Here is a 115,343-nt window from a genome sequence, read left to right on the forward strand (position 1 = left end):
CTGTTCGTAGTACAGCAAGTAGCTCAGATTGTAGCTGGTGTGAAAGGTTATCGCCGTACAAGTTGGAGCGAGTTATCTCCGGCGAGCTAACTGGCGGGCTGTAGTTGCCCCCGCTGAACTGGACACCACCTCATTCGTTGATGCCGATTCCGCCCGACACTCCGAGGGCAACTTCATTTTCAGTCTCTTGTGCGGGTGGCCGCGATTGTAGTAGTTGATCCATTCCGGCAACCTGACCATCACCGTGGCAGCATCAGGAAGATCGTTTAAGTGCAAATAGTCCCATTTGAACGGTGTAGTGGTTCAATGAATCCGGACACCAACGTAGGTGGTAAGATCGCCACCATAAACGAGGTGTCTGATGACCAGAACGCGCCTAATCGGCGAAGGTAGACACAATGAACGGTGAACTTAGGCGATGGCTCCGCACCGTTAAGCCAGACTTGGACCTTAACCTGGCAGAGGTACGGGTGTCAGCCCAGCCGTCTTGCAAAAACTGCTATGTAATCGGCCCTGTTTACGAGAGATGCCCCCCATAAAAAAACGAAGCGAAGGCGCCCTCTCAAGCCGCGAAATCGGCCTACCCCTCTCTTGGGCAAAAATGTCCGGAGCTCCAACACCTCAAAACCAGTATTTTCCAGCGCAAGCTCAAGGCTCCTTGGACAGAAAAATGTCTTATGGTGAAAACTCAAAAAATCTGGGGCCTGTTTGGGACTTAGAATCGCGGCGACTCTATCGTAGAAACTGCCAAACTGGAACGGAACCTCCACATAAAGAACGCCTCCGGGCCGCAGCCCCTCCCGTGCTTGCTCCAGCAACCTCACTGGGTCATCGACATGCTCTAGGGAATGATTGAGTGTTATTGCATCAAATTTTTCAGGAGTAATCTCAATACGATCAATGTCCTCAACAGACAGCTGGCTGCGGTCGCCAACAAAGCAACTTGGATCAACGTGCCCATCTACCGCGAGTACCTCTTCAAAAGAGGCGCTCGCCTGTCGGACAAAATGCCCCATCCCACAGCCAATATCCACAAGACTCGCTGACCCGGCTCCATAGGACACCAACTTTTCTATAATGTCTTGATAGTGATCCGAATTGGAGCGACTCTGTTTTTCATAATCATAATCGGCGCCGGCGACTGAAAAATATTCATGATTATATAGATTATTAGGAGGCTCGCCGACAAGGAAGCTGGTCTTACAGTTTTCGCAAGTCAAAACTCTGCAATTAGTTTCACCAAGCGCTAAAAATCGAGTAAAGTTCTGGTTCTCCTTGCAGCGGCCCCCACAAATTTTACAATACGCCCCATTAAGCATTTAGCTCACCAATATGAAAAATGATCAGAAAAAAAAGATTGTCTGGATTCTTCTTCCGAATCTGAAAGTTGGGGGTGCAGAAGTCTTTCTCACTTCACTGGCAGCGGAGCTGCACTCTCGGTACGATTTTATCTTCTTCGTGAATGACAGCGAAGCAGAACTACACACACCAGGTCAGACTGTATACACACATGCCAACCCATGCCACTTTTTCTACAGACTGATCCGCCTCTCCTGGCTACAACCGCCGGATGTGGTGCTGAGTTCGATCATCGATATGAATCTCATAGCGTTAATTATCAAATATGTTACTCCAGCAAGTATAAAGTACATAGTCAGGGAGGCCCTTCCTCTCCGTGAAGCTTCCTCACTTATGCGGGCTCCCAAACTATACTTGCGGCTGGCTCAAAAACTATACCCGAAAGCTGACGCAATCGTGAATCTCAGCAAGTCACTGCAACGAAGCCTTGAGATGACTATTCCAGGAATTTCGAACAGCACAAAGACTGTAGTAATACCAAATGGAGTTACTGAGCGAAGAATGATAGCCAATGCTGGCGCGGCATGCTCGAGTACCACCATTGTCTCCATCGGCCGCCTAGAGTACCAAAAGGGATTCGATGCTTTAATTCGGGCATTTTCGGCTTTCCAAACTATGAGGCCACAGTATATCTTGAAGATAATTGGAGAGGGTAGCGAGCAAACCAATCTTGAAGCTTTGATAGCACATGAATCTAACGAGAAGTCTATTCAACTATGTGGAAAACTGAAAGATCCTATCTCGGAGCTGGCAACCGCCGCCTTTTTTGTCATGCCCTCACGATATGAGGGCTTATCAAACGCAATGCTTGAGGCGCTAGTAAATGGTGTCCCAGTTCTCGCAACGAAACGGGATACAAGTGCAGAGGAAATTATAACGACCCGGAATGGCGTTCTAATTGATTTCTGCGATGATCAAAAAATCCTTGATGGCCTTATGGAAATGGATCACAGATTGGCGCTATTCGATCGCGCAGAAATTGCCAAATCTGCTAGGGAAGAATTCAGTATCAAATCTTCCGCCAAATATTATCGAGATTTGATCGATGATATCTTGAACAGTGAAGAACCAGCATCACACCGGTGAAAGAGTATGTGAGTAAGGTGCCCAACAAAATCCCGTTAACACCATATAACGAACTTAACGCGAATGACACGACAGCATTAAAGCAAAGAGAACAACCGGAATAGACCAACACCACCTTGCTTTTCTTCATCCCCAGCAGGATTCGAACACAAATCATTCCGACAAACATAGAGGGCGCCGATGAAATTAATATAATTACTCCAAATATAAAGCTCTGATGACCTAGCCATTCTGATATCTCTAGTAAATTCACTACGAACTCTCCGAAATAAATAACGAAAGAAATGCAAACAACACTCCATAGAGAAGCCGCAAAAAACCACTTCAGAAGCATAAAATCAAAATGGAGGAATTCTGAATTTTGTATTTTTCGATTTACCTCAACATTTATAACTTGCATTACACCAATTGTCGGTACCAAGAGAAAAAGTGAGGCTATTCGCTCGATCACCTCTAATTGCGACAATGATCCCGTGACAAGGGTGCCTGCGATAAATCGATCGACCAAGGGGTTTAGCCCTGAAAGGGATGCACTCAACATGAACCAAAAGACACCCGAGACACCTACAACCCTCAAGGACTGATCCGATGACTGATGTAAGTAACGGGCCGCCGATTTTTTCAGTACAAACCACCTTAAAATATCAGCCACTAGAATAGAAAAATAAAATAACAACGCGGCTATTTTGACATTATCCACCAATAAAACTGGGAACACCGAAACCCAACGAAAAACCCAGGTGATACCTGGAGTAACGAAATCCCCATGAAAATATGATTGTGAAACATAGAATGCAGAGGAAAGACCTATAGCCACCAGAAACATAGAAATAATGGCAATACATAGTGTATAAAAACCTATCTCCGGCGCGAGAAAGGCTACCAACATTAACGAAAAAAGTGATAGGGCAAGGATACTATTTCGCCATTTCACACTAGCTCTATTTATTTTACTTTCAGAAAAATCTGGAATAAAAGCATCTGAGGCAGCATTAGACAACGTCGTTCCCAGAAAAAAAACTATTGCAAGCGATAAAAACAGCAGATCGGAAGCCTCTGAACCACCGAACTTCCCGAGAAAGACTAGCGGAAGAATGAAATTTGGAGAGCGCCCCGCAAGCTGAGAAATTGTCGAGTAAAAGCTTTTTCTTATTACCAAGGTATCTCCAAAATGGCTCACGCCATCAGCCCTGCTTTATTAAATACTCGCAAGTTAAGCCTAAGGGTTTTAGTTAGCGCGTCTACCCCTCACCTGAACACTTCTTCTATCGCTAAATCAGGGCGATCTTTTCAGCCAAGTTTCCGATTTAGTTAACTTTCCAAGTCCAAAAGCGTATGACGGTACCATCTGACGAACGTCGCTATGTAACTGAATCCATAGAGCCAAGGATCAAAACCGCAATGCGCATAAGAATGAAGGTGTTTCTTTAGCTCTGCCCAACCCTCAGCTTGGTTCAAGGAAACTACACTTCTTTCTCCACGTTAGATAGACGAAAACCAACCACAGTCTATAGGCGTAATCTCCTCGCCCCAATCGATGTTTCTCGAGCAAGTTCTTGATCCCTCCCATATTCATGCCTGGTACTGATACCTCCTCAAGTAGGATTTCAAGTCGTGACCCCAGATCTTCCCGAAACCAACGCGAGATAGGAACAGCGAATCCCTGTTTGTTTCGATTCCAGATCTGGGCCGGCAAACGGTCTGAGAAGGCAGATTTAATAGGCTTTTTGGAGTAACTCCAACCGTGCACCCACTCAATTGGCAGACTCATAGCCAGACTCACGACGGAGGTGTCCAGAAATGGAGCCCGCACCTCTAAAGAATGATGCATTGACGCTCTGTCGACCTTAGTCAGAATGTCTTGAGGCAAATACACGAACGTGTCGCTTAACATCATCTCCTTAATATCTGAGAGCGCCTCTTGGCTTTCCCAAAATTTATGAAATCCATGGCCTTTTCCGGCTAATCCCGGAAACAGAGATTCGTAGTTTCGCCATGAGAAAAAAGAGGGCGCAATGTAGGGTTGCTCAGCCTCTCGTCTGTCCACAACATCCATAAACAAATGAAGCTTTTTCAGTAAACTCCGGCTATGGTGGCTCTCTGGCTCAGGCAGTAGATCTACAAACTTGCGAACACTTGAACGCATCACTAGAGGCAAAGAGACATAGAGATTCAAAATTTTCCTTGCTCTATACCGCTCATAACCTCCGAACAATTCGTCGGCACCGTCACCAGATAAGGCGACTTTCACGTGCTTGCTGGCCAAAGCAGACACAGCCGCCGTTGGGACGAGCGACGAATCGTGAAAAGGCTGGCCAACACGCTCCAGCAGTATCTTTTCAAACTCCTCAAACGCCAGTTCGTCTATGATTGAACAGTGGTTTTTGATACCCAAAAATTCAGCGGTCTGTTTAGCAAATACGCTCTCATCATGCGACGCATCACGAAAACCAATCGTAAACGACTCTACATTATGATTGGTCAGCTGCGCCGCGACAGCCGAAACGACAGAAGAATCGACACCTCCCGACAAGAACGTCCCTACCTTTACGTCTGCAACTAATCGACGTTCAACGGCCGCAGTAAGACGAAACCGTAGCTCGTCTACAGCCGAATCATATGTCCCATTGTACTTCTTGACCTCCGGAATCCAATATCGCCGGACAACCGGAGCATATCCGACCTTCCAGGTTAGATTTGAACCGGCCGGCAATTCGAAAACGCCCTCAAAGAAAGTATTACCGGGCAACGTGTAGCCATAACGGAAGTAATCCGCTGTGCTGTTGACGTCTTCTTTCCAAGTGCGGCGTGACAGTTCATTTAGAGAAGGAAGTTCGGATGAGACTCCGATTTCCTTCTCTGAGGCGAAATAGTAAACCGGTTTTTTGCCCATCCGATCCCGCGATACCAAAAGCGTCTCTTTTTCGTTATCCCAGAGGGCAAAACCCCACATACCCTCAAGCCGATCAATAAAACCCTCCCCCCGTGTTACCAGGCCAGCCAGCAAAACCTCGGTATCACCAGTGGTTACGAATTGCCAACCTTGGGCTAACTCCTTTTTCAATTCTTTGTAGTTATATATTTCACCGTTGAAAACGAGAGTAAAACGATGATCGGCTGTGGACATGGGCTGGGGGCTATCATTCAGCCCCACTATCGATAGCCGGGCATGACCCAACACCGCGTTCCGGCGAACTTCCACTCCGGAGCTATCAGGCCCCCTCGGAGTCATTCTCGCAACTGAGGCACGGCAAACCCTCTCCAAGCCTTCGCCTTCAATACGACTGTATAAAAAACTGAAACCGCACATTGATACCGATCCAAAAAGGTGGATGTATTCTGACGCCCCCCGCCAGAAAAAGGGCAATCTAGGCTTAAACCGTCATCATCAAAGATTACACTAAAGACATTTTAGAATTTTGGCCTGATCAGGTAGTTGGTATAGTAACGGCTTGTTTTACGTGGAGCCAATAACCTCACAAGCAAGACCCCAAATACCTCAATCGAGCCTGATTTTGTATTGATCCCTTCGGAATAGCTCATTTGAGCAATAGGACTTCCGAATTTGTCCGCCATCCATAATGCTCCAATCGATTAGGGCTTCACGCAGAAGCCGCTATGACCCTAGTAGAGCCGCCTCATAAGCATCGATAACTTCGTTGGAAAACACGCTCACAGTGTTTCGCGAAGTCTTCTCCCATAGAGCTATTAGCGCTCGAGCTATGTCCCTTGGATTCGCCGGCTCGGCTACTTCAAAACTTTGAAGATTCAGTGCACTGATGATTTCGTCAATTGATTTATCATAGCGCGTGATTAAAACCGGCAGGTGAAAGTACAGTGCTTCCAATAGCGCGTTGGGATAACCCTCCCATAGGGAAGTTAAGGCGAATCCTTCTGCGTTGGCATACCAACCGGCAGGACTGTCGTAATGCCCCACCAAAAACACGGCCTTTTGCAGCGACAGGTCCGAGATAAGCCTCTCTAATACGTTCCGTTCCGGACCATCACCAACAATCACCAACTTCGGGAAGCCCTCTAAATGCGATAAAAAGGAATACGCTCTGATGAGACTGGAAAAATCTTTAGCTTCCGTCAAACGGCCAACGGCCACGATGTAAGGCGAAAAACTCTTTACGAAATCTCTATCGGTGCCTGAAAGACCCTTCTCGAGAAACTCAGAATCTATGGGGTTTCCGATGACGGTTAACATGCTTTTGTTCAAAGACAAAGCTTGGGCGAGTTCGTTCGCGTGGGTGGATGTCAGAGCAATCACTGCATCTGCCCTTCTATATAGGAAGGACATCAGAAACAGACGCCACTTCGATGAGACATTTTTCAGGCTCGTCGCCTCTCTTAAAACAAGGCGACCAGGCCTACCTCCCAAAAACCATGCAACCACAGACAGAAGGTTGCTTCCTGTTATGGTCGACAGAATTCCATGAGGCTTTGTTTTTCTTAAATACTTGGACAGCTTGATCAGACTCGTGAGAGCAACCCAGGGCCCACCTTTCGAGCCGGACATTGTTGCTAAATTTACAACCGTTATGTTGCCATCGACTTGAGAAAAGAGCGCTCCCGTATTAGAAAGCACTACAAGATCGACACAATGCCCGCGTTTCACCAACTCCCTACCCAGAAAGAGCAGAACCCGTTGAGCCCCGCCTGTCGTCAGTTCATCAATGCATAATGTAATTTTCGTCATCTCATGAACAACATCTTTCGTCATAGTGTCCCGGCCGTCCAATAAACGTCCTTATGCCCCCCTGAATACAAAGGCAGAAATTATCCCTCGCACCGCGCGCCCTCCAGAGTGGCCTCATAGACCTGATAGTAGCGTGCTGCACAGCTCTCCCACGTCAAACCCTGATTTAATATTTCCGTTCTGGCGGAGTTACCAAGCTCTGCGCTCAAACATGGATTTTTCATTAGTTTTTCGATGTTTTCCGATAGCGTCTCGACATCTCCGACCGGAAACAAAAGCCCTGTCCTGCTGTCCTCGATAAAATCGACGATACCGGGTAAATCGGTGGCGATAACAACTCGAGCAGACGCCATGGCCTCTAGAACTACGTTCGGACGTCCCTCTGAGCAACTACAGAGGATGAGCGCATCATGCTGAGACAGCGTATTGGCAATCTGACTCGGTGGCACCTCCCCCACAAACTCAACTCTCTCTGTAAGGCCAAGCGCAGCAACCTTTGAGACCAGCGTTTTTTTTTCTGGCCCCTCACCAACGATTGTTAGCGTTGCGCGCTTGGGAACCCTAGCTAAAGCTTCAATAGCGGTGTCGATTCGCTTGCGTTTTATCAAGCTGCCCACACAGAGAAGCCTCGGAACAATCTCATCCTCTTGAAGACTGCTGACAGATAGAAAGTTCTCGTCAACGCCATTGGGGATATGCTGGAATGAGGCCGAAGACAACGGGAATATGCTCGACAATTCCTGTGCCATCGAGGGGCTAACTGTAATCAAGCGCGCATTCGACCTCAGCAAGAGGCTAAGCACAGCCCTTCTAACCCAGGAAGAGCGGAGATTCGAAACGTCATCACCCCGCAACGTGGTGACGACGGGAATCCTTTTGATCAAGCCCACAATGCCTGCAAAAACGCCCGGCAAGGACCAATTGGCGTGAATCAGATCTACCCCACGTGAGTAACGCCATACCGCCAAGAAGAAAAACAAAAAATAACTCGGTAACAATAACGCGCTTGCAGGATTTTCCTTAATAGCAACCGGCAAACCTCCGGGCTCATGAGAAAGAGTTTGAAACACTTTTGGAGCATACCGGAAGCTTTTGACACGGTAATCGGCACCCGGTTCGGTACGCTGACGCCCATCAGGCACAACGACTTGAACATCCAGTTTTCTGGAGAGCGCGTCAACCAACCTCTTGACGAAAATCCCGCTTGTAGACTCTGGACTGATAGGAAATGATGTTGAAACAACCAGCACTCTCATAGAACAGTCAACTGATGGTCAGACTCAAATACGCCACCGTGAATATTAATCATCATTTTTATACATTAAGGCGGTAATTTGCTCAGAGACCAAACCAATAAGAAAAATCGTCGTTCCGGCCGTTAACATAAACACTGTTGCAATTGAAAGCCTCTCATCCAAGTAGTACGTGTATGCATAATAAAGCCCACCGGCTAATGCATGAAAAAATGCAATTGGAAAGAAGAGCTTCAATGGCGAGTACAGGGTGCCCACTTTAAATATAATCAACAAGAACCGAAGACCATCTTGCAAAAGCTTTATATGGCTGTTTCCCTGCCTCTTTGAAGCATGTATTGGCTCATAACAAACCGAATACCCGGCCCGGAAAAATGCCATCGTTGACGTAGTTGGATAAGAAAATCCATTCGGAAGCAAATAAAGAAACTGTCGAAACCTGTCCGCTCTCACAGCTCGAAACCCTGACGTCAAGTCCATCACTCGCTGCCCTGTCATGTAGCTAGCCAAGGCATTGTAAAACCAGTTGGCAACCCCTCTGCCCCAACTTGCCTGAGACCCCCTCTTGCGGGCACCGACAACCATGTCGAACCCTTCGCCAAGTCTCGAAATCAATCGCCTGGCATCTTCAGGAGAGTGCTGTCCATCTCCATCCATAAACACCAACACATCTCCATGAGCCTCTCGTGCACCCGTTTTAATGGCTGCACCATTCCCCTTGGAATACGGATGCCTGATCACTGTTGCGCCACTCTGCTCGGCGAGCGCAGCTGTCTCGTCTTCAGAGCCATCATCAACCACAATAACTTCTGAGTCTGGAAAAACCACAAAAACCTTCTCGACGACTTCAGCAATCGCTAACGCTTCATTCTTCGCTGGAATAATAACGGATATTTTTTGCATCAATATGTCCCGAGTACTTGACCAATAATCGTCTCAATTGATTTGGAGCCCAACTGCAATAGCGCGAGATTACGGTAAATTACTGTTTATCCTCTCATCAATAAACTCGAATATTGTTATATACTGAGCCATTTTCTCCTCGGAGATGCCATCCTGAGCATCCCGTTCAATAGCCACCTCCAACATTCTTCTAGCGGATGGAAACTCTCCCGCACGGAGATAGACATGTGCGATGCGCGTGGCTGAATCCACGGAAGGCAACATATTATCGACTTTAAAGTAAAACTCCAAAGCGGCATCGGCGTTACCACTCCCAAGCATTAAGTCACCCGCAATCGCCTGGAACGCGGCTACGCCGCTGGTATTGGTACCCTGCCCTTCAAAGGCTAATGTTCCCTTGAGCAAATCGGCAACATCGGGTGCAATGGTCGAACACGATGTTTCATGTATAAAGCGAGAAAGATTAGAGACAACCGGACGCAACCCATCCGTCCACCTGTGCTGAGCGAAATTTTGTGCGATTTCCGCCAAGTCGTATCTGATAGGTTTCTCGAAGGCACACGAAAAAGTCAGAGACATCAGGGGAAGGCTCAAGTCATGAGGGAAGGCTTTATAAGTCTCATCAATCACGTCAAGAGCGGCGTCAGGAAACCCTACAGAGGCCAGATGCTGTGCAAATGTCCTCTGGGCACGCAGCGAGTTTGGGTGCTCAGATGACCAGATCGGAATAATACGGCGGGAGTCACCCCATTCAGATGAGTAGCCCCAGGTAACCCCCGCTGCTACGGTAATTATCATGGCAAAAACGACCGCTTCGAACCTCGGGACCGCTTTAACGTATTTTCCCAAGGCGTTGCTCAATATGCAGACAAAAGCAAACATTGGTCCAAAAAACGGCAGATAGTTACGATGTTCGAAGTACAGCTCCAGAGGCACAGCGGAGGACTCAATAATATGGCCTGCAAAGAACCATAAAATGCCAAAACTTAATACCGGGTAAGAGCGACGGAACATCACTGCAAAACCGACGAACAGAACAATGCCAAGAACCGAAAAAAAGACTTCGGGCACCCAAAGACTTGAGTAGATGGGGTAGTCGTCTTGAAAGAGCCCCAATTGATGAACTTGCAGATCAAATAAGCTTTCTATGTAGTCCCATAGAACCACAGACTGAGTCAGCAACCTTTCCTGTAAGGTAAAATCACGGTTTGCATAACTACCGACCCATTTCGGAAAATACAAAACATAGATAAGTATAAAGGTCGTTGGAGCGACTAAACTTATTCGCTTCCACCAGAGAAACAGAGCCGACTGCTTTTTTGACGCGAGAATAGTAGCCTCGATTACCAATATATAAACAGGCAACAAAGCGCCGGATTCCTTGCTCAGGATGGCCAGCAACGTAAACAGACCCAGAGAGCCACTGAGCAAAGCAAGTTGGAAAATCCTAGGCTCCGGGTATCTCATTCTGAGAAACAAATGTGCAGCAATCCCCAACAAGCTGAATAGCGCTGAGAGCTGTGTCATGCGCTGAACAACGTAGAGAACTGTTGATACCTGCATCGGGTGAACTAACCAGATGGCAGTTGCCGCCAGAGCAATCCAATTGGCAGATGAATCTTTTAGGAGTTGGCGCCCAAGAACCCGTAAGGCAATAAACCCAATAATACCGACCAAAAGGTGGATGAGCAGATTGGTTTTCTTGAAGTCTTCAGGATTCGAGGGCCAATTATTATCGTCGAGTAAGAAAGACAACTTCGCAACAGGACGACCCAAAGGACCGGCATTACCAATACTTAAGTAATGATTCAAATCGCCAACACTCTCTACACCGCCTTCAAGTGCCGACAGATTGTCGAAATCGTCAAGAAAAAACGGCCCAGAGAGTCCCGGCTGATAAACGAACCACGTGAGGGCGAGCAGAACGCAGAACGCTGTGGATACCATTACCGAATGACACGAGAGCTTTTTCAAGACATCATCACCCTAATTTTTGTTTAAGCCAAAAAAGAAAAGTCCTCTTTCGAGGACTTTTCTTAACGTACAGCTAACTGCCTGAAAACTCTATGGCGTCAGCTTACGGGCGACAGTTTGCAGGACGATATTTAGCCTCGAGGGAACCGCCTGTGCAATCAACTTGAACGCCATTGTTATTACCAGTTACGAGGTATTCAAAAGTGCTGGCGTCTGCAGTACCACCCAAATTGCCCAATGTGTAGGTCAACTGAGTACCAGTAGAAGAAGTAGCAAAAGCAATATTAGTGATGTAATCGCTCTGGCCGGTATCTGTGTTAATGCCAGCAGCGGTTGTGGTCGCGGGCATGCTACCAGTGCTGATGTAGTATTCGGCGACACTTGTGCGGGCAGCACTAGCAACCGTCAAAACCTCACTAACCTTGGCACGGATTGTGTAGTCCTGATACGCAGGAATAGCAACAGCCGCCAAAATACCAATGATTGCAACAACGATCATCAGTTCGATCAGAGTGAAACCCTGCTGACCTTTTTTCATTTGAATCTTCTGCATGTTATCGACCTCTAGAGTTGTCGTTTCTTTTATCCAAGCTCTGACCGTCGGGCACACTCCCTACCAGCCGCGCTGAGCCTGAAGTAACTTAAGCACCCTGCGTGCCAATTGCAAGATAATGTTAAAAACATACTACCATTCAGCGCCTTGCAGCCCTCCGTGAAGCGCATCACACACAGCAGAATCACCCAAACCCCGCCACAGCACGTCCAGGAGTGACGTTTTTTGTCACCCGAACCAAACACAAGTCGACAAGCACATTTCAACGACATGTCTTTGAGAAAGATCAAACCTGAGACTCACCCCGCTTTCCAAACCCCGGCCATGCATCTAAACTCTGTGTTCATAAATACGATATTCAGCCACTTATAAGACTTTCCTCAGAGCATTTATGGCGAGCAGCAACCGAAACGTAACCCTGACGGGCCTGGCCCGTCGATTTGTGGATGACGGGCTTCTTGACGAAGAAACCGCCAAAGATGCCTTTCTTCAGGCCTCCCAGAACCGCATCCCACTGATTACCTACCTTACCCAGAACAATCTGGCAGATAGCTCCAAATTGGCATTTTCTGCTGCGATGGAATTTGGCGTCTCGGTACTGGACCTGGATTCGTTCCTACCGGAAATGATGCCTGAGAAGGTGGTTGACGAAAAGTTGGTGCGGAAGCACAACGCCCTGCCCTTGTATAAGAGAGGTAATCGGCTATTCATCGCAGTATCAGACCCAACAAACATTCAGGCCTTGGATGAGATCAAGTTCAACACAGGATTGAGCACTGACGCGATTCTTGTGGACGATGCCAAGCTGCGCACAGCCATCGACAAGTACCTTGAATCCCATGACACTACCATGGGTGATCTCGACGATGCTGATCTTGAGGGCGTCGAAACCGAGGGCGGCGACCAGGACGACGACGGTGCCGTCAGCGCTACGGAAGTAGATGATGCACCTATTGTTAAGTATGTTAACAAGATGTTGCTTGATGCCATCCGCGGCGGCGCATCCGATATTCACTTTGAGCCATACGAAAAGATCTACCGGGTTCGCTACCGGACAGATGGAATCCTGAAAGAGATATCTCGCCCATCCATTAAACTTGCACCGAAGATCTCTGCCCGGGTGAAGATCATGGCCCAACTGGATATCTCGGAGCGCCGCGTACCTCAGGACGGTCGGATCAAGATGAAGCTGTCCAAGACCAAAGCCATCGACTTCCGGGTGAATACTCTGCCCACCCTTTGGGGCGAAAAAATTGTTCTTCGGATTCTGGACCCAAGCCAGGCCAAGCTGGGCATTGATGTCTTAGGTTATGAGGAAGACCAGAAGCAACTATATATGGACGCCCTAGCGCAACCCCAGGGTATGATTCTGGTAACCGGGCCGACCGGCTCCGGTAAAACGGTATCCCTCTACACCGGCTTGAACATTCTGAACACACCGGGCATCAACATTTCCACGGCGGAAGATCCGGCGGAGATCAACTTGGAAGGCATCAACCAGGTCAACGTGAACACCAAGGTAGGCTTGGGATTTGCGGAAGCGTTGCGGGCATTCTTGCGGCAGGACCCTGACGTAATCATGGTGGGTGAGATCCGGGATCTGGAAACCGCTAACATTGCAATCAAAGCCGCACAGACGGGGCACTTGGTTCTGTCTACGCTGCACACTAACAGCGCTGCCGAAACCCTCACCCGGATGATGAACATGGGGGTGCCCGCCTTCAACATTGCCACCTCGGTGAGCTTGATCATTGCCCAGCGCCTTGGTCGGCGCCTGTGCAGCTGCAAACAGCCTGCAGACGTGCCCAAAGACGTACTTTTGAAGGAAGGGTTCACACAAGAACAAATTGATACAGGCTTCACGTTGTACCGCCCCAAGGGCTGTGATAAATGCTCTAATGGATATAAAGGCCGCGTCGGTATTTACGAGGTGGTGAAGATTACTGAAGAGCTGGCAAGCATGATTATGGAAGAAGCCAGTTCTATAAAAATTGCAAAACAAGCGCAGGCAGAAGGCTTCCGCAACCTGAGGCAATCCGCCCTTCTGAAAGTAATGGAAGGAGTGACCAGCCTTGAGGAAGCCAACCGCGTGACGAAGGATTAAGCATGGCAGAAAAAGCGCAGAAGCTGGAATCGTATGTCTGGGAAGGCAAAGACAGAAAAGGCAACAAGACCAAAGGAGAGCTGACGGGCTCAAACTTGGCTCTTGTTAAGGCTCAGCTACGTAAGCAGGGCATTATCCCAGACAAAGTGAAAAAGAAGCCCAAGCCATTGTTTGGTGGCAGCAAGAAAATCACTCCGTTTGACATAGCGATGCTGACCCGACAGCTAGCCACAATGATGAAAGCCGGTGTGCCTTTGGTGCAGAGCTTTGACATTGTTGCTGATGGTCTCGAGAACAAGGGTCTTCAAGAACTGGTCATGGCCATCCGGAATGATATTTCCTCTGGTACAGGTTTCGCTGCATCCTTGCGTAAACATCCAAAATACTTTGACGATCTGTACTGCAACCTTGTGGATTCTGGCGAGAAAGCAGGTGCACTTGAGCAGATGCTGGACCGTATTGCTACCTATCTTGAGAAAACGGAAATTCTGAAGAAGAAGGTCAAAAAGGCGATGACCTACCCTATCGCCGTTATCGTAGTCGCGATTGTGGTTACAGCTATCCTGTTGGTGAAGGTAGTTCCGCAGTTCGAAAGCCTGTTCCAGGGCTTTGGAGCGGATTTGCCCGTGTTTACTCAGTTCATCATCGGTATATCTGAATGGATGCAGAAATGGTGGTTTATCGTTCTGCTTGGGATTGTAGGTACGATCTACTTATTCAAGGAATCTAAGCGCCGATCCCAAAAATTCTCTGATATTGTCGATAAATACGTTTTGAAGCTGCCCATTGTTGGCGAAATTCTGGATAAGTCTGCGGTTGCCAAGTTCGGCCGCGTGCTTTCTACTACGTTCGCAGCGGGTGTGCCTCTGGTAGATGCTCTGGACTCGGTAGCTGGTGCTACCGGGAATGCGGTTTATCGGGATGCGGTTATGAACATCAAGAATGATGTCTCCAGCGGTACGCAACTACAGGCTTCAATGCGTCAGCAGGATGTGTTTCCGGTTATGGCCGTCCAGCTTACTGCTATCGGCGAAGAGTCCGGCAATCTTGACGATATGCTGCAGAAAGTTGCGGAGCATTACGAGGCCGTTGTAGATGACATGGTAGACAACCTCACGGCACTGATGGAGCCGATGATTATGGCTGTCCTTGGTGTGCTTGTGGGTGGCTTGATCATCGGCATGTACCTGCCAATCTTCCAGATGGGGCAAGTGGTTTAGCCCACCCCAAAGTCGCTCGCAAATGCAAGATCGCCCCCTCTCCGTGGAGGGGGCGTGTAACTTAAAACTTCAACAACGAGCCCCCGAATGCCCTCTCTAGACCAACTCCTCTCCACCCCCTGGCTCCTATACCTCACCGTCACCCTATTCTCCCTCTGCATCGGCAGCTTCCTGAACGTAGTCATCCTGCGCCTGCCAAAAATGATGCAGCAGGAATGGCGCTGCCAGTGTGAGGAGTTTCTGGAAGTACCGGAGAAGCAACGAAAGCAGGAAACACCACTTTCCCTTTCAAAGCCCGCGTCTACCTGCCCCTCCTGTGGCCATCAGATTCGGGCCTGGGAAAATATCCCGGTGATCAGCTGGCTGGTGCTGCGAGGCAAATGTTCGTCTTGTAAAGCGCCTATTTCGCCGCGCTACCCAATCATCGAAGCCATTACCGCCATCTTCTCGGTAGTAACCGTCGCTTTACTGGGACCAACCGAATCCGCGCTTTGGGCCTTGCTGCTGGTATGGGCCCTGATGGCGCTGACGATGATCGATTTCGACACACAACTGCTGCCAGACAGCATCACCCTGCCCCTGATGTGGCTCGGCTTGGTGTTGAACTATTTCGGCGTGCTGACAGATTTTAACAGTGCCTTCTGGGGTGCCGTTGCCGGGTACTTGTCGCTTTGGTCGGTGTATTGGTTGTTCAAGCTGGTAACTGGCAAAGAAGGTATGGGGCATGGGGATTTCAAGCTGTTGGCGGCCCTGGGTGCCTGGCTGGGATGGCAGTTGTTGCCGGCGGTGATTTTGCTGTCGTCGCTGGTGGGGGCGGTGGTTGGTATTGCGCTGATGGTGTTCAAAAAGCACGGGCGTGAGGTGCCGATTCCGTTTGGGCCTTATCTGGCGGCGGCTGGGTTGCTTTGTTTGTGGTTTGGGGATGAAATTCAGGCGGTTTGGTTTGGGTTTTTGGGGGTTTGACGAGGGCGCTATTCTAGGAGATTGGCGCTGGCAGAAGGGTGGGGTCTGACCCCATTCGGGGTCAGACCCCTTTGTAGACTGGTTGGTTTGGTGTCCGTTTCGGGTCAGACCCCTTTGTAGATTGCAGGTTTGGAGCTTGGCTTGAAGATTGTTGGGTTAACTGGCGGGATTGGGTCCGGGAAGTCTACGGTGGTGCGTATCTTTGGGGATTTGGGCGTGCACTGGGTGGATGCGGATGATGTGGCGCGGGAGGTGGTTGAGCCAGGAACGGCTGGGCTGGCTGCAATTGCTGAGCATTTTGGCCGCGAGATTCTGCAGGCAGACGGCGCACTGGACAGGGCAGCGCTTCGGCAGCGGGTGTTTGAGAACCCGGAAGAGCGAAACTGGCTTGAACGCCTGTTACATCCTGTCATCCGCGAGGAGCTGGTCAGACAACTGCAATCACCAGAAGCCTCCAATACCCAGCCTTATGTTCTGCTGGTTTCGCCACTATTACTGGAAACCGATCAACACGAATTGGTGGATCGCACGGTAGTGGTGGATGTACCGGAAGAAGTTCAGATTGAACGCACCATGGCGCGGGATGATAATAGCCAGGCGCAGGTTGAGCGCATTATGGCTGCGCAGATGGCCAGGGATGAGCGGCGTTCACGGGCAGACGCTGTGATTGACAATAACCGCCCTTTACAGGATGTGGAGCGCCAGGTTTGTGAATTGCATAATCGGTTCCTGTTTGAGTTTCGTTAAGGAGCCCCGGCCGAGACATCTGGCCGCCCCGCTTTTACTTTATACGTTGCTGGTTTCATCGCTTGCTCATTCAGCAGAGCCCGTGTTTACGGTAAGAGATTCCGCCATTCCGGATGTGCTGGCACCGGAATCACTCCCGTATTCGTTCTACACGTTTGAACCCGATGAATACTGGGCAGAACCAGAAGATTCCTGGTGGATGAACTTTAGTAACTGGGTCATCCGACAGGAGCGCATTCATGGCAGCACAGTCCAGAACTTTGGCGCCTGGGCTGATCGCACTTTGTCCCGATCCTCTCATTCGCTTCCAAACAATGAGAGTTATCTGAGAATCGGGTTTGCGGCAGAATCCGAGTACAGTGATCCGGCGCAATTCAAACCGGAGCTGAGGTTCCGGCTGGACGTGCCCACCACCCAGAAAAAGCTGCGCCTGGTCATCGAAAGCGAAAGCGATGAGCTGATCCCGCTTGGTGAACGGGAACGGGACCGACAACTCACAGAGCCCAACCGTACCGATACGGAAACCACCGGTGCCCTTCGTTTTCTTGCACAGGTGGGCGACGCCATCAACCTGTCCACCGATGTGGGCGGCCGCCTGAGGTTGCCACCGGAAATGTTCTGGCGAACCACAGCCAGCAAGGGCTGGCAACTGGATGATGCCTGGGCGCTGAATGTACAGCAGCGGGTATACTACTACCATACTCGGGGATGGGGGGCGCGGTCATGGTTCGGCGCAGACCGGTCACTTGGCAACGGCTGGCATTTCTACACGTCATCGGAGCTCGAGTGGTTGCACCAGGACCGCAAGTTTGAGGCAGCACAAATCTTCAGTACGCGTAAACGGCTCAGCCATCGTTCCGTCCTCACCCCCAGGCTGGGGGCCCTTGGTGAAAGCCAGCCATCGTGGCGTACCACGTCATACTTTGCAGATATTACCTGGAGGTACCGGCTGTACGAAAACTGGCTGTTTGCAGAACTTATCCCGGCCATGGAGTTTCCACGCGAGAAGAGCTTTAAAGATCAGGCCTCGGTGGTTTTCCGAATCGAAATGTACTTTTCAGGCATGATTGACCGACACTGATATGACCAGACCACGCCATAAATCACGACCGGCAGACCAGGCTCTCACACTCACCCCCATTGCCATTACCCACTCCTGCTTCAAAGACAAGTTCGGGGTGCCACGCCAACCGGGGCTTACGCGCCATGCCCATGCCGAACTGCTGATCCAGAGCCCGTTTGACCGGGAGGACGCCTTTCGGGGCCTGGAAACCGCTAGTCATCTGTGGCTTACATTTCAGTTCCACGAGGCCATTCGCGCCGAGTGGCGGCCGGTGGTTCGCCCCCCACGGCTAGGCGGTAACAAAAAGATTGGCGTCTTCGCCAGTCGCTCGCCTTTCAGGCCGAACAGCCTTGGTTTGTCAGTGGTCAGGAACGAGGGGTTGATTCGCAAAAACGGGCAGTTGGTTCTGCGCATCAGCGACCACGACCTGATCGAAGGCACGCCAATATTAGATATGAAACCCTATTTGCCGTTTGCCGATTCAGTGCCAGAGGCTTCCCTCGGCTGGGCAGAGTCTGCGCCCACCGAGCGCGCCGACGTGGCATTCAGCCCTGAGGCCTCCGCGCAGCTGGCAACCCTGCCGGTAGAGGAGTATCCGGATGTGAGGGCGCTGATCGAAGACGTCGTGAGTTATGACCCCAGGCCGTCCTTTCGCCGCGGGCGAGATGAAGAGCGCATTTACGGCGCCAACCTTTATGACCTGAATGTGCGTTTTCGTTTTGTGAACGATGATTCAAAGATACGTGTGGAAGTGATATCCGTCTGTTAAACTGCTGCTGGTGATTTTGTAGTCGACACAGGGAACTTGTGCCTTGCTTTCCAACCGGTTTTTAAAGCGTTTAGGTGTTCGCCCGCTGGCTCTCCGCTTGCTGGGGTGGGTGCTGCTTTACAGCCTGATTCTGTCTCTGGTGGCGACCGGCGTGCAGATGATTGGCGAGTTTGATCGCCAGAAAACAGAACTTCAGTCGAGTCAGGAGCGGGCTGTTGAGCTGATATCCGGCAGCATGGGCACCAACCTGTGGGTGATGAACTTCAGCGAGGTGGCCAACAGCCTCGACGACATGCGGGCCATGCCCTCGGTGCAGTATGCCCGTGTCATTACCACCACGGGCGAGGAATTCAGCACTGGCCAGTATCCGGAGGGCCGGGTGATTTCCCAGACATTTCCCCTTGAGTTCAATCGATCCACGTTTGACCAGCCCCGCCGGGTCGGGGAACTGACGGTTGTTTCCTCCGTTGAGCAAATCTACGAGAGCGTTCAGGACCAGGCTCTGATGAACCTGTTGTTCCAGTCGCTGGTGGTGATGCTGGGCACTCTGGGCCTGTTGTTGATCGTTCGGGTAACCTTGTCCCGGCACCTGGAAACCATGGCTGATTACGCCGCCAAGCTAAACCTCGATGCCCTGGTTGACCCACTTCAGTTACGCCGAAAGCCGCCCCGCCGGCCGGATGAGCTGTCAGAGCTTGAGCAGGCACTCAACAAGATGCGCCTGCAGATTCTGGAGGACACCCGCTCACTGCGCCAGACCACGATCAAAACCCAGGGCGAGCGCGATGAAGCCATTCGGGCCAACCATGCCAAAAACCAGTTTCTGGCCAATGTCAGCCACGAGCTGCGCATTCCGCTGCAGTCGGTGTTGGGGTACGCCAACCTTCTGACCGACACCCCACTGGACCAGGAGCAGCGGGAGTATGTCAGCACACTGCTTAACGCCTCTGAAAGCCTGTCGGCCATTATCAATGACCTGCTGGATATCTCCAGTATGGAAGCCGGCAAGCTGGAACTGGAAGCGATTCCGTTCGACCTCCGTGAAACCCTCAACGATCTGATCCACATGCTGGGTTCCCGGGCGAGGGAAAAAGGCCTGGCTCTTGAAATGCGGGTTGATGAGAACCTGCCCTGGGCTATGGTGGGCGACCCGGTGCGGCTGCGGCAGATATTGCTCAATCTGCTCTCCAATGCCATCAAGTTTACCGATTCCGGCCATGTGCTGATCAGCATAGAAGTACTCGGGCGGAAAGAGGGCAATGTTCGCTTACGCCTTGCGGTTGAAGATACCGGCGTTGGCATTAACCCCGAAGACATCCCGCTGGTGTATGAACCCTATGTGCAGCTGGGCCAACGGTTCCAGCGGCAACTGCCCGGTGCGGGATTGGGGCTGACGATCTGCCGCCAGCTTGTTGATCTGATGGGGGGCTCCATGGATCTGGAAAGCCGCCCCGGGCAGGGCTCCACGTTCTGGGTGGAGCTGACCCTGCAGGCGGCCGGCGATGCCTCAACCCGTATTCGGCCAGACTCTCATATGGTCCGGGGGCGAAAGATCCTGGTGGTGGATTCTTACGAGCTGTCACGCAAGATCACACTGGAAATGCTGTCCCGATATGAGGTTCAGATCGAGGCAGTGAAAGCCGCCGGTGAGGCCCTGACCTCGCTACGCCAGGCCTTCGATGCCGGCGACCCATACCACGCCATCATCCTTGATGGTTTTGTGCCGGATATGGACAGCGATTTGTTATGCCGGCAGATTCGCAGTAACCCGCAATGGGCCGACATGCGGCTACTGATTCTCTCATCCAATCCTCAGCGCGGTGATGCCGAACATTTTCGGCAGGCCGGGGCTGACGCTTTCCTGAGCAAATCGCTGCGGGAGTCTTACCTGATTCCCATCCTTAACCAACTGTTTCTGGACGTGGAGAAACAGGAACGCCGTTTCCTGACCCGCTTTTCGCTACAGGCAATAACCGATGTCACGGTCAAACAACGGCAAATTCCCTGCGGGCGGATGCGGGTTCTTCTGGTTGAAGATAACCCGGTGAACCGCACCCTCACCCGCCGGCTGCTGGAAAAACTCGGCTGTGAGGTGATGACTGCCAACGACGGCCAGGCGGCGTCGGCCCTGTGGCAATGGCATCAGTTTGATCTGATATTCATGGATTGCGTTATGCCTCGAATGGATGGTTTTGAAGCCACCAGGCGGCTGCGTCGCTGGGAAGAAGATCATCACCGGGCCAGGGTACCAGTGGTTGCGCTAACCGCCAGCGCGATGGAAGAAGACGAGGAACGCTGCCGGGCGGCGGGCATGGATGCGTTTGTTGCCAAACCTGTCAACCTTGAAATGCTGCGGGCAGTACTGGAACAATACTGTCAGGCCGCTGCTGAATCCTGAGCACCGGCATGTTACCTACAGCCCGGATTCTGATATGAATGTTGAATGCCCCACTTGCCACAAGTCCGTCGAATGGACGGAAACCAACCCTTTTCGGCCTTTCTGTTCCGAACGATGTAAACTGATTGATCTTGGCGCCTGGGCCAATGAGGAATATCGGGTGCCGGCCGAGAACGTTTCTCCGGATGATCTAGACCAGATCGACGAGGCCACCCGGCACTGAATCAGCAAGGCAACATCCACCCGACTGAACACCCTTTCCAACGGCTTACGGGCATTTAAGTTGTGATGCGGTTGGCAGGTCGTTACCATCCTCTCAGTCATAACTATCGCTGATGCCGGCAGTTCCGGCCGGTGCGAACTAAAACGACAGCAATAAAGGTGTAAACATGAAAGTAACCCGCATCTCCGCTCTGGCGCTTTCTCTGGCCGCCGCCCCAGTGTTTGCTGCTGATCTGGACCTGAGCCTGACCAATAACTCGGCGAAGGGCCAGGTTAACTTTTTCGGTGCTCAGAACGATATTCAGCTGGGTGCAGGCTACACCTACCGTGACAGCCGCCGCCATATCGGCAACATCGACTTTCACGCGCAAGGCCGCACCTCGATCGGCAACCTGCCGACCACTGCCGGTGTAGGCCTCAAAGGTGTCTTCTATGACGAGCGTCGCCGGGACGTAGACGGCGGTGCGGTTGGCCTGGGCGGCTTTGCCACCGTGAATGTGCCAGACGTACCAGGCCTGTCATTCAGCGGCAGCCTCCACTACGCCCCAACCATTCTTTCGTTTGGCGATTCCGACGACATGACCAGCCTGGAACTGCGCGGAAGCTACCGCGTGATTCGAAACGCTGAGGTGTTTGCCGGTTACCGCTACCTGAACACCGAGCTGGATTTTGCCGGCTCCCCGGACATCAACCTGGATGAAGGTGTGCTGGCCGGTATCAAGATTTTCTTCTAACCGCGCCACACCGATACTGAATCCGTTACCCGGCGAACAGGCGGGTAACGGATTCGTGCTACTCCTCACGCTCTCCCCCGCTTTTTGTTGCTAGGCTTCCCGGATACTTACTCAACGGATTGTCTGGCATGAGATTGAACCTCCCCACCCTTCTGGCCGCCACCCTGATACTCACCGCCTGCAGCGGCGACAGCGCTATTGATGGTGTCAAGGAGATCCCCAACCGGTTCGGCAATGCCGTCAATGCCCTGGACGATTTCAGCCCTGGCAGCACCGGCGACTCCAACAACGCCCGCGGGCTGAGACCGAACGAAGTCCGGGTTACCATGGAAGTGCCGGCCAGCGTTGCCCCGCAGGGTGAACCCACACGCAGGAATCTGCGGATTGTGGTGCCCGACCGTGTCGAGGTTTACCGGACGGACTATACCCTCAGGAAAGACCTTGGCACGGTGCGTTTTTCAACTGCCACGGACGATGATGGTTACCTGATCATTGCGTTTGAGGACGGGGTCCCCATCGGGCCCGATGTTGTTATCGAAGCCTCCTATCGCGGCACCACGCTCAAAGCCCTCGCCGCCGACTCGGACCGGGATGTGAAGGTAAACCCGTTTTCCCATTACCTGGTTGTCGAGGGGCTGGGGAATTACGATGCCGTCGATTTTCAAACGGTCATGAATTGTGTCAACAGCAGCCTTTGCCTGAATAAGTATGTCTGGGGCACGGTCGCGGACCAGGTGCATGACTTCGAGATCGATATCGGCACCAATGCAAGTATTGCCAGCGCCCTCGACCGGCTGGATAACCGGGCCGACTTCAGAGCCTACGTGGCGGCCATGGCAGATTATGCCCTGCTCGGCCAGGATAATTCAGACACCGTCCGCGCCAGTTCCGCCGATTACAATTCGATCTTCCTGGGGCTGGAGCTTGGCCAGACCTTCCGGGAATCCAATGCGTTCGGTGCCGGCCAATGGGGTGTCCGTACCGCCCAGGAAGAGGCGCTCACAGCCACCGGGAGCGCCTATCTTTACCCAGCGCTCACGCTCACATCGTTTGAAGCGTTCAACATCAATGTCACCTCTTTGGCCACCGACATTCCGTACGATCGGCAAACACTCATTCACGGTCTGGACAACGGCGGCGCCCAGACTTTCTTCAACCGGAGTTCGGATCTTTGGGCGCGCAACAGCCATTCAAGCGCTCCCGGGGCCGCCACACTCACCCCACCCCGAAGCGATGCCCAGAACGGTGATGCGATCGACCCCGCCCGGTTGCTAGCAGGCCGCGCCCTGTACCAGAGTGTGACTGGCCGCGACAGCAGCAGAATCACGGGTTGGACCCGAAACCCCTATTACCTGGACGCTTTCACCTCCGCGCCAGCAGAACAGGACAGCAGCCCAGACCGGGTGCTCACCAGCTATTTCTCGGCCGGCAAAGCCATTGAGCTGCAGGAAGAGGGAGGCAAACTCAAACGCCAGGACACTTTGGAAGACCACTACCTTTCTGTGTTTGAGCTGCACCTGGAGCGCAGCAGCAATTTCAGCCTGTCCACACTGGCAGAGCAACGCTATAACCTGGTGTATATCGCGCCCCGATTCGGCAATGAAGATGACCCAATGGTTTTCGAAACCGGGCACGGAAACTGGGACACCCAAACCCCTGATGGCAACCGGCTGGCAGCTGAGGTGACACTCGATCAGTTTCGGGTTGTCCGGGCCAGTAATGGCCAGGTGCGAGCTGAGGCGAATTCTGGAACCGGTGACTGGAATCTGGCTAACCGATTGTCTCGCCTGAGCCAGTCAGACCAGTATATGGGCAGATTGACCCTCTACGAAGACCAGCCCGGCGAAGAATTTGGAACACCGGACATGGGCCTTGGCGCCACCACCCCGGACGGCTCACTGATGGCCTTCAATCTGGATGACAGTTACCTTGGCGACGGCCTGGTGATTGCCGGCAAGGCTCCCACTGACTCACTGGTGCCGGCCCGCTACAGGCTTCAGGGGGTTATCATCGCCATGACCGATAACACCGGTCGGATGCATCAGATCCACAACGGCTTGCTGGAACTGGACGACGGAGGCGGCGCGACCATTAACGCTGCCAGCTTTGAGATTCACCACGACATCCCATCCAGTGACGTCTCTGAGCCAAGGCAAGCCAGCTTGGCGTCCTCACTCAGCGTCACTGCCTCGGAAAACGGCGAGATCACCCTTAGCGGCGGCGAACTCACACTCGCGGGATTCTACACAGGAACAGGTGACCAGATATTTCTGACCTTGCGGGATAACACCGGCCCCGAGTTTCAGATCGGATTACTGATAGCCACGGTGATCCCGGAATCGGACTAACAGAACCAATACTCAGGACGCTCTCGTATAACCTGTTATAATTTCTGCCATATCGACTGACATACCCATAAAGACGAGAGGTTTTATGACTGCAGTTACCCGGGCGCTGATGCTGTTTGTTCCGTTGACTCTGTTCGCTGTAGTCGGTGCTCTTTACGTTCCACCAGATTATTCTGGTGAAGGTAACGGTGATGATGAAGTGGTTCTTGCGTCGCTTCCGCGCCTCCCCGCCTGGGCAAACGAAGACCTACCGGATTTCTCAGGCTACAGCGACACCACCGAACGTAAAGTCGCGTTCTTCTCATTCCTTTACCCGCGGATTGTTCTTGCCAACTCCCGCATTCTGCTTGAGCGCGAATACCTTGAGTCGCTTGCCAACAAAGCCGAGCTCTCAGATCGCGAAGAAAAATGGCTGACTGATCAGTCACAACGCCTGAGGGTTGATGCCGAAACCGGCAGTGAAGAGCAATTTGCGCTGTTACGAAAGCGCCTGGATGTTATTCCGCCATCGCTGATTCTTGCCCAGGCGGCCAATGAATCTGCCTGGGGCACCTCTCGCTTTGCCACTGAGGGCAATAACCTGTTCGGTCAGTGGTGCTTCAGCAAAGGCTGTGGTCTTGTACCCCTGAGCCGTATTGAAGGGGCCAGCCATGAGGTGGCGAAATTCTCCTCTCCCTACCAGTCCGTTCGCTCGTATATCCAGAACCTGAACCGACACCCCACCTACCAACTGGTCAGAGACCTCCGGTTGCAGAACCGCCAAGCGGAACAGCCGCTTTCCGGACTGGAAATGGCGGAAGGCCTACTTGGCTATTCCGAACGGGGTGAAGAGTATATAAAAGAGATTCGCTCCATGATTCGCTACAACAATCTTGAGTTCTATGATCAGGAATTCAGGAATTTGTTGGGAGAGCGCACCCCCGCCAAGTTCAAACAACTGGCCTCAGCAAAGGCAGATACTGCACTGCTTCCTGGCGCGGAAGGCGCCTTGGCCAGTCCGTTTGAAGGCTGACATTAAAATCTGAACCTACAGAGATAGTGCCCATGCTCAATTTTCTGCCCGCCCCTCTGAAAGGGGTTCTGGTGGTTCTGCTGATTTTGCTGAATACCGTTATTTTCCTTCCGTTCCTGTTGCTGTTCGCCATCGTCAAACTGGTGATCCCGGTCATGGGAGTACGTAAGGCCTGCACAGTTATCGTCAACGGCATTGCCTGGTACTGGATTGGCTTCAACAACACACTGGTAAAACTGTTCCATAAAGTTGAATGGGACGTTCGGGGCGCTCAGGAACTCAGCCGCGAGCACTGGTACTTCGTGACCTGTAACCACCAAAGCTGGACAGACATCCCCGCAATCCAGTACGTCCTGAACAGCAAGATCCCCCTGCTGAAGTTTTTTCTCAAGAAGCAACTGATCTGGGTACCACTACTTGGCGTTGCCTGGTGGGCGCTGGACTTTCCGTTCATGCATCGCCACACAAAAGAGCAGATCGCCAAGCGTCCGGAACTGAAAGGCAAAGACATTGCAGCCACCCGGGCGGCCTGTGAGAAATTCCGCTACACGCCGGTGACCATTTTCAACTTCATGGAAGGCACGCGTTTTACTCCGGAAAAGCATGCGCGGCAGAATTCTCCCTACAGGAATCTGCTGAAACCCCGCGCCGGCGGAACAGCTTTCGTGTTTGGCGCCATGGGCGAGATGATTCATACCATGCTTGATGTGACCATTGTCTACCCCAAAGGAACGCCTGGAATCTGGGATTACCTGTGCGGCAGGGTGGACAAGATCATTATCGATATTCGCACCCGGGAAGTACCGGAGCGTTTTCTGGGGATGGATTACGAAGGTAATCGGGAACTGCGCGTCGATTTCCAGCGCTGGGTCAGCGAGATATGGGCAGAGAAAGATGCCCGGATTGAGGAGCTGAAAGCGGGGGGCTGACTACAGCAGCCCCAGTTCCCGGGCCCTTACAATCGCCTGAGTTCTGGATTTCACTTCCAGCTTGGCGTTGATCCTTCGGGCGTGGGTTTTCACCGTATGCAGCGAGATGTGCAGTTTATCTGCGATTTCCTGGTTTGACAGGCCCTTGGCAATCAACTCCAGAACACCCTGCTCCCGCTCACTGATCGGCTCCGCCAGTGTATCTGCGACAACCGCGATACCCTCAATACCGAACAGTTCGCCCAAGGCACTGGTGAAGGGGCACGGCTCCAGCCCCCTGAAAGTCTTTTCCATAAGGGGTCGCAACTCGTGCATCAGCTCCGCGAAAGGACTGATGAAATGCTCCCTGGCGGCCTCCCTGATCACGCTTTCCAGTTGCCGCCTGCCCGCAGGCGCTCCCTTTTCCTCCGCCAAAAGTACGGCATCAAGCAGCCCCGCATGTAGGTGAAGACCCCAGGGCAAGGCATCTTCGTAGCGATGATAAACAGCGGACAGGTGTTCCCGGGCACGTATCAGGTCACCGTTCACCAGATCAATCCGCACCTGCAAACAATCCAGCAGGCCGGGAATCATCGGGAACAGTTCGGGAACACAACCGTCCTTACGGTAGGGTGCAAGTTTGACCATCGCCTGGGCGGCGCTTTCCGGCTGGCCACAGGCCAGCCAGCAGCTTGTTTTCAGTGCTTCGAGTACCGGCAAATAGACTGACTCATCTACCTGCCAGGAGTGCATAGTACGCTCAGCGCGGCCAATCCATACAAAGGCATCGTCCATACGGCCCTGAGCCCGGCACATGAGCACTCTCAACGCCATCGCCAGTAGCAGCCCAAGATCCCGAGTCTGCTCTGCATGTCGGGCACAGCTCACTAACAGGCGATCGGCTTCCTTCAATCGACCTTTATGCCAGAGCACCAGAACCAGGTTCAGCTGCAACCGGGTTTCCCCAATCCGAGCGGGCCTGCTGAGCTCTTGCATGGCGGTATCCAGCCCGGTACGTAATAGCTGTTCCGCGTGGCCCAGCGCACCCTTGCCCAGCTCAATTCTGGCGTGAGCATAGACTGCCAGTGCTTCAGAACCAGAGTCGCCAGCTTCCCGAGCCAACTTTGCAGCGGCTCGATTGGCATCCCGCGCTGCCTGAAAGTACCCACCAGCGCATAACGCACTGGACCTGACAATTTGAGTCACCAGTTGCGCCTGAGTAGACAAGCCTCCGGTTGCCAGCGCCTTGTCAGCCATCTCAAGCGCAGGTGCCACAAAGCCCTCTCCACGAAGGATAAACGCTTTAAGGGCGTATATTCGAGCTTCCTGTTCTCTTAGATCTGACACACTGAACGATTCGAGCAACTCTCGCGCCTGGCGGAATTGACCACCGATTGCATGAACCCAGCTGTAGACGATTCGCAGCCTGGCACTCCGCTCCAGCAACTGGGCAGGCAGGCTTCGTCGCAGCGTCAGCAACGACGCCGTGTCTTGCCCCAACAGCAGTGCCTCGGTGCCCTCGGACGCGATGCGTATGACTTCATCATTCTCACCCGCCAGCAAGGCGTACTTGAGCGCCTCCGGAAACTGCTCCCGTTGCCCAAACCAACGGCTTGCCATCAACATACGGGTGGCATAACCGCCCATCACGGGCGCCTGTAACCAGGCCTGGAGCAATGGGTTCAAACGATACCAACGCCCCCTCCCCGGCACCTGCTTTAATGGCAATCCGCGTTCCGCCGCCGACGATGGCGGCATATCCGGCTCTGCGGTGGTGCCCTCCAGTGTCAGGAACAGCTCATCTGAACAGCTTTCGAGCTCCGCCATCACTCGCAAACTGCGAACCTGTGACTGCGCCAACGGCGCAAGCACGGTGCTCTTGATAAACCGTTCCACGGACTCGGTTTCGTGAACCGGCTTTCTTTCATCGCCACGAGCGAGCTCACGAAGGTACAGGGCCAATGGGGTTGGCCAGCCTTCCGTCAGGTTGTACAGGTGGTCGATGGCCACACTGGTAATCAGGCGTTCATCACGTGCTTGCTGAAAAAACTCAAACGTTTCAGACCGGGAGAACTCGAGGCGATCCACAGACAAGTGCTGGTAGACACCCTGCAGATCCAGCGTGTGGCTTTCAAACGGCAGGGGTAAACGTGATGCCATCACCACCGCCAGGTTGCCAGGAATGTTCGTAGCCAGTTGATGGAGTAATCCCACCACAGCCGGGTTCGTCAGATGATGAAGATTATCCAGAACCAGTACATCCCGATTGGACTCCTTCTTTCGGGCTTTGGTGACCAGAAGAACAGAAAGATGATCCTGGAACGTACCGCCATTTGGCGCTGAAACATCAGACAGACCGAGGGCCGTGGCCAACAGTGAGAGAAAACGAGAAGGGGCGTTGTCACCGCCGTTAAGTGTAACCCAACGAATACTGGCATCCGGCGCAGCATTGAGCGCGCTGACCAGGGAGTGGGTTTTGCCATAACCACTGGGCGCCTCCAGAAACAACAGATGCCCTGGCGACATAGCGGCCAGGATCTGCTGGTCCAGCTCTGGCCGGATTAGCCTGGAGACAGGAATTGCCGGCATCTGAAGCCTTTGCTCCAGAAGGTCTCGCACAAGCTCTCCATGCGCAAGGCCATTGTTGGCGGACTGAAATTCATCGTTGGCTGCACAGCCATCATTATAGGATTTCACGCACTGCCCCATTTAAAACCGGCTTCCTGGTATCAACAGGCCGGCGTAAAAAGAATCTTCTTTTCACGGATTATGGCTCGGCGTCCTGCATCGGGTACGCCTTTAGTATGAGTTGCTTGGAAGAAGGTTAAACCAAAGGTGGGGTGAGCTGCAAAATTTTGACGTGTAAAAAGTTTGTCAGTGGCAGATTTTTAACACCAAAAGGCCGGTTACGGCCACAAAAAAAACGGCGGGCCATAGGCCCGCCGTTTTAAGTTACTGCCAAGCTCGCCTGTTATCGGGTACCTGCACGGCGCAGCGCGGCCGGTGTGTAGTCCCGTGACTGACGCTCAACGCCGAACGTGTACGGGTTGTTTTCTTCGTTGGTCAGGCCCAAAGCGAGGTAGCGACCAGACAGAAGATCATACAGAACCTCGATGGCGTACCAGGGCACGTCCTGATCATAGAACTGCATACCATGTGCTTCAGCCACACGCCACAACTCGCCACGACCATCGTAATGATCAATGACTGACGCCTGCCAGGAGTCTTCGTTCAGGTAGAAGTCACGCTGGGCATACACATGACGCTCACCGTCTTTCAGGGTTGCCCGTACGTGCCACACACGATGCAGCTCATAACGGGTAAGGTCCTGGTTGATGTGACCAGCCTTGATGATGTCGCTATAGCTCAGGTTACGATCAACAAGCTTGTAAGAGTTGTAAGGGATATACATCTCTTTCTTGCCAACCAGTTCCCAGTTGTAACGATCGGGAGCGCCGTTGAACATGTCGAAGTTGTCAGAGGTACGCATACCATCGGCAGCGGTACCCGGTCCATCGTAGGCAACCTGTGGAGCACGGCGAACACGGCGCTGACCGGCGTTGTAGATCCAAGCCCGGCGAGGCTCTTTCACCTGGTCCAGAGTTTCGTGAACCAGCAGCACGTTACCTGCAAGACGTGCCGGAGCAGTAATCGCCTGCTTGAAATAGAACAGGACGTTATCGTCCTGACCTTCCTGGTAATCCGACAGATAGCGGTTCCAGGTCAGCTCGTCCTGGAACTTCACAACCGAGAATGCGCCGTTAGCGGTAGGGGTAACCTGGCCGACGTTACGCTGAACTGAGCCACCACGGTATCGGGTAATGTGGTTCCAGATTGCTTCCAAGCCGTTCTGTGGAATCGGAAATGGCGTTGCATTGGCGTAGTTACCAATACCATTACCATTCTGGATCAGTTCAGAACGGGTGGCGTTCTTTACCGTCTCATCCATGATGTCCTGGGGATAGACAGCGGTACGATGAGTCGGATAGACCGGCAGCTTGTAATCCGGATATTGGCGAATCATTGCAATCTGGCCGGGGGACAGTTTGTCCTCGTACTGATCCACGTTGCTCTGATCAATGACAAACCTGGGCTGCTCATCAGGGAATGGATTTACATAAATACCATCACCCTTATAGCCTGCCGGCGGCGTGGTCATGCCACCGGTCCACTCAGGGATATCACCACCGTTGCCTGCGCGCTCCGCACCCATCGGTGTCAGCGTATCGCCGAGTTTGGCTGCTTCTTCAGCAGAAACCGCGCCCCAGGCTTGACCCGCAAAGAGACTTGCAGTCAGTACGCCGGTGGCCAGTAGTTTCTTGTTCAGTTTCATTTAAATTACCTCGTTAAACGAATTCGGTCCGGTTCAGAATGAGTAAGAGACGCTAGCACTCACGAAATCACGGTCGGTCAACTCGTTATACGGCTTGCCACCGAAAAAGTTTGTGTAACCAATGTTGCCGGTGATTTTGTTCTGGTAAACCGCTTCCAGAGACAGGCCGATGGATTTGTTGCCCTCGTTAAAGGCTCCACCGGGCTGCGGTGCATAACCTTTCACGTCATGACTCCACGCCAGCTGGGGAGACAGGTTGATGCCTGCAAAAACGTTGGGGTAGTCCCACACCAGGCGGGAACGGTAGCCCCAGGAAAAGGACGTGGTGAACCCTTCGTTGTTACAGTAGTTGGTGTTGATGTTTGCGCCACCAGCGCAGATATCAGCCCCACCCAACGACTCCAGAGGAATCTGGCCGATACCGAAGGTACCAGAACGACCGTAGCGTGCCTCGGAGTAATCCGGCAGATCATGCACATAGGTCGCACCGAATTCTGTAATCAGAGACAAACGACTGGCACCCATCACCTGATCGAAGAATTTGATCAGCGTGAACTGAGCCTGAGAAACTTTAAAGCGGTCATAACCCTCTACAGCCTTACCCGCAAGGTTACCACCACCAGACTCAGCCAGACGCTGACGCTCCAGCAAACTCAGAGGAGTCTGGTTGCCATCGGCATCGGTACGTGCCTGCAAGCCGCCTAAAATCAGCTCAAACGCGTTCCACTGCAACGGCACATTGTCTCGGAAGCTGTACTCAGCGCCCAATGACCAGCCACCTGGAGTGGTAGTGTTAATGCTGATGCCATACAGATTGATATTCTCGGGATACTCGATGAAGTAGCTCGGGAATGCCGAATTAGGCAGGTTCGAGTCATTCTGTTGAGTGCCGTTAGTAGAGGTAGGGTTGTTAACCAAACCACTTACATATGGCAGGCGACTATTGTACTTGATGTAGTAGAAACCAAATTCAGAGTCGTTCAGTGCTGGTACGTACCAACGCAGCGCCACACCAAACTGATCTTTGGAATCTGCTTCTTTATCAGCCAGACGCGGTGCAACAAAGCCCTGCGCTAACGCCTGGGAGTCAGGCAGTTGGCCAGCCAACAATACCGGACCGCAACCGTCAGCGGCAAAGTCGTTGGTTGAGAAGAATGTGCCACAGTCATCCGGGCGAACCGGATCCCAGTCAGCCTGAACGAAGGCTTCTACAGTGATAGAATCAGTAAGGCCAGCCGACACATAGAACATTTCTACCGGCAACAGAGCATCTTTCAGCTCGGCGCCCGGGGCGCGGAAGGCAGGCACGTCAATCGGGTTAATGGTATTGATACCACCCTGGATAAACGTACTTTCACCCCAGCTAACCACTTGCTTACCATAACGGGCACTGACAGGCATATTGCCGAAGTACCAATCAGTAAAAATGTAAGCATCCAGAATTTCACCGCCGGAGGCATTGGCCTTGGCTCGTTCATTCAGCTCTCGCTGCTGCCCTACGTCGTCGGTCGCCCGGCCTTCATCTTTCAGTTCGAAGTCATACCAGTAACGGCCACGTACCAGACCACCCACACGGGTCAGCACGTTGCTGTCTACGGCGTAATCGAGGAACAGCTCACTGTTACCCTTAACAATCTTTGAGTAGGTATCGCCTTTATCAAAGTTCAGGTTACCATCGTCGTAGTTGTTGGTGGACGCACCGATATTGGCAAGCGGCTGACCCGGCGCGTACTCGGGGCCTAGGTTACCCTGAGCAATCAGACGTTTATCCTGGCTTTGAGTTCTCCAACCCACACCAGCTGACAACGTGGTATTGAACTGCGCTTCAACATCTCCCACATAAAAGGAAATAGCAGAGGCCGGGGCGGACACGCCGGCGGCTATGGCGACGGCAAGCGGTAACTTGGTCCAACGCTGCCACGGTTGAGTTTTTCTTGTCATTGGAAGGCTACTCCGTTGTTGTTCTGAGTCGCTGCTCGGTTGTTCTGATTTTGGTGTCTTGGCGGCTGTGCATACAGTGCCGTGATGCTTGCACTATAGCTAAGGCCTTTGGGGGCTTTGATCAGTCAAAAGTATGATTTTGCTGTCACTCTCCGTTTAGCCGTGTTTTCGCACTCCCTCACTATAGACAAGATTCGGGAGTGCAACCACTTTGACTGTATTACAGAACTTCGATGGCCATGGCGGTGGCTTCACCCCCACCAATACACAGCGCGGCAACGCCCTTTTTCTTGCCATAGTGCTTCAGGGAGTGCATCAGCGTGACCAGCAGGCGAGAGCCGGTGGAACCGACCGGATGGCCCTGGGCGCAGGCGCCGCCATGCACATTCACCTTGGCCGGGTCCAGCCCAAGTTCTTTGATCGGCATCATGGCAACCATGGCGAAGGCTTCGTTGATTTCGAACAGATCAACGTCGTCTTTGGTCCAGCCGGTTTTCGCGAACAGGGTTTCAATGGCGCCCACCGGTGCGCAGGTGAACTCGCTCGGGTGCTGTGACTGGGTGCTGTGGGCTACGATACGGGCCATCGGCTTCAAGCCGCGCTTCTGGGCTTCGGATTCACGCATCAGAACCAGAGCGGAGGAGCCGTCAGAAATAGATGAGGCATTGGCGGCTGTTACCGTACCGTTCTTGGCAAATGCCGGGCGCAGGGTTGGGATTTTTTCGATGTTGGCAGCGTGCGGCTGCTCGTCATCTTCGACAACCACCTCACCTTTACGTGTTTTGACGGTAACCGGAATGATCTCGTCTTTCAGCAAGCCTTCCTCAATCGCCTTCTTGGCACGGGTCAGTGACTGGATGGCGTACTCATCCATATCTTCCCGGCTGTAGCCTTTCTTGTCGGCCATTTCCTGGGCAAATGAGCCCATCAGGCGACCGGTTTCCGCATCTTCCAGACCGTCAAGGAACATATGATCCTGCGGAGCCTGTCCGGGGCCCATACGATAGCCCTGGCGGGCGCCAAGCAGCACATAGGGTGCATTGGACATGCTTTCCATACCACCGGCGACCATGATGTCGTTGGTGCCTGCCTTGATCAGGTCATGGGCCAGCATGGCCGCTTTCATGCCGGAGCCACACAGCTTGTTGATGGTGGTGGCGCCGGTGCTGTCGGGCAGGCCAGCCTTACGCATGGCCTGGCGGGCCGGGCCTTGCTTGAGGCCGGCAGGCAGCACGTTGCCCATGATGACTTCCTGGATATCGGCAGGCTGCAGGCCAGCGCGCTTGACCGCTTCGGCGATGGAGATGGCGCCCAGTTCAGGGGCTGAAACCGGGGCGAGACTGCCCATAAATCCGCCCATGGGAGTGCGGACGCCGCTTACGATGACTACGTTGTCTTGGCTCATTTGTGACCTCTCTTGGTAACGGGTCTGTCCCCGTATGGGGACAGACCCTCTTTTGGAGTTGGGTTCTAAAATGGGTCAGTCCCCTGCGGGGGCAGACCCTATAACCGCTCTGATTTTTGGAGCTGGAGTCTAAAATGGGTCAGTCCCCTGCGGGAACAGACCCTATAACCGCTCTGATTTTTGGAGCTGGAGTCCAAAATGGGTCAGTCCCCGTTCGGGGACAGACCCTTTGACAGACCCTATGGCTTATGGGGCGCTTCCAGGTATTCCCGGGACTGCATTTCCAGCAGGCGGGATTCGGTGCGCTCGAATTCGAAGCTCAGGCGGCCGCCGGTGTAGAGCTCGGTGATGGGTGCGGCGGCTGAGATGATGACTTTGACGTTTCGGTCGTAGAACTCGTCAATCATATTGATAAATCGACGCGCCTGGTCGTCATTGTTTTTACCCAGCTGTGGCACATTGCTGATGATGATGGCGTGGAACTGACGCGCCATTTCAATGTAGTCGTTCTGGCTCCGCGGGCCGTCACACACGGATTTAAAATCGAACCACACCACATCATCTGCGTGGGCCTCGGCCGGAATTTTGCGGCCGTTGATTTCCATGGTTTTGCTGTGCTTGCCCGCCTCGACGGCAAGGGCATCAAAGCTGGTGCGCAGGCTGACATCGGCCTGATCGTCCAGCGGACAATGGTAAAGCTCAGCCTGTTCAAGGGTTCTCAACCGGTAGTCCACGCCGCCGTCAACGTTCACCACGTCGGTATGTTTCTTCACCAGCTCGATAGCCGGCAGGAAACGGGCCCGTTGCAAGCCATCCTTATAGAGGCCATCAGGCACGATGTTCGATGTGCATACCAGTGTAACACCGCGACCAAACAGGCCATCCATCAGGGTAGCGAGGATCATCGCATCACCGATATCGGAGACAAAGAACTCATCAAAACAGATAACGCGGGTCTCATCAGCAAACTTTTTTGCCACCCGGTCCAGCGGATTTTTCTCGCCCTTAAGCTGTTTAAGTTCATTGTGAACCCGCTGCATGAAGCGATGAAAATGCACCCGCATCTTGCGGTCAAACGGCAATGCCTCGTAGAAGGTATCCATCAGATAGGTCTTGCCGCGGCCCACACCACCCCAGAAATAGAGCCCCTTGACTGGGTCTTCTTTGCCTTTCTTCAATTTACGGCGCAGTTTTGCCAGACCTTTGTGGCGATCACTTTCGGCATCGACCAGTTTGTCGTACAGTGCCTGAAGGCGACGGACGGCATCTTCCTGGGCCGGGTCTTTGTGAAAGTCCGGGCGTTCAAGATCCTTTTGGTAACGCTCCCAAGGGCTCAGGTTCGCGACGGTTTCAGAAGACATGGCTGCTGTCATCAGGGTTTCCCGGGATTGTAATGGTGTTGGATTTTCGGCGCGGTATTGTCGCTTATTTCGCACTTTTTCGCCACGCCGGGCGGGTGCTAGTGTCCCGTCTGGCTAATTCCATAGCCAGACGGGACACCAGGGCAATACGACGATTCGCTCAGTGCTTGGCCATGGGCTCAATCAGTCAGGGGAGTTATACTCTTTGAATGAGGATTAGCTCACTCGCATGCAACGAAAGGACGTTTTTATATGACAAACCTGATTCTGGCGGCGGTAGCCGCGTTGGTGGTTGGCATTGTCATCGGGATTCTGGTGGGCCGTTCAGGCCAGGGAGCAACGCTTCGGCAGCGCCGGGCAGAGCAGCAAATTGAAGAATTGCGCAGTGAGTTTACTCGCTATCAGGCACAGGTGAATGAGCATTTCATGGAGTCTGCCCATTTGCTGCGCCGGTTTAATGATGCCTATCGCGATGTGAATCAACATATGGCCCGTGGCGCGAACCGGCTTTGCAGTGATGAGGACTGGCTGGAGGAGCTTGGACAGGACGGCTCTGGCCGGCTGGAGCACGGCAGTGATGAAAACTCAGAGCCACCACGGGATTATGCGCCGAAGGCTGATCCTGAGGACAAAGGCACACTGGCCGAGGACTATGGCCTGAATGCGGATGGTACCAAGCGGTCTGCTTGATCACCGAGGTCTTCAAGCACGGTACAAGCCATCTGCCAGCAGAGTTTGGTTGGGCTGGGGATGGCTTTCCATTGAAGAAGCCAAGAAACTAGACAGGATTATCACAGTCAATAAACTGGTGTTTCACTTCAAACTCCCTGGCTAGCGCCTCCCCCAACGCCTGCACACCGTAGCGCTCTGTGGCGTGGTGGCCCGCTGCAAAGTAATGGATTCCGCACTCTCTGGCAGCGTGAGTGGTCGGCTCTGAAATTTCCCCGCTGATGTAAGCATCAACCCCTGCATTCAGCGCTGCATTAATAAACCCCTGGGCAGCACCGGTGCACCAGGCTACGGTTTTGATTTTCTCTGGGCCGCCCCCCACATGAAGAGGCTGCCGGTGAAGGGCTCTGGCGATGTGGAGACCGAACGCTTCCGGAGTCATTGGCTCAGAAAGCTCGCCCTGCCAAACCAGTCCGCCGATCGGCGTGGGGTTCTGAATATTCAGGACATTGGCGAGTTGGCGGTTATTGCCATATTCGGGATGGTCATCGAGCGGCAGGTGGTAGGCCACCAGGTTGATATCGTTATCCAGCAACTGTTTGATGCGGTTCTTCTTCATGCCGCGGATGGCCTGGTCTTCGCCTTTCCAGAAGTAGCCGTGGTGGACCAGAATCATATCGGCGTTATGTTTCACCGCTTCGTCGATCAACGCCCGCGATGCGGTTACCCCGGACACGACAACGCTTACGTTCTCGCTACCCTCTACTTGCAGGCCGTTCGGGGCGTAGTCTTGGAAATTTTCCGGCTGGAGCCATTCATTGATTTTGGCGAGGATTTCGTTTCGGTTTGCCATGCTTGTGCTTGCCTCCCCATCGTGCGGTGCTTCTGAGATCGGATCGGCGCATTCAGTTCATGGGGAAGCAAGGTGCAGGATGGCCTTTCCAAAAACCGCTACGAGCACATCCATGTGCGCTTCTCTCAGGCCATCCTTGGCCTTCGAAATTTTTGGAAAGGCCATCCTGCACCTTGCAGCCGAACTTTATGCGCGCCGATTCCTCGTTCGAGTGTTGCGCCGGCTCAGAGAAAAGCCAGACCTTTGATCAAAGAACTGTTTTGGTCACTGGTACCAATGGTAATTCGTAGAAAGTCGCTAATCCGCAGCTTGTTGAAGTGACGAACGATAATGCCCTGCTCTCTCAGCTTGGCAGCAATATCAGCGCCTTCATGGCTTGGGTGACGGGCGAAGACGAAGTTTGCCTTTGATGGCAGCACTTCAAAGCCAAGATTCTCCAGCTCAGCCGTAACCCGCTCACGCTCTTCAATCACGCCGCCACAGCATTTCTCAAACCACTCGCGATCTTCAAACGCCGCGATCGCACCGGCCAACGCCAGACGATCGAGCGGGTAGGAATTGAAGCTGTCTTTAACTCTATTCAAAGCCTCAATCAGTTCCTCATTACCCACTGCAAAACCTACCCGAAGGCCGGCCAACGAACGAGCCTTGGACAGAGTCTGGCTGACCAGAAGGCTCGGGTATTGATTGACCAATGAAATAGCCGTCTCACCACCGAAGTCTACATAGGCTTCGTCAACCACCACCACGCTGTCCGGATTCGCCTTCAGGATGTCTTCCACATGCTCCAGCCCGAGATACCGGCCGGTAGGCGCATTCGGATTCGGGAAGACGATGCCGCCGTTGGGGCGCTTGTAGTCTTCCGGGTTGATTTCGAAGCTTTCGGTCAGCGGGATGACATCACTTTCAATCTGGTACAGGCCGCAGTAAACCGGGTAGAAGCTGTAAGTAATGTCCGGAAACAGGATCGGCTTGTCGTGTTTGAGCAAGCCCTGGAAAATGTGGGCCAGAACCTCGTCTGAACCGTTACCTACGAACACCTGCCTGGAGGAAATACCGTAATCCGTGTGATAGGCAGCAATCGCTTCTTTCAGCGCCTGCCCTTCCGGGTCCGGGTACAAGCGGAGGTTGTCGTTCAGTTCGGACTGAATGGCTGCAATCACCTTCGGGGATGGCCCGAAGGGATTTTCGTTGGTGTTCAGCTTGACCAGGTTCGCCATTTTCGGCTGCTCACCCGGCACATACGGCTGCAATTCGCTGACCAGCGCGCTCCAGAACTTACTCATTGATACGGTACTCCGCTGAACGGGCGTGAGCGGTCAGCCCTTCACCGCGCGCCAGCACAGACGCTACACGCCCCATCCGGTCGGCACCGTTGGGGCTGAAGCCGATCAAGGAGGAGCGTTTCTGGAAATCGTAAACGCCCAGCGGCGAGCTGAACCTTGCCGTACCGCTGGTAGGCAGTACGTGGTTCGGGCCGGCGCAGTAGTCACCAAGGGCTTCAGCGGTGTAACGGCCCATAAAAATGGCGCCGGCGTGGCGAATGTCGTCCAACATCGCCTGCGGATCTTCCACCGACAGTTCCAGGTGTTCCGGAGCAATCCGATTGGAGACTTCCGCCGCTTCCTTCAAATCGGCCACGTGAATCAGCGCACCACGGCCAATCATGGACGTACGGATAATCTCCTCCCGCTCCATGGTCGGCAGCAGCTTGTTGATACTGGCTTCCACCGCGTCCAGGAACGCCGCATCCGGGCTGATCAGAATACTCTGGGCCTGCTCGTCGTGCTCGGCCTGGGAGAACAAATCCATCGCGATCCAGTCCGGATCTGTCTTGCCGTCGCAGATCACCAGGATCTCCGACGGGCCGGCAATCATGTCGATGCCCACAACCCCGAACACTTCCCGCTTGGCCGTGGCCACAAAAATATTCCCTGGGCCCACAATCTTGTCCACTGCCGGCACAGTCTCGGTACCGTATGCCAGCGCCGCCACAGCTTGCGCACCGCCAAGAGTAAACACCCGATCAACTCCGGCAATCGCGGCCGCCGCAAGCACCATGTCGTTCACCACGCCATCCGGCGTCGGCACCACCATGATCAACTCACCGACACCCGCCACCTTCGCCGGAATGGCATTCATCAGCACCGAAGACGGATACGCCGCCTTACCACCGGGCACGTACAAACCCGCCCGATCCAGCGGCGTCACCTTCTGCCCGAGAAGCGTTCCGTCCTCGTCTTCATACTGCCAGGACTTCTGATCCTGCCGCGCATGATAATCCCGGACCCGCTCAGCCGCTTTCTCCAAAGCCACCCGCTGATCCCGAGGAATCCGCTCCAACGCCGCCTGAAGACGACCCTCGTCCATCTCCAGCTCCGCCATGGAGCCAACCTTCAACCGGTCAAACTTCTCGGTAAACTCCAGAACCGCCGCATCGCCACGGGTTTTCACCTCACGCAGAATATGCCGAACCGACTCATTCACCTGATGGTCAACACTGTCATCCCACGCCAACAGCTTGGCCAGCGCACTGTCAAAGTCGCTTTGGGTTGTCGTCAGTCTGGTGATTCTGTCGTTCATCTCGTTAATCCTGCGTTGGATTGAATACTGATTTCTGCCGGATTACCCGCCAGCAGTTCGGGGTATTTTCAACGATGTTTGGGGCTTCCGAACTCAAAAGTATGCGGAAGACCACAGGGAAGGCCTTCCAAAACTGTGCGGAGCCATGGATGGCGGAGCCCAAGCGTCACAGGGATGTGCCGAAGGAGCGTGTTTTGGAAGGCCTTCCCTGTGGGCTGACATACTCCCAAAAAGAAGGAAGCCTTACTCCGAACCCGAACCACGACGGCGATCCACCGCAACCGCCATCTTCTCTATGATGGGATTAATCTGCCCATGCTTCATTTTCATAGAAGCCCGATTAACCACCAACCGCGAACTGATATGATCAATCAGCTCCCGAGGCTCCAGCCCATTGGCCTTCAGCGTATTGCCCGTATCCACAATATCGACAATCTCATCCGCCAGATCCAGAATCGGCGCCAGCTCCATTGCCCCATAGAGCTTGATAATATCCGCCTGCCGCCCCTGCGCCGCATAATACCGCCGCGCAAGATTTACGAACTTGGTGGCCACCCGGATTCGCCCGGCCGGCGGCTGCTCACCCTTCTTGCCCGCAGTCATCAGCTTGCAGCGAGAAATGTTCAGATCCAGTGGCTCATACAGGCCTTCCCCGCCGTGTTCCATCAGCACATCCTTACCCGTGACCCCAAGATCCGCCCCGCCATACTGCACATAAGTGGGCACATCGGTGGCACGGATAATCAGAATCCGCACGTTCGGGTCTGTGGTCGGGAACACCAGCTTGCGGGACTTCTTCACGTCATCGACCAGCTCAATACCGGCCTCCGCCAGCAGCGGCAAGGTCTCTTCGAGAATTCGTCCCTTTGACAAGGCGATGGTGATGGAATCTGTCATGGGTCTTTTCGGGTCCCGTTGGTTCATTATGCCGGCAAACGGCGAATACTTGCGCCCAGCAGCTGCAGTTTTTCCTCAATACATTCATAGCCACGGTCTATGTGGTAAATGCGGTCTACGATGGTGTCGCCATCAGCCACCAGGCCTGCGATAACCAGACTGGCCGAGGCTCGCAGATCCGTGGCCATAACCGGCGCGCCCGTCAGATGCTCCACACCTTTAATGATGGCGGCGTTACCTTCCAGACTGATATCCGCGCCCATGCGAATCAGCTCCTGCAGGTGCATAAAGCGGTTTTCAAAGACCGTCTCTACGATGGTCCCCGTGCCCTCGGCGACGGCGTTCATCGCCGCAAACTGGGCCTGCATATCCGTCGGAAATGCGGGGTATGGCGCCGTTCGCAGGTTAACCGCCTTCGGGCGCTTACCCTTCATATCCAGCTCAATCCAGTCCGGCCCGGTGGTGATGTGGGCGCCTGCTTCTTCCAGCTTCAGTAATACCGCCTCAAGCAAGTCTTCGCGGGTATCTTTAACCTTCACCCGGCCACCCGTGGCGGCCGCAGCCACCAGATAGGTACCGGTTTCAATGCGATCCGGCAGCACGTTGTAGTGGCAACCGTGCAGGCGCTCTACGCCATTGATCTCGATAGTGGCGGTGCCATGGCCCTTGATGTCAGCGCCCATGGCAATCAGGCACTCGGCCAGGTCAACCACTTCCGGTTCCCGGGCAGCGTTTTCGAGGATGGTTTTACCCTCAGCCAGGGTCGCGGCCATCAGCAGGTTTTCGGTGCCGGTTACCGTTACCGTGTCCATGAAGATATGGGCACCTTTCAGGCGACCATTGGTTTTGGCCTTGATGTAACCGTTCTCAACCTTGATGTCCGCGCCCATCAGTTCCAGGCCGTGGATGTGCAGGTTGACCGGGCGGGTACCAATGGCACAACCGCCAGGCAGGGAAACTTCTGCCTCACCAAAATGCGCCACCAGCGGGCCCAGTACCAGAATGGAGGCGCGCATGGTTTTCACCAGCTCATAGGGCGCATGAAAATGCTTGATGGTGTTGGCGTGAACCTCAACACTCATCTTTTCGTCAATCAGCAGCTCGACACCCATCCGGCCAAGCAGTTCGATCATCGTTGTGATGTCGTTCAGGTGCGGCAGGTTGCCAACGGTCACCGGCTCATCCGCCAGCAGGGTAGCAGCCAGAATCGGCAGCGCCGCGTTCTTGGCACCGGAGATGCGAATCTCGCCATCCAGAGGCTTGCGCCCCCTGATCAGAAGTTTATCCACAATATCTGTCCTGTTCGGTTCAGGCGTTGGCCTGCCGCTCGGCCCACTCGCTCGGGGTGTAGGCCTTCGGGTGAAGGGCGTGAATGGTGCCGTCCATGATGTGCTGGAACAGTACCTTGTTAATCATTTGCTGCCGTTTGATGGTTGGCAGGCCTTCGAATACCTCACCCACCGCGACCACGAGGTAATGGTTGCCATCAACCTGCACCTGCACCTCGCAATCGGGCAGTGCTTGTTTTACTAGATCGGTAACCTGGGCGGCGTCCATAGGGATTCCTCGGCTGTATTGAAATCAGGGGCGGAATTGTAACCAATTCCCGGGCGCCGGTCAGCTGTGTGAGGCAAATCCGGGAATCTGATCTTTAAGATTGCTGAGTGCAGCCAGCGACAATAGGCGGTCGCTGGCGCCTTCAAAGGTAAGGGATACTTGCCGACTGAGTGCCAGCCGATGCCAGCAAAGGAGCATAGAGAGCACCACGCTGTGGGCGGTGCCCAGCCCGGCAAGGTCGACCGTAAGCGAGCTCTGGGCACCCTTGATTAGCTGTTCACCCTGTTTGCGCAACGGAATCACCGAATCGGCATCAACCGATCCGGTTACCCGCAAAGTAGTGCCATCCAAAATGACCGCAGGCGCGTCACTGGTCATGACTGGTCAATTTCCTCGTCCAGGTTCAGCGATTCCACCGCGTCGCTCCAACCATCGATGACCAGTTGAATCTGGCCCCGATTAGCCTCCATTTCCTGGGCAAAGCGGTCGCGGAAAGCCAGGCCGATATTGATACCCTCAACGATGACGTTTTCCATCATCCACCGACCTTCGGCATTGCGGTACATGGAATAAGTGACGGGATAGCGATTACCTGAGGAGGTGACGACTTCCATCTGCACGGTTGCGCGATCGTTGTTCTGGGCCATGATGGACGCCTCTTTCACCTGGATAGTGAAATCATCGGCCGACACCAGCGCCTGGGCATAACTGTCAAACAGGCTGCGCTTGAACTTCTCGACAAAGTCATCGCGCTGCTCTGGCGTCGACTGCCGGGCGTAGCGGCCCATTACCCGAGCCGCAATGCGACGGAAATCCACGAACTGGTCAAGGGTTTCATCCATGCTCGCGTAAAAGGCTTCCGGGTCGGATGCGTAGAGGCCCTTCTCCGCCTGAAGCTTTTTTACCAACTTCTGGGTATTGTCATCCACATACTGCCTGAGCTCTTCTTCCGGCCCTGCCCAGGCCTGGCCGAACCCTACTGCAAACAGGGCGAGTATCAGTATAAGGCGTTGTTTCAAAACAAGCATTGCAGTCTCCTGTGCGTTTATTCCCGTTGCCTCACCGGCCCGAGGCGAAATTGCTGATCATCCGTTCCAGATTCATGGCAGATTGGGTGGAATAGAAGGTATCGCCTTCTTTCAAGGACTCAAGATCCCCACCAATGGAGATATCAATGTACTGCTCCCCCAGAATTCCGGATGTACGTATTACTGCTGCACTGTCCGCCGGGATGTTATCCACGTCTTTGTGGATAGACATGGTCACCCTGGCCTGAAAGGTTTCCCGGTCCAGAGTGATCGACTCAATGGTGCCTACCGTCACACCCGCCATGGATATCCGGCCCCGGGGCGCCAGCCCGCCAATATCGTTGAAGTTTGCATGAAGCCTGTAGGTAGCGCCAGCGGCCTTGGGGGACAGGCCACTGACCTGCAACGCCAGGAACAGCAAGGCAGCCAGCCCGGCGATAATAAACAGACCGACGATGATTTCTGTTGTTCGTTGTGCCATGAGAGGCTCCCGGAATACCTGTTAGAAATTTCCAAACATGACAGCGGTCAGCACGAAATCCAGGCCGAGAACCGCCAAAGATGAATACACCACAGTTTTGGTAGTGGCCGAACTGATCCCTGCCGAGGTGGGCACACAGTCATAACCCTGGTACACCGCAATCCAGGCACAGACAAGACCGAACACCACACTCTTGATCAGCCCGTTGAGAACGTCATCCACAAAGTCCACTGAGGCCTGCATATTGCCCCAATATGAGCCTTCGTATACACCTAACCATTCAACACCCACCAACATGCCACCCCAGACGCCAACCACCGCGAATATCATGGCCAGAATGGGCAGTGAAATAAAACCCGCCCACAACCTTGGGGCGATCACCCGGCGCAACGGGTCGACCCCCATCATTTCCATGCTGGAGAGTTGCTCAGTCGCTTTCATCAGACCGATTTCGGCGGTTAACGCAGAACCAGCACGGCCAGCAAACAGCAGTGCCGCCACCACTGGCGCCAGTTCACGCACCAGGGTCAATGCGATCATCTGGCCGATGGCCGCCTCCGAACCAAAATCGCTGAGAATAGTGTACCCCTGAAGACCAAGCACCATGCCGATGAACAAACCCGACACCACCACAATGGCCAGCGACAGCACACCGACTGCATATAACTGCTTTACCAGGAGCGGAAAACCTACAGAGGGCTTCGGTACGCCCCCGACAACGCCCGCCAGAAACTGACAGGCCCGCCCCAGTGACGCAATAACATCAAGACCCGTTCGCCCCAGGGCAGCTATGCGATCCATCATGCGCCACCCCCGCAGATACCGAAATCAGACGCTGCATCGCTGTTCGGGTAATGGAACGGCACCGGGCCGTCGGGCTGACCTTTGAGGAATTGTTGAACCCGCTCGGAGGGGTGCGCCCTGAGTTCATCCGGAGTTCCCTCACCAATGACCTTGCCATCCGCAATGATGCACGCGTAGTGGCAGATACTCAGGGATTCCGGCACGTCATGGGACACCAGCACGCTGGTCAGGCCCATGGAGCTGTTCAGATCGCGGATCAACTTGACCAGAACCCCCATGGCAATGGGATCCTGCCCGGCGAAAGGCTCGTCGTACATGATCAGCTCAGGGTCCAGCGCGATACTACGGGCCAGCGCCACCCGGCGTGTCATCCCCCCGGACAGTTCCGAGGGCATAAGGTTGCGGGCACCACGCAGGCCCACCGCTTCGAGCTTCATCAGCACGATGTCCCGAATCATATCTTCCGGCAGGCGGGTATGAACCCGCAAAGGAAAGGCAACGTTCTCATACACACTGAGGTCGGTGAACAGGGCACCGCTCTGAAAAAGCATGCCCATCTTTTCCCGCAGCACGTACAATTCCTTGCGCTTGAGCTTTGGCACCTCACGGCCTGCCACCACCACCTGACCGGAGTCGGGACGCAGCTGGCCGCCAATCAGTCGCAACAGCGTGGTCTTACCGGTGCCACTGGGGCCCATGATCGCGGTGATCCGCCCCTTCGGAATATCCAGCGAGACACCATCGAATATGCGCCGGCCGGAGCGGGAAAACACCACGTCGTTAAGGCTTATGTATGCAGATGACGCCATAATCCATCCTGATTAAAGAGCGCCTACATTATGACATGCGCCGCTTCAGCTCAATGAAAAGCCGGTTAAAGCTACGTAAAATGTCTTGATGGCAATGATCAGTTTCCCTGAACGTTGGCTGCCACGCGTCTCAACAATGATATACTCACGATTCAGTCGCCCGATCACCGACGTTTGGCCGGGCAAACCAGACCGACCGAGCAGACTATCCGCCGAGATGACAGATTCACACGCTCCAGACACCCCCGACTACCGCTCCTCAGCAGTTCGAGCCATCCGCATCGAGCGGGAAGCTATCGAAGCCCTGGAAGGCCGTATCAACGGCGACTTCACCAGAGCCTGCGACGTTATCATGGCCTGCAAAGGCCGGGTAGTGGTCACCGGCATGGGTAAATCCGGCCATATCGGCAACAAGATTGCAGCCACATTGGCAAGCACCGGCACGCCCTCCTTTTTTGTTCACCCGGGTGAAGCCAGCCACGGCGATATGGGCATGATCACCCCGCAAGATGTGGTGGTTGCCATCTCCAACAGCGGCAGCACCAGCGAGGTGGTGACCATTCTGCCGCTGATCAAACGCATGGGGGCACCGCTGATCAGCATGACCGGCAACCCGAACTCTGTGCTGGCTCAGGAAGCGGTCGCCAATCTGGATGTCAGCGTTGCCCTGGAGGCCTGCCCGCTTGGCCTGGCACCCACATCCAGCACCACAGCGACCCTGGTCATGGGCGATGCGTTGGCCGTAGCCCTGCTGGAAGCCCGAGGCTTCAGTGCCGAAGACTTTGCCTTCTCTCACCCGGGCGGCAGTCTGGGACGGCGCTTGCTGCTGCGGGTTTCTGACATCATGCATACCGGCGACCAGATTCCCAAAGTTCTTGAAAATACCACCCTCAGCGGCGCCCTGCTGGAGATCAGCCGTAAAGGGCTGGGCATGACCACCATCGTCGACGCCCAGGGGCATCTGACCGGCATATTTACCGATGGCGACCTGCGCCGGACCCTGGACAAATCCGTCGACGTTCACACCACTCCGATCCGGGACGTCATGACCCGCCACGGCAAAACCATTCAGGCTGACCACCTGGCGGCCGAGGCACTGAACATCATGGAAGAGATGAAGATCAATGCCCTGCCCGTCACCGACGACGACGGCAACCTGGTTGGCGCCATCAACATGCATGACCTGCTGCGTGCGGGGGTGATTTAATGAGTGACTTCGCACCGCCTATGCACACCGGCTGGGACGACACGCTCAAGGCAAAAGCCGCCAGAATTCGCCTGATCGCCCTGGACGTAGACGGCATCATGAGCGATGGTCGGTTGTATTTCAGCGCTGCCGGCGACGAACTCAAAGCGTTCAATATACTGGATGGTCTGGGCCTGAAACAGTTGATGAAGGCTGGAATTACCGTGGCAGTCATTACCGGGCGCAGGTCACCACTGACAGAAAAACGGATGACCGACCTCGGCATCCCGCACCTGATGCAGGGCCGGGAAGACAAGAAAGTTGCGTTACAGGAACTGGTTGCAGGCATGGATATCGCTCCGGACCAGATTGCCTATATGGGCGATGATCTGCCTGATCTGCCCGCCCTGACATTCGCCGGCCTGGGTATCAGCGTGCCCAACGGCTACTGGCTGGTGCGTCAGCAAGCCGACTATTGCACCCAGGCCCTGGGGGGGCACGGCGCCGTGCGTGAAGCATGTGACTTGATACTCTGGGCGCAAAACCGGCTGGGCGCTACTCTGGCCCCCTATCTGGGCAAGCCGTCATGATCCCGGGGGCCCTGTCAGACATCGTTCGCAAACCCTGGGTTCGAACCCTGGCGCTGGCAGCCACGGTTCTCGCGACCGTCTTCCTGATGTGGCAGAACGAGGAAGGTGACAGTGTGCGGGGCGATGCCGCAGAACTCAGGGGCCCGTCGGAACCCGACAGTTTTATCATCGAGGGCCGCTACACAACCTGGGACGAACACGGCAACCTTAAGATGTCGATATCCAGCCCCCGAATTGAGCAGTTTGAAGACACCAACTACGCCACCATGAATGCCCCAAGGGCCAGGATTTTCAGCGAACAGGCCACCCCACCATGGATAATCGAAGCGGATGAAGGTAGCCTCCGGCAAGACGATGATCAGGTGACCTTGACGGGCAACGTCGTCGTACTCCGTCAAACCGGCGACTCTGAAGCCACCCTGAAAACCGACTCACTGACCCTGGATAACCGCCAGGGCACGGTATACACCGATCAACCGGTCACCATTACCGAACCGTTCGGCGTTACCCAGGCCAATGGCATGAAAGCCTGGATAAACGAACGCATACTGGAACTCAACTCCCGGGTGGAAGGGCAATATGAAACCATCAGGTAAGCGCACACACCGACTGCCGGTCATACTGGCCGCACTGATGCTGGCCAGCCCGGCAACCGCGTTTGATCTGGATTCCGACACCCCCATCAAGGTCAGCGCTGATTCCGCCCGCCTGGACGATACCGAAGGGACCGCCATCTACACCGGCGACGTTGAACTGGTTCAGGGGGCCACCCAGCTGAACGCAGAACGGGTGGTACTGTATCGAAGCCCCGAAGGTCTAAGCCGGATTGAGGCAAGCGGCGAACCCGCCCGATATCGCCAGCCGGCACGGGAAGGTGAAGCCATGACAGACGCCCGGGCGCGGACCATCACCTGGTCAGCGGCGGAAAACCGGCTGACGTTCGAGCGCCAGGCAGTGATTGAACAGGGCAACAATGTGTTCCGGGGCGACGTCATCCAATACGACACCGTGCGCAGGGTGGTCACTGCAGAAGGCGGCACGCCTTCGGAAGAGAGCTCTGGCCGGGTGGAAATGGTGATTCAGCCTCGCGGCTCCAGCAACCCCTCAGACGAATAGGTTACTGATGGCAGTTCTCAGGGCCAGCAACCTGGCAAAAAGCTACAAACAGAAAAAAGTGGTTCTCGATGTGTCTCTGGAAATCCGGTCCGGAGAAATCGTAGGCCTGCTCGGCCCCAACGGCGCCGGGAAAACTACCTGTTTTTACATGATTGTCGGGCTTGTACCCTCCGACCGCGGCCGAATCACCATTGACAGCCAGGACATCACACCCCTGCCCATGCATGGCCGGGCACGCAAAGGCATCGGCTACCTGCCCCAGGAAGCCTCGGTATTCCGCAAACTTACCGTGCGCGACAACATCATGGCCATTCTGGAAACCCGAAAAGGCATGAAACGGCCTGAGCGGGAAGCCAAACTTGAGGAACTGCTCGAGGAATTTCACATCACCCATATCCGGGACAGCCTGGGTATGGCGCTGTCCGGTGGTGAACGGCGGCGCGTCGAAATCGCCAGAGCGCTGGCCATGGAACCTGCGTTTATTCTGCTGGATGAGCCCTTCGCCGGGGTAGACCCCATCTCGGTCAGCGACATCAAACACATCATCCGGCATTTGCGAGATAAAGGCATTGGTGTGCTGATCACCGATCACAACGTGCGGGAAACCCTCGATATTTGTGAAAACGCCTACATTGTCTCCGGCGGCCATATCATCGCCTCCGGCAATGCTGAAGCCATCCTGGCCAATCAGCAGGTCAAGGAAGTCTACCTGGGTGATGAGTTCCACCTGTAAGCGGAAGAAAACCCCTCGACGACCGAGGTCTGATTGTTTTGATGATCTGTAGCAAGTAAACTCGGCAAAGAACTTGCTTATACTGACAACAGTGAGCGGCAAGTAACCAGCGTATAACAATTTTTTTGCCTGACAGCAGGCAACGTCACTACCGGGACACCCTTGATTTATGGATCTTGAGCCATGGTTATGAAAGCCTCATTACAGCTTAAGATGGGCCAGAGTCTGACCATGACGCCCCAGCTGCAACAGGCCATTCGCCTGCTTCAGCTTTCCACCCTCGACCTCCAGCAGGAAATCCAGCAGGCACTGGAATCCAACCCCATGCTGGAAACCTCCGAGGATGACGATCAGTCTGACACCCCCGATACGGATGCCGATACCCGGGACGAACATAAAGACCGGGATTCCGACCACGATGAACCAGCCACCGAGGCTGCCTCTGACTGGGATGAAAACGAAAATGGCCCGGACTGGGCTTCCGAAAACGACATCCCGGATAACATCCCCGACGACCTGCCCGTAGACACCGCCTGGGACGATATCTACCAGTCTGCACCGGCGCCAGCCAGCAAAGGGGACGACGAGAACGAGTCGGATTTCGAAACCCGCAATTCACCGGCCGAGACCCTCCAGGACCACCTGGAATGGCAGCTCAATCTGACCCCCATGAGCGAGCGTGACCAGGCAATCGCCCACGCCCTGATGGACGCTGTGGACGAGCGCGGTTACCTGACCTCAGCAATTGAGGAAATCCATTCCGGCCTGCAGGACGAAACCGAAGAAGACCCCCTTGAACTGGACGAGGTAGAAGCGGTCCTGCACCGGCTACAACACTTCGACCCGCCGGGCGTGTTCGCCCGGGACCTGCAGGAATGCCTGCTGATTCAGCTCAACCAGTTGCCGCCAGATACCCCCTGGCTTCGACAGGCCCGCCTGGTGGTTACCCAGTTCCTGCACCTGCTGGGCAACCGGGATTACGCGCAACTGCTGCGCCGCAGCAGACTCAAAGAAGATCAGCTGCGCGAAGTTCTGGCCCTGATTACCAGCCTCAACCCCCGCCCGGGTGACGTGGTGGACCGAGCGGAGCCGGATTACGTGATACCAGACGTCATCGTCCGAAAACACGAGGGCCGGTGGCGTGTTGAGCTCAACCCGGAGATCGCCCCGAGAATTCGGGTCAACGCCAGCTATGCATCGCTGATCCGTCGCGCCGATAGCAGTGCTGATAACACCTACCTGCGGGATCAACTGCAGGAGGCCAAGTGGTTCATTAAAAGCCTACAAAGCCGCAATGAAACGCTACTGAAAGTCGCCACCCGGATTGTTGAGCACCAACAGGGTTTCCTGGACCAGGGGGAGGAAGCGATGAAGCCGCTGATCCTCTCGGATATCGCCCAGGCCGTGGAAATGCACGAATCCACCATTTCACGGGTCACCACGCAAAAGTATATGCACACACCCCGCGGCATTTTCGAGCTGAAGTACTTTTTCTCCAGCCACGTCAGTACCGCTGAGGGCGGAGAATGTTCCTCCACTGCTATTCGTGCGATGATCAAGAAACTGATTTCAGAAGAAACTCCAAAAAAGCCGTTGAGCGATAGCAAGATTGCAGCCATGCTTGGAGATCAGGGCATCAATGTAGCCCGGCGCACCGTTGCCAAATACCGGGAGGCCATGCACATCCCTCCTTCAAACGAGCGCAAACGACTGGTTTAATGTTTTTGCCGGTGCACGAAGCACCGGACACGCAGCCCGGTGGCAACACCGGCATGATGACAACAGGAGACGCCTATGCAACTCAACATTTCAGGCCATCACGTAGAACTGACCCCTGCATTGAAGGATTACGTCAACACCAAGTTCGAGAAGCTGGAGCGTCACTTTGACCACATCAGTAACTGTCAGGTGACGCTGGAAGTTGAGAAGGTACGTCAGATGGCTGAAGCCACCCTGCATGTCATCGGTGGCGATATCCATGCAAAGGCAGAGAGTGAGGATATGTACGCCGCGATTGATTCGCTGGTGGACAAACTGGACCGCCAGATCCTCAAGCACAAAGAAAAGAACGTAGACCGGATGCACGGCAACGGCTGAGCGCGCTCATAGCGCCATCGTACCGGGTGTTTCAATGATACGAGCTGCGGCGGGGCATACCGGCCGCAGCCTTTTTTTTACGGAATCACAGTCGATCCATGAGCGATACATCCCTGACCATCGACAACATTCTGGCTCCCGAACTGACGCTGTGCAGGGTGCCAGCCTCCAGTAAAAAGCGGGTACTGGAAACCATCGCAGAGCATATTCATCATCAGGATGAAATCCTCAGCGACACCGAGATTTTCAGCAATCTGGTTTCTCGCGAGCGGCTTGGCAGCACCGGTATCGGCCAGGGTATTGCCATACCCCATTGCCGGCTGGAGGGGCTGGACCGTGTGATCGGCGTGCTGATGACACTGGAAGAGAGCATCGACTTCGATGCTATCGACAATCAGCCGGTCGACTTGGTGTTTGCCTTGATCGTGCCCAAAGAAGCCACCAGTGAACATCTGGAGTTGCTAAGCCAGTTGGCCGAGAAATTCAACGACAACGGGTTCTGTGAACAGCTTCGCCAGTGCCAGGATGCAGCATCCCTTTACCAGCGCATGACCGCGGCATCCTGATAAGCAGTAGCACCAACAGAAGCAGGCAGGAGCGTCCATCATGAAACTGATCATCGTCAGTGGCCGATCCGGGTCCGGTAAGAGTACCGCGTTGCATGTGCTCGAAGATCTGGGTTTTTATTGCATTGATAACCTTCCCATCGGACTGCTGTTCCCGCTGACCCGGGAAGCGGCACAACAGGAAGCGCCGGGGCGGCTCCGGAAAATGGCCGTCAGCATCGACGCCCGCAACCTGTCTGCCGAACTGGCCAACTTCGAACAGATCTATCGCCAGCTTCGCGATGCGGGAGTCGTTGTCGAGATTATCTTTCTGGATGCCGATGAACAGTCCCTGCTGCAGCGGTTCCACGCCACACGCCGAAAGCACCCGCTGAGCGATGACCGTACCTCCCTCCGAGAAGCCATCACCAACGAAAAGGCACTATTGGAACCGCTGTCAAAACTGGCAGACCTTTACATCAACACCACCGGCATGTCGATGTATGAACTGCGCGACATGGTCAAACAGCGAGTGGTCGGTCGCAAGGATCAGGAGCTTGCACTGCTGTTCCAGTCATTCGGTTTCAAGCATGGCGTACCGGTCGATTCCGATTACGTTTTCGATGTGCGCTGCCTGCCCAATCCATACTGGGATACCAGCCTGCGCAAATACGTCGGTACCGATCAGCCGGTTATCGAGTTTCTCGAGCGGGAACCTCTCACCGGGCAAATGGTGGACGACCTGATCCGCTTCCTGGATACCTGGCTACCGTCGTTCGCCGACAGCAACCGCAGCTACATGACCATTTCTATTGGCTGTACCGGTGGCCAGCACCGTTCCGTCTATGTCTGCGAGCAACTGGGCCAGCACTTCCGCACCCGATACAACAACGTGCAGGTTCGTCATACTGAACTTCCCCATCTCCAGGCCCGAGGGGAGATCTGATCCAACATGATCTGCCGCCCCGTCACCATCATCAATAAACTGGGCTTGCATGCCCGCGCCACCGCCAAGCTTGTGGCCACCGCCTCCGGCTTTGACAGCCAGGTACGAATCCGCGGCAAGGGCCGGGACGTGGATGCCAAGAACATCATGCAGGTGATGATGCTGGCTGCCAGCCAGGGCACTGATATTGAACTGGTCGCCGATGGCCCTGATGAGCAGGAAGCCATCGAGGCACTCGTAGAACTGATCGGTGATTATTTCGGCGAGGGGGGTTGAGCACACCCTGGTTCGTCATTCACCTACAATCCTTTCTCACCTGAGGCCGCTAACTCCGCTATAATGCGACAGTTTTCTGATCGCAGGTGGTTTCATGACCGATATTCTGGAAAAAAGTCAGGCCCGCCAGCGCCTTCGCTCCCTCAGTGAGGCCCTGGACAGTGGTGCGCTCAAGCAGGTTGCCCGCATCCTCAATGGCGGCCTGAGCCCCAGCGATATAGCCCACCTGCTGGAATCTTCCCCTCCCCGCCAACGCGCCCTGCTGTGGAACCTGGTCGATAAACAACTGGAAGGGGAAGTACTCCAATATCTCGGTGACGACATCCGCGCCTACTTCCTGAGCCAGCTGAACGCCCAGGAACTTGCAGATATCATTGAGGATTTTGAATCCGACGACCTGGCCGACCTGCTCCAGCAGCTGCCAGACACGGTGATCCAGGAGGTCCTGGACACCATGGACGAGCAAGACCGGCAGCGGGTAGAGGAAGTACTCTCCTACCCCGAGGACACTGCCGGCGGCCTGATGAATACGGACACCATTACGGTGCGCCCGGATATCAGTATTGACGTGGTACTGCGGTACCTGCGCCGCCACCGCAACCTTCCCCCCATGACCGACAGCCTGATTGTAGTCAGCCGGCGGGACGAATTCATTGGCATGCTGCCCATCACCCGAATGCTGGTATCCAACCCCGCATCCACGGTTCGTGAGGTGATGGACACTGACATCGAGCCGATTCCGGTGACACTGTCCGACACCAAGGTCGCCACCCTCTTCGAGCGCTACGACCTGATTTCTGCTCCGGTGGTGGGTGACGACAACAAGCTCCTGGGCCGGATCACCATCGATGACGTGGTCGACGTTATCCGGGAAGATGCGGATCACTCGCTGATGAGTATGGCCGGTCTGGACGAAGACGAAGACACGTTCGCACCAGTGCTCAAAACCACGCGCCGGCGAGCCGTCTGGCTCGGAATCAACGTAGTGACCGCTTTTACCTCAGCCTCTGTGATCGGTATGTTTGAGGAAACCATTCAACAGGTGGTCGCCCTGGCCGTACTGATGCCAATCGTCGCCAGCATGGGCGGCATCGCCGGCAGCCAGACGCTGACGCTGATGATTCGTGGCATGGCAGTGGGCCAGGTCAGCAATGACAACGTGAAATGGCTGCTGAACCGGGAATTTCTGGCAACAACGCTGAACGGGTTTCTGTTTGCCCTGGTGGTGTCCGCGGCGGCCATGGTGTGGTTCAGAGACCCGACCATTGGCCTGGTGATTGCCATGGCGCTGGTCATCAACCTGACCATCGCCTCAATCGTCGGCACCCTGCTGCCGTTAACACTGAAACGACTGAATATAGACCCGGCACTGGCCGGGGGCGTGATCCTGCTCACCACCACAGACGTCGTGGGCTTCCTTTCCTTCCTGGGGCTCGCCACCTATTTTTACGCTTGAGGAGCCAACCATGAGTCAATCCGACAACCACCCGCACCACGAGGAGCTCGAGGAAGATTTCGGCCCGAGCAAATCCCAGATCAAGCGGGAAATGCATGCGCTCCAGGACCTGGGTAAACAGATGCTGGATCTCAATGACGAGCAATTGGCGTCACTGGACATCAGCGACACCCTGAAGGCTGCCATCGTGGAATCACGGCGCATTAATCAGCGCGAAGCACGCCGCAGACATTTGCAATACATTGGCAAGATCATCCGCCAGGAGGATGATCCGGAGGCACTGGCTCGTGCCATTGGTGCATTCAATGCCGGCAGTGAGGAGCACACCCGCCGGCATCACCTGGCCGAGCGCTGGCGCGACAGGATGATCTCCGAAGGCGACAAGGTGGTGGGGGAGTTTATCGATTATTGCCCGGCGGCAGACGTGCAGCACCTGCGCAACCTGGTTCGCAATGCCCGCAAGGAAGTGGAGAAACAGAAAAACACCGGCCAGGCCCGTAAACTGTTCCGGGCCCTCCGGGAGTGGATTGATGACGCAGAGCAGTAAAGCAAACGGCTGACCGGAGTTCTACGTTAAAGGCGGCGGTGCTCCCAGACCGGCATTCTGGCCCGAACCTGGTTCAGTTTTTCCATGTCCAGGTCTGCCACAACCAGGCCAGGGCCCTCATCCAGTTCCGTTACCACCCTGCCCCAGGGGTCACAGATCAAACTGTGGCCATAAGTCTTGCGGCGCTCACTGTTTTGCCCCCCCTGGCCGGGGGCAACCACCCAAACCTGGTTCTCGATGGCCCTGGCTCGAATCAGTGGGTGCCAATGGGCGTCTCCAGTTTGCCAGGTAAAGGCGCTGGGCAGGCACACCCACTCGGCACCCTGTTCCCGCAGCGCCCTGAACAGTTCAGGAAACCGCAAGTCGTAGCACACTGCCATCCCCAGCCGGCCGGCGGGAGTGTCCACGGTAACCACCCTGTCACCTGGCTCGAAGGTATCCGACTCCCGGTATTGGCCATGGGAATCCTCGACCATGGCGTCAAACAGGTGAATTTTGTCGTAACGGGCAACTTCCTCGCCCTGATCGTTGTAAACAATGCAGCTTGCACGCACCCTGTCGGGAACATCAGAACCATCGGGTCGTGTTGCCAGGGGCATGGAACCACCTACAATCCATAGCCCCAGCCTCTCGGCCTGTTCTGAAAGAAAGCGCCGGATCACCGATTCACCGCCACTTTCCTGCCGACCACACTCCCGCATCTGAGCGGTGGCCAGAACCGCAAAATTCTCAGGTAATACTGCCACTTTCGCGCCTTGGGCGGCAGCATCACGCAACAGCGCCTCGGCCTCGGCCAGGTTACCGGCCAGGTTGTGACTGCTGACCATCTGAATCGCTGCAACTTGGGTCATGCTCCGACTCCTCTACTCACCCGTATCGAAAACCCGACGTAGCTCCACTTTGGGCTCGCTCCAGCTACCGGTGACACTGTAAGTGGCGCTGGTCAACTTGCTTAATGGGTCACCCAGAATTTTGTCCAGAACAAAGAGTGCGCCGCCAATGGGGGCGCTCGCTCCCATCAGTATGGCAGCCAGGGGCAGGTTCTGGGTAACCGGAAGCACCAGCACCAACCGCATATCCAGGCTCTCATCGGCCATATTGGTGGATCCACTCATCTTGAAAGCCCCGGAAGGCCCCACCAGTTGCAGTTCTGGGTCGAGGGTAACCAGACCGTTTACGATGACAGCCTTGCCGGAAATGGCGTCAAACGCAATACCCCGCTCATAAAGATCCGAGAAGTCCAGGCGCAGCCGGCGCCAGAGCGTGTCGGTGTTGAGCAGGTTGAAAATTCTGAACAACTGGGCTGAGCCACTTTGCTCCAAAATGACGCCGTCATCCAGGCGGACACTGACCTGGCCACTGAGCTGCTTCAGGGCAAATTCATCCGGTCGGCCGGGCCAGTCCAGATCCAGGTCAACCTGGGTCTGCTCATTATTCATTGGAATCGGCGCACCGGTCAGCGCCTCCAGTTCCCGGAGGCGGCCGCCTGAGAGGGTTCCGACAAATCGGCTGGTTTCGCGATCATCAACCACACTCCAACTCATTCTGCCAGTGAGCGCCAGCGTCTCCAATTGCCCTTCAATTTCCTCGATGTTCAGGCGGAACGGCTGCGGCCGCATGGCGAACTGCCAGCGGCCGGCAGACTCATCGCCCAGCCTGAGGTCCGCGATGGTCACATCAATATCGGGCCAGCTCCCCACGTCCAGAGCTCGAAACGCTTCCAGTTGTTCCTCCAGGGTCAATATCTGCCGGTCCTCCTGGTCTTCACCCCCGGTATCTGAGCGCATCAGACTGAGTCGTTGCAGATCGGCTTCAATCGTTCCCTGCGTGGGCACCATCACCCTGCCCTGAACCCGATCAGATTCCGTGTTGAACACCCAACGATCTCCCAGATCCAGGGCATCGATCTGGATATTCCTGAGACTGTGCCCCGCCAGGTTCAGTTCACTGAGTCCCAGCTCAAAGCCCGACGATTTCCACAGCAGATCAAAGGCCAACCGGTCCTGCCAGTCCCCCGTCACACGGACACCCTCATTTTCCGTAGGGTCTATCAATGCCTGCAACCGGGCCTGATCCGACTCTCCCTTACCCAGAGGCTGCGGCCAGTCCAGTGCCAGGCCTTGAAAATCGGAGGATACCGTTATCCGGGAAGCGCGCTCATCCGACACGCTCAGCTGTGCCGAATAATCCAGGCTACCCGACATCCCGAGTGCGGAGCCCTCCGGCAACCCGAACTGATGCAAAAACGACGGCAATGGAACCCGGCCGGTCTGGCGAATAGACAAGGCTGCGCCCTTACCTGCCGGGCCCTGTTCTGATTGTTCAAACTCAACAGTCACCGGTTGCCCGAAGAACTCCGCCAGAAGAGGCTCTCCGGAAAATCCCCGACGGGTATCGTAGCGGACCTCGCCCTCAATTCCTGCCCAGACCAATCCCGCTGCCGGGTAGGAGATCCTGGCTCCGGAGGTTGCCACCCGCGCGTTCACCGCTGTCTGCTCACCAGCCCCCAGTGGCAGATCAATATTCAGGGCTAACCGGTAGAGCCCCTGATAATCCAGCTCTGTGGCGGCCATTCCGGCCATGTCGCCAAGCGGTGTCTCGGTCATCCAGAACGGCACGCTCTCACCTGGCACATCGGCTTGTGCATCAACCCTTACGCGAGTCGGCCCCTCGCCATCTCCCGGCACAACCCTTACGACGCCCGAGCGCAGTTCCAGCCCGCCTGTCAATGAATGTTCCAGAGTGACCAGAGTGTCTGCATTCTGAACCTCAACCCGGCCACGGGCGCTCTGCACTTCCGGCCAACGTTCGTCGTAACGGACAACACCACGGTCGAACTCGTACCACATGGATGAGACAAACGATCCCCGGGGTGCCTCGGAATCGATCCGGCCGTGACCGTAATACTCACCGGCGGTGATATCGGCTTCGATAATGGCGGTGGTTAACCACTGATAGAGCCCCGGGTCCACCACTTTGGCCGGGACAAAATCTGCGAGCATGGACGCATCGCCGTTCTCAACGCCAACGCGCAAGCCCAGGTTGTCTTCGCCAAACCGATCCAGCCTTAAATCAAACGCACCGGTGAGTGTTGTACGGTCGGCGTAGGTAAATCGCAGATCGTCGGCAAATACACGGGTTATCGGGCCGGCCAGCTCCCAGGATACGGTGCCAGCCATCGAATCCAGCGGCCAGCCAGCATCATAGAGTTTTGGGAAACCCAGGTAGGCGGGCCCGGTGGTATCGAGGGTTACATGGCCCGAACGGGCCGTCATCAGGATATGGCCATCAAGCCCACGGGCGGCCGGCGCCCCTTGCGCCGCCTCAACCGACACCTGCCGCAATCGACCGGACAGCTGGAAACCGGCCGGATCGTCCGGCAGCGTCAGGATCACGTCGTCAAGGTAGCCGGATGGCCGGTATTGCTCCAGCGCATGATTGGCCACGGCCGGAAGCAGGGGAAGGTTCTGCACAAGCCGCCGGATCGGCGCCAGTGGCACGCCATCGGCAATCAGGATATTACCTCCGGAATCGGGCTCAAGGCGCAATCCAAAGGGTTGGACATCGTGGTCCAGCCACTGCCACTGTAGTTGCTGGAGCTGTAACGGACCATCCCGGCGCCAGCCAAAACGGGCCTGGATACTCTCCAGCGGAGCCAGCGACTCCATATTGACCCCGAGCTGTAAATAGGGCGTTTGCACCATCCCCTGAACCTGCTGCAGCTCACCGCTTTCAAAGGTCAGCCAGGCACGACCGCCCAGATCAGCCCCCTCTACACGAAGACCGCGCCAACTCAGATCGTCCACCAGACCATCAAACAAGCGCCCGGAATCGACATCCACATACAACTGGCCGGTAAACTCGCCCCGGAAAAAGTGCTGCCCCACAAGGGCAAAACTGGCGAGCTGGGTGGTGGTTCCTGGCTGCATGGCCCTGCCCGAGGCCTGAAACAAACCACGGCGGTAGACCAGGTCCAGCTGGGGAATATCGAAATGCCGGGTATTGCCTGAACCATCATCAATGCCAAGGCTGATCCGGGTCATGGTCAGCCGCGGATCAGAAAGCCAGCGCCCGGCCAGCCTGAGCCAGGTTTGCAGGTCCTGGCCACCGGGGCGGGTCAGGTCGGTGAGCTCATCCGGCGGCTCGAGCAGGTCCAGGCCGGACTGCCGGGCCAGGCTCAGGGTTAAGCCATCGGCCTCAAAGTCCTCGAACACCAAACGAAATCGCAGTACCGACGACAGAAAATCCAGACGCAGACGCAAGTGCTCAAGCTCGGCAATGGCTTGGCCGGTTTCCGGGTGGTGAACGGTCAGATCAGTAGCGGTTACTGCCGGGTCAAGCCAGTGCCAGCGTGAGGAAAGACGACCAATCCGGACATCCAGCCCGGTGCGATCGGAGAGTTGCTCAGAAAGCTCGCCGGTGAAACGGTCGATATTATTGGTCAGCTGCCGCCCCAATCCAACGTACAGGGCAAACACCACCAGCACGGCGAAGATAAACCACCAGACTCCGTTTGCCAGGTGCTCAAGTAACTGCGCCAGCTTGCCGGCGCCCCGGCGTTGCTGCTGAGCTTGCTCCTGTTCACGGCCTTGCATCGTAATCGATACTCCTTCGACAGCCCTGTTCAGCGGGCGTCAGAGCAGGACCACATCGTACTGTTCCTGACTGTAGAAGGGCTCTACCTGGAAGCGTATGGTCTTACTGATAAAGGTCTCGAGGTCTGCGACATTGTCGGATTCCTCGTCGAGCAGTCGATCAACCACTTTCTGTGATGCCATCACCAGATAGTTCTCCGCTTCATAGGCTCGGTTCACCCGGAGAATCTCGCGGAAAATCTCATAGCAAACGGTCTCTGCCGTTTTCAGGAAGCCCCGTCCATCGCAGATCGGGCAAGGCTCGCACAGCACCTGCCCAAGGCTTTCTGTGGTGCGTTTTCGGGTCATCTCCACCAGGCCAAGTTCCGAGACACCGGTGATCTTGGTTTTGGCATGATCCCGCTCGAGCATCTTCTCCAGCATCCTGTGTACCTGGCGCTGGTGCTCCGGGTCGTCCATATCGATAAAGTCTATGATGATGATGCCACCGAGGTTTCTGAGCCTCAGCTGCCGGCTGATAGCACGGGCGGCCTCCAGGTTGGTCTTGAAGATGGTCTCTTCCAGATTCCGGTGGCCGACAAACGCACCGGTATTGATATCAATGGTGGTCATCGCTTCGGTCTGGTCGATGATGACGTAACCACCGGATTTCAGCTGTACCTTGCGGCTAAGTGCCTTCTGGATCTCGTCCTCGACCGAATACAGATCAAAAATCGGCCGCTCACCGGGATAGTATTCAACCTTGTCGGCGAATTCCGTGACGAACTCTTGCACAAACTCTATTACCCGCTGGTAGCTTTCCCGGCTGTCGATGCGCACTTTTTCTGTTTGCGGCCGGATTAGATCCCGAATGGTGCGAATGAACAATGGCAGGTCCTGGTAGACCACGGACGGTGCGGGCGCGCTACCAATCCGATCCTGTATGGATTGGCTAAGCCGATGCAGGTAGGCCATATCGGCGATCAGGTCTTCAGCCGCCGCCGCTTCCGCTGCCGTGCGGATGATATAGCCACCTTGGACGTCGTCGCTCTTTTCAGCCGCCTCTTCAATCAGGGTCTTCAGCCGGGTGCGCTCGTTGTCGTCCTCAATCCGCTGGGAAATACCAATATGGCTGACCCCCGGCATAAATACCAGGTATCGGGAAGGAATAGACAGTTGGGTCGTCAACCTGGCTCCCTTGGTGCCAATGGGGTCCTTGGTGACCTGAACTACCAGCGATTGCCCCTCACGCAACAGGGTGCGGATATCCGGCACGGTTTTCGGGCCATCCGAAGGCTCCTCCGGCCCGGACTGACTGCAGGCAACATCCGAGGCGTGTATGAACGCGGCCCGCTCCAGGCCAATATCCACAAACGCCGCTTCCATGCCCGGCAACACACGAACCACCTTGCCCTTGTAGATATTGCCAACAATACCCTTGCGGCTGGTCCGCTCGATGTAAGCTTCCTGAAGCATGCCGTTTTCGACCAACGCCACCCGGGTTTCCACCGGCGTAACGTTGATGAGAATTTCTTCGCTCATGTTTGGCTCTCCTTACAACTCGGCCAGTTCTGCCAGACCGGAAAACCGGCCTCTGCCAGCAACCCGGCGGTTTCCAGGAGGGGCAAACCCACCACCGCGCTATAGCTGCCCTGCAATTCCTGGACAAAGATACCACCCAGGCCCTGAATGCCGTAGCTACCGGCCTTATCCATGGGCTCGCCACTATCAACATAGGCCCGGATCTCGGCCTCGGACAGGCTTCGAAAGGTCACGTTGGTGACCGACAGGTGCGATTGGCAGACCTCTCCCCGCGCCAGCGCCACCGCCGTCATCACCTGGTGCTGCTGGCCAGACAACCGGACCAGTGTGGCTTTTGCCTCCGCCGCATCGACCGGTTTCCCCAGAATCTCACCTTGCAAGACCACTGAGGTATCCGAGCCCAGAACCACTGCGTCGGGATTCTCGCCGGCCACTCTTAGCGCTTTCTCACGGGCCAGGCGTTCCACATAATGCTCCGCCGACTCTCCCTCGGCCACGGTTTCATCAATATCCGCGGGCTGCACCCGGAACGTCAGCCCGATTTGCTGTAACAGCTCAGCCCGGCGAGGAGAGGCAGATGCAAGAATCAGTGTCTTCATGGTACTAGCCCAGCTTCCGGTTCAGGCGATCCAGCAGGCCACTGACAAAGGGCCAGGCGACCGCACTGGTTAATGCCGGCCACAGGTAACTGAACCCTGCCATATCGGCGCCCAGCAGTTGTTTGATGAAGTGCACCAACATCTGGTTGATGCCCAACAACAGGAAGACCATAAGGCATTGTTGCGGTAGCGGGTACATTCTCAGGCGCTGATGGATAGTCAGCACCAGGAAAGCAATGAGTGCCATACCCAGCGCGTTGGTGCCCAGGGGGGTGGCCTCAAGCACATCCAGTAATAGCCCGAGACACCAGGCCATCAGGATCCCAAACTGCGCCGGTGCACGGAAGGTCCAGTAAAAAACCACCAAACCCAGCCATTCCGGGCGGAATTCAAACCAGCCTACCGGGAACAGGGATATACTCAACACCAGCGCAAGCACAACGGTCACGAAAAACAGTGGGTAGCTAATGACCGACAGCATCAGTTGGCCTCCTCTTCCGTGGTCTGCGGTTCCGCAGACTCGCGGCGCTCCCGGGACTCAGGCTGAAACACCACCAGCACAAGCCGGCTCTGGTTCAGTCTGGCCATGGGCCTGGCCCGAATCGTCACGAAGGGTTCCCCTGGTTCCTTGGTGATCTGACTGACCTCAGCCACCGGATAGCCCCGGGGAAAACGGCCACCAAGGCCGGAGCTGACCAGGGTATCGCCTTCCCGTATATCGGCAGTATCCGGCACATGCACCAGATCCAGCTGATTGACTTCACCATTGCCCAATAACACCGAACGCAAGCCATTTCTGACCACTTCGACGGGCACCGCATGGCTGCTGTCCGACACCAGCAACACCCGGGAGGTGAACTGGCTGGTCTGCACTATCTGCCCCACCAGACCTTCGGCATCCAGTACAGCCTGCCCGGTGGTCACACCGTCGCTATGGCCTTTGTTGATGATGATCTCGTGGGAAAACGGATCGGGCGAGACACCCACCACTTCGCCCACGATCACCCGGTCATCCAACACTTCAGAGGAGTTAAGCAGCCGGCGCAACTCGTTATTCTCTGACGCCAACGCCGCATATTTCAGCGCGCGCCGCTCGAGTATCAGCATTCGGGCCTTGAGTTCTTCGTTTTCACCCTGGAGGTCTTCACGGCTGACAAAGAGCCCGGAGAACCAGTCACTAAATCGGTAGGGGGCGTTACCCAGCCAGTACACCGGAGCCAGGCCGGTGGCGAGGGTACTGCGAACAGGTGTGAGCTTGTCAAAACGGGCATCGGCAGCGATCAACGCTGCCGATACCAGAATCACAAGAAAGAGTCTGAAGCCGGGTACCGGCCCCTGGACAAAGATGGTTTTAATGGCTTAGCCCTCCCACGGGATTAACCCTCCTGGGAGAACATTCCGATGCCACCGCGATCAATGACTTCCAGCGCCTTGCCGCCACCACGGGCAACACAGGTCAGGGGGTCTTCGGCGATGATCACCGGCAGACCGGTTTCTTCACTGATAAGTTTGTCGAGGCCTCGCAGAAGTGCACCACCACCGGTGAGCACGATTCCTCGCTCAGCGATATCAGACGCCAGCTCAGGCGGAGACTGCTCAAGCGCACTTTTAACGGTTTGCACGATCTGGGCGAGTGATTCCTGCAATGCGTCGAGAATCTCTTCGCTGTTCAGGGTGAACGCACGGGGCACGCCTTCTGCCAGGTTGCGACCACGCACATCAATCTCGCGGATATCCAGGCCTTCATAGGCACAGCCGATTTCATGTTTGATCCGCTCGGCGGTGGAATCACCAATCAGGCTGCCATAGTTGCGACGCACGTAGGTAACGATGGCCTCGTCGAACTTGTCGCCGCCAACCCTCACAGATTCAGCGTAAACGATGCCGTTCAGAGAGATAATGGCGATTTCCGTGGTACCACCACCGATATCAACAATCATGGAACCGCTGGCTTCTTCAACCGGCAGGCCTGCACCGATGGCAGCGGCCATGGGCTCTTCAATCAGGAACACTTCACGGGCACCCGCGCCCAGGGCAGACTCACGGATGGCTTTGCGCTCCACCTGTGTGGACTTGCTTGGCACGCACACCAATACGCGGGGGCTGGGAGTAATGAAACTGTTTTCGTGCACTTTATGAATGAAGTGCTGGAGCATTTTCTCGGTGACAACGAAATCCGCAATCACACCGTCTTTCATTGGGCGGATAGCGGTTATGTTGCCGGGGGTACGGCCGAGCATGCGCTTGGCTTCGGAACCCACAGCTGCCACCATTTTCTGGGAGCCGCTGGTGCGGATGGCAACAACGGAGGGTTCGTTGAGTACGATTCCGCGTTCACGCACGTAGATTAGGGTGTTGGCGGTGCCCAGGTCGATGGACAGGTCGCTTGAGAAGATGCCTCGGAGTCTTTTGATTAACATTCGTGTTGTTTCAACCTGAGAGTTGCGGTTGCGGATGTAGAAGAATCACGCAACTTTAGCAGTGAGGCCATTCTCAGGCAAGGCAACATCAGGGCTCTCGGCTTACCATTCTCACATTTTCGGTACTGTTTCGGGGCCAATCTTGGTTGTGATTCTGCTAATATGTCGGGCTTGTTTTCTCTGGGTGCAAGGATGCCTTGGGGAGGGGCTTTCCAAAAAACGCTCCTTTGGCACATCCCTGTGGCGCTTCGGCTCCGCCATCCATGGCTCCGCAGATTTTTGGAAAGCCCCTCCCCAAGGCATCCCCGGACAGCTGAAAAGCGCCAAAATCAGCCAGTTAGAGTCGTTCGGGCTCTTTAGTATTAAATTGTTTTCACACACGCTTTAATGGAGGCAACGTGAGCATTTCCCGCGAGGACATCGAGAAAGTTGCCGTGCTCGCCCGCATCAAGGTGGACGGCGAGCAGGTTTCGGCTCTGGAGAAGGATCTGGGCAATATTCTGGATCTGGTGGATCAGTTGAGTGCAGCGGATACCGATTCCGTGGAGCCGATGGCGCATCCACTGGATGCCGTACAGAAGCTGCGGCCGGATGTGGTTACCGAAACCAATCAGCGGGAGGCGTTTCAGGCGATTGCGCCGGCGACCGAGGATGGGTTGTACCTGGTCCCCAAGGTCATTGAGTGAGCCTTGAGGCAACTGAAATAGCTTAGTAACCGGCAGGTTGTCTGACGATCACATATTTCGGGATTGATGATGCATAACAAATCCGTAGCAGAACTTTCCAGGGAACTGGAGAGCGGCAAGATTTCCAGTGTGGAGCTGACTCAACAGTTCCTAGACCGTCTGAAACAGGAAGACGGCAAGTACAACAGCTTTATTACCATCTCCGAAGAGCACGCATTGGCCGAGGCGAAAGCGGCGGATGAGATGCGGGCGGCGGGTAAGGCCACGGTGTGGACCGGGGTGCCCTTTGCTCACAAGGATATCTTCTGCACCAACGGCATTCGCACTACCTGCGGCTCCAGGATGCTGGAGAATTTTGTGCCGCCTTACGACGCCACGGTGACAGCAAACTTCAAGGCGGCCGGCGCGGTTTGTCTGGGCAAGACCAATATGGATGAGTTCGCCATGGGGTCTTCCAACGAGTCCAGCTTCTATGGTGCAGTGACCAACCCCTGGGGGCTGGCCAGCGGCGACAAGCGGGTGCCGGGAGGTTCTTCCGGCGGTTCCGCCGCAGCCGTAGCTGCGCGGCTGGTGCCGGCGGCGACAGGTACGGATACTGGCGGCTCTATTCGCCAGCCGGCAGCGCTGTGCGGCATTACCGGGCTGAAGCCGACTTACGGGCGGGTATCCCGGTACGGGATGATTGCCTTTGCCTCGTCTCTGGACCAGGGCGGGCCGATGGCGCGTACGGCGGAAGATGCGGCGTTGATGATGAATGTGATGGCCGGCCATGATCCCAGGGATTCCACCTGCATCGACCGGGACGTACCGGATTACACCGCCACCCTGAACGAGCCGCTGAAAGGCCTGAAGATTGGCCTGCCGAAGGAATACTTCAGCGACCAGCTGTCTCCGGCCATGGAAGAGCAGGTTCGCAACGCGATTCGCGAGTATGAAAAGCTGGGCGCCACGGTAAAGGAAGTATCCCTGCCGAACGCGAAGCTGGCCATCGCGGCCTATTACGTAATCGCCCCGGCGGAGGCTTCGGCCAACCTGTCCCGGTTTGACGGTGTACGTTATGGCTACCGCTGCGACGATCCGAAAGACCTGATGGATATGTACACCCGCACCCGGGCGGAAGGATTCGGGAATGAGGTTAAGCGCCGGATTCTGGTGGGAACCTACGCCCTGTCCGCTGGTTACTTTGATGCCTATTACTTGAAGGCCCAGAAGGTTCGCCGTCTGATCCAGCAGGATTTCATCAATGCGTTCAAGGAAGTGGACGTGCTGATGAGCCCAGTGTCTCCGACACCTGCGTTCAGGCAGGGCGAGAAAAACACCGACCCGGTGTCCATGTACCTGGAAGACGTGTTCACCATCGCCATCAACCTGGCGGGCATTCCGGCCATGTCGGTGCCGGCAGGGTTTGTCGACGGCTTGCCGGTCGGGCTGCAGATTATCGGGGATTACTTCTCCGAGGCCCGTTTGCTGAACGCTGCCCACCAATTCCAGCAGGTGACCGACTGGCACCAGCGTGAACCCCAATAAGCCCGGATTAGGAGACGAACGCATGCAGTGGGATATCGTGATCGGGCTGGAAATTCACGTTCAGCTCGCCACCCAGACCAAGATTTTCTCCGGCTCCAGCACCGCCTACGGTGCCGAGCCCAACACCCAGGCCAACGCCGTTGACCTGGCCATGCCCGGTACCCTGCCGGTACCCAATGAGCAGGCCTTCCGTTATGCGGTGATGTTCGGCCTGGCCACCAACGCGGAAATCGGCCGCCGCTCGGTCTTCGAGCGCAAAAACTACTTCTACCCGGACCTGCCCAAGGGCTACCAGACCACCCAGCTGGCCCAGCCGATTGTCGGCCCAGGCTACGTGGACATCGACCTGGCCGACGGAAGCACCAAACGGGTACGCATTCACCACGCGCACCTGGAAGAAGACGCCGGTAAATCCCTGCACGAAGACTACCACGGCATGTCCGGCATTGACCTGAACCGGGCCGGCACGCCGCTGATCGAGGTGGTGACGGAACCGGACATGAACAGCGCCGACGAAGCCGTAGCCTTCGCCAAGAAGCTGCATAGCCTGGTGACCTCGCTGGGGATCTGTGATGGCGATATGTCTCAGGGCTCCATGCGCTTTGATGTGAACATCTCCCTGAAGCCGAAAGGCTCCGAGGAACTCGGCACCCGCACGGAAACCAAGAACCTGAACTCCTTCCGGTTCATGGAACAGGCCATCGCCCATGAAGTAGAAAGGCAGATGGATATCCTGGAGGATGGCGGCCGCATTGTGCAGGAAACCCGCCTGTACAACGGCGACCGGGACGAGTCCCGGTCCATGCGCACCAAGGAAGAAGCCAACGACTACCGCTACTTCCCCTGTCCTGACCTGTTGCCGGTGGAAATCGACGACGCCTTCATCGAAGACGCCCGCGCCCGCCTGCCGGAACTGCCGGACGCCCGCAAGGCGCGCTTCAAGGAGCAATACGGCCTGAACGACTACGACGCCGGCGTGCTGTCTGGCGACGCCAAGCTGTCGGCGTTCTTCGAAGAAACCGTGGAGCACGGCAAAGACGCCAAGCTGGCCGCCAACTGGATTCAGGGCGAATTCTCCGCCCGCCTGAATGCCGACGAGAAATCCGTAGCCGAAGCTCCGATTTCAGGCGCACAATTGGGCGCACTGGTCACCCGCATTGCGGATAACACGGTTTCTTCAGCAGGCGCGAAGAAGGTCTTTGAAGCCTTGTGGTCAGGTGAGAACGATGACGTAGATGCGATCATCGACGCCAAGGGGCTGAAGCAGGTCTCCGACACGGGCGCCCTGGAAGCCATGGTCGACGAGGTACTGGCCGGCATGCCGGATCAGGTGGCCCAATATCAGGGCGAGGAAGATCCTAAGAAGCGCAAGAAGATGCTCGGTGGCTTCATGGGGCCTTTGATGAAAGCCTCCAAGGGCCAAGGCAACCCCAAGCTGTTCAACGAGATTCTCGTTCGCAAGCTTGGTGGTTAAGTTTTGGCTTTGGTGTGGGCCGCTTTTGTTTCGGCCCTAGCCTGTTGAGTTTGGGGCCCCTTCCCAAAAAACGCTCCTTGCGGCACATCCATGTGGCGCTTCGCTCCGGCCATCCATGGCCTCCGAGATTTTTGGGAAGGGGCCCCAAACCCACCCAGCCAAACCTTTCAGCAATAGTCCGTTAAAACCACGCGAATAGATTGGCGGCACAATCGTTCCCGACATTCTGTACCGAAACAGTGCTTAAGACCGAAGCCGGTTTTTTATGACTACCCCACCGCATGTTTGATCGAGGGCTTGGCGGGGGACTTCTCCCAAAAATCTGGAGCGCCAGGGAAGGCGCGACGAAGCCCTACAGGGACGTATTCACGGGCGTTTTTTGGGAGAAGTCCCCCGCCAAGCCCCAGCCACCAACATCCAGCAGGCTGGGGCCGAAGCCCAAAAACCGCGACAAAAGTTAGACCAAGCGAGCCCAAAGATCATGCTCGTCAGCGTGCTCCACAACAGCCTGCACAATCTGACCGGGAACCAAATCGGTTTCGTCGTTCAGGTAAACCATGCCATCAATCTCCGGCGCATCCGCCTTGGAGCGACCTATCGCACCTTCCTCATCAACCTCATCGATGAGCACATCAATCGTCTTGCCGATTTTGGCCTGCAATCGGGCAGCTGAAATCTCCGCCTGCTTCGCCATAAAGCGGGCCAGCCGCTCTTCCTTGACCTCTTCCGGCACAGCACCCTCCAGCTCATTGGCCCTGGCGCCCTCAACCGGGCTGTAGGTAAACGCACCCACGCGGTCCAATTGCGCCTCATCCAGCCAATCCAGCAAGTACTGGAAATCTTCCTCGGTTTCACCCGGGAAGCCGACAATAAAGGTCGAGCGAATGGTCAGTTCCGGGCAGATTTCGCGCCACTTCTTGATGCGCTCCAGAGTCTTGCTGTCGTGGGCCGGGCGTTTCATGGCCTTGAGTACTTTCGGGCTGGCGTGCTGGAACGGGATGTCCAGGTACGGCAGGATCTTGCCTTCGGCCATCAGCGGGATGATGTCGTCTACATGGGGGTACGGATAGACGTAGTGCAAGCGAACCCATACGCCCATTTCACCCAGAGCCTCACACAGGGACTGCATCTTCGTTTTCACCGGGCGACCCTGCCAGAAACCGGTTCGGTATTTGATATCCACACCGTAGGCGGAGGTGTCCTGGGAAATCACCAGCAGCTCTTTAACACCTGCATCCACCAAACGTTTGGCCTCATCCATCACATCACCAATCGGGCGACTAACCAGTTTGCCGCGCATGTCCGGGATGATGCAGAAGGTACAGCTGTGGTTACAGCCTTCGGATATCTTCAGGTAGGCATAGTGCCTTGGCGTAAGCTTGATGCCCTGGGGAGGCACCAAATCCACGAATGGGTCGTGGTCTTTCTTCGGCGGTACATACTGGTGTACCGCTCCCACAACTTCTTCATAGGCCTGAGGACCAGAGACCGCCAGCACACCGGGATGGGTCTCGCGAATCTTCTCCGCTTCCACACCCATACAACCGGTCACAATCACCTTGCCGTTTTCGCTGATGGCTTCTCCGATGGCATCCAGTGATTCCTGCTTGGCCGCATCGATAAAACCACAGGTGTTCACCACCACAATGTCGGCATCGTTGTAGGTGGGCACGACCTCGTAACCATCCAGCCGCAATTGAGTCAGGATACGCTCTGAGTCTACCAGTGCTTTGGGGCACCCCAGGCTGATAAAGCCAACTTTTCCGCCCTGAGCAGTGTCTTGTATTTTCTCGGTCATAAAGTTCCGCAGGAATCCCGGAGCCTGGCTCCAAATGTGTGTAGGCGGCGATTTTAACTCACTGGGATATCATCTGCAGCTCTGCACTTCCCACATATGCCACCAAAAAACACGTAAAAACGCGAAATGACGCACCAAAATGTGACGCTGTGTTCAGAAAGTTTTAATAAAGCTGCAACAATATACGCACTTACCTTGCTGATCACTTTTTAAGCAGCTACAATTTCAAGCGCTTAAGCGTTCTTCTGGAAGGCAATTATGGGAAAGGCAACGTCGTTCGATACTACTCGCGCCAGAAAAATTAAAATGAAACCTGCACCAGCTAAACAGAATCTCAGAAATCAGCAGCGAGTCGATGTGTCGACCGAGATTACTGTTGAGAAAAGCGACGGCTGCTGCCTGACGTGCAAGGTCTCTAACCTGTCACGTGCCGGTGTTATGATCTCCTGTGATCAGGACGTTGTTCAACAGCTCATTCCCGGCATGCGTGCGCCGGCCCCCGGTCACTGGATTGGCGTGAAAACCCGCTTCACAGTGCCGGTGCTCCCAACGCAACCAGTCACTGTGCTTGCAGATGGCAATATTGTGCACATGCGTCGTATCTCCAGAAATGAGTTCCAGATCGGCATCCAGTTCAGTGAATTTGAGGGCAACGGGTTCGATTACATCGACCGCTATGTCGCCAAACTGCTGTCTGACGCCCGAACAGCGAATTACGACACCCACTGAAACCACCGACACCGGCTCAGCACGCCCGGAGTCCCCGGCACGATGAGTTCGGCGCCATATTATTAGAACTTAAAATTCTTACCAGAAATCTTCTTATACCCTGCCGCCGCCTGATATAGTTGGTCAACCGATTTACAGCCATCACACAGCCCCTGCGGCAATGGATGACCATGACCACATACAACCTCACTCATCTCAAACAGCTGGAAGCCGAAAGCATCCACATAATCCGGGAAGTGGCGGCCGAGTTCGACAACCCGGTCATGCTCTATTCCATCGGCAAAGATTCTGCCGTGATGCTGCACCTTGCCCTGAAGGCCTTCTACCCTGGGAAGCTGCCTTTTCCGTTACTGCATGTTGATACCACATGGAAATTCCGGGAGATGATTTCGTTCCGGGACAACGTGGCGGAGAAGTTTGACCTCGACCTGATTGTGCACATCAACGAAGAAGGTGTGAAGCAGGGTGTCGGGCCCTTCACCCATGGCAGCGCCAAGCACACCGACATCATGAAAACCCAGGCCCTGAAGCAGGCCCTGAACAAGTACAAGTTCGACGCCGCATTCGGGGGTGCCCGCCGGGATGAGGAAAAATCCCGCGCCAAGGAGCGGGTTTACTCCTTCCGCGACGAACACCATCGGTGGGACCCGAAGAACCAGCGCCCGGAGCTCTGGAACATTTACAACGGCAAGGTTAACAAAGGCGAGAGTATTCGTGTGTTCCCGCTCTCCAACTGGACCGAGCTGGATATCTGGCAGTACATCTACCTTGAAAACATCGATATCGTACCGCTGTATTACGCGGCGGTGAGACCAGTGGTAGAACGCGATGGCACCCTGATTATGGTGGACGACGACCGCATGCCACTGAAAGAAGGCGAGAAGCCTATGATGAAGTCAGTACGCTTCCGTACGCTGGGCTGCTACCCGCTGACCGGCGCCATTGAATCCGAGGCCAACACCCTGCCCGACATCATCCAGGAAATGCTGCTGGCCACCAGCTCAGAGCGGCAAGGGCGGGTCATTGACCACGATTCAGCCGGCTCCATGGAACAGAAAAAGCGGGAAGGGTACTTCTGATATGTCACACCAGTCTGATTTGATCGCCGACGATATCCTGGCTTACCTGAAGCAGCACGAGAACAAGGAACTCCTGCGCCTGCTCACCTGCGGCAGCGTGGATGACGGCAAGAGCACGCTGATTGGCCGGCTGCTGCACGACACCAAGATGATCTACGAAGATCATATGGCAAGCCTGAAGACCGACAGCGCCAAGATGGGCACCACTGGTGAGAAGCTGGACCTGGCCCTGCTGGTGGACGGCCTGCAGGCCGAACGGGAACAGGGCATCACCATCGATGTCGCCTACCGTTATTTCAGCACCGACAAGCGCAAATTCATCATCGCCGACACCCCGGGCCATGAGCAGTACACCCGCAACATGGCCACCGGCGCCTCCACCGCGCAGCTGGCGATCCTGATGATTGACGCCCGCCACGGAGTGATGACCCAGACTCGCAGGCACTCGTTCATTGCCTCCCTGCTGGGCATTCGCCACATTGTGGTGGCCGTGAACAAGATGGACCTGGTGGACTTCAGCGAAGACCGCTTCAACGAAATCCGTGAAGAGTACCTGGCGTTCGCCACCAAACTGGGCCTGAAGGATGTCCGTTTTGTGCCGATTTCCGCTCTGGACGGCGACAACGTGGTGAACAAGAGCGACAACACGCCCTGGTTTACTGGCCAGCCGCTGATGGAAATCCTGGAAACCGTGGAAGTTTCCCGGGACAAGAACCTGGAGCACTTCCGCTTCCCGGTGCAATACGTCACCCGCCCCAACCTGAACTTCCGGGGCTTCTGTGGCACCATCGCCTCCGGCGTTATTCGCCCGGGCGACACCGTGATGGCCCTGCCCTCACGCCGCACCAGTAAGGTCAAGGAAATCGTCACCTTCGACGGCAACCTGAGCGAAGCCTACATCGACCAGGCGGTCACCCTGACCCTGGAAGATGAAATCGACATCAGTCGTGGCGATATGCTGGTAAAGGCAGAAGACGAGCCCGAGGTGCACAACCGGTTCAATGCCAACATTGTGTGGATGACCGACGCTCCTCTGGAAACCGGCCGTCTTTATGACATCAAGTTAGGTCCGACGTTTACCTCAGGCACGGTGAAGAACATTCATCACCAGACCGACGTAAACACCCTGGAGCAAAACGCCAACCCGAGCCAGCTGCAGCTGAATGAAATAGGCCTGTGCGAGCTGACTCTGAACCAGCCTATCGCGTTCGACGCCTATCAGCGCAACCACGCCACTGGCAGCTTCATCGTCATCGACCGGCTGACCAACGTGACTGTCGGCGCCGGCATGATTGCAGGCCTGACCGATGGCCTGGATTCCCTGGACCCGGTTACAGTGGAAGAGCGCGAGCGCCGCCTGGCGCAGAAATCGGCGATCATTGCCTGCACCGGCAAACAGGCCCCGCAACTGGCCCTGGCCGTGGAGCGGGCGCTGTTTGATCAGGGCAAGACCGCGGTGGTGGTGTCTGAAGAAAACACCGGTGATGCCGACGAACGCCGCCGCGTGGCTCAGCTACTGACCGCTCACGGCCTGGTGGCGGTGGCAGTGAACCTGGGGTCTGATATTGCCAATGCCAGTGTTTCAGCTGATTCGGAGGCGGATATTCCGGCTGCCGTTGCGGGGCTTCTGCAGGAGTTGGCTCGGAGTCAGCGGGTTTAAGCTACTGATCCCCCATCCTTGGCGGGCGGGCTTGCCGGGGTGGGGGAGAATTTTTCTTTGGAAAAACAACTCGCTTCGCTCAGACATCTTTTTCCGGCAGAAAAACCCTCCCCCACCCCGACGCCGGCAGCGATTTGTAGTGGCACGCTGAGAAGACTTGTTTCCCTGGCGGAGAGCATGGATGAGTCTTGTTGAAATCCCACCCAAGCCTCCTGATTGGCATGGCAAGGTGCTTGCTGACCGAGCTCGATCTGTTCGGGAAGGTAAAACTCGCTGTACAACTCTGACTGAACTCAAAAAGCGCGGCCCGCTACGTCAACCCGGGACCGAATAGTAACTTCAGTACCGGGATAAGCTCCCTCCCCCTCATTACACCCATCAGCAAACGACTTCCCTGAAATGATCTGCCGGTCGTGGGGTGGTGGTTTATTTTTCTGCCGGAAAAAGATGTCTGAGCGAAGCGAGTTGTTTTTCCAAAGAAAAATAAACCACCACCCCGCGACCCGCCCCCACAACTGGAAAGCTACAATGAATCCAACACCAATCCATGGCAAAATCCCCCGCCACCCGAATTAACCACAGGAGCTGAACAAAATGGCCATCAAACACCTGCGCACCGCCTTCGCCAGCCAGTACCAGCCGGGCCAGCCCGCCCGCCTTGTTGCCGGCGAGGCTCAGCAGGAGCCCGGTGGTGACTATGAAGCCCTGCACAAGCAGATGAAGCGCCTGTTCAACAGCAAACCCGGCAAGAAATACGGCCGCTTCTCGGACGACATCGGCGAAGGCCCCTTCAGCGCCTGGCTCAAAGACTACCTGGAAGACAAACAAACCTTCGCCGCCATGACCGACCGCCTGTTCGGACAGTGGCAGGAACTGCTCAACGGCAGCCAGGAGGAATTCGACGGCCACCTGATGGTGGTACATGACGCCCTGGCAGATTCAGAAGTGGTGTACCTGTTTATTCTGGAAACCGACGGCGCCATGCGTTTTGACGGCAGCCAGAAACTGGACGCAACAGACGTGTTGAGCCTGTCACGCCTGAACCTGGCCGTCCGGATCGAGCTGGATGAGTGGCGCAACGAGAACTCCAGCGATAACTACATGACCGTGGTCCACGCCCGCGGCACCGGCGATCCCGGAGAGCTGTTCCTTCGCCTTTGCGCTTTTACCAACAGCGTGGATGTGGAAAAGGAAACCATGACCTTCCTGGATGCGGTAGAAGCCTTCGCCAAATCCAGCGAACCGGAAAAAGCCGGTGAAGTCCGCGCCAAAGCCTACGAATTCTGCAAAGACCAGCATGCCCTGGGCGAACCGGTAGCCATCGAGGCCCTGTCCAGCTACCTGGACGAAAGCCAGCCGGAGCGCTTCAAGGAATTCGCCAGCAAGAACGCGGAAATGCCGGAAACCGGCGTGCTGCACCCGGACCATCGCAAGGTGAAGAAACTGGTGCGTATTGCTGGCTCTGGCGGGGGTATGAGTGTGTCGTTTTCTTCAGACCTGGTGAACCAGGCGGTGTACTACGACCGTGACAAAGATGCCTTGACCATCACCCGACTGCCCAAGGCTTTGCGGGAGCAGTTGCAGCGGTATCTTGAAGCTCGCGAGGACTGAGGGGCTCGTTTCTGTAGCCTGCTGGTTGAGGGGCGGGTTGCGGGGTGGGCGAATCTTTTTTCTTTGGAAAAACAACTCGCTTCGCTCAGATATCTTTTTCCGGCAGAAAAAAGATTCACCCACCCCGCACCGGCATAACGAATGTGCTGGAGTCCGTTAGGACTCGTTTGCTTCTGTGTTTTCTGGTTGCTCGTCCCATCTGGGGCGATTCGCCCGTAGTTTTCTGACTTCCTGCATCCACCCTACCCCGTCGATCAGCTCACCCGTTTCGTGGTCGATTGGCGGGTATGGCAGGTTGCGGTCGTCGCAATAACGCTTCACCGTCGGCTGACACCAGCAGAACAGCAGGCGGTTGTATTCCTCATCCGGCATCCGCCGCTGATCAAACATACCCGCCAGCTTCCGCTGTCGCTGGGCTTCGGAAAGAATAATCGAACAGGCTGAAGACACATTCAGCGATTCCACCATGCCCATCATCGGAATCACAATATGCTCATCCGCCTGCTCGGCGGTCACCGGGTTCACACCATCCACTTCGTTACCCATGATAATCGTGCACGGCACAGTGTAATCCACCTCCCGAAAATCCACCGCCCGGTTCGACAGCTGTGCGGCATACAGCTTATGCCCCTGCGCCCTCAACTCCGTTACCGCGTTGTCCATGGTGGGATGGGTGTGGGTGGTTACCCAGTGAAAGCTACCCCCGGCGGTCTTGCGAAAGGCCCGAAAACCCTCCTTGGGCCAGACCACGTGCATATTGGCCAGGCCAAAGGCGTCACAGGACCGGATGATGGCCGACAGGTTTCTGGGCTTATGCACCTGATCCGTCAGCACCCGCAGGTCGGGTTGGCGGGTGTTGAGGACTTGCTTGATTCGGGCGAGGCGTTCGGGGGTCATCGTTTCGTTCACTCTATTGCGATTTCGCCAGACCCACACCATGTCTCACTTTACTGTGGAATCCAGCACTTATGTTCGGGAAGGGTTGTGGCAGTGGCTTTCCAAAACCTTGCGGAGCCATGGATGGCGGAGCAGAGCGTACAGGGACGTATTCACAGCGTGTTTTGGAAAGCCACTGCCACAACCCTTCTTTCACCCGAACAAAAAGGGCGAAGATGATAACACAGCAAAACCCGAGACAACGGTGGTTGATGTTTAAGCACCCCGTTATAATGTGCAGTCCATTTTTGCCAGCGCCCCACACCACCCCGGCGCCAACACACCAAACTACGTGAGACCCATGGCCAAGAAGCTGTTCATCAAAACCCACGGCTGCCAAATGAACGAGTACGACTCTGCCCGCATGGCAGACCTGCTCAAAACCGGCGAAGCGGTCGAAGTGACCGACAACCCGGACGACGCCGACATCCTGCTGCTGAACACCTGCTCCATCCGCGAAAAGGCCCAGGAGAAAGTGTTCCACCAGCTCGGCCGCTGGAAAAACCTGAAATCCAAAAAGCCCGACCTCATCATCGGCGTCGGTGGCTGCGTAGCCAGCCAGGAAGGCCAGGCCATCATCGACCGGGCCCCTTACGTAGACATGGTCTTCGGCCCGCAAACCCTGCACCGCCTGCCAGACATGATTACCGAAGTGCGCACCAAGGGTAACGGCGTAGGCGTGGTAGACGTCAGCTTCCCGGAAATCGAAAAATTCGACAACCTGCCCGAGCCTGGCGCAGACGGCCCATCCGCATTTGTGTCCATCATGGAAGGCTGCAGCAAGTACTGCACCTTCTGCGTGGTGCCCTACACCCGCGGCGAAGAAGTCAGCCGCCCGGTCGACGACGTCATCGCCGAAGTGGCCCACCTGGCCGCCCAGGGCGTGCGCGAAGTGAACCTGCTGGGCCAGAACGTCAACGCCTACCGTGGCGATACCCACGACGGCGACCAGATGGACCTGGCGGAACTGATCGAAGTCATCGCCACCATCGAAGGCATCGACCGCATCCGTTACACCACCTCCCATCCGGTGGAGTTCAGCGACGCCCTGATCGACGTCTACGAGCAGGTTCCTGAGCTGGTCAGCCATCTGCACCTGCCGGTGCAAAGCGGCTCTGATCGCATCCTGGCAGCCATGAAGCGTGGCCATACAGCACTGGAGTACAAATCCAAACTCCGCCGCCTGCGCAAGATCCGCCCGGACATCAGCTTCTCCTCTGATTTCATCATCGGCTTCCCGGGTGAAACCGATAAGGACTTCGAAGACACCATGAAGCTGATCAACGACATCGGTTTTGATATGTCCTTCAGCTTCATCTACAGCGCCCGCCCGGGCACCCCGGCGTCTGACCTGCCGGACGATACGCCGATGGAGGTGAAGAAACAGCGCCTGAGCATTCTGCAGGATCGCCTGAACCAGAACGTCATGGATATCAGCCGGAAAATGGTGGGCTCTACCCAGCGGATTCTGGTGACTGGCCTGTCCAAGAAGGACCCGGGCGAGTATGCAGGTCGTACCGAGAACAACCGCATCGTAAACTTCCGCCACGAAAACCCTGAAGTGGTTGGCCATTTTATCGATGTGGAGATTGTTGAGGCCTATGCCAATTCGCTTCGGGGTGTGCCTGTTGGTTCTGAGTTTTACTGAGCTTTGGCTCCCAGGTTTTCTGGTTTTGGGGCTTGGTGACAGGGTGAGGGAGCCTCCCAAAAAACGCCCCGCAAGTACGTCCCTGTAGGGCTTCGTCGCGCCATCCCTGGCGCTCCAGATTTTTGGGAGGCTCCCTCACCCTGTCACCAGCAGACTTCACAATGGCATGCCGTATAAATGGCTAACCAAACCCCGGCACAGGCCATTGATTACTGGATTGGCTTATCCAAACCACTTGTTTTTCGCCCTTTCGGCCTGCACATTGTTTAAACAGGTACAGGGCGGGCAGGGCCGTCAAAAAATCTGGAGCGCCAGGGACGGCGCGACGAAGCCCTACAGGGATGTATTCACGGGCGTTTTTTTGACGGCCCTGCCCGCCCTGTACCGATAACTTCGCAGTCCGAACAGCCTACTCCCCCACAGCAAAACCCCGGGGAGTAAAACGAAACGGAGCAAGATTGAACACTCACGATACCAGACAATTTGACCTGCACCCGGTCAACCAGCGCCGCCTGGCCACCCTCTGCGGCCAGTTCGACGAACACCTGAAGATGATCGAAAAACGTCTGCAGGTGAAAGTCGGCCGCCGGGGCCACCACTTCCGGGTGGAAGGTCACACCGAAAATGTAGCCGCAGCCACCGAAGTCATTCGGCACCTGTACCGGGAAACCGAAGCCAGCGAAGATATTCCGCCGGATACCGTGCACCTGTTTATCCGGGAAACCGGCCTTGAGCGGCTCCCGGATGACGTGCCCTATGACGAAGGCCAAATTACCGTCATCAAAACCCCGAAACTGACCGCCAAACCCCGTGGCCAGAATCAGCAAAAGTACGTGCACAACATCCGTACCCACGACATAAACTTCGGCATCGGGCCTGCGGGCACCGGCAAGACCTGGCTGGCCGTGGCCTGTGCGGTAGAGGCACTGAAAGACGAACAGGTGAAACGCATCCTGCTGGTACGCCCCGCAGTGGAAGCCGGCGAGAAACTGGGCTTTCTGCCCGGCGACCTGGCCCAGAAGGTGGACCCCTACCTGCGGCCACTGTACGACGCCCTCTATGAAATGCTCGGCTTTGATCAGGTTACCCGCCTGATCGAGAAAAGCGTGATCGAGATTGCACCACTGGCGTTCATGCGTGGCCGCACCCTGAATAACTCGTTCATTATTCTGGATGAAAGCCAGAACACTACCCGGGAGCAAATGAAGATGTTCCTCACCCGGATTGGCTTTGGTTCAACGGCGGTGATCACCGGCGACACCACCCAGGTGGACCTGCCGCGCGGGCAGAACTCCGGGCTGATTCACGCCGCCAGCGTGCTCAGCAAGGTCCCTGGTATCGGCTTTACCCGATTTGAGTCAAAAGATGTGGTTCGCCATCCTCTGGTTCAGCGCATTGTGGAAGCCTACGACTCGTTCGGTGACGGGGGCTCAACCAGCCCATGAGCAAACTGACCGTGGATTTCCAGGTAGTTTATGAAGGCACCGGTGTACCCGACGAAACACAATTCCAGGTTTGGGCTGAAAAGGCATGGCTGGGCGAGGATCCGTCTGAAGTGACGATCCGTATTGTCGGTAACGACGAAAGTCAGAACCTGAATCACCAGTACCGGGGCAAGGACAAGCCCACCAATGTTTTGTCCTTCCCATTTGAAGCACCACCGGGTATAACGGTGCCATTGGCCGGAGATCTGGTGATTTGCGCGCCGGTTGTTGAAAAGGAAGCGCAGGAACAGCTTAAAGAGCCTGTCGCCCACTGGGCCCACATGGTGGTGCACGGTATGTTGCACCTCCAGGGCTACGATCATATTGAAGATAACGAAGCCGAGGCCATGGAAGCCCTCGAAGTCCGGCTGCTTGCGCAGCTCGGATTTGCTAACCCTTACGAAGCAGAGGAAACGGAACCAGACTCATGAGCGACGATCAGTCGAGTCGCAGCCAGGGCGGCAAGTCCTGGCTGGAGCGTATATCACAGGCCTTCTCCAGCGGGCCTGAGTCCGTCGAGGACGTGCTGGAGATTCTACGGGATGCCGAATCTGAAAGTATCATTGATGCAGATTCCATGAGCATCATCGAAGGTGCCATGCAGGTGATCGACATGCGGGTGGACGAAATAATGATCCCCCGTTCCCAGATGATCACCGTCAAAGCCTCCCAGGATCCGAAAGAATTCCTGCCGGAAATCATGTCCTCCGCCCACAGCCGTTTCCCGGTCATCGGCGAAAGCCAGGACGACGTGATCGGCGTGCTGCTGGCCAAAGATCTGTTACCGCTTGCGCTCAATAACGAGCTGAACTGGACAAACATTCGGGAGATCCTCCGCCCGCCCACGTTTGTTCCCGAAAGCAAGCGATTGAACCAGCTGCTCAAAGAGTTCAAGGAAAACCGCAACCACATGGCGATTGTGGTGGATGAGTACGGCGGCACCGCCGGCCTGATTACCATCGAAGACGTGCTTGAGCAGATCGTCGGTGAGATCGAAGACGAACACGACTTCGACGAGGAAACCCACATCAAGGCTCGCGGCGATGGCACCTATGCCGTCAAAGCCGTCACCCCCATTGAAGACTTCAACGAATTTTTCGAGACCATGATGGACGAGGAAGAGTTCGACACCATTGGCGGCCTGGTTCTCAAAGAATTTGGTCACCTGCCCAGACGGGGAGAAACGGTTGAATTCGGCGGCTTGCAGTTTACTATTGCCAACGCCGATAACCGAGTCATCCGTTTGTTGCAGGTAACGCGAAGTGAATCATGAACCTGGCCTTGGTCGCCCTCTGAATCTGCGGTTTACTGACCACCCCTGGTTTGGCCCGGCAATCCTGCTGATTGCCGGCGCAATCCAGACCCTCACCTTTTCACCTTTTCATTTGTGGTGGCTTGGCCCCCTCTCGGTTTTTCTGATTGTCCTGGTAACGCTACACCAGGCCTCGGAAAAGCTGTTTCGCGCCGGATGGTTTATCGGTCTTGGCCTGTTCGGTTCGGGCGCAAGCTGGATTTACATCAGCATCAGCGAGCACGGGAACACCTCAGTGCCAGTGGCTGTCCTGCTGATGGTTCTGTTTATAGCAGGGCTGGCCCTGTTCCATGGCCTTGCCTTCTGGTTCTGGGGCAAACTGGCCAAAGAAAGCATGATCCGGCGCCTTCTCCTGTTTCCGGCCATCTGGGTTCTGGGAGACTGGCTACGGGGCTGGTTGCTCACAGGCTTTCCCTGGCTGTACCTTGGCACTGCACATACGGACGGACCACTTGGTGGCCTGGCCCCCCTCACAGGCGTACATGGCATCACCTTCTGGATCGCAGTCACGGGTGCGTCCGCCTATGCCATCTGGTGGCTTGTTCTGTCCGGGCGCCGCAAATCAGCAGCAGTCACCGCAGTACTCACTCTGCTGCCCTGGGTCTTCGCGCCGGCCATGAAACAAGCCGACTGGACTGACCTCAAGGAACAGCCGGTCACCTTTGCCGCCATGCAAGGCAACATTCCCCAGCAGATCAAATGGGACCCGGATTTCCTGCGGGATCAGATCGTGGCGTACCTGGGAATGACCGAGGCCCACTGGCAACGCGACCTTATTTTATGGCCGGAAACCGCGATTCCGATCCCCCAGGACCAGGCAGGCAAGGTGCTTGATCACATCCACGAAGAGCTCGGCGATGAAAGTACGCTGATCACCGGCATTCCCTGGTACGGCTACAGCGATCGTATCGACGACTTCACCTTCCACAACAGCATCATGGCCATTGGCAACGGTGAAGGCATCTACCACAAGCAGAAGTTGGTTCCGTTTGGCGAATATGTGCCGTTGCAGGGCGTTCTGCGAGGACTGATCGGCTTTTTCGACCTGCCCATGAGCAGCTTCACCCCCGGGCCAAAGTACCAGTCTCCGCTGGTGGCCAACGGCATCAACATCATGCCGTACATCTGCTACGAAGTAGCCTACCCGGACTTTGTCGCCTTCAATGCCCGTAACTCCGGCTTGCTGTTAACCATCAGCAATGATGGCTGGTTCGGTGATTCCATTGGCCCGTTGCAGCACCTTCAACTGGCCCGCATGCGCGCCCTGGAAACCGGCCGCTATATGCTCAGGGGCACCAATAACGGCGTTACCGCGATCATCAACGAAAAGGGCGAGATCACCGAACGGATTCCGCAGTTCCAACGGGCAGTACTGACCGGTGAGGTCTTCCCCGCCACCGGCAGCACGCCCTACATGCAGACCGGTTCATGGCCGGTGCTGACCCTGGCGGTGATCCTGATCGTGTTTGTGCGGGAGCGGGTGATCCCGAAAAACCCTACTCCTTAGGCGGCCAGCGGCTGGTTACCCGCTCGAAGTAATGGGACCCGCAGGCCTCGCACGGGTGCAAGTGGCTGGTTTTGGTCAGGCACACCATGTGGTTGCAATTCATGCACCGGAACATACCGGCGGTGGCCACCTCGCCCGATATGTAGTGGCTGACGTCCTGGTTCTCCAGTTTCTGTTTGAGTTCCAGGGTGTCCACCAGGGTTTTGTCGGCTACCGAAAGCAGTCGATCCGCCAGGGTGTGCTCCAGTAACGAGATATCCAGCTGCAACCATTCTTTCAGGCCCTCTCCGGTTTCCTCGACAAAGTTCAGCAGGTGCTCCAGGTCCCGCTCGAGGTAGGCGCCGAGCAGGTCGGCTTCCTCACGGGTCATTTCTTCCAGTTCGTATTCAAACTCAACCGCTTTCTGAACTTCTTCCTCCAGAGTCTGAAGTGAGGTTTCCTGGAGCTCATGCAAACGGGCTTGTACCCGCTCCAGCATTCTGTCGTAAGCCTCGAGGGCCTTGCCTGAAAGGTGATTGCGTTCTGGTTCCGTCATAGTCTTCCCGCCTGTTTTCTAGTTTTGGTGCAAGGGTCAGGATGTGGTACCTCTTTCCGGGACACGCTGTAAATACGTCCCTGTACGCTTGACTGCAGCATCCATGCTGCAGACAGTCCCGGAAAGAGGTACCACACCCTGCCCCCCGGACATTCTCCCTGCCTTTAGCTAATCGCAGTGGAGCAAGCGCTTCTCTCCAAGAGTACCCTTCGCAAGTTTGGGGTGCTGCCGGGGATGGCTTCCCGGGACTGTGCGCAGCATGGATGCTGCGCTCAAGCCCCCAGGGATGGGTTCACGGCGTGTCCCGGGAAGCCATCCCCGGCAGCAACCTGCACCAAACCCACGAATAACCTCCATACGGGAAGTCTGGCACAAGTCTGCGAAATTGGCAGACTACCTGTTAAGCCTTGGGTGCGTTAGAATGTTCGGCCCTTTCGAACCTCATTTTCACACAGGGTACTTTTGGTAATGGCAGGAATGGACGAACAATACAACCCACGTGATGTAGAGCAGACCGCCCGCGACTTCTGGGAAACCAACGAAACCTTCAAAGTGAAGGAAGAGCCCGGCAAGCCCAAGTACTACTGCCTGTCCATGTTCCCCTACCCCAGCGGCAAGCTGCACATGGGCCACGTTCGTAACTACACCATCGGCGACGTGATTTCCCGCTACCAGCGCATGCAAGGCAAGAATGTCATGCAACCCATGGGCTGGGACGCCTTCGGTCTGCCCGCCGAGAACGCCGCCATTGCCAACAAATCCGCCCCCGCCAAGTGGACCCGGGCGAACATCGAATACATGAAGAAACAGCTCAAGCAGTTGGGCTTCGGTTACGACTGGGGCCGTGAGTTGGCCACCTGTGATCCCGAGTACTACCGTTGGGAGCAGTGGTTCTTTGCCCGCCTTTACGAAAAGGGCCTGGTGTACAAGAAAATGTCCACCGTAAACTGGGACCCGGTCGACCAGACGGTTCTGGCTAACGAGCAGGTGGTGGATGGCCGCGGCTGGCGCTCTGGCGCGCTGGTTGAGCAGAAGAAGATTCCCCAGTGGTTTATCCGCATTACCGATTATGCCGAAGAACTGCTGAACGACCTGGACCAGCTGGAAGACTGGCCTGAGCAGGTCAAGACCATGCAGCGGAACTGGATCGGCAAGTCCGTGGGCACCGAGCTGACCTTCCCGCTGAAAGACCGGGAAGACGGCCTGACCGTTTACACCACCCGTCCGGACACCCTGATGGGGGTCAGTTACATGGCGGTTGCGGCGGAACACCCGCTGGCCAAGGCAGCGGCTGAACGGCACCGGGATGTCGCTGAGTTTGTCGAGCAGTGCCGCAACAGCAAGGTGGCGGAAGCGGAACTGGCCACCATGGAAAAGAGGGGCATCGACACCGGGTTCAAAGCCATTCATCCGCTGACCCAGGAAGAAGTGCCGGTATGGGTCGCCAACTTCGTGCTGATGGACTACGGCACGGGCGCACTGATGGCCGTTCCCGGCCACGATGACCGCGACCACGAGTTTGCCCTGAAGTACAAGCTGGCCATCAAGCAGGTCATTGCGCCCAATGACAGCCGTGATATCGACGTTCAGGAAAAAGCCTTTACCGAGAAAGGTGTACTTGTATCATCCGGCAAATACAGTGGACTGACCAGCGAGGAAGCCTTCGACGAGATCGCGAAATACCTTGAAGACAACGGTATCGGTACGCGCACCGTCAACTACCGTCTGCGTGACTGGGGTGTTTCTCGTCAACGGTACTGGGGCGCACCCATTCCAATGATGACTCTGGAAGACGGCACGGAAATACCGGTGCCGGATGACCAGCTACCTGTTCGCCTGCCGGAAGATGTCGAGATGGACGGCGTTCAGTCACCGATCAAGGCCGATCCGGAGTGGTGCAAAACCGAATTTAACGGTCAGGCGGCTACTCTTGAGACCGATACCTTCGACACCTTCATGGAGTCATCCTGGTATTACGCGCGCTTCTGCAGCCCTAATTACGACAAGGGCATGCTGGACCCGGCAGCGGCCAATTATTGGCTGCCGGTGGATCAGTACATCGGCGGTATCGAACATGCGATCCTTCACCTGTTGTACGCCCGTTTCTTCCACAAACTGCTGCGGGACGTTGGCCTGGTCAACAGTTCGGAGCCGTTCAATCGCCTGCTCTGTCAGGGCATGGTGTTGGCTGAGACCTACTATCGGGAAGATGAGTCCGGCAAGATCACCTGGATTGCCCCGGCCGATGTCACGGTAGAGCGGGACAGCAAAGGGCAAGTGGTGAAAGCGGTCCACAATGAAGACGGCCAGCCGGTTCAGATCGGTGGTGTCACCAAGATGTCCAAGTCCAAGAACAACGGCATAGACCCTCAGGCGATCATTGACCAGCATGGCGCCGACACCGTTCGTCTGTTCATGATGTTTGCTGCGCCGCCAGAGCAGTCCCTCGAATGGTCTGACAGCGGCGTGGAAGGCGCACACCGCTTCCTCAAGCGGCTGTGGCGCCTGGTCAATGAGCAGACCGCCGGTGGCCAGGTGCCCACCCTTGAGGCTGGCAGCCTGAACAGCGCCCAGAAGGATCTGCGCCGCAAGACCCACGAAACCATTGCCAAGGTCAGTGACGACATCAGTCGTCGCCTCACCTTCAATACGGCTATCGCCGCTGTGATGGAACTGCTGAACGAAGTCAGCCGACTGACAGACAACGAGCCCCAGAGCCTCGCCGTTCGCCAGGAAGCACTGGAGGTGGCGGTTCTGGTGCTGTCGCCCATCGTGCCGCACATCAGCCATACTCTCTGGCAGGCTCTTGGCCACGCAGAACCCGTGGTTGATGCCAGCTGGCCGGTTGCCGACGAAAGTGCCATGGTCCGCAGTGAGATTGAGGTTGTGCTGCAGGTCAACGGTAAAGTACGGGCAAAAGAAAGCGTGCCCGCGGACATCGGCAAGGCGGACCTGGAAAAACTGGCTCTGGAGAACGAAAACGTTATGCGCTTCACTGATGGCAAAACCGTGCGCAAAGTCATCGTTGTACCCGGAAAGCTGGTTAACGTGGTGGCTAACTGATATGGCTTCGGTGCCCTTTTTTCTGAAAGCCCTCCGGCTGCCGTTACTGGCAATACTGGCTACCGCCACGCTTGCCGGGTGCGGCTTTCAGTTACGGGGCACCTCACCGGTGCCGGCTTCTCTGCAACCCCTGGCGGTAGACTGCCCCGAGTCCTTGCCCGGGCGTTTCTGCCAGTCGGTGCGGGATCAACTCAGGCTGGGGGGCATTGATCTGCAGGATGCTTCATCTGCGGACTACGTGCTTCGGCTGAGAAGCTACCAGCAGGACCGCCGGGCATCCGCCATTACCGCTCAGGCTGCCGCAGCAGAGTACATACTGCGACATCAAGTCACTATGGAGTTGCTGACCGCAGACCGGATCCCGCTGATTGCCGCAACCGATCTGACCACCAGCGAGACCTATCGTTACGATGAAACCAATGTGCTGGCCAAGCAACGGGAAGAAGAGGAACTGAGGCAACAGCTGGGAGACCGGCTGGCGCAACAGGTACTCTTCAGGCTGGCACCGATGACCCGGGAGCGGATTGACGCGGCCATCGCAGAGTACGAAACAAGCCAGAAACAAGCCGATGCGCCATGAAGACCCAACCCGGCCAGCTCCCCCAGTTGCTCAAGAAAGGTCTGGCTCCGGTCTACCTGATTTCCGGTGACGAGCCCCTGCTGGTGCAGGAATGCTGTGACCTGATCCGAAAGACGGCCCGGGACTCGGGGTATCAGGACCGCCTGACCTACCACGCCGACCATCAACTGGACTGGAATGCCGTTGCCGATGAATGCAACGCCATGTCCCTGTTTGCCGAGAAGCGGCGTATCGAGATTCACCTGCCAACGGGCAAGCTCGGTGACGGCCGAAAGGTTCTTGAACAGGTTCTTGAGGCACCACCTGAAGACGTTATCCTGCTACTCATCAGCGCCAAACTCGACGCCGCAGAAACCAAACGCAAGTGGTACAAGGCTCTACAAGGCTGCGGTGTCCATGTACCGGTCTGGCCGGTTGAGCCCGATAAATTTGCAGGCTGGCTGCAACAGCGGGCCAGCGGGCAAGGCCTGAGTCTTACCCGCGGGGCCCTGGGCATGCTCACGGAGCGGCTTGAGGGGAATCTTCTGGCTGCCAGCCAGGAACTGGACAGATTGGCGTTACTGACGGCTGGCAAAACCATCGACGAAGAGACCATCGAGCAAGCGGTCCAGGACAGCGCCCGCTTCAATGGCTTTGAGTTGGTCACCGAGTTACTCGCCGGTAAAGCTGCCCATGCGGGAAAGATCATCGGAATCCTTCAGCAGGAAGGTGAAAACCCGCTGGGTTTGTTGAGTGTGCTGGTGCGAGACCTGCACATCATCATCGAACTGAAAACCGCTTTGCCCCCGGGGGACAGTCCAGCAGGTTTCCTGAAAAAACGCGGAGTGTTCCAGCCCCGGCGAGCGTCCGCTATCCAGCAGGCAGCCCGCCGGCTGAATATGCATCAACTGCACCGCGCCATCAGTCTGTGCAACGCCACAGACCGATCCGCCAAGGGGTTTGATAGCCTTACCCCCTGGCATCACCTCAGGGATTTGTCGGCGGTTCTTGCCGGTGCTCGCCCTAACTGATCCAGGTCAATCCAGTACGAACCTTCGCAAAACCCTGACTTTCTCCCTCTTGACAGTTTTTTACATTCCGGCGCATTGTAGACTTCCCAACTCATCAGGGAAGGAGAATCGCTATGAGCCTGCAAGACGAATTCAACAAACTGTCGGAAAAAATCAAGCAGTACCGTGACGAAGCCCGTGTGCAACTGCACCTGGCCAAGGAAGATGTAAAAGATGAATGGGACGACCTGGAACAGGACTGGGATCGCTTCCGCCAGAAGCTGGATCAGGTTGTCCATGATGCGGAGAATGCCAGCCATGAGGCGAGAGACACGGCTCGCCAATGGGGGGAAGACCTCAAGACCCGCTATCAGGACATCCGCAACAAAATGAAATAGATTGTTAACGCGTTAACAATTTACAACATGAACGAGCCGCACAGGGGCTTCTCTATTTGAGCCTCTGTGCCATACTTCACAGAAAAGAGTGAACACTCCGTCATACTTTTGTCAGATTGTTCATTTTGCCATCAATCGCTCGTCGCGATGGCCACGGTATGTGCCGTGCAATGTGAGGTATAACGGCCCTATGAAAAAAATAACGTTAGTTCCCATCACACTTACACTCGCCATCTCAACCACCTTGGTTATTGGCCAGAATACCCGTTTCAGTGATCCAGAGACGGTCGTGAAAGATCAGTTCTGGGGCAATCTCTATGCAAACGGCGGAACGTCGTTTTTCTGTGATGCGCCGTTCACCAGCAAGGGGTTTGTGATGACGGATGGCTATGTCTATCCGCCGGCCGATATCCGTAGCGCGCTGAATTGCGGCACTACGAGTCAATGCAAGCAGGATAATCAGTACCGTCAGATTACGTCGGATCTTCACAATATGGTGCCGGTTCGTTCCCGGGTCGAGATGCGCAGGCGGAACGCCCGCTATGAGAATCTGGGCGATGCGACGCGGGCGGATGACTGTGGTATTCGGGAGAGTGCACAATTTTTTGAGCCGCCGGAGCATGTGAAGGGGGATGTTGCCCGCACGATGGCTTACATGGTGGATACTTATGGGCTACCTTGGCTTGGGGCGACTTCGGTGTTCCAGGAGTGGAGCAAGCTGGATCCGCCGGATGATCGGGAGTTGGCGCGGCATCAGCGTATTGCCGAGATTCAGGGTAATGAGAATCCGTTTGTGGTTAATCCTGGGTTGATTAATCGCCTTTGAGGTTTTGATCTCGATTTGGGAGCAAGCACCAGTCAGGGGGTAGCTTTCCAAAACACGCTGTGAATACGTCCGTGTACGCTCTGCTCCGCCATCCCTGGCTACGCAAGGTTTTGGAAAGCTACCCCCTGACTGGCGCCGGTACTCTTGCGATCAACTAAGCAAGGTTTTGGAAGGGCCTCCCCGCATACCAGCCAATACACTTCAGTTCGCTAGCAACAAAAAAGCAGGCCGCTTGGGCCTGCTTTTTTGCTATCTGGAGTAACGAAACCTGATCAGATTTCGTTAGCCGCCAGAGCCATCATCGCATCGCTGCCACTGCGGATACCTTCGGCCAGAGACACGGTCTTTGGCAGCAGGCGGTCGAAGTAGAAGCGTGCTGTTTTCAGCTTGCCGGTGTAGAAGCCGGAGGTATCGCCCTCGGCTTTCGGAGCGGCGGCTTTGACGGTTTTGGCCCACATGTACGCCAGGGCGGTGTAGCCGAACATGTCGAGGTAGTCGACAGCAGCGGCGCCGATGGCGTTGGGGTTGTCGCCGGCTTGCTTGATGACGTGTTCGGTAACGTCAGACAAGCGCTCCAGTGACGCAGCCAGCGGCTCCAGGTAAGGCTTCAGGGCTGCATCGCTGCTGTTTTCTTCGATGAAGTTCGCCACGTCCTGCACAAACAGTTCGTACAGTTTGCCCTGACTGCCAACGACCTTGCGGCCCATCAGGTCCATGGCCTGGATGCCGTTGGTGCCTTCGTAGATCTGGGTGATGCGGCAATCGCGTACCAGCTGCTCCTGGCCCCACTCGCGGATGAAGCCATGGCCACCGAAGACCTGCTGGCCGATGATGGTGGTGTCCAGGCCGCGGTCGGTCAGGAAGGCTTTGGCGACGGGGGTCAGCAGGGCAACCATGCCTTCGGCGTGTTTGCGCTGTTCGTCGTTGTCAGAGTATTTGGAGATATCCAGCCACTGGGCAACGTAGGTGGAGAATGCACGGCCACCCTCTACGTAGCTCTTCATGGTCAGCAGCATTCGGCGCACGTCTGGATGTACCAGGATCGGGTCGGCGGCTTTTTCGGGCTGCTGGGCACCGGTGGGGGCGCGGCTCTGGATACGCTCGTTGGCGTATTCGCGGGCGCTCTGGAGGGAGGCTTCGGCGGCGCCGATGCCCTGGATACCCACACCCAGGCGCTCGTAGTTCATCATGGTGAACATGGCGGCCAGGCCTTTGTTCTCGTCACCAACCAACCAGCCTTTGGCGCCGTCGAAGTTCATCACACAGGTAGCGGAGGCCTTGATACCCATCTTTTTCTCGATGGAACCACAGCTGAACTGGTTGCGCTCGCCCAGGGAACCATCGTCGTTCACCATGAACTTGGGCACCAGGAACAGGGAAATACCCTTCGGTCCTTTGGGAGCGTCCGGAAGCTTCGCCAGCACCAGATGGATGATGTTCTCAGCCATGTCGTGCTCGCCCCAGGTAATGAAGATCTTGGTGCCAGTTACGTTGAAGGAGCCATCGTCGTTCGGCTCGGCCTTGGTACGGATAATGCCCAGGTCGGTGCCAGCGTGGGGCTCGGTCAGGTCCATGGCGCCAGACCAAACGCCGGAGTACATGTTCGGCAGGTATTTCTCTTTCAGCTCCTGGCTGCCGTGAGCGTCCAGGGCCAGGCAGGCACCGGCGGTCAGCATCGGAGCAAGGCCGAAGGCCATGTTGGCGCCCTGCATCATTTCTTCAAACTGGGCCACCAGCGTTTTCGGCATGCCCATACCGCCAAAATCGGGGTTGCCGCCGAGGCCGTTCCAGCCACCTTCCACGATGGTCTGGTAGGCTTCTTTGAAACCTTCCGGAGTGGAAACTTCGCCTTCGTTCCACTTACAGCCCTGCTCGTCCGCCTCGCGGTTCAGGGGTGCCAACACGCCACTGGTGATCTTGCCCGCTTCCTCAAGGATCGCATCTGCGGTGTCGGGATCTACGTTTTCTGCAATCTTGGGCAGTGATGCCCAAAGCGCCGGGGCATCAAATACTTCGTTCAGAACGAAACGCATGTCACGAAGGGGTGCCTGATAATCAGCCATGTAAAACTCTCCAGAAATTCAGTCAGTCACTTGGGGGATGTGGAAAACGCCTTCTCGATGAAGGTCTGATAATCCCCCGCTCGGCTATGTGTCCGAAACAAGGTTGTTGTTCTATGGCGCGCTATTCTACCTCAAAACACGCCCGGGACTCATGAAAAAAGCCCGCCTCCGGACGGAGAACGGGCTTTTTCTGTGCCATCAACCAGATAGCAACCCCGCCTTAGATAGCGAAGGCTTCTTCCGGCATATCCAGCAGGCTGTCAGAGCCGGCCAGCATGGTTTCTGCGTGGGTCTTGGTGCGCGGCAGCAGACGCTTGAAGTAGAAGCGTGCAGACTGAACCTTGGCGTTGTAGAACATCTCTTCGGAGGTGCCGTCAGCCATCTTGTCCAGTGCCACTTTGGCCATACGGGCCCACAGGTAGGCGAATACCGCGTAACCGGAGTACATCAGGTAGTCCACCGCAGCGGCACCGACTTCTTCACGGTTCTTCATGGCGGTCATACCAACCTTCATGGTCAGGTCGCCCCACTCCTTGTTGATCGCAGCCAGCGGCTCGATGAACTCTTTCAACTGCTCGTTGTCGGCGTTCTCTTTGCAGAATACGTGAACCTGCTTGGTGAACACTTTCAGCGCTTCGCCCTGGGTCATCAGGACCTTACGGCCCAGCAGATCCAGCGCCTGGATACCGGTAGTACCCTCGTAGATCATGCCGATGCGGGAGTCACGTACGTTCTGCTCCATGCCCCACTCAGTGATGAAACCGTGGCCGCCGAATACCTGCATACCCAGGTTGGCAGACTCGTAACCGATTTCAGTCAGGAACGCCTTGGCGATCGGGGTCAGGAAGCCCAGCAGCGCGTCAGCGTGCTTACGCTCTTCTTCAGTCTTGCCACTGTGAACTACGTCCACTTGCTGGCCAGCCAGGTAAATCAGGGCGCGGGCGCCTTCAGCGACAACCTTCTGGGTCAGCAGCATGCGGCGTACGTCCGGATGCACGATGATCGGATCAGCGATGCCGTCCGGGTTCTTCGGACCGCTCAGGGAGCGCATAGCCAGGCGATCCTTGGCGTAGGCCAGGGAACCCTGGAAGCCAAGCTCAGCGGCACCCAGACCCTGGATGGCGGTACCGATACGGGCAGTGTTCATAAAGGTGAACATGCAGTTCAGGCCCTTGTTCTCAGGCCCGATCAGCCAGCCCTTGGCGCCGTCGAAGTTCATGACGCAGGTAGCGTTGCCGTGGATACCCATCTTGTGCTCCAGGGAACCACAGGATACCGCGTTGCGCTCGCCGGCAGAGCCGTCTTCGTTCGGCAGCTGCTTGGGCACGATGAACAGGGAGATGCCCTTGGTGCCTTCCGGTGCGCCCGGCAAACGTGCCAGTACGATGTGGACGATGTTCTCGGCCATGTCGTGCTCGCCGGCAGAGATAAAGATCTTGGTGCCAGTGATGCTGTAGGTACCGTCAGCGTTCGGCTCGGCCTTGGTGCGCAGGGTGCCCAGGTCAGAACCACAGTGCGGCTCGGTCAGGCACATGGTGCCGGTCCACTCGCCGCTGATCAGCTTGGTCAGGTAGGTCTGCTTCTGCTCTTCGGTACCGTGCTCTTCGATGGTGTTGGTGGCACCGTGGCTCAGGCCAGGGTACATGCCCCAGGACCAGTTGGAAGTCCCTACCATCTCGCTGACCACCAGGCCGATGGAGTGCGGCAGGCCCTGGCCACCGTAGTTGGGGTCGGCAGTCATGGACGGCCAGCCACCTTCAACGTACTGCTGGTAAGCCTCTTTGAAGCCGGTCGGGGTTTTTACACCGTCTTCGCTCCAGGTACAGCCTTCCTGGTCACCCACCTGGTTCAGCGGAGACAATACCTGCTCACAGAACTTTGCACCTTCCTGGATGATGGCATCGACCATATCCGGAGTTGCATCTTCGGCACCTTCCAGATTGGCGTAGTGCTGCTCGCTGTTCAGCAGCTCGTTCATTACGAATTTGATATCACGCAGGGGCGCTTTGTACTCAGGCATGGAATCCACCTCGGTTTTCGGACTCGGCTGAAACAGATAACAGCCTTTGGCCTTGGGTTTGCTCAGACACTGTGACACATCGCATCACAGCCTTAATTAAACACTTGTTTGAAACATACGTTTTGCGACACAGAATTGTCAATAGCCTTGGCTAAAAATTGTGTTGCATTGTGTGTTCACCAATGCGGAAAACACCGCCACAACAACGATAGGAAACCGCCGGAGCTGACGGATTGAGAGAAGGAACAGTCAGGTAATTCAGGCAAATAGAGACGTTGGCTCGCCGAACACGCCTTCGGCACCCTGCATGGCAGAGACGCTGCGGTAGGTTTCATCGGCCTGGCGGGCAAAGCCGGACTGGCCCTGGGCTGTCTCATCCCGTGCCGATTCGGAACCAGGCGCTGGCTCACGCTCGCCTTCACCGACCGCCAGTTCAGACTGCGCCTGCAACATGGTCTGCATGGCCTGGGCCGCTACCGCACGATCCTGCGCTGAGGGTTGTGCCGGCGCCATGGCGGCCGCTCGCACTACACGCATTTTCTCGATAGTTGCCTGCGGATCGCCGGCGACCGGGGAGACATCGATGGGGACTTCACCGCCCACGGCGTACTGGGCACCGTCAGGGCCCCGCTGATAGGTAAACGACATGGCTCCGGCGTACTGACCGCCGACCGCCTGGTGCGCCGCCTCATGGGCCCGAACCTCTCGGTCCCTGGCTTTCAGCTCGCTCAGCTGTTTGAGCTCGGCTTCGGTCAGCCCCTGCAGGTCAGCCTTCGCATCCGCTTCACCATCGACAAATCGGGAGGTTGATCTGGCGTCGGAGGACTGCTCAACACCCCGGGTACGATCATCAGCATCGGTAGAGAAGCCTTCACCAGGCGCTGCCGAGGAAACGCCACTCGGCGGAATGCTGCCGGTCGCGGACGCAACGCCGGTAACCACCGGATAAACAGGGGGGATCGAGGAGAGGATATTCACCGCTCAATAGCCAGGGTCAGGCGCGGATGTCCAGGAGTGTTCCCAGAGTTTCGTCGGCCGTCTTCACAACCTGTGCGGACGCCTCAACACTGCGCTCGTAGAGCGTCATTTCAATCAGTGGCTCAGCCAGATTACCCGCACCCTCAGCAGAACCCTGAGGGCCGTCAACACCGCCACGGGCAATCTTCCGGGCCGCATTTTCCATGCCCGCCATGCCATCTTGGATACCTTGAATACCAAGAGAAAGGGTGTTGTTGATCATGTCTAGGCCACCTATGAGGACGGATTGACTTATTTACTCACAAATCTGGTCAAATTTCAATCAGCGGACGAATATTCAGGAATCTTGCCAGGACTTCCGGCAACTGATCAGCCGGAGTGCCATCCAACCACGGCAAAACACCCAGGCATGGTGCTCCGAGGTGCGTTGTAAGATAGTTAAGGGTGTCCTGCTCACAGCTCATGACTTCCTCTTCGGGATGATTGGCTACCCAGCCTGCCACGAACAGACCATCGGCCCTGATGGCCTCCGCGGTGAGCATGGCGTGGTTGATACAGCCTAGTTTCAGGGGCACAACCAGTACCACATCCAGCCCCAGCTCACGCGGCACCGCTGCGTAGGTTTCCCGATCGTTGAGGGGAACCCGCCAGCCACCAGCACCCTCAATCAGCATCAGGTCAGCGGGTCGAATCTGCAGGCCACGGCAAAAACCCACAAGGCGCTGGGCCGTGATGTTCTTGCCCGCCTGTTGCGCCGCAACGTGGGGGGCAATGGCCGGCTCCAGTGCGATGGGGTTGAGGGCATCGTAGGGAAGCTCTTCGGTAATGGCGGCCTGCAGCATCAGGGCGTCTTCATTACGCAGTCCATCCGGGGTCTGCTCGCACCCTGACGCTATGGGTTTCATCGCCAGCGTGCGTTTACCCAGCTGTCGGGCAGCCTCCAGAATGGCAGCAGCAGCGATGGTTTTGCCCACGCCGGTGTCGGTGCCTGTTACGAAATAGGTTTTCTTTGCCATTTTATGGGGTTCCTGCTGCATCTGTTTGGGGTGCCAGGTGAGGGTGTGGTGCGTCTTTCCTAACCGACACTTTGGTGCTTGGCTGAGGGTGTGGGTACGGCTTTCCGGGACACGCTCAAGACTTCCATGTGCGCTTAGCTTTCGCCATCCATGGCGAAAGATAGTCCCGGAAAGCCGTACCCACACCCTCGCCTCAAACTTCTGTATTTGCCGTCCAGGTATCAATCAACCATTAATAAAGAAGGCAGAATTCTCTTCTAAACGAGCCTTTTCCCAATACAACCAGCCAGCGTGATAACTGGCGATGATCTCGCCATTACCTTGTTTTGGATATGCAGCACACATCGCCTTGAATCGCCCCGGGGCGGTGATGGTTCTGCGGCGTTCTTCGCCTTTGAACACGGCGCCGAGGTGTTTGAGTTCCCGGTTCAGGGCCATGGGGGAATCATAGGGCAAAGCCAGGGTTGCCGCGTCCAGGGTGGAACCAGGGAGTTGCTGGCCAGTTAATCGCTTCCAGTCCGTATGGTGGGTAAAACGGTTAACGTGGGGCCGGCCGGGGTCGGCGTAGGCCCAGGCTTGCTTGAGCTCTTCCAGGGTGCCTGCCAGCAAAGTGGAGATGGCGAGGATGCCGCCGGGTTTGAGGATTCTTTGGCATTCGGCCAGGACGAGTTCCGGGCGGGTGCTCCACTGGATCATCAGGTTGCTGAAGATCAGGTCGGTGCTGTTGTCTGGCACCGGGAGCTGTTCGGCGTCTGCGTTGAGCCAGCGGATGGTCTCGGAGCTGCTGGCTTTGGCCTGTTCCAGCATGCCGGGAGCCAGGTCTGCGCCGGTGATGGCCGCGTTTGGGTATTGGCTCGCCAGTTTGCGGGTGAACCAGCCGGTACCACAGCCGAGATCCAGGATAGTTGCCGGCTTCAGGTTCTCCGGTAGGTGGGCGAGCATGGTGTCGCCCATGGCTTTTTGCAGGCGAGAGGCGCTGTCGTAGGTCTGGCTGGCGCCGCCGAACCCCCGGGCAATACAGGCCTTGCTCCCGGTTCCGCCTTCGGCACGGGTTATTGCCGCCAGATCGCTGTAGGCACTCATACCGCAACAGGCTCCTGAGCGGCCGGCTCCGGCAACAGGGAACGGCACTGGGCCAAAGCTTGCAACAACCGATCAAGCTGCTCTTCAGAATGCGCGGCGCTCAGGGTTACCCGCAACCGGGCTTCTCCTTCCGGCACCGTGGGCGGGCGGATGGCGGTGACCAGTATGCCCTGCTCCTCCAGCGCCCGGCTCAATGCCAAAGCTGCATGGTTATCCCCCACCATAATGGGCTGGATGGGCGTGTGCGACGGCATCAGTTGATAGCCCAGCTGCTGCGCACCGGAACGGAACCGGGCAATCAGGGCCTCCAAATGGGCCCGGCGCTGGTCATCGCGTTCGATCAAATCAATGCTGGCACAGCTTGCCAGCGCCACCGCCGGCGGCATGGCAGTCGTGTAAATATACGTTCGAGCCTTCTGTACCAGATAATCCATCAGCACCTCCGGCCCGGCCACAAACGCACCACTGGTGCCTACTGCCTTGCCAAGAGTACCAATCAAAACCGGCACCTCATCCTCCGACAACCCCGCCTCCTGCACACTGCCCCGCCCCTGGGGACCAAGCACGCCGATACCGTGTGCATCATCCACCACCAACAGGGCATCGTGGGCCTTACACACCCGGGCAAGTTCCTTCAGCGGCGCGATATCACCGTCCATACTGAACACACCATCGGTCACCACCAGCTTGTGCCCAGACGTCTCCGCCAGCATCCGCTCCAAGGCTGCGACATCCCCGTGCCCATACCGCCGAACCCGAGCCCGGCTGAGAATGCAGCCATCAATAATCGACGCATGATTCAAACGGTCCGAAAAAATCGTATCCCCACGCCCCGCGAGTGCAGAAATTACACCCATGTTCGCCATATACCCGGTGGAGAAAAACAGCGCAGAACTGCGCTGGGTAAACGCCGCCAGCCGCAGCTCCAGCTGATGATGGGCATCATGGTGACCACAAACCAGGTGAGAAGCCGCTCCACCCAACCCGGTCTCGGCCAACGCGTCCCGCAGCGCCGCGATATTGCCAGGATGATTAGCCAGCCCAAGATAATCGTTGCTACAGAACGACAACAGCTCGGCCCCGTCCGCCAACAGCTCCGGCTTCTGCGGCCCGGAAACCAGGCGACGAGACCGGTACAAACCGTCCCGTTTACGCTGTTCAATCTCCAGGGCGAAATCACGCATAGAAAAAGTACCTAAATCAGCTGCTGTTGTACGGAATCCACGAACGGCATTTGGCGTGAAGGTCGGGTAAGGTTTTCTGGAACTATAAAGGGCCAGGGATGGCCCGTCCTAAGCGCACATGGACGTCTTGAGCGTGTTTCGGAAAGCCTTGCCCGACCTTCACCCGCACCGCACAGAACGCCCAAAACCAGAAACCTCAGGCAGACTCCCGAGTAGCGTCATAAAACATATGCCGAGTAGCCTCATACTCCACCGCCTCGGCCAATGCCTCAGTCTCCTGCTCCTCGGTAGCACATTGCTCCCGCTGCTCCGGCCGAATCCCCAGCTTGCGGAACAACTGCATATCCGCATCCGCCTCGGGATTGGACGTGGTCAGCAGCTTCTCGCCGTAGAAAATGGAGTTGGCACCGGCCATAAAACACAACGACTGCATCTGCTCATTCATCTGCTCGCGACCCGCAGACAAACGAACGTGGGACGCCGGCATCATAATCCGCGCTACCGCAATCATCCGGATAAAATCGAACGGCTCCAGATCTTCGACATTTTCCAGCGGCGTACCCTTCACCTTCACCAGCATATTCACCGGCACACTCTCCGGGTGCTGCGGCAGATTCGCCAGCTGAACCAGCAAACCAACCCGGTCATCTTCGTCTTCACCCATACCCATGATGCCGCCACAGCAAACCTTCATGCCGGCCTTGCGAACATTATCCAGAGTATCCAGGCGGTCCTGGTAGGTGCGGGTCGTGATGATGTGGTTGTAATACTTCTCGGAGGTATCCAGGTTGTGGTTGTAGTAATCCAGACCGGCCTCAGCCAGTTCCTGAGCTTCTTCCTCCTTCAACATACCCAGGGTCATACAGGTTTCCATGCCCAGGGATTTCACCTGTTTCACCATATCCAGAACATAGGGCATGTCCTTTTTGGAGGGACTACGCCAGGCCGCCCCCATACAGAACCGGGAAGCCCCTTTCTGCTTCGCCGCCCGAGCTTCCGCCACCACCTTCTCAATCTCCAGCAGCTTTTCTTTTTCCAGCCCGGTGTTGTAATGCCCACTCTGGGGGCAATACTTGCAGTCTTCCGGGCAGGCACCGGTCTTGATGCTCAACAGGGTGCTGACCTGCACTTCGTTTGGGTCAAAGTGCTCGCGGTGCACGGTCTGGGCCCGGAATAGCAAATCGTTGAACGGCAGATTGAAAAGATCCCGGGCTTCCTGAAGTGTCCAGTCGTGACGCAGTGCTGTGGCGGTCATGGCAAAGTCCTGTTAACCTTCGCAAGGTTTTTGGTTTACGGATAAACCGAGATGATAAACGGACTGAACCCGCTGTCAACCTTCATTAAACGAAAGGTTAACAGCATGCATAGTGGTGGTGGCTGCGTCAGCTGCCTGTCACCCCACGCACACCATGGGCTGTGCGCTGACTGCCGGGAAGACCTACCGGCCAATCGCTGGCACTGCCACAGTTGCGCCCTGCCCCTGGCGTTTGCCAATCCGGGTATGCGGTGCGGCGAATGCCAGACACTGCCCCCGCCCTTTTCCAGATCGCTGATTCCCTGGCGCTACCAGTATCCGGTGGATGGCATGATTGGCCGTTACAAGTATCAGGGCCATCGTAAGTTCGCGCGCCCGCTGCTAACCGATTTCACGAATTTTCTGGAGCAGAATCTTGAGCCGGAGCAGGTACCGGATGCGCTGGTTCCCGCCCCGATGCACTGGCTCAGGCGCTGGCAACGGGGCTTTAACCAGGCCCAGGACATTGCTGAGTTTGTTGGCGCCCGGCTGGATATTCCGGTCGCGGCCGGGGTGGTGCGCCGGTCGCGACGGGTGAAGGCTCAACGCAGCCTGAATCGGGCCGGGCGGTTACAGAATCTGCGCGGCGTGTTTGAAGTTCGGGGGGCGGTGCCGGAGCGGGTGGCGATTGTTGATGATGTGGTTACCACGGGGGCTACGGTCAGGGTTCTCGCTGATACCCTAAAGAAAGCTGGCGCCCAAGAAATTCAGGTTTGGGCTTTGGCTCGGACTCCCGGGTGAGCGCTTTTCGGGGTTCCGGGAATTTGGTTGGGGATTCTTGTGCTGGCGCAAGCGGTGCTCAGGTAGCCTTTTACGGGACACGCTCAAGGCGTCCTGCTCGCTTAGGACGGGCCATCCCTGGCCCTTTATAGTCCCGTAAAAGGCTACCTGAGCGCCGCGCTAACTTTCTGACTGGCTTCCCCGATAATGTCAGCAGTTCTTCTGTAAAACCTATTTCTGATCATCCAGTAACAACGCCACCTGTTCCGCTATTGCCAGGCAGGACGTTAACCCCGGAGATTCAATTCCAAACAGGTTAACCAGGCCGTGCAGTCCGTGTTGTGCCGGGCCGTCTATGCGGAAGTCGAAGAAAGCGCCATCGGGGCCTGTCAGCTTCGGGCGAATACCCGCGTAGGCTGGCTGAAGCCGGTCAGCTTCGAGGTCTGGCCACCATTGCCGGATGCCTTCGGCGAAGGCGTGAACCCGGTCAGGATTCACCGTGTAGTCTTCCTCGGCAACCCATTCCACATCAGGACCGAAGCGGGCCTGGTTGGCGAGATCCAATGTGAGGTGGACGCCCAGGCCGCTGGGTTCGGGTAAGGGGTAGATCAGGGTGTTGAAGGGGTGTTTGCCGGCATAGCTGAAATAAACACCCCGGGCCAGCCACTGTTTCGGGCGGGCGGCTTCGGGTAGGCCCAGCCATTGCCCGGCAAGCTTGGGGGCGCTCAAACCGGCGGCGTTGATCACCTCAGTAGCCTCAAGTTGTACACGCTGACTGCCACCAAGGGTCAGGGTATGTTGCCGGCCGTCGGATTCAGCGGCCAGCACCGGGCTGTTTAACACCAGCTGCCCGCCCGCGTCTTCCAGCTCCCCCAGTAGCGACAACATCAGGCCGTGGCTGTCGATAATTCCGGTTTCCGGGGACCAGAGACCGGCCCGGGCGTTGATGGCAGAGAGTTGTCGGGTGATGTACGGGCCATCGCGAAGCTGCAATTCGACACCATTGCCCGCCGCCTGTGCCTGGATGCCGGAAAGGCGGTTTGCCTGGGCAAGGTTGGTTGCGATGATCCACTTGCCGCATTTGCGATGACCCACCTTGCGGCTGGTGCAGTAGTCATACAACAGCTCACGGCCCCGAACGCAACAGCGGGCTTTCAGGGAGCCTTGCGGGTAGTAGATTCCGGCGTGGATCACCTCGCTGTTGCGGGATGAGGTGCCCTCACCAAAACGGGAGGCCGCCTCCAGCACCAGAACCTCCCGGCCGGTCAGGGCCAGTTGCCGGGCAATGGCTAGGCCGACCACGCCGGCACCAATGACCACGGTCTGTACGCTAAAACGTTCTTCACTCACGATTACGGGCCATTTATCAATTTCAAACAGGGAAATTACCGCAGATAACCGCTGACTGCATTACCTCTAACCCCAGAACCGTTATACTTCATCCTACGGGTACCAGGATGCACGGAGCAGGGATTATGTCAGACAGGAAGCAGTTCATTACCGTTATGGTGGTTGCCGCGCTGTTCGTTAGCTGGATTGGCTGGCGAGGGTTTGAGGTTATCAGCCTGAACGATCAATTGATGGCCGATAAAACCGTGGCCAGTTACCCATACCAGCACCGGGTGCTCCGGGTGGAAGGGGATACGGCTGTGATCAGCTCGCTGCGCTCCCACTCGGTCTCGACTCAGCAGGCGTTGTCTGCGGTGTTCCCGAGTATGCGTCATCTGGCGGACACCCACCGGGACTGGCAAAGGGCGGAGCGTGAATTGGCGCAGGTCCAGGCCCGGGCCGGCGATATTATTCTGGCAACCTCGGGCGTCAATCGTGTTCGCTGGGAACTGGACGAAAACTGGTATCATCTGCAATCCATGAAATCCCGATACAACACGGCCTTCTGAATTTTATGCAACATGAGCCTCCGGAACTGACAACGTCCACACATCCCTACGATCAACTTACCCCGGAAGTGATCCTGGACGCGCTCGAGGAAGCAGGCTTTGCCGTCAGCGGCCGGCTGTTCGCCCTGAACAGTTACGAGAACCGGGTATATCAGATCGGCCTGGATGATGGTCCGCCGGTGATTGCCAAGTTCTATCGCCCGGGTCGCTGGAGCGAAGCCGCGATCCGGGAGGAGCATGAATTCTCGCTGGACTTGCAACAAGCCGACATTCCGGTGGTCGCGCCGATGGTCATGCCCGGGGGCGATACCCTGGGCCAGCATCAGGCATTTCTGTTTGCGGTGTTCCCCCAGCGCGGCGGGCAGGCACCAGACACCAGCGTCACAGACACGCTGTACCGACTGGGCCAGTGGCTGGGGCAGATCCATAACCTTGGGGCGCTGAAATCCTTCAGCCACCGGCCGGGGTTTGACCTGATCCAGGGGCTGGAAGAGCACAATGCGCTGCTGGTCAACGGAGGCTGGGTGCCGGACGACCTGCGCCCGGCTTGGGACAGCCTGATCCCGGATCTGATTGCCGGCTGCCGCCAGCGAATGGCGGACGCGGGAACCGTTGATACCCTGCGAATTCACGGCGACTGCCATGCCGGCAACATTCTGTGCCGGGACGAATCCATGCTGTTTGTAGACCTGGATGACTGCCGCACAGGGCCGGCCGTGCAGGACATGTGGCTGCTGCTTAACGGCGAAGCCTCCGAACGCGGGGCGCAGCTCGGCGAGTTGATTGAAGGCTATGAGATGTTCCGGGACTTCAACCGCCGGGAACGCCATCTGATTGAGCCCCTGCGGTGTTATCGGCAAATCGCCCATTGCGCCTGGCTTGCCCGGCGCTGGGAAGATCCGGCCTTTCCACGGTTCTTCCCCTGGTTTGCCCAACCCAGATTCTGGTCAGACCAGATCCTGGCCCTGCGCGAACAACTTTCCGCACTTCAGGAACCGGCCATCAGCCTGCCTGGGCAATTCTGATCATCATTCAACGAGGTATCCATGAGCGATAACGACGAAGCCCGTTATACGGTCCGCAGCCTTATAGTGACCGGCATAGCCGCCATCATCGGCACCGTCCTGGTGCTGGAGGCCACCGGCCGCATTGATCATACTGAACACAAGGACCATGTGCCGGTCGGCGACTTCAAGGCTATTCATATCCAGCCCGGCGACAGCTTCCGGATGTCCAGAAAGTCCTCTGAGCTGCACGCTGTGTGCGAGAACGGCTACCTTGCCATCGCCGCCGATGTCGATCCATCCTTTCGGGGTATCCTGGTAGATTACAAGAACCGGGGTGTACGCTGCCAGCGGCCCTCTCCCACGGACCTGGCCCCGGCCAAAGGTTCTGAAGAGGACGGCGATGAGTAAGGGCAAATCCGGGGCACCAGAGCAGCTGACCGATCGCCTGTTCGCTACCGAACGCAACCCCGAGGATTTCCGGTTTGATGCTTCTGTGGCCAGGGTGTTTCCCGACATGATTCGCCGCTCGGTGCCCGGCTACACCACCATCATCCCGATGATCGAGGTGATTACCGAGCAATACGTGCAGCCAGGTTCCCACTGCTACGACCTGGGTTGTTCCCTGGGCGCGTCCACCCTGGCCATGCGCCACGGCATTCCCCACCAGGACTGCACCCTCGTCGGTGTCGACAACTCCAGCGCCATGATCGAGCGCTGCGAGCACTACATCGCACTGGATGACCACGAACTGCCGGTTACCCTGCGCTGCGAGGACATTCTGGAGACAGAACTGAGCCAGGCCTCGGTAACCACATTGAACTTTACCCTGCAGTTCGTACCACCGGAGCAGCGGCTGGCCCTGCTTACCCGGATTGCCGAGGCAACCCTGCCAGGCGGCGCTCTGATCCTGTCTGAAAAAATTCGCTTTGAATCGGAAACCGAGCAGGATATCCAGACGCGGCTGCACCACGAGTTCAAGCGCGCCAACGGCTACTCCGACCTGGAAATAAGCCAGAAGCGGGCCGCGATCGAAAAGGTCTTGATTCCGGAAACCCTGGCCGCCCACCGTGACCGGCTCATACAGGCAGGCTTTGATCAGGTACTGGTGTGGTACCAATGCTTCAACTTTGTTTCCATACTGGCCCTCAAGAAACGTTGATCCCAGGACATAACCGACCCCATGGCATTTTTCGACTGGCGAGCGAACTTCCTCCCGTTCATCAACTCCCTGCAACAGTCCGGGCATGAGCTCTGGGCAGAGCGGCTTACCCGCCAACTGATTGCCCGGTTTGAGGACAATCCCCACGGCGACCTGCCCCGCTGGCAGGGTGCACTGGATCTGTTGCCGGAGGTGCCGGGCGCCGCCGGCGACCTGAGCCGGTCCGCCGTCACCCTGTTCTCGGCCGAGCCGCTGGCTCCGGAGCAGAGCGCTAACCTCGAGCACGGTCTGCGGGGCCTGATGCCCTGGCGCAAAGGCCCATTCGAGTTCTTCGGCACCCACATAGACACCGAATGGCGATCAGACTGGAAATGGGACCGGGTTGCTCCTCACCTGTCAGACCTCAGGGGCAGAACCATTCTCGACGTTGGCTGTGGCTCCGGCTACCACTGCTGGCGCATGGCGGGGGCTGGCGCCGGGCGAGTGGTGGGTATCGACCCGGGCCTGTTGTTCATGTTTCAGTTTCTGGCAGTCAAGGGCTATCTGGGCGAGGTGCCGGTGGACCTGCTACCGGTGCGCATGGAGGATCTACCGGACAACCTGCAGATGTTCGACACCACGTTTTCCATGGGCGTTCTGTACCACCGTCGGTCGCCCCTGGATCATCTACTTGAACTCAAGGGCACACTCCGCCCGGGCGGCGAACTGGTGCTGGAAACCCTGGTGGTGGATGGGCCGGAAGGCTTCAGCCTGATGCCGGAAGACCGTTACGGCCAGATGCGCAACGTCTGGTTCCTGCCCAGCTGCCCCACCCTCCTTCGCTGGCTGGACAGGACCGGGTTCCGAAATGCCCGGGTGGTGGATGTCAGCGACACCACCACCGAAGAACAGCGGCAGACGGACTGGATGCGTTTCAACTCTCTGGCCGATTTTCTCGACCCAAACGATTCGAGCAAAACCATCGAAGGCTATCCGGGACCCAAGCGCGCAACCATCATCGCCGAGAAGCCCTGACGTAATACCCGAACATAAAAAACCGCCTGAGGCGTGACAGCCAAAGGCGGTTTTTTTGTTCTTCGAGCTTACTCTCCGAACGGATGGCGCAGAGTGATGGTCTCCACCCGGTCAGGGCCCGTGGAGATAATATCGATCGGCGCTTCAATCTGCTCCTCCAGGAAGCGGATGTAGGCCTTGGCATTCTCTGGCAGCTGGTCAACGGTGGTCAGGCCTACCGTGCTCTCGCTCCAGCCCGGCAGCTCTTCATACACCGGTTCAATATCCTTGTAGCTATCGCAACCAATGGGCGGGCGGGTAATCTCACCATTCGGTGTCTTGTAGCCAACGCACACCTTCACCGTTTCCAGGCCATCCAGCACGTCCAGTTTGGTCAGGCAAATGCCAGACACGCTGTTGATCTGGATGGCGTGGCGCAGGGCCACCGCATCAAACCAGCCACAACGGCGGGAGCGGCCGGTGGTGGTGCCAACTTCGTTACCTTTTATCGCCAGGTGCTGGCCCATGTCGTCAAACAGCTCGGTCGGGAAAGGACCTGAGCCAACACGAGTGGTGTAGGCCTTGGTAATGCCCAGCACGTAATCCAGGAACATCGGGCCAAAACCGGAGCCCGTGGCGGTGCCGCCAGCGGTGGTGTTGGACGAGGTAACGTACGGGTAGGTACCCAGATCGATATCCAGCAGAGAGCCCTGAGCACCTTCGAACAGGATGTTTTCGCCGCGCTTGCGGTAGTCGTGCAGAATATCGGTGACATCTGCAGACATGGGCAGGATTTCCTCACCCATCTGCTTCAATTCGGCCAGGGCCGCATCGATGTCTTCCGCCTCTTCCTTGAAATACTCGGTCAGCACGAAGTTGTGGTAAGACATGATTTCCCGCAGCTTTACTTCAAAGTCTGCCAGATTGCACAGATCGCCCAGACGCACGCCACGGCGTGATACCTTGTCTTCGTATGCGGGACCAATACCACGGCCAGTGGTGCCAATCTTTTCGTTACCCTTGGCGCGCTCGCGGGCCTGATCAATACGCACGTGGGTACGCAGGATGATCGGGCAGGCCAGGCTGATCTTCAGGCGATCGCGCACGGCCACACCGTTGGCTTCCAGTTCACGGACTTCTTTCAGCAGGGCCTCCGGTGACAACACCACGCCATTGCCAATCAGGCACTGGACATTCTTCCTGAGAATACCGGAAGGGATCAGGTGCAGCGCTGTTTTCTTGCCCTCGATCACCAGTGTGTGTCCGGCATTATGGCCACCCTGAAAGCGCACCACCGCAGCTACTTTGTCTGTCAGCAGGTCAACAATCTTGCCCTTGCCTTCATCACCCCATTGGGTGCCCAGCACAACAACGTTTTTACCCATGATTCTCTCTCAATTCAGACGAGCCGAAGGCTCAAGTCCTGCACATTAATCCAGTGAAACCGACACCTGGCGACTCAGGCCAGTGCCTCGACAACCCACTTACCATCCTTTTTGACCAACTGACGATCACAGCCACGCTCGGCTGGATTGGTGTCAGTGTCATCGGGCAAGGCCCGTACCACCGTTTCCGTCATTCTCAGGCCGGAGATCACACCTTCAAGGGCTGAATCCGTCTCCGCAGGTGCCCAGATGGCACCAGACCTTTTGGACGGACGTTCCCCCAGTGACACCAGGGCCCGGATATCGAGACTGAATCCTGTGGCAGGGCGAGCCCGGCCAAAATCACTGCCGATGGCATCGTAACGGCCGCCTTTGCCCACCGCATCACCATGGCCGGGCACATAGGCCGCGAACACCAGCCCGGTGTGGTAGTTGTAGCCACGCAGTTCGCAGAAATCGAAGCCAAGACTGACCTCTGGATAATCCCTGGCCAGCATCTCTGCCACCCGCCCCAACTGATCCAGGGCCGCATCCAGGGCGGTCGAGGCGCCGCTGAGAATCGAGCGAGCCTCGTCAAGTGCTTCCACGCCCCCGCTGACCCGGGCAAGCTCACGCAGGCGTGCACCGCCCGAACCGGCAGGGCAATCGCCCAGGAGCGCATCCAGCTCAGGCACCGATTTGCGTGCCATGGCATCGAAGACGGCCGCTTCGGTGTCCCGATCAAAGCCTGCCTCGGTGATCAGGCTCTCGTAAATCGATACATGGGCCAGATCCATATGCACACGGCGCAGGCCCGCAACCCGGAGCGCTTCCAGCATCAGACTGATCACTTCAAGATCGGCGGCTTCCGAGGCACTGCCAAACAACTCGCAACCGGCCTGGATCGGCGTTCGGCCGGTCAGCATATGGCGCGGACGGGTGTGCAAGACATGGCCGGCATAACAAAGCCGGGTGATGCCTTCTTGCCCCAGGGTATGGGCATCGATGCGCGCCGCCTGTGGCGTCATGTCGGCGCGCACGCCCATCATGCGACCGGTCAACTGGTCGGTGAGCTTAAAGGTTTGAAGTTCCAGGTCGTGGCCCGTACCGGTAAAGAGGGATTCAAGGTATTCAATGAGCGGCGGGATAACCAGCTGGTAACCCCAGCGCTGGCAGGTATCCATTACATCCCGTCGCAGGGATTCGATCTGTCCGGCCAGCGGCGGCAAAATGTCTTCCACCCCGTCAGGCAGTAACCAGCGATCAGATACAGTCATGAGATTCTGTTGTCCGTTTTTCCCGCGCCGGCAAAACACTCCGGGGGAATGACTCAGGATTTAGGATGCCAGGGGCTGAAAACCCAAAGCAAAACCGGCGAAATTCTACACCGTTGGCAGACACAAAAAAACCGGAATACCGAGGTATTCCGGTTTTTTGATCTTCAGAGCCGATCAGTTGGCGCCCATCGGGTCCTTCAGGAAGCGCATGAATGCGCTGTCGGAATCGATCACCATGATGTCATCCTTGCCCGAGAAGGTATTGCGATAGGCCTGCAGGCTGCGATAGAAGCTGTAGAATTCCTCGTTGGAACCGTAAGCATCTGCGTAGATCTGCGCAGCTTCACGATCACCGGCACCGCGGGTCTGCTCGGCTTCAGCAAACGCTGTGGCCAGAATAACCGTCTGCTGGCGATCTGCATCAGCCCGGATACCCTCGGCCAGCTCCTGGCCCCGGGAACGGAATTCCTGGGCCAGCTTCTGGCGCTCAGCAGCCATCCGGCGGAAGACGTTCTCACTGACCTGCCCCGGCAGCTCAATCGCTTTTACCCGGATATCCAGGACTTCGATACCGAACTCTCCAACCACGTTGGAATTCACCCGGTCACGAAGCGTGTTCATAAGCTGATCCCGCTGGCCGGATACCACTTCGTGCATGGTGCGAACACCGAACTCATCCCGCAGGCCATTATCGACCCGAGACAGAATCAGAGACCGAGCCCTGAATTCATCCCCGCCCGTGGAGCGGTAGAACTGATCCACGTTACGGATGCGCCACGCCACGTAGGAGTTTACGTCCAAAGGCTTCTTTTCCACCGTCAGGTACTGGCGAGACGGCAGGTCCATGGTCAATACCCGGATATCGAACTCGCGGATCTGGTCAATCACCGGCACCTTGAAGTGCAGGCCTGCCGGAATGTCGGTCTGAACCAATTCACCGAACCGCAGTTTAACGCCCCGGTGGGTTTCCGGGATGATGTATACACTTGACAGCACAAGCAGGACAACAATCAGAGCGCCTGCAAGGCCCACAACAGCTTTGGGTCCCATAACTTATCTGCTCCTCCGAATGTTGGTGTCCTGACGCGAGCGCAGCTCTTGCAGCACCTGGTCCGTCAGCATGCCGATATCGGCCTGGTTGCTGCCGCCAGATGAGCGGGAGCTGCTTGATGAACCACCAGTGCCTTGCATCAGACGATCCAGAGGCAGGTACATCATGTTGCCGCTGCTCTCGGTATCGATGAAGATCTTGCTGCTGTTCGCCAACACCTGTTCCACCGCCTGAATGTACATGCGTTCGCGGGTAACCGCCGGCGCAATTTCATACACTTCCAGCAGCTGAGTGAAACGAGAGCTCTCACCTCGGGCACGCTCAACCACTTCTTCCAGATAGGCGTTGGCCTCCTCGATCAGGCGCTGGGCCTGGCCGCGAGCCTCCGGCACGATCCGGTTGCGGTAGGTTTCCGCCTCTTCCTTCAGCCGCTGCTCGTCTTCCCGGGCACGCTGCACTTCACGGAAGGCATCCTGCACCGCAGAGGGTGGCTGGGTGCTTTCAACGTTGACCCGGACAACTTCAAGACCGGCGCCATATTCACGAAGAAAGCTCTGCAGGCGCTGCTCGACACGAATAGCGAGTTCAGCACGCCCTTCAGTCAGCACCTCATCCAGAGTGGAGCTACCCACTTCGTGACGCAGGGCGCTGTCAGTGGCAAACGACAGGGCTTCGTTAGAATCCCTGACGTTGAGAACGTAGTCACGGGCATTGCCTACCCGATACTGAACCTGCAGATCAACCGTTACCAGGTTTTCATCCATGGTCAGCATCTGGCCACTGGACTGGGCGGTACGAACGTTGGTTACCCCAACCTTGTACACCCGATCAATCAACGGCACCTTGAACCTCAAACCCGGGTTCTCAGTGGTGCTGTACTCACCAAACCGGAGAACAACAGCCCGTTCCTGTTCGTCTACGGTATAGAACGACTGAAACACCACATAGCCAAGCGCCAGGATAGCTGCCAGCGCAATGACGGCACCAAACCCGCCAGCACTGCCACCGGAGCTGCTACCGCCGGAATTGCCTGAGTTGCCACCTTTGCCACCCAGCATCCTGTTCAGCTTTTCAAGGCCTTTTTTCAGCGCCTCATCCAGGTCCGGTGGCCCCTGATCATTGCCGCGACGACCACCCCCGGTTCCCCAGGGATCGTTGTCGTTACGGTTTCCACCCGGTTCATTCCAGGCCATAGTTCTCTCCGTTCATGTATTATCGAATGGCTGCAAATACTAGGGATTTATCAACGCCCCGGCAATAGCTTGCGGCTTTCGGACTCATCGAATCTCCAGCCTGAGCGCTTCTTCCCTGACACCCGCCCGGCTCAGCAACTGCATCCAGTCCCGGTTTTGCAACCTCACCTCCAGCACTGTATCACCGGTCTCCCGGTGTTCTTCACTCAACACAGACCCAGCCTCGTGCAGAAGGGCGCGAAGCTTGCCATCGGCCGGCCCAAGCAACACAAAGTGATGCACAACGTCCTCCGCCAGCCGTTCAACCAGCGCATCGAACAGAAGCTCAAGACCCTGCCCGGTCACCGCAGACACCCAGGCCCGAACGGGCATACCATCCTCGTTCCGGTCTATCCTGGGCTCAAATCCATCCAACAGGTCAATCTTGTTGAACACCTGAAGGACCGGTATTTCGTCCGCACCGATCTCCGCCAGCACGCTCTCCACCTGTTCCATGTTGTCATCGCGACGCTCGTCGTGACAATCAATCACGTGCAGCAGTAACGTTGCCTGAGTGGTTTCTTCCAGTGTTGCGCGAAAAGCCTCTACCAGCTTGTGGGGCAAATGCCGGATGAAGCCGACCGTATCCGCCACTACGACCGGACCAATATCCGGAAGTTCCAGACGACGCAAGGTTGGGTCCAACGTCGCAAACAACTGATCAGCAGCATATACGCTGGCTGTGGTGATTCGGTTGAATAATGTGGATTTCCCAGCGTTGGTGTAGCCCACCAGGGACAAGGTCGGAATATCAGCCCGTTTGCGGGCACGGCGGCCCTGGTCACGCTGTTTGCGGACTTTCTCAAGCCGCTTGTGAATAGACTTGATGCGTTCCCGCAGCAATCGACGGTCGGTTTCAAGCTGGGTTTCACCGGGCCCCCGCAGACCGATACCGCCTTTCTGGCGCTCAAGGTGGGTCCACCCTCGAACCAGCCTCGTTGACATATGCTCCAGCTGAGCCAGTTCCACCTGGAGCTTGCCCTCGTGGGTACGGGCACGCTGGGCGAAAATGTCCAGGATAACGCCGGTACGGTCCAGCACCCGACACTTGAGCTCGCGCTCGATGTTGCGCTCCTGACTGGGCCTGAGGGCATGGTTGAAAAGCACCACGTCCGCCTCGCTGGCGGCAACGGCATCGCGGATTTCGTCAAGCTTGCCTTCGCCAACAAAAAGCCGGGGGTTGGGCTGCTTGCGGGAACCTGTCACCATCATCACCGGCTCAACGCCGGCGGAGGTCACCAGTTCCCGAAACTCACCGGGGTCTTCGGTATCATCGTGGGCGGTGAATTCTATGTGAACGAGAACCGCCCGTTCTCCAACGTCAGGACGCTCAAACAAGATAGGTTAAACTCCATAAAAACAAACACCCGCGGCCATTCGAGCTCTCGGGCTGTCCTGGAACGCGGGTGTAGAAACCGGAAACTCCGGAAAGATCAGTCTTCAGACTCACCTTCACCTGCCGGGTTCTGCGGCGGAAGGCGCACATTGCGAGCAGGGACCACAGTGGAAATCGCATGCTTGTAGACCATCTGGCTGACAGTGTTCTTCAGCAGAATAACAAACTGGTCAAAGGATTCGATCTGGCCCTGCAGCTTGATGCCGTTGACCAGAAAGATGGAAACCGGAATGCGTTCCTTGCGCAATGCATTGAGGTAAGGGTCTTGTAAAGAATGCCCTTTTGACATGTGAGTTCTCCTGTTTATAAGTAAGTGCAGATCGTCATTTTTCTGATTTAAATGTGGTGCCAAGGCCGCTTTTTTTCAAGGCATTAACCACCACTTGCGGATCACCGGCGTTCAGCCAGTGAACATTCGGCCATTTTCGCAACCAGGTCAGCTGCCGCTTTGCCAGTTGTCGGGTGGCGGCCACGCCCTTGTCGACGAAAGTCTGGTAATCACAGCTACCCGTCAGGTAATCCCACGCCTGCCGATAGCCAACGCAACGCATCGAAGGCATGTCAGGATTGAGATCACCCCGCTTCATCAGAGCACGGACTTCGTCCAGAAACCCTGCCTTAAGCATAGCCTGAAAACGAAGCCCTATACGCTGATGAAGCTCAGAACGCTCGGCTGGAGCCAAGGCAAACTGGAAAACAGTATACGGCAGGCTCGGGGTTTCGTCTGCCTGCCAACGGGTAAAATACGTGTAATCCTCAATACCTGACACCGCCTCCCGTTCAGAAGTTCCCGATTGTGCCTGCCAGATTTCAGAAATGGGCCTCCCCGTCAGGCGAATAACTTCCAGTGCCCGCATCAGCCGCTGGCGGTTATTTGGGTGGATTAGCCCGGCGGCAACGGGATCAAGGCTTGTCAGTTCCCGGTGCAGGTACTCCCAACCGTGCTCTGCCGCCTCCTGCTCGATGCGCGCCCGCAACTCAGGGTTAGCGGAGGGCAAGTCGGACATACCGTGCAACAATGCCTTGAAATACATCATGGTTCCGCCAACCAACAACGGGATGCGGCCGCGGCGGGTGATATCTGCCATCTCGGCAAGCGCATCACGGCGGAAATCCGCAGCGGAGTAGCTGTCGGCAGGATCACAGATGTCGATCAGGCGATGAGGTGCTCTGGCCAGTTCTTCGGCATCAGGTTTTGCGGTACCAATATCCATACCCCGGTAAATCATCGCGGAATCGACACTGATGATGTCACATGGGAGCATGTCACAGAGGGCGATGGCCATATCGGTTTTGCCGGAAGCCGTCGGCCCCATCAGAAAGATAGCCGGCGGTAGCGCATGCCCCGGTTGGCGCTCAGTGTCCGACATGGAGTGACTAACGCCCCCTCAGGAACAGTTTGTCGAGTTCTGACAGCGTGACCAGAGTCCAGGTGGGGCGGCCGTGATTGCATTGGCCGCTTCGCTCAGTGGCTTCCATGTCACGTAACAGCGAGTTCATTTCCGGAATGGTGAGTTGCCGGTTTGCCCGAACAGAACCATGGCAGGCCATAGTGCCCAGCAATTCGTGAGTGACGGCTTCTACCCGGTCGCTCTGCCCATGCTCAATCAGATCCGCCAGCACGTCCCGGACCAGTTGTTCGGTGTCGGCGCCCCGCAGCAGCGCAGGAATCTGTCGCACAGCCAGGGTCTCCGGGCCGATTCGTTCAATTTGCAACCCCAGGTGCTGCAACTCCTCACCGTGAGTTTCCGCCAGCGCCGCCTCTTTCTGGCTTACCGCCAGTGACAACGGCACCAGCAGGGGCTGGCTTTTCAGATCTTGCTCGGCCAGGGCGTGCTTCATACGCTCATAGGTGATGCGCTCATGGGCAGCATGCATATCAACAACGATCAGGCCAGCCCGGCTCTGGGCAAGGATGTAGATGCCATGTAGCTGGGCGATGGCATAACCCAGGGGCGGCTCTTCATCGGTGTCTCGTGGAGGCGTGACCGCAACCGGCTGGCTGGCATGGTCAGGCCGGGAAGCAACCCCCCCGCCCTCATTCAGGGATTGATAGAACGCCATCTGGTCACTGGCCTTCCATTCCTGCTGCGGCTGGGAAGCCGACCCAACACCAAAGCCGCCTCCGTTGGCATAACCACCAGCTACAGGCGGCGCCCGATCGGGGAGCGATGCCCCCATCCCAGCTGGATGACCGGCGGGGTTGGCAACAACTGCCTCTGGCTCGCGCCCGAAAGACTGAGCGACCGCACCGCGCAAATGATCATCCGGGCGAACATCAGCCAGAGCCCGGTGCAGGGTGCGGAAGATAAAATCATGGACCAACCGACCATCCCGGAACCGGACCTCGTGCTTGGTGGGGTGCACGTTGACATCGACGGTGGCGGGATCCACTTCCAGATAGAGCACAAAGGCGGGGTGGCGGTTGTTGTAAAGCACATCCCGGTAGGCCTGCCGCACCGCATGGGCGACCAGCTTATCCCGAATGACCCGGCCATTCACGAAGAAGTACTGCAGGTCCGCCTGACTGCGCGAGAAGGTGGGCAATGCCACCCAGCCCCAGAGCCGCAGGCCGGTCGCTTCCGCGTCAATAATAACGGCGTTGTCTATAAACTGCTGCCCGCACAGCGAACCAATACGTCGCTCCTTGTCGACCTCCGACTCTGCTGGCCGCAGGCTCTGCACCACACGCTGGTTGTGGCGCAGGGTAAAGCCAGCATCAAATCGGCTCAGGGCCTGCCGGCGAATACACTCTTCCACATGATTGAATTCGGTTTTTTCCGTTCGCAGGAACTTGCGCCGGGCTGGCGTGTTGAAGAACAGGTCACGGACTTCCACGGTGGTTCCCACCGGGTGCGCGGCCGGAGAAAGACGGGCATCCATATCCCGGCCTTCCACCTCCACTCGGGCAGCGGCTTCCTGGGCTTCGGTGCGGGACGTGAGTGCCAGGCGCGAAACGGAACTGATACTGGCCAGGGCTTCACCACGAAAGCCTAATGTACCGACAGCTTCCAGGTCATCGAGGGTCAGGATTTTACTGGTGGCATGGCGGCTGAGGGCCAGCGGCAGGTCGGCTTCGTCAATACCCGAGCCATCATCACGCACCCGGATCAGCTTGACGCCACCCTGCTCCACTTCAATATCAACCCGGCGTGCACCTGCATCCAGCGCGTTTTCCACTAACTCTTTGACGACGGATGCAGGCCGCTCCACCACCTCGCCCGCAGCAATCTGGTTGGCGAGCCGGGGCGATAGCAACTGAATGTGGGGCATATCCGGGAACTACCTCTTGATCAGGATGAGGGGATGCGAATGGTTTGCCCTACCATAACACGATCATCGGTCATCCCGTTAAAGCGCATTAACTCGCTGACGGTGGTCTGGTTCTGCCGGGCCACACCAGACAAGGTGTCACCCCGCTGGATACGGTACCGGCTAACCTGCCCGCCACCTTTCTGATTTTCCTTCTGCCAGGCCAATAGCGTGCCCGGTGGAGGCGTTCGCTGAAAATACTCGTGAATACCGTCCATGATGGCGTTGGCCAGTCGATTGCGATACCACTCGGTGGCCAGGTTCTGCTCTTCTTTCGGGTTCGAGATAAACCCGGCTTCCACCAGTATTGACGGTATATCCGGAGACTTCAGAACCGCGAAGGCCGCCTGCTCAACACCGGGCTTGTGCAACTTGGCAACACCGCCCAACTGCCCCAGCACAGAGCTCCCCACCCCGAGACTGGCATTGATGCTGGCGGTCATGGAGAGATCCAGCAGAACACCTGCCAGCATATCGTCGCGACCGTCCAAAGACACGCCACCAGCACCGCCAATCAGATCAGAGCGATTCTCGCTTTGGGCCAGCCAGCGCGCGGTTTCACTGGTCGCTCCCCGCTGGGACAGGGCAAATACCGATGCGCCACTGGGTTGAGGTGTTCTGAAGGCATCTGCATGCACCGAGACGAACAGATCCGCGTTGTACTTGCGCGCCAGCAAGGTGCGATTGCGCAACCCGATGTAATAGTCCCCGGTGCGGGTAAGTTTGGCGGTAAAGCCCGGCTGCTTGTTGATTAGATCCGCCAGGGTTTTGGACATTCTGAGCACAACATCTTTTTCCCGGGTACCTCTGGGGCCGATAGCGCCTGGGTCTTCACCGCCGTGGCCCGGGTCGATCACGATGATGATATCCCGCTTGCCGGCTGAATCCTGAGTCACCGTGGGGCTGGCAGCCCGTTCGAGACGGCTGCCCTTCTCGTCAATCAGGTCGACCACCAGCCGGTGCCCGTATTGCTGATTGGGCTCCAACACGAAACTGCGGGGCTTGATGTCGCTTTTCAGATCCAGTACCACCCTGAGGTCGCTGCCATTGCGCGGTGCGCTGCGGATCCGCTCAATCGGACTGCCACTGAGGTCCACGTTGCTGAAATCCGCTTTCAGGGAGGTATTTTTCAAGTCGATTACCAACCTCGAGGGCCCGGATAGCGCAAACACGTTGTGCTCCACACTACCGGCAGTATCAAGGACGAGGCGCGTGTGGTCGGGCGCAGGCCAGAGCCGCACGCCTTCAATCTGGGTAGCAGCCTGAGCGAGGTTAGCCGCCAGAGCCACCATCAAACACAGAAAAAGTCTCATGAATCAGGCCCTATCAGCTCTATTTGATTCAACAGGGAGGCGCCGAACTCCGATCGGGCACGCAGTACTACCGACCGGCCTTCTCCCTGCCGTTCCAGGTGGATTTCAAGATCTGGCTCTGGCAGAACACCCTCTCCCCGCTCCGGCCATTCAATCAGACAGAAACTGCCGCCCGAAAAGTAATCGCGGATTCCCATGTACTCAAGCTCCTCGGGATCGCCCAGACGGTAAAGGTCGAAATGGTATACCGGCGGGTCCAGGTCTTCATAGGGCTCCACAAGGGTATACGTTGGGCTTTTAACCGCTCCCACATGCCCGAGCCCTCTCATTACACCGCGGCTCAGAGTGGTTTTCCCCATGCCCAGATCGCCATCCAGGAACACCACAATGCCCTGATCGGATGCCTTCACCAGCCCGGCAAGCTCACCGCCCAAGCGCTCTGTTTCCGCCTCACTCTCCAGAAACAACCGGCGTTCATTGCCGAAAATGCTCATAACGCCTCCTGGTCGTCACCGCTGTTCACCTTTTCTGCTTCCCACAGCACCTTTGGCAAGGCGCTGATTACATCCGTGGGCGTCAGCCCCATATAACCATAAGTCCGCACTGCCTGGTCCGCCGCGGCCAGATGCAGAGCCGCAGCCATTGTCGTGGCCTGTTGAGGGTCCTTCAGCTGTGCCAGCAACGCGCCGGCGATGCCGGATAAAACATCGCCCATGCCCCCGGTCGCCAGGCCCGGATTACCACCTGGAACAATCACCGGAAGTGCCGAGCCACTGGCGATAACGGTACCCGCGCCTTTCAGCAACACCACACCGCCCAGCATGGTTTGCAGCCGGCGGGCTGCAGACAGCCGGTCCGCCTCAACGTCAGCGACATCACAACCCAACAACCGGGCCGCCTCGCCGGGGTGGGGCGTTAGTATATGGCTATCAGACACCACGGGCACTCGCCCGGCCATCAGATTGAGCGCGTCGGCATCCAACACCCGCGGCAACCCGCTTTGTTCAACCTGTTGCAGCATCTGCTGCCCCCAGGCCAGTTTACCCATGCCAGGACCACACACCACCACATCGGCCCTGGCCAATAATGGCGGCAATTCTGAGCCATGGATCAACCCGTGCACCATCAACGACGGGCAGCGGGCAAGCGCGGCCGTAACATGTTCCGGGCGGGTAGCCAGGGTAACCAGACCGGCCCCGGCCCGGGACGCCGCCTCGGCCGCCATGATACCGGCGCCACCAAAACCCCGGTCACCGGCAACCACCAACACGTGGCCAAAACGCCCCTTGTGGGCGTCAAGCGGACGGACAGGCAGCTGTTCCTTGCACTGGGCCCAGGACTGCAACCGGGCAAGCGGCGGCTGGCCACTGCCAGAGATATCGTGGCCGGTATCAAGAGCCTCAAACACCACCTCACCGCAAACACCGGCGCCGGCACCCGTGTACAAACCAGCCTTGGCGCCAATAAAAGTCACC

The 115,343-nt window shown here is 56.4% G+C and carries 103 protein-coding genes and 1 pseudogene (1 of these 104 cut by a window edge); 49 read left to right on the top strand and 55 right to left on the bottom strand.

Translation table 11 applies throughout. The annotated features are described in order from the left end of the window. Positions 1 to 138: 138 nt before the first annotated feature. Positions 139 to 291: pseudogene (locus FIV08_RS13065) on the bottom strand (IS3 family transposase); the annotation flags it as partial. A gap of 182 nt (positions 292 to 473) precedes the next feature. Next, positions 474 to 1,319, bottom strand: a complete 846-nt coding sequence (locus tag FIV08_RS13070; RefSeq protein ID WP_152438640.1) for a class I SAM-dependent methyltransferase — start codon at positions 1,317 to 1,319, stop codon at positions 474 to 476. A 13-nt stretch (positions 1,320 to 1,332) separates the two neighbouring features. Here FIV08_RS13070 and FIV08_RS13075 point away from each other — a divergent pair, with 13 nt between their 5' ends. Beyond that, positions 1,333 to 2,445, top strand: a complete 1,113-nt coding sequence (locus FIV08_RS13075; protein ID WP_152438641.1) for a glycosyltransferase — start codon at positions 1,333 to 1,335, stop codon at positions 2,443 to 2,445. On the opposite strand, the gene FIV08_RS13080 is transcribed toward FIV08_RS13075, so the two are convergent. From FIV08_RS13080 to FIV08_RS13110, 7 genes are all read right to left on the bottom strand, one after another. Beyond that, a complete protein-coding gene (locus FIV08_RS13080) occupies positions 2,369 to 3,625 on the bottom strand; it encodes a lipopolysaccharide biosynthesis protein (protein WP_152438642.1) in 1,257 nt (418 codons plus the stop codon). The genes FIV08_RS13075 and FIV08_RS13080 overlap by 77 nt on opposite strands. Before the next feature lie 264 nt (positions 3,626 to 3,889). Beyond that, positions 3,890 to 5,755: an asparagine synthase (glutamine-hydrolyzing) gene (gene asnB / locus FIV08_RS13085; protein WP_152438643.1), complete on the bottom strand. Its 1,866-nt coding sequence runs from the start codon at positions 5,753 to 5,755 to the stop codon at positions 3,890 to 3,892. Between the two features lie 306 nt (positions 5,756 to 6,061). Next, positions 6,062 to 7,171, bottom strand: a complete 1,110-nt coding sequence (locus FIV08_RS13090; RefSeq protein WP_152438644.1) for a glycosyltransferase — start codon at positions 7,169 to 7,171, stop codon at positions 6,062 to 6,064. Between the two features lie 56 nt (positions 7,172 to 7,227). Next, a complete protein-coding gene (locus FIV08_RS13095) occupies positions 7,228 to 8,403 on the bottom strand; it encodes a glycosyltransferase family 4 protein (RefSeq protein ID WP_152438645.1) in 1,176 nt (391 codons plus the stop codon). 45 nt (positions 8,404 to 8,448) lie between these two features. Then, on the bottom strand, positions 8,449 to 9,303 hold the full coding sequence (locus FIV08_RS13100; RefSeq protein ID WP_216646150.1) for a glycosyltransferase family 2 protein: 855 nt from the start codon (positions 9,301 to 9,303) through the stop codon (positions 8,449 to 8,451). A gap of 69 nt (positions 9,304 to 9,372) precedes the next feature. Beyond that, positions 9,373 to 11,277 (bottom strand): tetratricopeptide repeat protein, encoded by a 1,905-nt coding sequence (locus tag FIV08_RS13105; protein ID WP_152438647.1) that lies wholly within the window; start codon positions 11,275 to 11,277, stop codon positions 9,373 to 9,375. Between the two features lie 103 nt (positions 11,278 to 11,380). Then, positions 11,381 to 11,830 (bottom strand): pilin, encoded by a 450-nt coding sequence (locus FIV08_RS13110; RefSeq protein WP_323847456.1) that lies wholly within the window; start codon positions 11,828 to 11,830, stop codon positions 11,381 to 11,383. A gap of 391 nt (positions 11,831 to 12,221) precedes the next feature. Here FIV08_RS13110 and pilB point away from each other — a divergent pair, with 391 nt between their 5' ends. From pilB to FIV08_RS13170, 12 genes are all read left to right on the top strand, one after another. Beyond that, a complete protein-coding gene (gene pilB / locus FIV08_RS13115) occupies positions 12,222 to 13,934 on the top strand; it encodes a type IV-A pilus assembly ATPase PilB (protein ID WP_152438648.1) in 1,713 nt (570 codons plus the stop codon). A gap of 2 nt (positions 13,935 to 13,936) precedes the next feature. Next, positions 13,937 to 15,154, top strand: coding sequence for a type II secretion system F family protein (locus tag FIV08_RS13120; protein ID WP_152438649.1), 1,218 nt, complete (start codon positions 13,937 to 13,939; stop codon positions 15,152 to 15,154). A gap of 87 nt (positions 15,155 to 15,241) precedes the next feature. After that, positions 15,242 to 16,117 carry a prepilin peptidase gene (locus FIV08_RS13125; protein ID WP_152438650.1) on the top strand — a complete coding sequence of 292 codons (876 nt, stop codon included), beginning with the start codon at positions 15,242 to 15,244 and terminating at the stop codon, positions 16,115 to 16,117. A 141-nt stretch (positions 16,118 to 16,258) separates the two neighbouring features. Then, positions 16,259 to 16,864 (top strand): dephospho-CoA kinase, encoded by a 606-nt coding sequence (coaE, locus tag FIV08_RS13130; RefSeq protein WP_152438651.1) that lies wholly within the window; start codon positions 16,259 to 16,261, stop codon positions 16,862 to 16,864. A gap of 82 nt (positions 16,865 to 16,946) precedes the next feature. Next, on the top strand, positions 16,947 to 17,945 hold the full coding sequence (locus FIV08_RS13135; RefSeq protein ID WP_228715418.1) for a hypothetical protein: 999 nt from the start codon (positions 16,947 to 16,949) through the stop codon (positions 17,943 to 17,945). Between the two features lies 1 nt (position 17,946). Then, complete coding sequence (tsaA, locus tag FIV08_RS13140; RefSeq protein ID WP_152438653.1) at positions 17,947 to 18,696, top strand: tRNA (N6-threonylcarbamoyladenosine(37)-N6)-methyltransferase TrmO; 750 nt, start codon at positions 17,947 to 17,949, stop codon at positions 18,694 to 18,696. 43 nt (positions 18,697 to 18,739) lie between these two features. Then, positions 18,740 to 21,094 (top strand): response regulator, encoded by a 2,355-nt coding sequence (locus FIV08_RS13145; protein WP_152438654.1) that lies wholly within the window; start codon positions 18,740 to 18,742, stop codon positions 21,092 to 21,094. A 34-nt stretch (positions 21,095 to 21,128) separates the two neighbouring features. Further along, positions 21,129 to 21,317 carry a DNA gyrase inhibitor YacG gene (yacG, locus tag FIV08_RS13150; protein ID WP_152438655.1) on the top strand — a complete coding sequence of 63 codons (189 nt, stop codon included), beginning with the start codon at positions 21,129 to 21,131 and terminating at the stop codon, positions 21,315 to 21,317. Positions 21,318 to 21,483: 166 nt separating this feature from the next. Further along, positions 21,484 to 22,050: a YfaZ family outer membrane protein gene (locus FIV08_RS13155; RefSeq protein ID WP_152438656.1), complete on the top strand. Its 567-nt coding sequence runs from the start codon at positions 21,484 to 21,486 to the stop codon at positions 22,048 to 22,050. A 128-nt stretch (positions 22,051 to 22,178) separates the two neighbouring features. After that, the gene (locus tag FIV08_RS13160; RefSeq protein WP_152438657.1) at positions 22,179 to 24,398 is read left to right on the top strand and encodes a hypothetical protein; all 2,220 of its coding nucleotides are present in this window, start codon (positions 22,179 to 22,181) and stop codon (positions 24,396 to 24,398) included. Positions 24,399 to 24,483: 85 nt separating this feature from the next. Further along, positions 24,484 to 25,410 (top strand): glucosaminidase domain-containing protein, encoded by a 927-nt coding sequence (locus tag FIV08_RS13165; protein WP_152438658.1) that lies wholly within the window; start codon positions 24,484 to 24,486, stop codon positions 25,408 to 25,410. A 32-nt stretch (positions 25,411 to 25,442) separates the two neighbouring features. Continuing rightward, positions 25,443 to 26,339, top strand: a complete 897-nt coding sequence (locus tag FIV08_RS13170; protein ID WP_152438659.1) for an acyltransferase — start codon at positions 25,443 to 25,445, stop codon at positions 26,337 to 26,339. Here the strand turns inward: FIV08_RS13170 and FIV08_RS13175 are convergent, their stop codons facing one another. The 5 genes from FIV08_RS13175 to zapE all read right to left on the bottom strand — a co-directional run bounded on the left by FIV08_RS13175 (position 26,340) and on the right by zapE (position 35,334). Then, entirely contained in the window at positions 26,340 to 29,015 is a 2,676-nt protein-coding gene (locus FIV08_RS13175; RefSeq protein WP_228715419.1) for a helix-turn-helix transcriptional regulator, read from the bottom strand. A 274-nt stretch (positions 29,016 to 29,289) separates the two neighbouring features. Further along, positions 29,290 to 30,651 carry a DUF1329 domain-containing protein gene (locus FIV08_RS13180; RefSeq protein WP_152438661.1) on the bottom strand — a complete coding sequence of 454 codons (1,362 nt, stop codon included), beginning with the start codon at positions 30,649 to 30,651 and terminating at the stop codon, positions 29,290 to 29,292. Between the two features lie 33 nt (positions 30,652 to 30,684). Then, positions 30,685 to 32,592, bottom strand: a complete 1,908-nt coding sequence (locus FIV08_RS13185; protein WP_152438662.1) for a DUF1302 domain-containing protein — start codon at positions 32,590 to 32,592, stop codon at positions 30,685 to 30,687. Positions 32,593 to 32,812: 220 nt separating this feature from the next. Continuing rightward, complete coding sequence (locus FIV08_RS13190; protein ID WP_152438663.1) at positions 32,813 to 33,997, bottom strand: thiolase family protein; 1,185 nt, start codon at positions 33,995 to 33,997, stop codon at positions 32,813 to 32,815. Between the two features lie 239 nt (positions 33,998 to 34,236). Beyond that, positions 34,237 to 35,334, bottom strand: a complete 1,098-nt coding sequence (zapE, locus tag FIV08_RS13195) for a cell division protein ZapE (RefSeq protein ID WP_228715555.1) — start codon at positions 35,332 to 35,334, stop codon at positions 34,237 to 34,239. A gap of 276 nt (positions 35,335 to 35,610) precedes the next feature. Here zapE and FIV08_RS13200 point away from each other — a divergent pair, with 276 nt between their 5' ends. Beyond that, on the top strand, positions 35,611 to 36,048 hold the full coding sequence (locus tag FIV08_RS13200; RefSeq protein WP_152438665.1) for a YhcB family protein: 438 nt from the start codon (positions 35,611 to 35,613) through the stop codon (positions 36,046 to 36,048). An 88-nt stretch (positions 36,049 to 36,136) separates the two neighbouring features. Here FIV08_RS13200 and FIV08_RS13205 read toward each other — a convergent pair whose 3' ends face one another. The 11 genes from FIV08_RS13205 to FIV08_RS13255 form a co-directional block, all read right to left on the bottom strand. Further along, positions 36,137 to 36,880 carry a Nif3-like dinuclear metal center hexameric protein gene (locus FIV08_RS13205; RefSeq protein ID WP_152438666.1) on the bottom strand — a complete coding sequence of 248 codons (744 nt, stop codon included), beginning with the start codon at positions 36,878 to 36,880 and terminating at the stop codon, positions 36,137 to 36,139. A 224-nt stretch (positions 36,881 to 37,104) separates the two neighbouring features. After that, positions 37,105 to 38,166 carry a histidinol-phosphate transaminase gene (gene hisC / locus FIV08_RS13210; protein WP_152438667.1) on the bottom strand — a complete coding sequence of 354 codons (1,062 nt, stop codon included), beginning with the start codon at positions 38,164 to 38,166 and terminating at the stop codon, positions 37,105 to 37,107. Next, positions 38,159 to 39,463, bottom strand: a complete 1,305-nt coding sequence (gene hisD / locus FIV08_RS13215) for a histidinol dehydrogenase (RefSeq protein WP_152438668.1) — start codon at positions 39,461 to 39,463, stop codon at positions 38,159 to 38,161. Before hisD ends, hisC begins: the two co-directional genes overlap by 8 nt. Positions 39,464 to 39,706: 243 nt before the next feature. After that, complete coding sequence (hisG, locus tag FIV08_RS13220; protein WP_138437228.1) at positions 39,707 to 40,360, bottom strand: ATP phosphoribosyltransferase; 654 nt, start codon at positions 40,358 to 40,360, stop codon at positions 39,707 to 39,709. A 26-nt stretch (positions 40,361 to 40,386) separates the two neighbouring features. Beyond that, positions 40,387 to 41,649: a UDP-N-acetylglucosamine 1-carboxyvinyltransferase gene (gene murA, locus FIV08_RS13225; RefSeq protein ID WP_152438669.1), complete on the bottom strand. Its 1,263-nt coding sequence runs from the start codon at positions 41,647 to 41,649 to the stop codon at positions 40,387 to 40,389. A 19-nt stretch (positions 41,650 to 41,668) separates the two neighbouring features. Then, positions 41,669 to 41,917 carry a BolA family protein gene (locus tag FIV08_RS13230; protein WP_061331522.1) on the bottom strand — a complete coding sequence of 83 codons (249 nt, stop codon included), beginning with the start codon at positions 41,915 to 41,917 and terminating at the stop codon, positions 41,669 to 41,671. Between the two features lie 60 nt (positions 41,918 to 41,977). Further along, the gene (locus tag FIV08_RS13235; protein WP_152438670.1) at positions 41,978 to 42,295 is read right to left on the bottom strand and encodes an STAS domain-containing protein; all 318 of its coding nucleotides are present in this window, start codon (positions 42,293 to 42,295) and stop codon (positions 41,978 to 41,980) included. Continuing rightward, positions 42,292 to 42,945 (bottom strand): MlaC/ttg2D family ABC transporter substrate-binding protein, encoded by a 654-nt coding sequence (locus FIV08_RS13240; protein WP_152438671.1) that lies wholly within the window; start codon positions 42,943 to 42,945, stop codon positions 42,292 to 42,294. The genes FIV08_RS13235 and FIV08_RS13240 overlap by 4 nt, the downstream gene beginning before the upstream one ends. Positions 42,946 to 42,976: 31 nt before the next feature. Then, positions 42,977 to 43,426 carry an outer membrane lipid asymmetry maintenance protein MlaD gene (mlaD, locus tag FIV08_RS13245; RefSeq protein ID WP_152438672.1) on the bottom strand — a complete coding sequence of 150 codons (450 nt, stop codon included), beginning with the start codon at positions 43,424 to 43,426 and terminating at the stop codon, positions 42,977 to 42,979. Between the two features lie 21 nt (positions 43,427 to 43,447). After that, positions 43,448 to 44,230: a lipid asymmetry maintenance ABC transporter permease subunit MlaE gene (gene mlaE / locus FIV08_RS13250; protein ID WP_152438673.1), complete on the bottom strand. Its 783-nt coding sequence runs from the start codon at positions 44,228 to 44,230 to the stop codon at positions 43,448 to 43,450. Continuing rightward, positions 44,227 to 45,039 carry an ABC transporter ATP-binding protein gene (locus FIV08_RS13255; RefSeq protein ID WP_152438674.1) on the bottom strand — a complete coding sequence of 271 codons (813 nt, stop codon included), beginning with the start codon at positions 45,037 to 45,039 and terminating at the stop codon, positions 44,227 to 44,229. The genes mlaE and FIV08_RS13255 overlap by 4 nt, the downstream gene beginning before the upstream one ends. Before the next feature lie 217 nt (positions 45,040 to 45,256). Between FIV08_RS13255 and FIV08_RS13260 the strand changes: the two genes are divergently transcribed. The 12 genes from FIV08_RS13260 to yjgA all read left to right on the top strand — a co-directional run bounded on the left by FIV08_RS13260 (position 45,257) and on the right by yjgA (position 54,531). Continuing rightward, a complete protein-coding gene (locus FIV08_RS13260) occupies positions 45,257 to 46,246 on the top strand; it encodes a KpsF/GutQ family sugar-phosphate isomerase (RefSeq protein ID WP_072676732.1) in 990 nt (329 codons plus the stop codon). After that, positions 46,246 to 46,815 carry a KdsC family phosphatase gene (locus FIV08_RS13265; RefSeq protein WP_152438675.1) on the top strand — a complete coding sequence of 190 codons (570 nt, stop codon included), beginning with the start codon at positions 46,246 to 46,248 and terminating at the stop codon, positions 46,813 to 46,815. The genes FIV08_RS13260 and FIV08_RS13265 overlap by 1 nt, the downstream gene beginning before the upstream one ends. Then, positions 46,812 to 47,411, top strand: a complete 600-nt coding sequence (gene lptC, locus FIV08_RS13270; RefSeq protein WP_083557518.1) for an LPS export ABC transporter periplasmic protein LptC — start codon at positions 46,812 to 46,814, stop codon at positions 47,409 to 47,411. The genes FIV08_RS13265 and lptC overlap by 4 nt, the downstream gene beginning before the upstream one ends. Next, on the top strand, positions 47,395 to 47,931 hold the full coding sequence (gene lptA, locus FIV08_RS13275) for a lipopolysaccharide transport periplasmic protein LptA (protein ID WP_072676730.1): 537 nt from the start codon (positions 47,395 to 47,397) through the stop codon (positions 47,929 to 47,931). Before lptC ends, lptA begins: the two co-directional genes overlap by 17 nt. Before the next feature lie 7 nt (positions 47,932 to 47,938). Further along, entirely contained in the window at positions 47,939 to 48,664 is a 726-nt protein-coding gene (gene lptB / locus FIV08_RS13280; protein ID WP_058092020.1) for an LPS export ABC transporter ATP-binding protein, read from the top strand. Between the two features lie 183 nt (positions 48,665 to 48,847). Continuing rightward, on the top strand, positions 48,848 to 50,383 hold the full coding sequence (locus FIV08_RS13285) for an RNA polymerase factor sigma-54 (protein WP_172972280.1): 1,536 nt from the start codon (positions 48,848 to 48,850) through the stop codon (positions 50,381 to 50,383). 75 nt (positions 50,384 to 50,458) lie between these two features. Further along, the gene (hpf, locus tag FIV08_RS13290) at positions 50,459 to 50,761 is read left to right on the top strand and encodes a ribosome hibernation promoting factor (protein WP_072676729.1); all 303 of its coding nucleotides are present in this window, start codon (positions 50,459 to 50,461) and stop codon (positions 50,759 to 50,761) included. A 98-nt stretch (positions 50,762 to 50,859) separates the two neighbouring features. After that, positions 50,860 to 51,327 (top strand): PTS IIA-like nitrogen regulatory protein PtsN, encoded by a 468-nt coding sequence (gene ptsN, locus FIV08_RS13295; RefSeq protein WP_072676728.1) that lies wholly within the window; start codon positions 50,860 to 50,862, stop codon positions 51,325 to 51,327. Positions 51,328 to 51,367: 40 nt separating this feature from the next. Then, positions 51,368 to 52,252 (top strand): RNase adapter RapZ, encoded by an 885-nt coding sequence (rapZ, locus tag FIV08_RS13300; RefSeq protein WP_152438677.1) that lies wholly within the window; start codon positions 51,368 to 51,370, stop codon positions 52,250 to 52,252. A 6-nt stretch (positions 52,253 to 52,258) separates the two neighbouring features. Then, on the top strand, positions 52,259 to 52,528 hold the full coding sequence (locus FIV08_RS13305) for an HPr family phosphocarrier protein (protein ID WP_072676726.1): 270 nt from the start codon (positions 52,259 to 52,261) through the stop codon (positions 52,526 to 52,528). A gap of 94 nt (positions 52,529 to 52,622) precedes the next feature. Continuing rightward, positions 52,623 to 53,984: a magnesium transporter gene (gene mgtE / locus FIV08_RS13310; RefSeq protein WP_152438678.1), complete on the top strand. Its 1,362-nt coding sequence runs from the start codon at positions 52,623 to 52,625 to the stop codon at positions 53,982 to 53,984. Positions 53,985 to 53,994: 10 nt separating this feature from the next. Continuing rightward, positions 53,995 to 54,531, top strand: coding sequence for a ribosome biogenesis factor YjgA (yjgA, locus tag FIV08_RS13315; protein WP_072676724.1), 537 nt, complete (start codon positions 53,995 to 53,997; stop codon positions 54,529 to 54,531). Positions 54,532 to 54,557: 26 nt separating this feature from the next. Here the strand turns inward: yjgA and FIV08_RS13320 are convergent, their stop codons facing one another. From FIV08_RS13320 to FIV08_RS13350, 7 genes are read right to left on the bottom strand one after another with little or no spacing between them, the layout of a single operon-like run. Continuing rightward, the gene (locus FIV08_RS13320) at positions 54,558 to 55,382 is read right to left on the bottom strand and encodes a carbon-nitrogen hydrolase family protein (protein WP_072676723.1); all 825 of its coding nucleotides are present in this window, start codon (positions 55,380 to 55,382) and stop codon (positions 54,558 to 54,560) included. A gap of 12 nt (positions 55,383 to 55,394) precedes the next feature. Beyond that, complete coding sequence (locus FIV08_RS13325) at positions 55,395 to 59,126, bottom strand: YhdP family protein (RefSeq protein WP_152438679.1); 3,732 nt, start codon at positions 59,124 to 59,126, stop codon at positions 55,395 to 55,397. Positions 59,127 to 59,165: 39 nt separating this feature from the next. Beyond that, positions 59,166 to 60,647 carry a ribonuclease G gene (gene rng, locus FIV08_RS13330; RefSeq protein WP_058092029.1) on the bottom strand — a complete coding sequence of 494 codons (1,482 nt, stop codon included), beginning with the start codon at positions 60,645 to 60,647 and terminating at the stop codon, positions 59,166 to 59,168. Next, positions 60,644 to 61,246: a Maf family protein gene (locus FIV08_RS13335; RefSeq protein WP_152438680.1), complete on the bottom strand. Its 603-nt coding sequence runs from the start codon at positions 61,244 to 61,246 to the stop codon at positions 60,644 to 60,646. The genes rng and FIV08_RS13335 overlap by 4 nt, the downstream gene beginning before the upstream one ends. A gap of 4 nt (positions 61,247 to 61,250) precedes the next feature. Beyond that, on the bottom strand, positions 61,251 to 61,727 hold the full coding sequence (gene mreD / locus FIV08_RS13340; protein ID WP_152438681.1) for a rod shape-determining protein MreD: 477 nt from the start codon (positions 61,725 to 61,727) through the stop codon (positions 61,251 to 61,253). Continuing rightward, on the bottom strand, positions 61,727 to 62,593 hold the full coding sequence (gene mreC, locus FIV08_RS13345; RefSeq protein WP_152438682.1) for a rod shape-determining protein MreC: 867 nt from the start codon (positions 62,591 to 62,593) through the stop codon (positions 61,727 to 61,729). The genes mreD and mreC overlap by 1 nt, the downstream gene beginning before the upstream one ends. A 29-nt stretch (positions 62,594 to 62,622) precedes the next feature. Continuing rightward, complete coding sequence (locus FIV08_RS13350) at positions 62,623 to 63,666, bottom strand: rod shape-determining protein (RefSeq protein WP_058092032.1); 1,044 nt, start codon at positions 63,664 to 63,666, stop codon at positions 62,623 to 62,625. Between the two features lie 398 nt (positions 63,667 to 64,064). Here FIV08_RS13350 and gatC point away from each other — a divergent pair, with 398 nt between their 5' ends. From gatC to gatB, 3 genes are all read left to right on the top strand, one after another. Next, positions 64,065 to 64,352, top strand: coding sequence for an Asp-tRNA(Asn)/Glu-tRNA(Gln) amidotransferase subunit GatC (gene gatC / locus FIV08_RS13355; protein WP_058092033.1), 288 nt, complete (start codon positions 64,065 to 64,067; stop codon positions 64,350 to 64,352). Between the two features lie 69 nt (positions 64,353 to 64,421). Continuing rightward, the gene (gene gatA / locus FIV08_RS13360; protein WP_152438683.1) at positions 64,422 to 65,879 is read left to right on the top strand and encodes an Asp-tRNA(Asn)/Glu-tRNA(Gln) amidotransferase subunit GatA; all 1,458 of its coding nucleotides are present in this window, start codon (positions 64,422 to 64,424) and stop codon (positions 65,877 to 65,879) included. A 22-nt stretch (positions 65,880 to 65,901) separates the two neighbouring features. Next, positions 65,902 to 67,353 (top strand): Asp-tRNA(Asn)/Glu-tRNA(Gln) amidotransferase subunit GatB, encoded by a 1,452-nt coding sequence (gene gatB, locus FIV08_RS13365; RefSeq protein ID WP_072676717.1) that lies wholly within the window; start codon positions 65,902 to 65,904, stop codon positions 67,351 to 67,353. A gap of 457 nt (positions 67,354 to 67,810) precedes the next feature. Here gatB and rimO read toward each other — a convergent pair whose 3' ends face one another. Beyond that, a complete protein-coding gene (gene rimO / locus FIV08_RS13370; protein ID WP_152438684.1) occupies positions 67,811 to 69,151 on the bottom strand; it encodes a 30S ribosomal protein S12 methylthiotransferase RimO in 1,341 nt (446 codons plus the stop codon). A 306-nt stretch (positions 69,152 to 69,457) separates the two neighbouring features. Here rimO and FIV08_RS13375 point away from each other — a divergent pair, with 306 nt between their 5' ends. From FIV08_RS13375 to FIV08_RS13390, 4 genes are all read left to right on the top strand, one after another. Further along, complete coding sequence (locus FIV08_RS13375; RefSeq protein WP_061331542.1) at positions 69,458 to 69,880, top strand: PilZ domain-containing protein; 423 nt, start codon at positions 69,458 to 69,460, stop codon at positions 69,878 to 69,880. 164 nt (positions 69,881 to 70,044) lie between these two features. Beyond that, positions 70,045 to 70,959, top strand: a complete 915-nt coding sequence (gene cysD / locus FIV08_RS13380) for a sulfate adenylyltransferase subunit CysD (protein ID WP_323807581.1) — start codon at positions 70,045 to 70,047, stop codon at positions 70,957 to 70,959. A 1-nt stretch (position 70,960) separates the two neighbouring features. Then, positions 70,961 to 72,619: a sulfate adenylyltransferase subunit CysN gene (gene cysN, locus FIV08_RS13385; protein WP_152438685.1), complete on the top strand. Its 1,659-nt coding sequence runs from the start codon at positions 70,961 to 70,963 to the stop codon at positions 72,617 to 72,619. A 594-nt stretch (positions 72,620 to 73,213) separates the two neighbouring features. Next, positions 73,214 to 74,230: a nucleoid-associated protein gene (locus tag FIV08_RS13390; RefSeq protein WP_152438686.1), complete on the top strand. Its 1,017-nt coding sequence runs from the start codon at positions 73,214 to 73,216 to the stop codon at positions 74,228 to 74,230. A gap of 156 nt (positions 74,231 to 74,386) precedes the next feature. On the opposite strand, the gene trmH is transcribed toward FIV08_RS13390, so the two are convergent. Beyond that, positions 74,387 to 75,127 carry a tRNA (guanosine(18)-2'-O)-methyltransferase TrmH gene (gene trmH, locus FIV08_RS13395; RefSeq protein WP_152438687.1) on the bottom strand — a complete coding sequence of 247 codons (741 nt, stop codon included), beginning with the start codon at positions 75,125 to 75,127 and terminating at the stop codon, positions 74,387 to 74,389. 340 nt (positions 75,128 to 75,467) lie between these two features. Between trmH and miaB the strand changes: the two genes are divergently transcribed. The 5 genes from miaB (at position 75,468) to lnt (ending at position 81,117) form a co-directional block, all read left to right on the top strand. Next, entirely contained in the window at positions 75,468 to 76,814 is a 1,347-nt protein-coding gene (gene miaB / locus FIV08_RS13400; protein ID WP_152438688.1) for a tRNA (N6-isopentenyl adenosine(37)-C2)-methylthiotransferase MiaB, read from the top strand. Positions 76,815 to 77,272: 458 nt separating this feature from the next. After that, complete coding sequence (locus tag FIV08_RS13405) at positions 77,273 to 78,259, top strand: PhoH family protein (RefSeq protein ID WP_138437204.1); 987 nt, start codon at positions 77,273 to 77,275, stop codon at positions 78,257 to 78,259. Continuing rightward, entirely contained in the window at positions 78,256 to 78,729 is a 474-nt protein-coding gene (gene ybeY, locus FIV08_RS13410; RefSeq protein ID WP_072676708.1) for an rRNA maturation RNase YbeY, read from the top strand. Before FIV08_RS13405 ends, ybeY begins: the two co-directional genes overlap by 4 nt. Next, complete coding sequence (locus tag FIV08_RS13415) at positions 78,726 to 79,571, top strand: HlyC/CorC family transporter (RefSeq protein WP_058092044.1); 846 nt, start codon at positions 78,726 to 78,728, stop codon at positions 79,569 to 79,571. The genes ybeY and FIV08_RS13415 overlap by 4 nt, the downstream gene beginning before the upstream one ends. Positions 79,572 to 79,590: 19 nt before the next feature. Continuing rightward, positions 79,591 to 81,117 carry an apolipoprotein N-acyltransferase gene (lnt, locus tag FIV08_RS13420; RefSeq protein ID WP_416376922.1) on the top strand — a complete coding sequence of 509 codons (1,527 nt, stop codon included), beginning with the start codon at positions 79,591 to 79,593 and terminating at the stop codon, positions 81,115 to 81,117. Here lnt and FIV08_RS13425 read toward each other — a convergent pair. Then, positions 81,107 to 81,652 (bottom strand): zinc ribbon-containing protein, encoded by a 546-nt coding sequence (locus FIV08_RS13425; protein ID WP_152438690.1) that lies wholly within the window; start codon positions 81,650 to 81,652, stop codon positions 81,107 to 81,109. The two genes, lnt and FIV08_RS13425, sit on opposite strands and share 11 nt — an antisense overlap. Before the next feature lie 477 nt (positions 81,653 to 82,129). On the opposite strand from FIV08_RS13425, the gene leuS reads away from it, so the two are divergent. The 5 genes from leuS (at position 82,130) to FIV08_RS13450 (ending at position 87,508) form a co-directional block, all read left to right on the top strand. After that, positions 82,130 to 84,715 (top strand): leucine--tRNA ligase, encoded by a 2,586-nt coding sequence (gene leuS, locus FIV08_RS13430; RefSeq protein ID WP_152438691.1) that lies wholly within the window; start codon positions 82,130 to 82,132, stop codon positions 84,713 to 84,715. Position 84,716: 1 nt separating this feature from the next. Beyond that, complete coding sequence (lptE, locus tag FIV08_RS13435) at positions 84,717 to 85,295, top strand: LPS assembly lipoprotein LptE (protein ID WP_152438692.1); 579 nt, start codon at positions 84,717 to 84,719, stop codon at positions 85,293 to 85,295. Beyond that, positions 85,292 to 86,305 carry a DNA polymerase III subunit delta gene (gene holA / locus FIV08_RS13440; protein WP_152438693.1) on the top strand — a complete coding sequence of 338 codons (1,014 nt, stop codon included), beginning with the start codon at positions 85,292 to 85,294 and terminating at the stop codon, positions 86,303 to 86,305. The genes lptE and holA overlap by 4 nt, the downstream gene beginning before the upstream one ends. A gap of 113 nt (positions 86,306 to 86,418) precedes the next feature. Beyond that, positions 86,419 to 86,682: a hypothetical protein gene (locus FIV08_RS13445; RefSeq protein ID WP_061331558.1), complete on the top strand. Its 264-nt coding sequence runs from the start codon at positions 86,419 to 86,421 to the stop codon at positions 86,680 to 86,682. Between the two features lie 190 nt (positions 86,683 to 86,872). Next, a complete protein-coding gene (locus FIV08_RS13450) occupies positions 86,873 to 87,508 on the top strand; it encodes an endonuclease (RefSeq protein ID WP_152438694.1) in 636 nt (211 codons plus the stop codon). 272 nt (positions 87,509 to 87,780) lie between these two features. Here FIV08_RS13450 and FIV08_RS13455 read toward each other — a convergent pair whose 3' ends face one another. The 8 genes from FIV08_RS13455 to bioB form a co-directional block, all read right to left on the bottom strand. Next, positions 87,781 to 89,571, bottom strand: coding sequence for an acyl-CoA dehydrogenase C-terminal domain-containing protein (locus tag FIV08_RS13455; RefSeq protein ID WP_152438695.1), 1,791 nt, complete (start codon positions 89,569 to 89,571; stop codon positions 87,781 to 87,783). 220 nt (positions 89,572 to 89,791) lie between these two features. Then, entirely contained in the window at positions 89,792 to 91,591 is a 1,800-nt protein-coding gene (locus tag FIV08_RS13460) for an acyl-CoA dehydrogenase C-terminal domain-containing protein (protein ID WP_061331647.1), read from the bottom strand. A gap of 258 nt (positions 91,592 to 91,849) precedes the next feature. Then, entirely contained in the window at positions 91,850 to 92,569 is a 720-nt protein-coding gene (locus tag FIV08_RS13465) for a putative metalloprotease CJM1_0395 family protein (protein ID WP_228715420.1), read from the bottom strand. Positions 92,570 to 92,585: 16 nt separating this feature from the next. Next, the gene (locus tag FIV08_RS13470; RefSeq protein WP_072676701.1) at positions 92,586 to 92,831 is read right to left on the bottom strand and encodes a flagellar basal body rod C-terminal domain-containing protein; all 246 of its coding nucleotides are present in this window, start codon (positions 92,829 to 92,831) and stop codon (positions 92,586 to 92,588) included. 49 nt (positions 92,832 to 92,880) lie between these two features. Next, on the bottom strand, positions 92,881 to 93,585 hold the full coding sequence (gene bioD / locus FIV08_RS13475; RefSeq protein ID WP_072676700.1) for a dethiobiotin synthase: 705 nt from the start codon (positions 93,583 to 93,585) through the stop codon (positions 92,881 to 92,883). 225 nt (positions 93,586 to 93,810) lie between these two features. Further along, positions 93,811 to 94,668, bottom strand: a complete 858-nt coding sequence (bioC, locus tag FIV08_RS13480; RefSeq protein ID WP_152438696.1) for a malonyl-ACP O-methyltransferase BioC — start codon at positions 94,666 to 94,668, stop codon at positions 93,811 to 93,813. Next, positions 94,665 to 95,852: an 8-amino-7-oxononanoate synthase gene (bioF, locus tag FIV08_RS13485; RefSeq protein ID WP_152438697.1), complete on the bottom strand. Its 1,188-nt coding sequence runs from the start codon at positions 95,850 to 95,852 to the stop codon at positions 94,665 to 94,667. Before bioF ends, bioC begins: the two co-directional genes overlap by 4 nt. A gap of 196 nt (positions 95,853 to 96,048) precedes the next feature. Continuing rightward, on the bottom strand, positions 96,049 to 97,107 hold the full coding sequence (gene bioB, locus FIV08_RS13490) for a biotin synthase BioB (RefSeq protein ID WP_072676697.1): 1,059 nt from the start codon (positions 97,105 to 97,107) through the stop codon (positions 96,049 to 96,051). 51 nt (positions 97,108 to 97,158) lie between these two features. On the opposite strand from bioB, the gene FIV08_RS13495 reads away from it, so the two are divergent. Next, on the top strand, positions 97,159 to 97,887 hold the full coding sequence (locus tag FIV08_RS13495) for a ComF family protein (RefSeq protein ID WP_152438698.1): 729 nt from the start codon (positions 97,159 to 97,161) through the stop codon (positions 97,885 to 97,887). A gap of 210 nt (positions 97,888 to 98,097) precedes the next feature. Here the strand turns inward: FIV08_RS13495 and FIV08_RS13500 are convergent, their stop codons facing one another. Next, positions 98,098 to 99,216, bottom strand: a complete 1,119-nt coding sequence (locus tag FIV08_RS13500) for an NAD(P)/FAD-dependent oxidoreductase (RefSeq protein WP_152438699.1) — start codon at positions 99,214 to 99,216, stop codon at positions 98,098 to 98,100. A 125-nt stretch (positions 99,217 to 99,341) separates the two neighbouring features. On the opposite strand from FIV08_RS13500, the gene FIV08_RS13505 reads away from it, so the two are divergent. From FIV08_RS13505 to cmoB, 5 genes are read left to right on the top strand one after another with little or no spacing between them, the layout of a single operon-like run. After that, positions 99,342 to 99,764, top strand: a complete 423-nt coding sequence (locus FIV08_RS13505) for a hypothetical protein (protein WP_058092060.1) — start codon at positions 99,342 to 99,344, stop codon at positions 99,762 to 99,764. Positions 99,765 to 99,769: 5 nt separating this feature from the next. Continuing rightward, positions 99,770 to 100,789: a serine/threonine protein kinase gene (locus tag FIV08_RS13510; protein ID WP_152438700.1), complete on the top strand. Its 1,020-nt coding sequence runs from the start codon at positions 99,770 to 99,772 to the stop codon at positions 100,787 to 100,789. Between the two features lie 21 nt (positions 100,790 to 100,810). Then, a complete protein-coding gene (locus FIV08_RS13515; protein WP_152438701.1) occupies positions 100,811 to 101,179 on the top strand; it encodes a kinase in 369 nt (122 codons plus the stop codon). Then, a complete protein-coding gene (cmoA, locus tag FIV08_RS13520) occupies positions 101,172 to 101,930 on the top strand; it encodes a carboxy-S-adenosyl-L-methionine synthase CmoA (protein WP_152438702.1) in 759 nt (252 codons plus the stop codon). Before FIV08_RS13515 ends, cmoA begins: the two co-directional genes overlap by 8 nt. A 21-nt stretch (positions 101,931 to 101,951) precedes the next feature. Next, positions 101,952 to 102,944, top strand: a complete 993-nt coding sequence (gene cmoB / locus FIV08_RS13525) for a tRNA 5-methoxyuridine(34)/uridine 5-oxyacetic acid(34) synthase CmoB (protein WP_152438703.1) — start codon at positions 101,952 to 101,954, stop codon at positions 102,942 to 102,944. 68 nt (positions 102,945 to 103,012) lie between these two features. Here cmoB and FIV08_RS13530 read toward each other — a convergent pair whose 3' ends face one another. From FIV08_RS13530 to FIV08_RS13580, 11 genes are all read right to left on the bottom strand, one after another. After that, the gene (locus FIV08_RS13530) at positions 103,013 to 104,308 is read right to left on the bottom strand and encodes an adenylosuccinate synthase (protein ID WP_152438704.1); all 1,296 of its coding nucleotides are present in this window, start codon (positions 104,306 to 104,308) and stop codon (positions 103,013 to 103,015) included. Between the two features lie 74 nt (positions 104,309 to 104,382). After that, entirely contained in the window at positions 104,383 to 105,564 is a 1,182-nt protein-coding gene (locus tag FIV08_RS13535; RefSeq protein WP_152438705.1) for an ATP phosphoribosyltransferase regulatory subunit, read from the bottom strand. Positions 105,565 to 105,738: 174 nt separating this feature from the next. Next, positions 105,739 to 106,614 carry a protease modulator HflC gene (gene hflC, locus FIV08_RS13540; protein ID WP_061331575.1) on the bottom strand — a complete coding sequence of 292 codons (876 nt, stop codon included), beginning with the start codon at positions 106,612 to 106,614 and terminating at the stop codon, positions 105,739 to 105,741. A gap of 3 nt (positions 106,615 to 106,617) precedes the next feature. Further along, positions 106,618 to 107,808 (bottom strand): FtsH protease activity modulator HflK, encoded by a 1,191-nt coding sequence (gene hflK / locus FIV08_RS13545; RefSeq protein ID WP_106694986.1) that lies wholly within the window; start codon positions 107,806 to 107,808, stop codon positions 106,618 to 106,620. Between the two features lie 84 nt (positions 107,809 to 107,892). Next, positions 107,893 to 109,188: a ribosome rescue GTPase HflX gene (gene hflX, locus FIV08_RS13550; RefSeq protein ID WP_228715557.1), complete on the bottom strand. Its 1,296-nt coding sequence runs from the start codon at positions 109,186 to 109,188 to the stop codon at positions 107,893 to 107,895. Between the two features lie 92 nt (positions 109,189 to 109,280). Beyond that, entirely contained in the window at positions 109,281 to 109,532 is a 252-nt protein-coding gene (gene hfq, locus FIV08_RS13555; RefSeq protein WP_058092070.1) for an RNA chaperone Hfq, read from the bottom strand. 34 nt (positions 109,533 to 109,566) lie between these two features. Then, complete coding sequence (gene miaA, locus FIV08_RS13560; RefSeq protein WP_152438707.1) at positions 109,567 to 110,613, bottom strand: tRNA (adenosine(37)-N6)-dimethylallyltransferase MiaA; 1,047 nt, start codon at positions 110,611 to 110,613, stop codon at positions 109,567 to 109,569. Between the two features lie 7 nt (positions 110,614 to 110,620). Then, positions 110,621 to 112,516, bottom strand: a complete 1,896-nt coding sequence (mutL, locus tag FIV08_RS13565; protein ID WP_152438708.1) for a DNA mismatch repair endonuclease MutL — start codon at positions 112,514 to 112,516, stop codon at positions 110,621 to 110,623. A gap of 20 nt (positions 112,517 to 112,536) precedes the next feature. Then, a complete protein-coding gene (locus tag FIV08_RS13570; protein ID WP_152438709.1) occupies positions 112,537 to 113,868 on the bottom strand; it encodes an N-acetylmuramoyl-L-alanine amidase in 1,332 nt (443 codons plus the stop codon). Then, positions 113,865 to 114,362 carry a tRNA (adenosine(37)-N6)-threonylcarbamoyltransferase complex ATPase subunit type 1 TsaE gene (gene tsaE / locus FIV08_RS13575; RefSeq protein ID WP_058092074.1) on the bottom strand — a complete coding sequence of 166 codons (498 nt, stop codon included), beginning with the start codon at positions 114,360 to 114,362 and terminating at the stop codon, positions 113,865 to 113,867. Before tsaE ends, FIV08_RS13570 begins: the two co-directional genes overlap by 4 nt. Further along, positions 114,359 to 115,343 carry the 3' portion of an NAD(P)H-hydrate dehydratase gene (locus tag FIV08_RS13580; RefSeq protein WP_152438710.1) on the bottom strand. 578 nt of this gene lie beyond the right edge of the window, so the window shows 985 of its 1,563 coding nt (coding positions 579–1,563); its start codon lies off the right edge, out of view; the stop codon is at positions 114,359 to 114,361. Before FIV08_RS13580 ends, tsaE begins: the two co-directional genes overlap by 4 nt.

The sequence above is a fragment of the Marinobacter sp. THAF197a genome (genome assembly GCF_009363275.1).
Classification (GTDB): domain Bacteria; phylum Pseudomonadota; class Gammaproteobacteria; order Pseudomonadales; family Oleiphilaceae; genus Marinobacter.

Bases quoted from the DNA above. Each gene is read 5' to 3' on its own strand.
- asnB (WP_152438643.1), bottom strand. From the start codon at position 5,755: ATGTGCGGTTTCAGTTTTTTATACAGTCGTATTGAAGGCGAAGGCTTG.
- miaA (WP_152438707.1), bottom strand. From the start codon at position 110,613: ATGTCGGACACTGAGCGCCAACCGGGGCATGCGCTACCGCCGGCTATC.
- FIV08_RS13120 (WP_152438649.1), top strand. From the start codon at position 13,937: ATGGCAGAAAAAGCGCAGAAGCTGGAATCGTATGTCTGGGAAGGCAAA.
- FIV08_RS13185 (WP_152438662.1), bottom strand. From the start codon at position 32,592: ATGACAAGAAAAACTCAACCGTGGCAGCGTTGGACCAAGTTACCGCTT.
- hpf (WP_072676729.1), top strand. From the start codon at position 50,459: ATGCAACTCAACATTTCAGGCCATCACGTAGAACTGACCCCTGCATTG.
- leuS (WP_152438691.1), top strand. From the start codon at position 82,130: ATGGACGAACAATACAACCCACGTGATGTAGAGCAGACCGCCCGCGAC.
- FIV08_RS13285 (WP_172972280.1), top strand. From the start codon at position 48,848: ATGGTTATGAAAGCCTCATTACAGCTTAAGATGGGCCAGAGTCTGACC.
- FIV08_RS13515 (WP_152438701.1), top strand. From the start codon at position 100,811: ATGAGCGATAACGACGAAGCCCGTTATACGGTCCGCAGCCTTATAGTG.
- FIV08_RS13265 (WP_152438675.1), top strand. From the start codon at position 46,246: ATGAGTGACTTCGCACCGCCTATGCACACCGGCTGGGACGACACGCTC.
- mlaE (WP_152438673.1), bottom strand. From the start codon at position 44,230: ATGATGGATCGCATAGCTGCCCTGGGGCGAACGGGTCTTGATGTTATT.
- hfq (WP_058092070.1), bottom strand. From the start codon at position 109,532: ATGTCAAAAGGGCATTCTTTACAAGACCCTTACCTCAATGCATTGCGC.
- FIV08_RS13305 (WP_072676726.1), top strand. From the start codon at position 52,259: ATGATCTGCCGCCCCGTCACCATCATCAATAAACTGGGCTTGCATGCC.
- FIV08_RS13170 (WP_152438659.1), top strand. From the start codon at position 25,443: ATGCTCAATTTTCTGCCCGCCCCTCTGAAAGGGGTTCTGGTGGTTCTG.
- FIV08_RS13495 (WP_152438698.1), top strand. From the start codon at position 97,159: ATGATAAACGGACTGAACCCGCTGTCAACCTTCATTAAACGAAAGGTT.
- FIV08_RS13425 (WP_152438690.1), bottom strand. From the start codon at position 81,652: ATGACGGAACCAGAACGCAATCACCTTTCAGGCAAGGCCCTCGAGGCT.
- FIV08_RS13125 (WP_152438650.1), top strand. From the start codon at position 15,242: ATGCCCTCTCTAGACCAACTCCTCTCCACCCCCTGGCTCCTATACCTC.
- hflC (WP_061331575.1), bottom strand. From the start codon at position 106,614: ATGGGACCCAAAGCTGTTGTGGGCCTTGCAGGCGCTCTGATTGTTGTC.
- FIV08_RS13200 (WP_152438665.1), top strand. From the start codon at position 35,611: ATGACAAACCTGATTCTGGCGGCGGTAGCCGCGTTGGTGGTTGGCATT.
- FIV08_RS13570 (WP_152438709.1), bottom strand. From the start codon at position 113,868: ATGAGACTTTTTCTGTGTTTGATGGTGGCTCTGGCGGCTAACCTCGCT.
- hflK (WP_106694986.1), bottom strand. From the start codon at position 107,808: ATGGCCTGGAATGAACCGGGTGGAAACCGTAACGACAACGATCCCTGG.
- FIV08_RS13110 (WP_323847456.1), bottom strand. From the start codon at position 11,830: ATGCAGAAGATTCAAATGAAAAAAGGTCAGCAGGGTTTCACTCTGATC.
- mutL (WP_152438708.1), bottom strand. From the start codon at position 112,516: ATGCCCCACATTCAGTTGCTATCGCCCCGGCTCGCCAACCAGATTGCT.
- FIV08_RS13180 (WP_152438661.1), bottom strand. From the start codon at position 30,651: ATGAAACTGAACAAGAAACTACTGGCCACCGGCGTACTGACTGCAAGT.
- FIV08_RS13240 (WP_152438671.1), bottom strand. From the start codon at position 42,945: ATGCTTGTTTTGAAACAACGCCTTATACTGATACTCGCCCTGTTTGCA.
- yjgA (WP_072676724.1), top strand. From the start codon at position 53,995: ATGAGTCAATCCGACAACCACCCGCACCACGAGGAGCTCGAGGAAGAT.
- FIV08_RS13165 (WP_152438658.1), top strand. From the start codon at position 24,484: ATGACTGCAGTTACCCGGGCGCTGATGCTGTTTGTTCCGTTGACTCTG.
- FIV08_RS13205 (WP_152438666.1), bottom strand. From the start codon at position 36,880: ATGGCAAACCGAAACGAAATCCTCGCCAAAATCAATGAATGGCTCCAG.
- ybeY (WP_072676708.1), top strand. From the start codon at position 78,256: ATGAGCAAACTGACCGTGGATTTCCAGGTAGTTTATGAAGGCACCGGT.
- FIV08_RS13445 (WP_061331558.1), top strand. From the start codon at position 86,419: ATGAGCCTGCAAGACGAATTCAACAAACTGTCGGAAAAAATCAAGCAG.
- FIV08_RS13090 (WP_152438644.1), bottom strand. From the start codon at position 7,171: ATGACGAAAGATGTTGTTCATGAGATGACGAAAATTACATTATGCATT.
- bioC (WP_152438696.1), bottom strand. From the start codon at position 94,668: ATGAGTGCCTACAGCGATCTGGCGGCAATAACCCGTGCCGAAGGCGGA.
- FIV08_RS13190 (WP_152438663.1), bottom strand. From the start codon at position 33,997: ATGAGCCAAGACAACGTAGTCATCGTAAGCGGCGTCCGCACTCCCATG.
- mreD (WP_152438681.1), bottom strand. From the start codon at position 61,727: ATGCTGTCGGTCATTAGCTACCCACTGTTTTTCGTGACCGTTGTGCTT.
- FIV08_RS13320 (WP_072676723.1), bottom strand. From the start codon at position 55,382: ATGACCCAAGTTGCAGCGATTCAGATGGTCAGCAGTCACAACCTGGCC.
- FIV08_RS13335 (WP_152438680.1), bottom strand. From the start codon at position 61,246: ATGAAGACACTGATTCTTGCATCTGCCTCTCCTCGCCGGGCTGAGCTG.
- hisG (WP_138437228.1), bottom strand. From the start codon at position 40,360: ATGACAGATTCCATCACCATCGCCTTGTCAAAGGGACGAATTCTCGAA.
- pilB (WP_152438648.1), top strand. From the start codon at position 12,222: ATGGCGAGCAGCAACCGAAACGTAACCCTGACGGGCCTGGCCCGTCGA.
- cmoB (WP_152438703.1), top strand. From the start codon at position 101,952: ATGGCATTTTTCGACTGGCGAGCGAACTTCCTCCCGTTCATCAACTCC.
- hisC (WP_152438667.1), bottom strand. From the start codon at position 38,166: ATGAGTAAGTTCTGGAGCGCGCTGGTCAGCGAATTGCAGCCGTATGTG.
- FIV08_RS13325 (WP_152438679.1), bottom strand. From the start codon at position 59,126: ATGCAAGGCCGTGAACAGGAGCAAGCTCAGCAGCAACGCCGGGGCGCC.
- gatA (WP_152438683.1), top strand. From the start codon at position 64,422: ATGCATAACAAATCCGTAGCAGAACTTTCCAGGGAACTGGAGAGCGGC.
- mlaD (WP_152438672.1), bottom strand. From the start codon at position 43,426: ATGGCACAACGAACAACAGAAATCATCGTCGGTCTGTTTATTATCGCC.
- FIV08_RS13230 (WP_061331522.1), bottom strand. From the start codon at position 41,917: ATGGACGCCGCCCAGGTTACCGATCTAGTAAAACAAGCACTGCCCGAT.
- bioB (WP_072676697.1), bottom strand. From the start codon at position 97,107: ATGACCGCCACAGCACTGCGTCACGACTGGACACTTCAGGAAGCCCGG.
- FIV08_RS13100 (WP_216646150.1), bottom strand. From the start codon at position 9,303: ATGCAAAAAATATCCGTTATTATTCCAGCGAAGAATGAAGCGTTAGCG.
- FIV08_RS13530 (WP_152438704.1), bottom strand. From the start codon at position 104,308: ATGGGTAAAAACGTTGTTGTGCTGGGCACCCAATGGGGTGATGAAGGC.
- tsaE (WP_058092074.1), bottom strand. From the start codon at position 114,362: ATGAGCATTTTCGGCAATGAACGCCGGTTGTTTCTGGAGAGTGAGGCG.
- lptC (WP_083557518.1), top strand. From the start codon at position 46,812: ATGATCCCGGGGGCCCTGTCAGACATCGTTCGCAAACCCTGGGTTCGA.
- FIV08_RS13260 (WP_072676732.1), top strand. From the start codon at position 45,257: ATGACAGATTCACACGCTCCAGACACCCCCGACTACCGCTCCTCAGCA.
- rapZ (WP_152438677.1), top strand. From the start codon at position 51,368: ATGAAACTGATCATCGTCAGTGGCCGATCCGGGTCCGGTAAGAGTACC.
- FIV08_RS13450 (WP_152438694.1), top strand. From the start codon at position 86,873: ATGAAAAAAATAACGTTAGTTCCCATCACACTTACACTCGCCATCTCA.
- lptB (WP_058092020.1), top strand. From the start codon at position 47,939: ATGGCAGTTCTCAGGGCCAGCAACCTGGCAAAAAGCTACAAACAGAAA.
- FIV08_RS13455 (WP_152438695.1), bottom strand. From the start codon at position 89,571: ATGGCTGATTATCAGGCACCCCTTCGTGACATGCGTTTCGTTCTGAAC.
- miaB (WP_152438688.1), top strand. From the start codon at position 75,468: ATGGCCAAGAAGCTGTTCATCAAAACCCACGGCTGCCAAATGAACGAG.
- FIV08_RS13155 (WP_152438656.1), top strand. From the start codon at position 21,484: ATGAAAGTAACCCGCATCTCCGCTCTGGCGCTTTCTCTGGCCGCCGCC.
- FIV08_RS13160 (WP_152438657.1), top strand. From the start codon at position 22,179: ATGAGATTGAACCTCCCCACCCTTCTGGCCGCCACCCTGATACTCACC.
- hisD (WP_152438668.1), bottom strand. From the start codon at position 39,463: ATGAACGACAGAATCACCAGACTGACGACAACCCAAAGCGACTTTGAC.
- mgtE (WP_152438678.1), top strand. From the start codon at position 52,623: ATGACCGATATTCTGGAAAAAAGTCAGGCCCGCCAGCGCCTTCGCTCC.
- FIV08_RS13390 (WP_152438686.1), top strand. From the start codon at position 73,214: ATGGCCATCAAACACCTGCGCACCGCCTTCGCCAGCCAGTACCAGCCG.
- FIV08_RS13255 (WP_152438674.1), bottom strand. From the start codon at position 45,039: ATGGCGTCATCTGCATACATAAGCCTTAACGACGTGGTGTTTTCCCGC.
- FIV08_RS13415 (WP_058092044.1), top strand. From the start codon at position 78,726: ATGAGCGACGATCAGTCGAGTCGCAGCCAGGGCGGCAAGTCCTGGCTG.
- FIV08_RS13470 (WP_072676701.1), bottom strand. From the start codon at position 92,831: ATGATCAACAACACCCTTTCTCTTGGTATTCAAGGTATCCAAGATGGC.
- cysN (WP_152438685.1), top strand. From the start codon at position 70,961: ATGTCACACCAGTCTGATTTGATCGCCGACGATATCCTGGCTTACCTG.
- bioF (WP_152438697.1), bottom strand. From the start codon at position 95,852: ATGCGTGATTTCGCCCTGGAGATTGAACAGCGTAAACGGGACGGTTTG.
- FIV08_RS13070 (WP_152438640.1), bottom strand. From the start codon at position 1,319: ATGCTTAATGGGGCGTATTGTAAAATTTGTGGGGGCCGCTGCAAGGAG.
- yacG (WP_152438655.1), top strand. From the start codon at position 21,129: ATGAATGTTGAATGCCCCACTTGCCACAAGTCCGTCGAATGGACGGAA.
- FIV08_RS13505 (WP_058092060.1), top strand. From the start codon at position 99,342: ATGTCAGACAGGAAGCAGTTCATTACCGTTATGGTGGTTGCCGCGCTG.
- lptA (WP_072676730.1), top strand. From the start codon at position 47,395: ATGAAACCATCAGGTAAGCGCACACACCGACTGCCGGTCATACTGGCC.
- trmH (WP_152438687.1), bottom strand. From the start codon at position 75,127: ATGACCCCCGAACGCCTCGCCCGAATCAAGCAAGTCCTCAACACCCGC.
- rng (WP_058092029.1), bottom strand. From the start codon at position 60,647: ATGAGCGAAGAAATTCTCATCAACGTTACGCCGGTGGAAACCCGGGTG.
- FIV08_RS13350 (WP_058092032.1), bottom strand. From the start codon at position 63,666: ATGTTAATCAAAAGACTCCGAGGCATCTTCTCAAGCGACCTGTCCATC.
- bioD (WP_072676700.1), bottom strand. From the start codon at position 93,585: ATGGCAAAGAAAACCTATTTCGTAACAGGCACCGACACCGGCGTGGGC.
- FIV08_RS13235 (WP_152438670.1), bottom strand. From the start codon at position 42,295: ATGACCAGTGACGCGCCTGCGGTCATTTTGGATGGCACTACTTTGCGG.
- cysD (WP_323807581.1), top strand. From the start codon at position 70,045: ATGACCATGACCACATACAACCTCACTCATCTCAAACAGCTGGAAGCC.
- FIV08_RS13375 (WP_061331542.1), top strand. From the start codon at position 69,458: ATGAAACCTGCACCAGCTAAACAGAATCTCAGAAATCAGCAGCGAGTC.
- lptE (WP_152438692.1), top strand. From the start codon at position 84,717: ATGGCTTCGGTGCCCTTTTTTCTGAAAGCCCTCCGGCTGCCGTTACTG.
- FIV08_RS13510 (WP_152438700.1), top strand. From the start codon at position 99,770: ATGCAACATGAGCCTCCGGAACTGACAACGTCCACACATCCCTACGAT.
- cmoA (WP_152438702.1), top strand. From the start codon at position 101,172: ATGAGTAAGGGCAAATCCGGGGCACCAGAGCAGCTGACCGATCGCCTG.
- rimO (WP_152438684.1), bottom strand. From the start codon at position 69,151: ATGACCGAGAAAATACAAGACACTGCTCAGGGCGGAAAAGTTGGCTTT.
- gatB (WP_072676717.1), top strand. From the start codon at position 65,902: ATGCAGTGGGATATCGTGATCGGGCTGGAAATTCACGTTCAGCTCGCC.
- FIV08_RS13075 (WP_152438641.1), top strand. From the start codon at position 1,333: ATGAAAAATGATCAGAAAAAAAAGATTGTCTGGATTCTTCTTCCGAAT.
- FIV08_RS13460 (WP_061331647.1), bottom strand. From the start codon at position 91,591: ATGCCTGAGTACAAAGCGCCCCTGCGTGATATCAAATTCGTAATGAAC.
- ptsN (WP_072676728.1), top strand. From the start codon at position 50,860: ATGAGCGATACATCCCTGACCATCGACAACATTCTGGCTCCCGAACTG.
- FIV08_RS13535 (WP_152438705.1), bottom strand. From the start codon at position 105,564: ATGACTGTATCTGATCGCTGGTTACTGCCTGACGGGGTGGAAGACATT.
- tsaA (WP_152438653.1), top strand. From the start codon at position 17,947: ATGACCAGACCACGCCATAAATCACGACCGGCAGACCAGGCTCTCACA.
- holA (WP_152438693.1), top strand. From the start codon at position 85,292: ATGAAGACCCAACCCGGCCAGCTCCCCCAGTTGCTCAAGAAAGGTCTG.
- FIV08_RS13095 (WP_152438645.1), bottom strand. From the start codon at position 8,403: ATGAGAGTGCTGGTTGTTTCAACATCATTTCCTATCAGTCCAGAGTCT.